Origin of the sequence: Ferruginibacter sp. SUN106 (assembly GCF_050611765.1) — a bacterium.
Taxonomy (GTDB): Bacteria; Bacteroidota; Bacteroidia; order Chitinophagales; family Chitinophagaceae; genus Ferruginibacter.
In genome coordinates this window covers 1,095,756-1,211,098 of the sequence record NZ_JBODJC010000002.1, presented here as the reverse complement: position 1 = coordinate 1,211,098, position 115,343 = coordinate 1,095,756, and the positions used below count along the sequence as shown (strand labels likewise).

General features: G+C 38.0%; 95 protein-coding genes and 1 pseudogene (2 of these 96 cut by a window edge). 50 read left to right on the top strand and 46 right to left on the bottom strand.

Translation table 11 applies throughout. The annotated features are described in order from the left end of the window. The 3 genes from ACQ334_RS11035 to ACQ334_RS11025 form a co-directional block, all read right to left on the bottom strand. Positions 1 to 581, bottom strand: partial view of a TMEM175 family protein gene (locus ACQ334_RS11035; protein WP_430988265.1) — the 5' portion only. The gene continues 109 nt to the left of window position 1, outside the view; only the first 581 of its 690 coding nucleotides appear in the window; the start codon lies at positions 579 to 581; its stop codon lies beyond the left edge, outside the window. A gap of 104 nt (positions 582 to 685) precedes the next feature. Continuing rightward, complete coding sequence (locus tag ACQ334_RS11030) at positions 686 to 1,450, bottom strand: hypothetical protein (protein WP_430988264.1); 765 nt, start codon at positions 1,448 to 1,450, stop codon at positions 686 to 688. Between the two features lie 76 nt (positions 1,451 to 1,526). Continuing rightward, on the bottom strand, positions 1,527 to 2,435 hold the full coding sequence (locus ACQ334_RS11025; protein WP_430988263.1) for a phosphoribosylglycinamide formyltransferase: 909 nt from the start codon (positions 2,433 to 2,435) through the stop codon (positions 1,527 to 1,529). A 234-nt stretch (positions 2,436 to 2,669) separates the two neighbouring features. On the opposite strand from ACQ334_RS11025, the gene ACQ334_RS11020 reads away from it, so the two are divergent. The 15 genes from ACQ334_RS11020 to ACQ334_RS10950 all read left to right on the top strand — a co-directional run bounded on the left by ACQ334_RS11020 (position 2,670) and on the right by ACQ334_RS10950 (position 19,367). Beyond that, positions 2,670 to 3,983: a c-type cytochrome gene (locus ACQ334_RS11020; protein ID WP_430988262.1), complete on the top strand. Its 1,314-nt coding sequence runs from the start codon at positions 2,670 to 2,672 to the stop codon at positions 3,981 to 3,983. A gap of 69 nt (positions 3,984 to 4,052) precedes the next feature. Further along, entirely contained in the window at positions 4,053 to 7,232 is a 3,180-nt protein-coding gene (locus tag ACQ334_RS11015) for a TAT-variant-translocated molybdopterin oxidoreductase (protein WP_430988261.1), read from the top strand. A gap of 149 nt (positions 7,233 to 7,381) precedes the next feature. Then, positions 7,382 to 8,833: an NrfD/PsrC family molybdoenzyme membrane anchor subunit gene (gene nrfD, locus ACQ334_RS11010; RefSeq protein WP_430988260.1), complete on the top strand. Its 1,452-nt coding sequence runs from the start codon at positions 7,382 to 7,384 to the stop codon at positions 8,831 to 8,833. A 35-nt stretch (positions 8,834 to 8,868) separates the two neighbouring features. Further along, a complete protein-coding gene (locus ACQ334_RS11005) occupies positions 8,869 to 9,459 on the top strand; it encodes a DUF3341 domain-containing protein (RefSeq protein WP_430988259.1) in 591 nt (196 codons plus the stop codon). A 44-nt stretch (positions 9,460 to 9,503) separates the two neighbouring features. Beyond that, on the top strand, positions 9,504 to 10,169 hold the full coding sequence (locus ACQ334_RS11000) for a c-type cytochrome (RefSeq protein WP_430988258.1): 666 nt from the start codon (positions 9,504 to 9,506) through the stop codon (positions 10,167 to 10,169). 26 nt (positions 10,170 to 10,195) lie between these two features. Next, the gene (locus tag ACQ334_RS10995) at positions 10,196 to 11,476 is read left to right on the top strand and encodes a quinol:cytochrome C oxidoreductase (protein WP_430988257.1); all 1,281 of its coding nucleotides are present in this window, start codon (positions 10,196 to 10,198) and stop codon (positions 11,474 to 11,476) included. An 86-nt stretch (positions 11,477 to 11,562) separates the two neighbouring features. Then, positions 11,563 to 12,606 carry a cytochrome c oxidase subunit II gene (locus ACQ334_RS10990; RefSeq protein ID WP_430988256.1) on the top strand — a complete coding sequence of 348 codons (1,044 nt, stop codon included), beginning with the start codon at positions 11,563 to 11,565 and terminating at the stop codon, positions 12,604 to 12,606. Between the two features lie 31 nt (positions 12,607 to 12,637). Further along, positions 12,638 to 14,440: a cytochrome c oxidase subunit I gene (locus tag ACQ334_RS10985; protein WP_430988255.1), complete on the top strand. Its 1,803-nt coding sequence runs from the start codon at positions 12,638 to 12,640 to the stop codon at positions 14,438 to 14,440. 66 nt (positions 14,441 to 14,506) lie between these two features. Continuing rightward, a complete protein-coding gene (gene cyoE / locus ACQ334_RS10980) occupies positions 14,507 to 15,430 on the top strand; it encodes a heme o synthase (RefSeq protein WP_430988254.1) in 924 nt (307 codons plus the stop codon). A 39-nt stretch (positions 15,431 to 15,469) separates the two neighbouring features. Next, entirely contained in the window at positions 15,470 to 16,036 is a 567-nt protein-coding gene (locus ACQ334_RS10975) for a cytochrome c oxidase subunit 3 (RefSeq protein ID WP_430988253.1), read from the top strand. Positions 16,037 to 16,098: 62 nt separating this feature from the next. Continuing rightward, positions 16,099 to 16,857, top strand: a complete 759-nt coding sequence (locus ACQ334_RS10970; RefSeq protein WP_430988252.1) for a cytochrome c oxidase subunit 3 — start codon at positions 16,099 to 16,101, stop codon at positions 16,855 to 16,857. A 103-nt stretch (positions 16,858 to 16,960) separates the two neighbouring features. Next, entirely contained in the window at positions 16,961 to 17,398 is a 438-nt protein-coding gene (locus ACQ334_RS10965; RefSeq protein ID WP_430988251.1) for a cytochrome C oxidase subunit IV family protein, read from the top strand. 131 nt (positions 17,399 to 17,529) lie between these two features. Continuing rightward, the gene (locus ACQ334_RS10960; protein WP_430988250.1) at positions 17,530 to 18,315 is read left to right on the top strand and encodes an SCO family protein; all 786 of its coding nucleotides are present in this window, start codon (positions 17,530 to 17,532) and stop codon (positions 18,313 to 18,315) included. A 1-nt stretch (position 18,316) separates the two neighbouring features. After that, entirely contained in the window at positions 18,317 to 18,901 is a 585-nt protein-coding gene (locus tag ACQ334_RS10955; protein ID WP_430988249.1) for a DUF420 domain-containing protein, read from the top strand. A 4-nt stretch (positions 18,902 to 18,905) separates the two neighbouring features. Beyond that, positions 18,906 to 19,367 carry a hypothetical protein gene (locus ACQ334_RS10950; protein WP_430988248.1) on the top strand — a complete coding sequence of 154 codons (462 nt, stop codon included), beginning with the start codon at positions 18,906 to 18,908 and terminating at the stop codon, positions 19,365 to 19,367. Here ACQ334_RS10950 and ACQ334_RS10945 read toward each other — a convergent pair. The 5 genes from ACQ334_RS10945 to ACQ334_RS10925 are packed head-to-tail and all read right to left on the bottom strand — an operon-like array spanning position 19,362 to position 22,353. Further along, positions 19,362 to 20,096: a hypothetical protein gene (locus tag ACQ334_RS10945; RefSeq protein ID WP_430988247.1), complete on the bottom strand. Its 735-nt coding sequence runs from the start codon at positions 20,094 to 20,096 to the stop codon at positions 19,362 to 19,364. The genes ACQ334_RS10950 and ACQ334_RS10945 overlap by 6 nt on opposite strands. Before the next feature lie 2 nt (positions 20,097 to 20,098). Further along, positions 20,099 to 20,509, bottom strand: a complete 411-nt coding sequence (locus ACQ334_RS10940) for an MGMT family protein (RefSeq protein ID WP_430988246.1) — start codon at positions 20,507 to 20,509, stop codon at positions 20,099 to 20,101. Further along, on the bottom strand, positions 20,490 to 20,687 hold the full coding sequence (locus ACQ334_RS10935) for a DUF5522 domain-containing protein (protein WP_430988245.1): 198 nt from the start codon (positions 20,685 to 20,687) through the stop codon (positions 20,490 to 20,492). Before ACQ334_RS10935 ends, ACQ334_RS10940 begins: the two co-directional genes overlap by 20 nt. After that, the gene (gene trmB, locus ACQ334_RS10930) at positions 20,671 to 21,372 is read right to left on the bottom strand and encodes a tRNA (guanosine(46)-N7)-methyltransferase TrmB (RefSeq protein WP_430988244.1); all 702 of its coding nucleotides are present in this window, start codon (positions 21,370 to 21,372) and stop codon (positions 20,671 to 20,673) included. The genes ACQ334_RS10935 and trmB overlap by 17 nt, the downstream gene beginning before the upstream one ends. Before the next feature lie 51 nt (positions 21,373 to 21,423). Beyond that, entirely contained in the window at positions 21,424 to 22,353 is a 930-nt protein-coding gene (locus ACQ334_RS10925; protein WP_430988243.1) for a DUF3078 domain-containing protein, read from the bottom strand. Positions 22,354 to 22,559: 206 nt separating this feature from the next. Between ACQ334_RS10925 and ACQ334_RS10920 the strand changes: the two are divergent. From ACQ334_RS10920 to ACQ334_RS10890, 7 genes and pseudogenes are all read left to right on the top strand, one after another. Then, positions 22,560 to 23,237, top strand: a pseudogene (locus tag ACQ334_RS10920) (ORF6N domain-containing protein). A 955-nt stretch (positions 23,238 to 24,192) separates the two neighbouring features. Next, a complete protein-coding gene (locus ACQ334_RS10915) occupies positions 24,193 to 25,638 on the top strand; it encodes a hypothetical protein (RefSeq protein WP_430988242.1) in 1,446 nt (481 codons plus the stop codon). Positions 25,639 to 25,662: 24 nt separating this feature from the next. After that, positions 25,663 to 29,847, top strand: a complete 4,185-nt coding sequence (locus tag ACQ334_RS10910) for a hypothetical protein (protein WP_430988241.1) — start codon at positions 25,663 to 25,665, stop codon at positions 29,845 to 29,847. 16 nt (positions 29,848 to 29,863) lie between these two features. Then, positions 29,864 to 30,394, top strand: a complete 531-nt coding sequence (locus ACQ334_RS10905; protein WP_430988240.1) for a redoxin domain-containing protein — start codon at positions 29,864 to 29,866, stop codon at positions 30,392 to 30,394. A gap of 28 nt (positions 30,395 to 30,422) precedes the next feature. Continuing rightward, a complete protein-coding gene (locus ACQ334_RS10900) occupies positions 30,423 to 35,066 on the top strand; it encodes a DUF6443 domain-containing protein (RefSeq protein WP_430988239.1) in 4,644 nt (1,547 codons plus the stop codon). Between the two features lie 21 nt (positions 35,067 to 35,087). Next, positions 35,088 to 35,411, top strand: coding sequence for a hypothetical protein (locus tag ACQ334_RS10895; protein WP_430988238.1), 324 nt, complete (start codon positions 35,088 to 35,090; stop codon positions 35,409 to 35,411). A 1,041-nt stretch (positions 35,412 to 36,452) separates the two neighbouring features. Continuing rightward, positions 36,453 to 36,926 (top strand): Lrp/AsnC ligand binding domain-containing protein, encoded by a 474-nt coding sequence (locus ACQ334_RS10890; protein WP_430988237.1) that lies wholly within the window; start codon positions 36,453 to 36,455, stop codon positions 36,924 to 36,926. Between the two features lie 9 nt (positions 36,927 to 36,935). Here the strand turns inward: ACQ334_RS10890 and ACQ334_RS10885 are convergent, their stop codons facing one another. From ACQ334_RS10885 to ACQ334_RS10870, 4 genes are all read right to left on the bottom strand, one after another. After that, positions 36,936 to 38,048, bottom strand: coding sequence for an ABC transporter permease (locus ACQ334_RS10885; protein ID WP_430988236.1), 1,113 nt, complete (start codon positions 38,046 to 38,048; stop codon positions 36,936 to 36,938). Between the two features lie 83 nt (positions 38,049 to 38,131). After that, entirely contained in the window at positions 38,132 to 39,625 is a 1,494-nt protein-coding gene (locus ACQ334_RS10880; RefSeq protein WP_430988235.1) for a malate:quinone oxidoreductase, read from the bottom strand. A gap of 6 nt (positions 39,626 to 39,631) precedes the next feature. After that, positions 39,632 to 40,837, bottom strand: coding sequence for a glycosyltransferase (locus ACQ334_RS10875; protein ID WP_430988234.1), 1,206 nt, complete (start codon positions 40,835 to 40,837; stop codon positions 39,632 to 39,634). A 9-nt stretch (positions 40,838 to 40,846) separates the two neighbouring features. Beyond that, positions 40,847 to 42,499: a MutS-related protein gene (locus ACQ334_RS10870; RefSeq protein ID WP_430988233.1), complete on the bottom strand. Its 1,653-nt coding sequence runs from the start codon at positions 42,497 to 42,499 to the stop codon at positions 40,847 to 40,849. Between the two features lie 129 nt (positions 42,500 to 42,628). Here ACQ334_RS10870 and ACQ334_RS10865 point away from each other — a divergent pair, with 129 nt between their 5' ends. Both ACQ334_RS10865 and ACQ334_RS10860 read left to right on the top strand, forming a co-directional pair. Next, entirely contained in the window at positions 42,629 to 43,069 is a 441-nt protein-coding gene (locus tag ACQ334_RS10865) for a MarR family winged helix-turn-helix transcriptional regulator (protein WP_430988232.1), read from the top strand. Positions 43,070 to 43,228: 159 nt separating this feature from the next. After that, a complete protein-coding gene (locus ACQ334_RS10860) occupies positions 43,229 to 45,022 on the top strand; it encodes an acyl-CoA dehydrogenase family protein (RefSeq protein WP_430988231.1) in 1,794 nt (597 codons plus the stop codon). A gap of 59 nt (positions 45,023 to 45,081) precedes the next feature. Here ACQ334_RS10860 and ACQ334_RS10855 read toward each other — a convergent pair whose 3' ends face one another. Then, a complete protein-coding gene (locus ACQ334_RS10855) occupies positions 45,082 to 45,729 on the bottom strand; it encodes a hypothetical protein (RefSeq protein WP_430988230.1) in 648 nt (215 codons plus the stop codon). Positions 45,730 to 45,881: 152 nt separating this feature from the next. Here ACQ334_RS10855 and ACQ334_RS10850 point away from each other — a divergent pair, with 152 nt between their 5' ends. Both ACQ334_RS10850 and ACQ334_RS10845 read left to right on the top strand, forming a co-directional pair. Further along, positions 45,882 to 47,615 (top strand): N-acetylmuramoyl-L-alanine amidase, encoded by a 1,734-nt coding sequence (locus ACQ334_RS10850; RefSeq protein ID WP_430988229.1) that lies wholly within the window; start codon positions 45,882 to 45,884, stop codon positions 47,613 to 47,615. Positions 47,616 to 47,690: 75 nt separating this feature from the next. After that, positions 47,691 to 48,833 carry an AAA family ATPase gene (locus ACQ334_RS10845; protein WP_430988228.1) on the top strand — a complete coding sequence of 381 codons (1,143 nt, stop codon included), beginning with the start codon at positions 47,691 to 47,693 and terminating at the stop codon, positions 48,831 to 48,833. A gap of 6 nt (positions 48,834 to 48,839) precedes the next feature. On the opposite strand, the gene ACQ334_RS10840 is transcribed toward ACQ334_RS10845, so the two are convergent. Next, positions 48,840 to 51,803, bottom strand: a complete 2,964-nt coding sequence (locus tag ACQ334_RS10840) for a hypothetical protein (RefSeq protein ID WP_430988227.1) — start codon at positions 51,801 to 51,803, stop codon at positions 48,840 to 48,842. A 111-nt stretch (positions 51,804 to 51,914) separates the two neighbouring features. On the opposite strand from ACQ334_RS10840, the gene ACQ334_RS10835 reads away from it, so the two are divergent. The 4 genes from ACQ334_RS10835 to ACQ334_RS10820 all read left to right on the top strand — a co-directional run bounded on the left by ACQ334_RS10835 (position 51,915) and on the right by ACQ334_RS10820 (position 53,942). Continuing rightward, positions 51,915 to 52,076 carry a hypothetical protein gene (locus ACQ334_RS10835; protein ID WP_430988226.1) on the top strand — a complete coding sequence of 54 codons (162 nt, stop codon included), beginning with the start codon at positions 51,915 to 51,917 and terminating at the stop codon, positions 52,074 to 52,076. After that, positions 52,064 to 52,381: a type II toxin-antitoxin system RelE/ParE family toxin gene (locus ACQ334_RS10830; protein WP_430988225.1), complete on the top strand. Its 318-nt coding sequence runs from the start codon at positions 52,064 to 52,066 to the stop codon at positions 52,379 to 52,381. The genes ACQ334_RS10835 and ACQ334_RS10830 overlap by 13 nt, the downstream gene beginning before the upstream one ends. Further along, on the top strand, positions 52,378 to 52,725 hold the full coding sequence (locus ACQ334_RS10825; RefSeq protein WP_430988224.1) for a carboxymuconolactone decarboxylase family protein: 348 nt from the start codon (positions 52,378 to 52,380) through the stop codon (positions 52,723 to 52,725). The genes ACQ334_RS10830 and ACQ334_RS10825 overlap by 4 nt, the downstream gene beginning before the upstream one ends. A 176-nt stretch (positions 52,726 to 52,901) precedes the next feature. Further along, on the top strand, positions 52,902 to 53,942 hold the full coding sequence (locus tag ACQ334_RS10820) for a 2-oxoacid:ferredoxin oxidoreductase subunit beta (RefSeq protein WP_430988223.1): 1,041 nt from the start codon (positions 52,902 to 52,904) through the stop codon (positions 53,940 to 53,942). A 298-nt stretch (positions 53,943 to 54,240) separates the two neighbouring features. On the opposite strand, the gene ACQ334_RS10815 is transcribed toward ACQ334_RS10820, so the two are convergent. Next, entirely contained in the window at positions 54,241 to 55,233 is a 993-nt protein-coding gene (locus tag ACQ334_RS10815) for an aspartate-semialdehyde dehydrogenase (protein ID WP_430988222.1), read from the bottom strand. A 321-nt stretch (positions 55,234 to 55,554) separates the two neighbouring features. Here ACQ334_RS10815 and ACQ334_RS10810 point away from each other — a divergent pair, with 321 nt between their 5' ends. Then, positions 55,555 to 57,273 (top strand): lamin tail domain-containing protein, encoded by a 1,719-nt coding sequence (locus tag ACQ334_RS10810; protein WP_430988221.1) that lies wholly within the window; start codon positions 55,555 to 55,557, stop codon positions 57,271 to 57,273. Positions 57,274 to 57,326: 53 nt separating this feature from the next. Then, positions 57,327 to 59,489: a S9 family peptidase gene (locus ACQ334_RS10805; protein WP_430988220.1), complete on the top strand. Its 2,163-nt coding sequence runs from the start codon at positions 57,327 to 57,329 to the stop codon at positions 59,487 to 59,489. A gap of 90 nt (positions 59,490 to 59,579) precedes the next feature. Here ACQ334_RS10805 and ACQ334_RS10800 read toward each other — a convergent pair whose 3' ends face one another. From ACQ334_RS10800 to ACQ334_RS10790, 3 genes are all read right to left on the bottom strand, one after another. Beyond that, positions 59,580 to 61,985, bottom strand: coding sequence for a hypothetical protein (locus ACQ334_RS10800; protein WP_430988219.1), 2,406 nt, complete (start codon positions 61,983 to 61,985; stop codon positions 59,580 to 59,582). Between the two features lie 112 nt (positions 61,986 to 62,097). Further along, complete coding sequence (locus tag ACQ334_RS10795; RefSeq protein ID WP_430988218.1) at positions 62,098 to 62,415, bottom strand: hypothetical protein; 318 nt, start codon at positions 62,413 to 62,415, stop codon at positions 62,098 to 62,100. 51 nt (positions 62,416 to 62,466) lie between these two features. Continuing rightward, positions 62,467 to 63,390: a PfkB family carbohydrate kinase gene (locus ACQ334_RS10790; RefSeq protein WP_430988217.1), complete on the bottom strand. Its 924-nt coding sequence runs from the start codon at positions 63,388 to 63,390 to the stop codon at positions 62,467 to 62,469. A gap of 280 nt (positions 63,391 to 63,670) precedes the next feature. Between ACQ334_RS10790 and ACQ334_RS10785 the strand changes: the two genes are divergently transcribed. After that, positions 63,671 to 64,276, top strand: coding sequence for an L-threonylcarbamoyladenylate synthase (locus ACQ334_RS10785; RefSeq protein ID WP_430988216.1), 606 nt, complete (start codon positions 63,671 to 63,673; stop codon positions 64,274 to 64,276). A gap of 65 nt (positions 64,277 to 64,341) precedes the next feature. Here ACQ334_RS10785 and ACQ334_RS10780 read toward each other — a convergent pair whose 3' ends face one another. The 3 genes from ACQ334_RS10780 to ACQ334_RS10770 all read right to left on the bottom strand — a co-directional run bounded on the left by ACQ334_RS10780 (position 64,342) and on the right by ACQ334_RS10770 (position 66,264). Beyond that, positions 64,342 to 64,650: a hypothetical protein gene (locus ACQ334_RS10780; protein WP_430988215.1), complete on the bottom strand. Its 309-nt coding sequence runs from the start codon at positions 64,648 to 64,650 to the stop codon at positions 64,342 to 64,344. 163 nt (positions 64,651 to 64,813) lie between these two features. After that, complete coding sequence (locus tag ACQ334_RS10775) at positions 64,814 to 65,410, bottom strand: ribonuclease HII (RefSeq protein WP_430988214.1); 597 nt, start codon at positions 65,408 to 65,410, stop codon at positions 64,814 to 64,816. Positions 65,411 to 65,424: 14 nt separating this feature from the next. Further along, positions 65,425 to 66,264: a hypothetical protein gene (locus tag ACQ334_RS10770; protein WP_430988213.1), complete on the bottom strand. Its 840-nt coding sequence runs from the start codon at positions 66,262 to 66,264 to the stop codon at positions 65,425 to 65,427. A 90-nt stretch (positions 66,265 to 66,354) separates the two neighbouring features. Between ACQ334_RS10770 and ACQ334_RS10765 the strand changes: the two genes are divergently transcribed. Both ACQ334_RS10765 and ACQ334_RS10760 read left to right on the top strand, forming a co-directional pair. Beyond that, positions 66,355 to 67,404, top strand: a complete 1,050-nt coding sequence (locus ACQ334_RS10765; RefSeq protein ID WP_430988212.1) for a COX15/CtaA family protein — start codon at positions 66,355 to 66,357, stop codon at positions 67,402 to 67,404. A gap of 102 nt (positions 67,405 to 67,506) precedes the next feature. Further along, entirely contained in the window at positions 67,507 to 69,729 is a 2,223-nt protein-coding gene (locus ACQ334_RS10760; protein ID WP_430988211.1) for a hypothetical protein, read from the top strand. A 5-nt stretch (positions 69,730 to 69,734) separates the two neighbouring features. On the opposite strand, the gene ACQ334_RS10755 is transcribed toward ACQ334_RS10760, so the two are convergent. Next, positions 69,735 to 70,637 (bottom strand): diacylglycerol/lipid kinase family protein, encoded by a 903-nt coding sequence (locus tag ACQ334_RS10755; protein ID WP_430988210.1) that lies wholly within the window; start codon positions 70,635 to 70,637, stop codon positions 69,735 to 69,737. 51 nt (positions 70,638 to 70,688) lie between these two features. On the opposite strand from ACQ334_RS10755, the gene ACQ334_RS10750 reads away from it, so the two are divergent. Further along, positions 70,689 to 71,975, top strand: a complete 1,287-nt coding sequence (locus ACQ334_RS10750) for a hypothetical protein (RefSeq protein WP_430988209.1) — start codon at positions 70,689 to 70,691, stop codon at positions 71,973 to 71,975. A 21-nt stretch (positions 71,976 to 71,996) separates the two neighbouring features. On the opposite strand, the gene ACQ334_RS10745 is transcribed toward ACQ334_RS10750, so the two are convergent. Both ACQ334_RS10745 and ACQ334_RS10740 read right to left on the bottom strand, forming a co-directional pair. Next, the gene (locus ACQ334_RS10745) at positions 71,997 to 73,046 is read right to left on the bottom strand and encodes a 3-oxoacyl-ACP synthase III family protein (protein ID WP_430988208.1); all 1,050 of its coding nucleotides are present in this window, start codon (positions 73,044 to 73,046) and stop codon (positions 71,997 to 71,999) included. Positions 73,047 to 73,293: 247 nt separating this feature from the next. Then, positions 73,294 to 73,827 (bottom strand): hypothetical protein, encoded by a 534-nt coding sequence (locus ACQ334_RS10740; RefSeq protein ID WP_430988207.1) that lies wholly within the window; start codon positions 73,825 to 73,827, stop codon positions 73,294 to 73,296. A gap of 314 nt (positions 73,828 to 74,141) precedes the next feature. Here ACQ334_RS10740 and ACQ334_RS10735 point away from each other — a divergent pair, with 314 nt between their 5' ends. The 5 genes from ACQ334_RS10735 to ACQ334_RS10715 are packed head-to-tail and all read left to right on the top strand — an operon-like array spanning position 74,142 to position 82,661. Next, on the top strand, positions 74,142 to 77,114 hold the full coding sequence (locus ACQ334_RS10735) for a SusC/RagA family TonB-linked outer membrane protein (RefSeq protein ID WP_430988206.1): 2,973 nt from the start codon (positions 74,142 to 74,144) through the stop codon (positions 77,112 to 77,114). Positions 77,115 to 77,132: 18 nt separating this feature from the next. Beyond that, positions 77,133 to 78,767 (top strand): RagB/SusD family nutrient uptake outer membrane protein, encoded by a 1,635-nt coding sequence (locus ACQ334_RS10730; RefSeq protein WP_430988205.1) that lies wholly within the window; start codon positions 77,133 to 77,135, stop codon positions 78,765 to 78,767. A gap of 16 nt (positions 78,768 to 78,783) precedes the next feature. Continuing rightward, positions 78,784 to 79,845 carry a phosphatidylinositol-specific phospholipase C1-like protein gene (locus ACQ334_RS10725; protein WP_430988204.1) on the top strand — a complete coding sequence of 354 codons (1,062 nt, stop codon included), beginning with the start codon at positions 78,784 to 78,786 and terminating at the stop codon, positions 79,843 to 79,845. A gap of 1 nt (position 79,846) precedes the next feature. Continuing rightward, positions 79,847 to 80,845 (top strand): purple acid phosphatase family protein, encoded by a 999-nt coding sequence (locus ACQ334_RS10720; RefSeq protein WP_430988203.1) that lies wholly within the window; start codon positions 79,847 to 79,849, stop codon positions 80,843 to 80,845. Then, on the top strand, positions 80,811 to 82,661 hold the full coding sequence (locus ACQ334_RS10715) for an alkaline phosphatase (protein WP_430988202.1): 1,851 nt from the start codon (positions 80,811 to 80,813) through the stop codon (positions 82,659 to 82,661). Before ACQ334_RS10720 ends, ACQ334_RS10715 begins: the two co-directional genes overlap by 35 nt. Before the next feature lie 69 nt (positions 82,662 to 82,730). Here ACQ334_RS10715 and ACQ334_RS10710 read toward each other — a convergent pair whose 3' ends face one another. Together ACQ334_RS10710 and obgE are read right to left on the bottom strand one after the other, a co-directional pair. Further along, the gene (locus ACQ334_RS10710) at positions 82,731 to 83,660 is read right to left on the bottom strand and encodes a CPBP family intramembrane glutamic endopeptidase (RefSeq protein ID WP_430988201.1); all 930 of its coding nucleotides are present in this window, start codon (positions 83,658 to 83,660) and stop codon (positions 82,731 to 82,733) included. A gap of 114 nt (positions 83,661 to 83,774) precedes the next feature. Next, the gene (gene obgE, locus ACQ334_RS10705; protein ID WP_430988200.1) at positions 83,775 to 84,773 is read right to left on the bottom strand and encodes a GTPase ObgE; all 999 of its coding nucleotides are present in this window, start codon (positions 84,771 to 84,773) and stop codon (positions 83,775 to 83,777) included. Between the two features lie 104 nt (positions 84,774 to 84,877). On the opposite strand from obgE, the gene ACQ334_RS10700 reads away from it, so the two are divergent. Continuing rightward, positions 84,878 to 85,222 (top strand): DUF6970 domain-containing protein, encoded by a 345-nt coding sequence (locus ACQ334_RS10700; RefSeq protein WP_430988199.1) that lies wholly within the window; start codon positions 84,878 to 84,880, stop codon positions 85,220 to 85,222. 40 nt (positions 85,223 to 85,262) lie between these two features. On the opposite strand, the gene ACQ334_RS10695 is transcribed toward ACQ334_RS10700, so the two are convergent. From ACQ334_RS10695 to ACQ334_RS10640, 12 genes are all read right to left on the bottom strand, one after another. Continuing rightward, a complete protein-coding gene (locus ACQ334_RS10695) occupies positions 85,263 to 85,853 on the bottom strand; it encodes a transferase hexapeptide repeat family protein (protein ID WP_430988198.1) in 591 nt (196 codons plus the stop codon). Beyond that, on the bottom strand, positions 85,850 to 86,260 hold the full coding sequence (gene paaI / locus ACQ334_RS10690) for a hydroxyphenylacetyl-CoA thioesterase PaaI (RefSeq protein ID WP_430988197.1): 411 nt from the start codon (positions 86,258 to 86,260) through the stop codon (positions 85,850 to 85,852). The genes ACQ334_RS10695 and paaI overlap by 4 nt, the downstream gene beginning before the upstream one ends. 28 nt (positions 86,261 to 86,288) lie before the next feature. Beyond that, positions 86,289 to 87,065, bottom strand: a complete 777-nt coding sequence (locus ACQ334_RS10685; RefSeq protein WP_430988196.1) for an enoyl-CoA hydratase-related protein — start codon at positions 87,063 to 87,065, stop codon at positions 86,289 to 86,291. Between the two features lie 27 nt (positions 87,066 to 87,092). Then, a complete protein-coding gene (locus ACQ334_RS10680; RefSeq protein WP_430988195.1) occupies positions 87,093 to 87,728 on the bottom strand; it encodes an MgtC/SapB family protein in 636 nt (211 codons plus the stop codon). A gap of 134 nt (positions 87,729 to 87,862) precedes the next feature. Then, a complete protein-coding gene (gene paaD, locus ACQ334_RS10675; protein ID WP_430988194.1) occupies positions 87,863 to 88,357 on the bottom strand; it encodes a 1,2-phenylacetyl-CoA epoxidase subunit PaaD in 495 nt (164 codons plus the stop codon). Further along, positions 88,357 to 89,703 (bottom strand): SUMF1/EgtB/PvdO family nonheme iron enzyme, encoded by a 1,347-nt coding sequence (locus ACQ334_RS10670; RefSeq protein ID WP_430988193.1) that lies wholly within the window; start codon positions 89,701 to 89,703, stop codon positions 88,357 to 88,359. Before ACQ334_RS10670 ends, paaD begins: the two co-directional genes overlap by 1 nt. After that, positions 89,703 to 90,455 (bottom strand): 1,2-phenylacetyl-CoA epoxidase subunit PaaC, encoded by a 753-nt coding sequence (gene paaC / locus ACQ334_RS10665; RefSeq protein ID WP_430988192.1) that lies wholly within the window; start codon positions 90,453 to 90,455, stop codon positions 89,703 to 89,705. The genes ACQ334_RS10670 and paaC overlap by 1 nt, the downstream gene beginning before the upstream one ends. A 27-nt stretch (positions 90,456 to 90,482) precedes the next feature. Further along, positions 90,483 to 90,848 (bottom strand): 1,2-phenylacetyl-CoA epoxidase subunit PaaB, encoded by a 366-nt coding sequence (paaB, locus tag ACQ334_RS10660; protein WP_430988191.1) that lies wholly within the window; start codon positions 90,846 to 90,848, stop codon positions 90,483 to 90,485. Positions 90,849 to 90,870: 22 nt separating this feature from the next. Continuing rightward, on the bottom strand, positions 90,871 to 91,254 hold the full coding sequence (locus ACQ334_RS10655) for a four helix bundle protein (RefSeq protein WP_430988190.1): 384 nt from the start codon (positions 91,252 to 91,254) through the stop codon (positions 90,871 to 90,873). A gap of 31 nt (positions 91,255 to 91,285) precedes the next feature. Next, complete coding sequence (gene paaA, locus ACQ334_RS10650; protein WP_430988189.1) at positions 91,286 to 92,233, bottom strand: 1,2-phenylacetyl-CoA epoxidase subunit PaaA; 948 nt, start codon at positions 92,231 to 92,233, stop codon at positions 91,286 to 91,288. Positions 92,234 to 92,305: 72 nt separating this feature from the next. Further along, on the bottom strand, positions 92,306 to 93,013 hold the full coding sequence (locus ACQ334_RS10645) for a LytR/AlgR family response regulator transcription factor (protein WP_430988188.1): 708 nt from the start codon (positions 93,011 to 93,013) through the stop codon (positions 92,306 to 92,308). Beyond that, entirely contained in the window at positions 93,010 to 94,059 is a 1,050-nt protein-coding gene (locus ACQ334_RS10640; protein WP_430988187.1) for a sensor histidine kinase, read from the bottom strand. Before ACQ334_RS10640 ends, ACQ334_RS10645 begins: the two co-directional genes overlap by 4 nt. 208 nt (positions 94,060 to 94,267) lie before the next feature. On the opposite strand from ACQ334_RS10640, the gene ACQ334_RS10635 reads away from it, so the two are divergent. Together ACQ334_RS10635 and ACQ334_RS10630 are read left to right on the top strand one after the other, a co-directional pair. Then, positions 94,268 to 94,726 carry a hypothetical protein gene (locus tag ACQ334_RS10635; protein WP_430988186.1) on the top strand — a complete coding sequence of 153 codons (459 nt, stop codon included), beginning with the start codon at positions 94,268 to 94,270 and terminating at the stop codon, positions 94,724 to 94,726. Positions 94,727 to 94,730: 4 nt separating this feature from the next. Next, positions 94,731 to 94,964, top strand: a complete 234-nt coding sequence (locus ACQ334_RS10630) for a hypothetical protein (protein WP_430988185.1) — start codon at positions 94,731 to 94,733, stop codon at positions 94,962 to 94,964. Positions 94,965 to 95,035: 71 nt separating this feature from the next. Here the strand turns inward: ACQ334_RS10630 and ACQ334_RS10625 are convergent, their stop codons facing one another. Genes ACQ334_RS10625 through ACQ334_RS10615 form a run of 3 tightly spaced genes read right to left on the bottom strand, consistent with a single transcriptional unit; the run spans position 95,036 to position 99,633 of the window. Continuing rightward, entirely contained in the window at positions 95,036 to 95,716 is a 681-nt protein-coding gene (locus tag ACQ334_RS10625; protein WP_430988184.1) for a response regulator, read from the bottom strand. A 54-nt stretch (positions 95,717 to 95,770) separates the two neighbouring features. Beyond that, the gene (locus ACQ334_RS10620) at positions 95,771 to 97,696 is read right to left on the bottom strand and encodes an ATP-binding protein (protein ID WP_430988183.1); all 1,926 of its coding nucleotides are present in this window, start codon (positions 97,694 to 97,696) and stop codon (positions 95,771 to 95,773) included. Next, entirely contained in the window at positions 97,693 to 99,633 is a 1,941-nt protein-coding gene (locus ACQ334_RS10615; RefSeq protein WP_430988182.1) for a tetratricopeptide repeat-containing sensor histidine kinase, read from the bottom strand. Before ACQ334_RS10615 ends, ACQ334_RS10620 begins: the two co-directional genes overlap by 4 nt. A gap of 190 nt (positions 99,634 to 99,823) precedes the next feature. Between ACQ334_RS10615 and ACQ334_RS10610 the strand changes: the two genes are divergently transcribed. Next, positions 99,824 to 103,105 (top strand): choice-of-anchor tandem repeat GloVer-containing protein, encoded by a 3,282-nt coding sequence (locus tag ACQ334_RS10610; RefSeq protein ID WP_430988181.1) that lies wholly within the window; start codon positions 99,824 to 99,826, stop codon positions 103,103 to 103,105. Positions 103,106 to 103,398: 293 nt separating this feature from the next. After that, positions 103,399 to 104,031, top strand: coding sequence for a hypothetical protein (locus ACQ334_RS10605; RefSeq protein WP_430988180.1), 633 nt, complete (start codon positions 103,399 to 103,401; stop codon positions 104,029 to 104,031). Positions 104,032 to 104,045: 14 nt separating this feature from the next. Here ACQ334_RS10605 and paaE read toward each other — a convergent pair whose 3' ends face one another. Next, positions 104,046 to 105,125, bottom strand: a complete 1,080-nt coding sequence (gene paaE / locus ACQ334_RS10600; protein WP_430988179.1) for a 1,2-phenylacetyl-CoA epoxidase subunit PaaE — start codon at positions 105,123 to 105,125, stop codon at positions 104,046 to 104,048. Between the two features lie 4 nt (positions 105,126 to 105,129). Beyond that, positions 105,130 to 105,720: a TetR/AcrR family transcriptional regulator gene (locus ACQ334_RS10595; protein WP_430988178.1), complete on the bottom strand. Its 591-nt coding sequence runs from the start codon at positions 105,718 to 105,720 to the stop codon at positions 105,130 to 105,132. A gap of 104 nt (positions 105,721 to 105,824) precedes the next feature. Between ACQ334_RS10595 and ACQ334_RS10590 the strand changes: the two genes are divergently transcribed. Then, positions 105,825 to 106,706: a cupin-like domain-containing protein gene (locus ACQ334_RS10590; RefSeq protein WP_430988177.1), complete on the top strand. Its 882-nt coding sequence runs from the start codon at positions 105,825 to 105,827 to the stop codon at positions 106,704 to 106,706. A 364-nt stretch (positions 106,707 to 107,070) separates the two neighbouring features. On the opposite strand, the gene ACQ334_RS10585 is transcribed toward ACQ334_RS10590, so the two are convergent. From ACQ334_RS10585 to ligA, 3 genes are all read right to left on the bottom strand, one after another. Continuing rightward, entirely contained in the window at positions 107,071 to 107,730 is a 660-nt protein-coding gene (locus ACQ334_RS10585) for a DUF2461 domain-containing protein (protein ID WP_430988176.1), read from the bottom strand. 93 nt (positions 107,731 to 107,823) lie between these two features. Continuing rightward, complete coding sequence (locus ACQ334_RS10580; RefSeq protein ID WP_430988175.1) at positions 107,824 to 108,387, bottom strand: NUMOD4 domain-containing protein; 564 nt, start codon at positions 108,385 to 108,387, stop codon at positions 107,824 to 107,826. An 85-nt stretch (positions 108,388 to 108,472) separates the two neighbouring features. Then, positions 108,473 to 110,485 carry an NAD-dependent DNA ligase LigA gene (ligA, locus tag ACQ334_RS10575; protein WP_430988174.1) on the bottom strand — a complete coding sequence of 671 codons (2,013 nt, stop codon included), beginning with the start codon at positions 110,483 to 110,485 and terminating at the stop codon, positions 108,473 to 108,475. A gap of 153 nt (positions 110,486 to 110,638) precedes the next feature. Here ligA and ACQ334_RS10570 point away from each other — a divergent pair, with 153 nt between their 5' ends. The 3 genes from ACQ334_RS10570 to ACQ334_RS10560 form a co-directional block, all read left to right on the top strand. Beyond that, positions 110,639 to 112,300, top strand: a complete 1,662-nt coding sequence (locus tag ACQ334_RS10570) for an amidohydrolase (protein WP_430988173.1) — start codon at positions 110,639 to 110,641, stop codon at positions 112,298 to 112,300. A 12-nt stretch (positions 112,301 to 112,312) separates the two neighbouring features. Next, entirely contained in the window at positions 112,313 to 113,440 is a 1,128-nt protein-coding gene (locus ACQ334_RS10565; protein WP_430988172.1) for a hypothetical protein, read from the top strand. Between the two features lie 120 nt (positions 113,441 to 113,560). Then, positions 113,561 to 115,343: the 5' end (the start) of an alpha-amylase family glycosyl hydrolase gene (locus tag ACQ334_RS10560; RefSeq protein ID WP_430988171.1), read on the top strand. The gene runs 1,841 nt beyond the window's last position; 1,783 of the gene's 3,624 nt are visible here — the first part of the coding sequence; its start codon is at positions 113,561 to 113,563; its stop codon lies off the right edge, out of view.

The following is a 115,343-nucleotide window of genomic DNA, read 5'->3' as shown; positions in this document are numbered from 1 at the left end:
CATAAACTAACAGACACAAAATAGGTAGCCACCAGCGATAATAAAAAAATTGCCGGCGTAACCAGCGAACGTTTAATTGAAATAGAAACCATATCCCTGGTAAGCGTATGGCTGGCAATATTGTTTTTGGGGTTGCCAATATATTTCCAGAGCCTGTAATTTAAATAACCCGTAAGGCAGATGTTAAAAACATATACCGTGTAAGGCACCACTACATCTATTTTGTTAGAGTACTCTCCGTATAAGCCTGAACTAAAGGGCATTAAAACAATAGACAATAAAAAAATAAGATTGAGCCACAGTAGTTTGTTGTTATAATTTTCAACAAAGCTAAACATGCGGTGGTGTACAGTCCAGTATAAACCAATAATAAAAAAGCTGATAATAAAACCAATGAATTTAAAAACAAGATGGCCCAGTGCTTTCAGTAATTCATGATCAGTAACACCATGTTCTTCAATAACCGGTACTTTTATTTCGATGGCCATTAAAGTAATGGCAATAGCAAATACAGCATCACTGAAAAGGATCATTCTCTCAATCTGAAATTCTTTTTTCAGTTCGTTATGTAATTCATTCATAAAAAGAAGCATTAGTGGTGGCTTTATAATTAAAAGCAATAAAAAGAGTAAAAAAATAACCCTTTGTATCAGTGCTTTTGAAATTGAAAAGTACTGCTCTTTTTTTACATTTTTTCTTTTGGGGCGCTTTGCTGCAGTAACTCAATCTTATATTGATAACCGCAGTTTAAAATATACTGGTTCATGGTAAGTTCATCTGCGGCACTGGCAAATTCGTAAGTAGGCCTGTATTTTGCCATAAAGTTGTCTAACTGCTGGCCTTCTTCCAGGTGAGTGAGTTTTTTTACCAGGGTTTTATTAAAGCGGAAGTTGATGTATTTTTCCTGCTCGTCTTTTTCTAATCTTAACTGAAAAGATTTCAGGCGTTTGTTTCTTTTAAACCGGAAGATGTTGATGATCTCATCCACATCGGCACCGGGTACACCTGATGGTGAAATAGAAGTTCTTAAAGTGGGCTTTTGAAAATCAAAAACCTTGGCATAAGTTTCCCTGTTTTCAATAGAATCCTGTTTAAATGTTTTTCCAAAAACCACTACTTCTTTTAAAGTGCTGTACTTACCTTTATAATTTACCCGTAATGAAATATCAAAATGAGAAGGGTCGGGTATGGTATGTACTGCAAAACTTTGTGTGGCTTTATTGCGAAAGATAAAGGACACCGAATCTTTTTCTGTTACTGCAAGGCTATACCTGCCCAAAGAATCGGTTAAAGTAAACCTGCCTTCTTTATTAATAACGGTAACTCCGGGCACATAATTTATTTTGGAAGAATCAAAAACAGTACCACTGAGTGTAAACTGAGCATATATCGATTGGCCCGCCACCTGGCAAAACAATAGCAGTATGATTATTTTTAAAGATATACGCAACAACAAATTTTTAAAGGCATAATATTACGCCAACAAATTTATACAAAAGCCATAACGGTTTGTTTTAACTGCAATTTTACTTTTCTACAATTTCAGCAATTACTTTTGGATAATGTGTATGCTCCAGTACATGTATCTTTTGCGCTAAAGTATCAGCCGTATCACTGTCATTAATAGCACAGGTTGCCTGGAAGATAACCGCACCATGATCGTACAATTCGTCGACATAATGAATAGTAATGCCGCTTTCGGTTTCTTTATTATTAATGACGGCTTCATGTACATGACGGCCAAACATACCCTTGCCACCGTATTTAGGTAACAATGCCGGATGAATATTAACGATCTTTTTTGGATAGGCTTTAATCAAAGCTTCAGGGATCTTCCATAAAAAACCTGCCAGCACAATAAAATTAATACGATGGTCCTGCAGCTCCGGTAAATAATTATCGCCAGTAAAAAACCTTTCTTTTTCAATTAATAAGGATGGAATACCGGCATTGGCGGCAATATCTAATATACCTGCACCGGGTTTATTACAAACAATCAATGCAATTGTAATATCAGCAGACGATGAAAAGTGATTGATGATCTGTTGTGCATTACTTCCGGCACCGCTTGCAAAAATCGCAATACGGGTCCGGGTCAGACGGTTGGAACCGTCATGACCCGTATTATTGAGGGTTGCAACCGTCTGACCCCTATCATGGGATGAACCAAATCTCTTAAAAACCCTGCCTAAATATTTTTTAAAAAAACCAAACTGGCCAAAAGGAAAGCTTACCAGTAAAACACATAACGGCCATAATAGGGTGATCAATAGTATATATAGTATAACCCACAATGCCCCCTTTTCTAAATTGGTAAGCGCTAAAATTTTTCTTCCTGCATAGCCGCATAAGCTGCCACCTATGGCAAAAGTGGTAATTATGAGTACAAGATTAAGCCCGTTTACCTTCCAGCGTTGTTTAAGTTTTTCAAACATTTGGCAAATGTGGAGTAAAAATTTGTGAAATGATAGCCCGAAACAAAAAATATTAAGGGATAAATATTGTTTACAAATATGTGACAATAACACTATGAAATGCTTTACAATAGGCTGAAACCCACGCTGGATAAGCGAAAAAAAATTTTAACAATGTTGATATTATGTCAGCATCCTGACTTAAATTTGCAGCCGAAACCGGATATTTTTCCACATTAGCCCCGTTATAACTGTATGAGTCGGTATAGAAAAATCTTTAACAGAGTATTTGCATTTCTTGTACTCTTTGCATTAGCCTCATCAACCAATAATATTTTTGCTCAGAACGGCGAAGCGCTTTTTAAAGCCAATTGCTCAAGTTGCCATAAGGTAGATAAGGATTTTACAGGACCAATGTTAAAAGGGGCAAGGGACAGGGAGCCGGATAAAGAATGGGCCTACAAATGGGTGAATAATGTAAATACCATGGTTGAAACCGACCCTTATGCAAAGGCATTAAAGGCAAAGTGGGTTTCACAAATGCAGCAGTTTAACCTTAAGAAAGATGAGATCAAAGCAATATTAGACTATGCTGATGCCCCACCGGTTACACCTCCACCTCCACCGGGCGGAGCTACTCAAACAGAAGATAACTCACTCCTTTTCGGCATTCTTACTTTAGTATTAGCCCTTATAGCCTTTATATTATTACAGGTAAACAGTAACCTGCGTAAATTAACTGATGATAAAGAAGGTGTGCTGCGTGGCGAACCGGTTCCTGTGTATAAAAACAAAACCTACTTAATGGTAGCCATTTTAGTACTGTTTTGTGTTGCCGGTTACTTCTTTACCAATGCCGCTATTGGCCTGGGCCGCATGAAGAATTACCAACCAAAACAACCTATATTTTATTCTCACCAGGTGCATGCCGGTACTAACCAGATCAGCTGCTTATACTGCCATGGTGGTGCACAGGATAGCAAACATGCTAATATTCCTTCGGTAAATGTTTGTATGAACTGTCATAAAGGAATTAATAAATACGAAGGTCCTGATGCATTGGTAAGAGAAGATGGTACTGCAGTTAACGGAACTGAGGAGATACAGAAATTATACGAATACGCAGGTTTTAATGCTGCTACCAAAACGTACAATCCCGATAAAAATAATGATGGCGTACCAGATGGTGCATATCCTATTCAATGGACTAAAATTCATAATCTTCCCGATCACGTATACTTCAACCACAGCCAGCACGTAAAAGTGGGTAAACAACAATGCCAGACCTGCCACGGTAACATACAGGAAATGCCGGAAGTTTACCAGTTTGCTGATCTTAGCATGGGCTGGTGTATCAATTGCCACAGAGAATCTAAAGTTGATTTTTACAACAAAGATGATAGCACCGGCAATAAATTCTACAGCATTTACGAAAAATTCCATAACGACTTAAAGCCTGATACCATCAGGGACAAATACAATAACATCAAGGAAATTAAGAAACCTAAGATGGATAGTGTAACCGTAGAAAAAATTGGTGGAACGGAGTGTCAGAAATGTCACTATTAATTGCTGCGCCTGGAAAAAGACAACAGAGCAGAGGTTTAGAATTATTTATCATTAGCACATTAGCATATTATGAGTAATAAAAAGTACTGGCAAAGTTTTGGAGAACTCAATCAGACTGAAAATTTTCAGCAATCCACTGAAAAGGAATTCAAAGAAGAGTTGCTGCCATTGGCCGATTTAGATGATAAAGGCATTTTGGATGCTAAAACCCCCCGCAGGGATTTCTTGAAATACTTAGGTTTTAGCACTGCTGCTGCTACTCTTGCTGCCAGTTGCGAAATGCCTGTACGTAAATCGGTTCCTTATTTACAAAGGCAGGATGATATCATTCCTGGTATAGCCAACTATTATGCTTCTACTTATGTAAATGGCGGAGATGCCATTTCTGTAGTGGTAAAACAAAGAGACGGACGACCTATCAAAATAGAAGGTAACGAATTATCCAGCATTACCAAAGGAGCTACCAACGCACAATCGCAGGCTTCTGTACTGGACCTGTACGATACTACCCGTCTTCGCTACCCGATGCAAAAAGATGGCAAGGATTTTAAAGAAGTAACCACTTTTGATGCTTTTGATAAAATGGTGGGAACTGCCATTACCGGTAAAACAGTAGTATTGTTAACCGCTACTGTAAACTCACCCTCTACTCAACAAATTATAACTGAATTTTTAGCAAAATATCCCGGCAGCCGCCACGTACAATACGATGCAGTAAGCTATGCCGGTATGATTTTGGCCAACGAAGCTACTTACGGCAAAAGGGAAATTCCTTCTTATCATTTTGAAAATGCTAAAGTAATTGTAAGCCTTGGCGCCGACTTTTTAGGCACCTGGTTAAGCCCAACAGAATTCAGCAAACAATACTCAACCAACAGAAAAATAACCGGCGAAAAGCCCGATATCAGCCGTCATATTCATTTTGAAAGTATGATGAGCTTAACAGGCAGTAATGCAGATGACCGCATTATGCATAAGCCTTCTGAAACCGGTGCAGTAGCTGTTGCTATTTTAAATGCACTGAATGGTACTGCAGCATCTTTTAAAGATGACAAATTAAATAAAGGTGTAAAATTAGCAGCCGATCAATTAAAAGCTGCCGCCGGTAACGCTTTAGTAGTTAGCGGAAGCAATGATGTGAATGTACAGATTGTTGTAAATGCCATTAACGAAGCTATTGGCGCCAACGGAAAAACTATTAACTGGGCCATCACTTCTAACTACCGTAAAGGTATAGATGCTGATATGGATACGCTGGTAAAGGATATGAACAGCGGAGCAGTTGGAGCAGTATTGATCCAGGGTGTAAATCCGGCTTATTCTTACACCGACAGCAAAAAATTTATTGACGGGCTTAATAAAGTAGTGGGTGTTTCTTTCAATGCAACAATGGATGAAACTACTGAGAACTGTAAGTTTGTACTTCCATCTCACCACTGGTTAGAAAGCTGGGGCGATGCTGAACCTAAAACAGGTTATATCAGCGTTATTCAGCCAACTATCAATCCTCTGTTTAAAACAAGAGCTTTCCAGACTTCTTTATTAAAATGGAGCGGAAGTACTGTAGCCGATTACGAAACATATTTTAAAGCTTACTGGTTAGCTAAATGGGCTACACCGGATAACTACGATAAAGCTTTGCAGGATGGTGTTGTAGAACCCGCTGTAGCAGTTGCTGCTGCAGGTGCAACTTTCTCAGCTGCAAAGGTAGAAGAAGCAAAAAGCAAAATTGCTGCAATAAAAGGTGACGAAACTGAAGTTGTTTTATACCAGAAAATATCAATAGGTAATGGTAGCCAGGCTAATAACCCATGGTTGCAGGAATTACCTGACCCAATTACTAAAGTAACCTGGGATAACTATGTGATGATGGGCACTGAAATGTACAAAGCTTTGTACAAAAAAGATGTGCTGGCAGATAAAGGTGCTTCTGATGCGTATGAAGTGCATCCTGAAAAACCAGTAGTAAAAGTTACTGTTAACGGAAAATCATTGGAACTACCTGTATTATTAATTCCGGGTGTTCAAAAAAATACTATTGCTATTGCGGTGGGATATGGCAGACAAAGTGCTGACGCTACCAAAACAATGGATAATATCGGCAGATCTGCCGCAGGCGCAGGCCAGAACGCTTACACCTTAGTAGGTTTTGATGGCAGCACCAATCAATACAGCGCTGTTGCAAAACTTGAACTGACAGATAAAACTTATCCGCTGGCACAAACACAGGTGCATGGTTCTAACGAAAACCGTCCGGTTATTTACGAAACCAGCCTTGCCAGTTTTGTTGCTAACCCCGAAGCTGTTTTAGAAGAAATTACTAAAGAGCGTTTAACCATTACAGCTAACGACAGCAAAGATTTTGTAAGAGATGCCACCATGTACCCGGACTTTGTAAAGCCAGGTATTAAATGGGGTATGAGTATTGATTTGAGTACCTGTACAGGATGTAGTGCTTGTGTAGTAGCATGTACTGCTGAAAACAATGTAAGCGTAGTAGGTAAGATACAGGTACAAAGAGCACACGAAATGCACTGGTTACGTATCGATCGTTATTTTACCGGTGAGGATATGGAAAATCCGGATGTGGTATTCCAGCCAATGCTTTGTCAGCATTGCGATAACGCACCTTGCGAAAACGTTTGCCCGGTTGCCGCTACTAACCATAGCAGCGAAGGCTTAAACCAGATGACCTATAACCGTTGTATCGGTACAAGATATTGCGCTAACAACTGTCCTTATAAAGTACGTCGCTTTAACTGGCTGGATTATACCGGTGCAGATAGCTTCCCGGATAACCAGAATCCGTTGATTGGTGTGGATATGAATGAGTCTGTTATGCAGATGAATGATGATCTTACAAGAATGGTATTGAATCCGGATGTAACGGTTCGTTCAAGAGGTGTGATCGAAAAATGTTCTTTCTGTGTACAACGTTTACAGGAAAATAAACTGAACGCTAAAAAAGCAGGCGACCCAACATTGGTTCGTAATGTAAAAGTAGCTTGTATGCAGGCTTGTCCTACAAACGCTATCAGTTTTGGTAATGTTAACGATAAAGAAAGTGATGTATATAAGATCAGGCACGTAGAGCAAACACACCGTAATTTTTATGTGATGGAGCAATTGCACGTATTGCCTAACGTAAGTTACCTTGCTAAGATCAGGAATACAGACAGAGAGGTTAGTGCGGTGAAAGAAGAAGGTCACAAAGAAGAAGCGAAGAAAGAAGAAAAAGCACATGCTTAAGTAAACATACAATGGCGGATAGCGAATATTGAATCTGTTCTGAATAAAACCACATTCAAAAATTCGATATTCATCAGTTCGACATAAAATCAAAATTAAAACTGTTACTTACCAAAACAGGTTACAGTTAAAAGCTTAGAAAAAAGGATATGTCATTATTAAAGTACGAATCGCAACTAAGGGAACCGCTGGTAGATGGTGATAAAGATTACCACCAGATAACGGAAGATATAGTACGCCCCATTGAGATGAAACCAAGCCGTCTTTGGTACATTGGTTTTTATATCAGCGTGGCTTTACTTTTATTTGGTGTGTACAGTATTTATCGTGAGGTTACTTACGGTATTGGTCAGTGGAACCTGAACAAAACCATTGGATGGGGTTGGGATATTACCAACTTTGTATGGTGGGTAGGTATCGGTCACGCCGGAACTCTGATCTCTGCGATCTTATTATTATTCCGCCAGGGATGGAGAACGGGTGTAAACCGTGCAGCAGAAGCGATGACGATTTTTGCGGTAATGTGCGCAGGCCAGTTCCCGATATGGCATATGGGTCGTGTGTGGATGGCGTTCTTTGTAATGCCTTACCCTAACTCAAGAGGTCCGTTATGGGTTAACTTTAACTCACCACTGTTGTGGGACGTATTTGCGATATCAACTTATTTTACTGTATCATTATTATTCTGGTATTCGGGTTTACTGCCCGATCTGGCTACTGTACGTGACAGGGCTAAAACCAAATTCCGCAAAATGTTTTATGGTGTGGCATCATTTGGCTGGAGCGGTAGTACCAAACACTGGCAACGTCATGAATCTTTATCATTGGTGCTGGCAGGTTTAAGTACACCTCTGGTACTTTCTGTACACACTATTGTATCTTTTGACTTTGCTACTTCAATCGTTCCGGGATGGCATACCACCATCTTCCCTCCTTACTTTGTGGCGGGTGCGGTATTCAGTGGATTTGCCATGGTGCAAACACTGATGATCGTTGTACGTAAAGTTTTGAATCTCCAGGATTATATCACATTGGGCCATATAGAAGCAATGAATAAAGTAATTGTGCTTACAGGTAGTATTGTAGGTTGCGCTTACTTAACGGAGTTGTTTATTGCATGGTACGGACAAAATCCATACGAATGGTATGCCTTCAGCCAGAACAGGGCCAACCTGTTCAGCCCTTATGGATGGAGCTACTGGTTAATGATGTTTTGTAACGTGGTATCACCACAGTTATTTTGGAGCCGTAAATTAAGAAGGAACATTACTGTTACTTTCTTTATGAGTGTAATCGTAAACATTGGTATGTGGTTCGAGCGTTTTGTAATCATTGTTACTTCTGTATACAGGGATTATTTACCATCAAGCTGGAGTACATACTATAGCCCGAGTATTTATGAAATCGGGTTTTACCTGGGTACATTCGGTTTGTTCTTTACCTGCTTCTTCCTGTTTGCAAAATACTTCCCGGTTATTGCTATTGCAGAGATCAAGTCGGTATTAAAAACCAGTGGTGAAAATTATAAAGTGAAGATGACGGATATTGAAAAAGAAGATGCAGAGAAATTTTATATTGAAGAAGTGGCACACGCACACTAGAATTAATAATTGATAATTAATAATTAATAATTAACATGGCTGGAGGAATTAAAAAATTTGTTGTGGGTTGTTTTGATGACGAGGCGGTATTATTCCCTGCGGTGAAAAATGTTCGCAAGGCAGGATATAAAATACACGACGTATTCACACCTTACCCCGTGCATGGTTTGGATCATGCAATGGGATTAAGGGAAACAAGCCTTCATACTGCAGGGTTTATTTATGCAATAACAGGAACCACTACAGCATTAAGCGGTATCAGTTATATCCTGGTACACGACTGGCCGTTGAACATTGGTGGTAAACCACACTTTGCATTACCAGCCTGGATACCTATTACTTTTGAGTTAACGGTTTTATTTGCGGCTGTGGGTATGGTGCTTACATTTTGTTATTTGTGCAACCTTGCACCTTTTGTAAAAAAACACCATTTTCATCCAAGAGCTACTGACGATCTTTTTGTAATGGCTATTGAATGTACTGATAAAACCAACGACGCAGAAGTGCAGGATTTCTTAAAAAACGCCGGAGCAAAAGAAGTGAATGTGCAGGTAGCCGAAACCGGTTGGTGGATAGGAAGGTATCACAAAGAACAAAAATTGTATAAAGACGAAAGGGGCTACTAAGCAATACAGCATCTAACAGCATTCAAAGATATTATAAGAACGAAATGAAAAAAATTGCAATTATATCAACACTTATTTTAACAACAGCGGTTGTTTTTATAAGCTGCGACAGTAAGCGTGAACCAGGTAAAGTGTATATGCCCGATATGGCTTACAGCAGGGCATACGAAACCTATGCAATGCGTGACTCTGCCAAATTTTCGATGGAAAAGGCAGATGCTGGCCATAAAATATATTATACCGGCCAGCCGGTAATGGGTACTGTAAAAAGGGGCGAACTTTTTCCTTTTCCGGTAACACCCAACAATACAAATGGTGTAATTGATAGCAATGCCTTAGTTAATTTAAGCCAAACGGTTAAGAATCCGTTGCCACCTTTAACTAAACCAGATAGTTTAGAAGCAGCAAGATTATTTAATATTAACTGTGCTGTTTGCCATGGTGCAAAAGCAGAAGCAAATGGACCGGTAGCAGCTAAAATTGGCGGTGTTAAAAGTATTGTTGCAGCTTCGCCAGGTTATAGCGATGGCAGAATATTTTATGTGATGACTTACGGACAAAACAACATGGGAAGCTATGCATCTCAGTTAGACAGGAAACAACGCTGGATGATTGTGCAATATATCAGAACATTAGAACCTAAAGCTGCTGCAGCAACGCCGGCAACTGAAGCACCTAAAGCTGATACCACTGCAGCAAAGAAAAAATAAAAGTATTAACACAAAATAAAGTTTAGATGAACCATCAATTTGAATTACCGGGAAGTTATAAAAAGTGGACGTATGGTCTGATTGCAGCCGGTATCATAGCATTAGTGTATGGCTTAATAGCATTTCACCCTTTTGCACCTGTAACACATGGCGAAGGCCATGGAGCTGCTGTAGACGGCACACGTTTTTGGGCTGTATTACTGCAAAACAGTGTATTCTTTTTATTGGTGGTAAATGCGGCCATGTTCTTTATTTGTGTTACTACCATGGCAATGGCGGGCTGGGTAATTGCTTTCCGCAGGGTTTCTGAAGCGGTTTCAAGTGTAGTTCCTATTTTAGGTATTATTACCTTCTGCATTTTGTTAGCAATTGTAATGGGTGGAAGAACAGATATCTATCATTGGTTAGATCCAAAATTATACGTTAAAGGCACTCCTGAATACGATGCTATCCTAGATGGCAAGAGTGGTTTCTTAAACCCTAAGTTCTTTTTAATATGGTCGGCTATTACCATTTTACTATGGTGGCTTTTAGGAAAGAAAATGCGTAGTATGACCCTTAAAAGTGATAAAGAAGGTGCAATGGATCATGAAACTGGAAAGAAATTTATTTGGGATAGTACAGTGTATGCTTCTCTTTTCTGTGTGGTGTTTGCGTTAACAGTGGCATCAACTATTCCATGGATATGGTTAATGAGTATCGACTCTCACTGGTATAGTACCATGTACAGCTGGTACACATTTGCAAGCACATTTGTATCGGGTATTTCATTGATCGCATTGTTCGTTATCTATTTAAAAAACCGTGGGCAATTAACTTATGTAACAGAAGAGCATTTGCATGACCTGGGTAAATTTATGTTTGCCTTCTCTATCTTCTGGACGTATCTGTGGTTCTCTCAGTATATGCTTATCTGGTACAGTAACCAGCCGGAAGAAACTAAATACTTTGTACAAAGAATAGGAACGGCTGAAAAATCAGGTCCGTATCACGTAATGTTCTTTTTCAACCTGATACTGAATTTCCTTTGTCCTTTATTGATATTGATGAGAAAAGGAACCAAGAGAAACTGGACCATGATCACATTTATGGCAGTATTGATCATTTTTGGCCACTGGGTAGATTTCTTTCAAATGGTAATGCCAGGTACAGTGCACGAAAACTGGCACCTGATGCCTTTTGAATTTGGTATCGCCTGCTTATTTATTGGTTTGATTATGTGGGGTGTGGGAAGGTATATCAGCAGCCATTCATTATTAATAAAAAATCATCCTTTCTTAAAAGAGAGTATGATACACCATACATAATCGGGTTTGTTACGGCTAACTGTAATAAAAACGAAATGTTTTAAACAAGAAACAAGAATAATATTTACTGAAAATAACTTTGAATCATGAAGGAGTTTTTACTGGTTGCATTAGGTGCTTTGGTTTTCGTTGTCGTATTTCAGATTGCGAAGGCAAGTGAATATGTAAGCGTTTTAAAAGGCGAAGAAAAAACCCGGAGGCAGAACAACAGGATCAATGCGTTTTTGCTTTTAGGGATGCTGATATTTGGACTGATCGGTGCATGGTATTGTAATGATTTATATTATGGCAAAACCCTGTTTCCTCAAGGTTCATCTTCAGTAGAAGGAGAAGGTTGGGACTGGATGTTTATGCTTACAACAATTGTAACAGGTATTGTATTCGTAATTACTCAGGTATTATTGTTCTGGTTTTCATTTAAATACCAGGAAAAAGATAATACCAAGGCTTATTACTTTGCACACAGTACTAAACTGGAATTAATATGGACTACCATTCCTGCAATTGTACTTTGTGTACTGGTTGCTTTTGGTTTAAAATACTGGTTTAAATTAACAGGTGATGCTCCAAAAGATGCTATTGTAGTAGAAGTTACGGGCCACCAGTTTGCATGGGAATTCAGGTACCCGGGTAAGGATAAGGTTTTAGGAAAAAAGAATTTCAAATTATCGTCACGTACTAATAGCCTGGGTGTTGATTTTGAAGACCAGGCAAGCCTTGATGACATTCATGTTGCAGGAACAATGCATATCCCTGTTGGTGTGCCGGTGAAAATGGTAATCAATTCACAGGATGTAATACATGATGTTGGGTTACCGCATTTCAGGTTAAAAATGGATGCTGTTCCGGGTATTCCAACTACACAATGGTTTACACCAAAGTACACCACAGAGCAAATGAAGGAACGTACACACAACCCTAATTTTACATATGAAATCAGTTGCGACCAGATGTGCGGAAGAGGCCATTTCTCTATGAGGGGTATAATAATTGTAGAAACAATGTCCGAATACCTGCTTTGGCTGGCACAGCAAAAGCCGGAATATTATACAGTACATCCTGAAAAAGCGCCTGTAGCAGATACTGCTGCTAAAGCGCCGGCTGTAACAGCTGTAATTGAAAAAAAATAATTTAAAAAGACTCTAGAAAAAATACAAGAATATGAGTAGCGTAGCCACATTACACGGAGCAGATGTTCATGCGGGGCATGATGCACACCACGAACATCATCATCACGAAACGTTTATAAGCAAATACGTTTTTAGCCAGGATCATAAAATGATTGCCAAACAATTTTTGGTAACAGGTATTATCTGGGCTATTATCGGCGGCTTGTTTTCTGTAATATTCCGTTTACAATTGGGCTATCCTGAAAGTACTTTCCCCATTCTGGAAGATTTTTTAGGCCATTGGGCTAAAGGAGGAAAATTACAACCGGAGTTTTATTATGCCCTGGTTACAATGCACGGTACCATTCTGGTATTCTTTGTATTAACAGCAGGCCTTAGCGGAACTTTTGCCAATTTCTTAATTCCATTACAAATTGGTGCAAGGGATATGGCTTCTCCAATGTTGAATATGCTGAGCTACTGGTTCTTCTTTACAGCGTCTATCATCATGTTCTCTTCTCTGTTTGTACAAACAGGGCCTGCAAGTGGCGGCTGGACGATCTATCCTCCATTAAGTGCTTTAGGCGAAGCGTCTGAAGGTAGCAAGATAGGTATGGATCTTTGGTTAGTGAGTATGGCCATGTTTATTGTAAGTTCTTTATTAGGTGGCCTTAACTATATCAGCACAATTCTGAATCTTCGTACAAAAGGTATGAGCATGACCAGGTTGCCATTAACTATCTGGGCTTTATTCTTTACCGCAGTACTAGGTGTATTGAGTTTCCCTGTTTTATTATCAGGTGCTATCCTGTTGTTATTCGATAGAAACTTAGGTACCAGCTTCTTCCTGAGCGATATTTACATCAATGGTAAAATATTGCCTAACGAAGGTGGTAGTGCCATCCTGTTCCAGCATCTGTTCTGGTTCCTTGGTCACCCTGAAGTATATATCATCTTATTACCTGCCATGGGTATGAGTTCGGAAATTATAAGTGTGAACAGCCGTAAACCGATCTTTGGTTATATGGCCATGGTGGGATCATTATTTGCTATCGCAATCCTGGCCTTCCTGGTTTGGGCGCATCATATGTTTGTAACAGGGCTCAATCCATTCCTGGGTTCGGTGTTTGTATTACTAACATTATTAATTGCGGTACCATCAGCTATTAAAGTATTTAACTGGCTAACTACTTTATGGAGGGGAAGCATCCGCTTTACTCCGGGTATGTTATTTGCCATTGGTTTTGTAAGTTTATTTATCAGTGGTGGTTTAACAGGTATCTTCTTAGGTAACTCTGCTTTAGATCTTCACTTGCATGATACTTATTTTGTAATTGCTCACTTCCATATTGTAATGGGTGTGGCTTCTTTCTTTGGAATGTTTGCCGGTATCTATCACTGGTTCCCTAAAATGTTTGGCCGCTACCTGAATAATACTATGGCTTACATCCATTTCTGGGTAACTATCGTAGGCGCTTACCTGATCTTCTGGCCAATGCACTACGAAGGTTTAGCCGGTATGCCACGTCGCTACTACGATTACTCAAGCTGGGAATCTTTTAAGCAATTTGGTGGCCTGAACGAATTCATCAGCTTTGTGGCAATGATCGTATTTGCTGTACAATTGTTATTTGTTTTCAATTTCTTCTACAGTATGTACAAAGGAAGAAAAGTTACCACAGCAAATCCATGGGGTTCAAATACATTGGAGTGGACAACACCAATTAATCCTGGCCACGGAAACTGGCCTGGTGAAATACCTGAAGTGTACCGTGGTGCTTATGACTATGCAAAAGACGGTCATGAATTTATTCCACAAAATGTACCGGTTGGTGATGATGAAACGCACCACTAGGAAATGGATAATTGAATAATGAATAATAGATAATGAGGGGTAAGCGAATTTGAAGCGTTAAATATAATGGAGGAAAATACAAACATCAACAAATCAGCATCGCCTGGTTTGGCCGGTAAAGTGAAAGATTACTTTCAGTTGATCAAGTTCACTTTAAGTTTTATGGTGGTGTTTAGTACAGTAGTAAGTTTTTTAATCGCTCCGAATGAAGAGTTTTATGTTCGGAATAAAATAATATCAGTTCTTTTACTTTTTGTTGCAGGAATGCTGATCACAGGTTCGGCCAACGCTATCAACCAGGTATTGGAAAAAAATTCTGATGCCCTGATGAAGCGAACAGCCAAAAGGCCTGTTGCCAGCGGAAGAATGAGTGAAAATGAAGCAACTGCATTTGCCGTAATTGCCGGTTTATCGGGTGTTGCGATGATGTGGTATTTCTTTAATTTTCAAAGTGCCATGGTAAGTTTATTCAGCCTGTTTTTATATGGCTTTATTTACACACCGTTAAAGAAGGTAAATTCCATTTCAGTTTTAGTAGGTGCCATACCGGGTGCTTTACCTTGCCTGATTGGATGGGTTGCTGCAACAGATAGTTTTAGTGTGGGAGGATGGATCTTATTTGGCATACAGTTTTTATGGCAGTTTCCGCATTTTTGGGCAATTGCCTGGCTGGCACACAAAGATTACGCCACAGCAGGGTTTAAATTATTACCAGCTGATAAAGGGCCTACCAGGTTTACCGCAGTGCAAAGTATTATTTACAGCACATTGATGGTACCGGTTGGTTTTCTGCCTTATTATACCGGAATGACCGGCGTGGTAAGTATGTGGATACTGCTGGCTTGTAACCTTTGTATGGTGTATGTAAGTGTACTGTTGCTGATAAGGATGGATGCAAAAAGTGCAAGAAGAGTAATGTTCAGTTCTTATTTTTATTTAATGATTGTTTTACTGGCAATGTTTGCCAACAGGGCACATCATTTAAATTGATAGTAACTGGCCAGGTATAATATTGGAAAAATATTTTGAATGAGTACAGTGGCAATGGAACAACGAAAAAAAATACATCCGCATAAATTTACTTTGTGGGTAGGTATTGGAAGTATTTTAATGATGTTTGCAGGTTTAACCAGTGCATACATTGTAAAACGCAACCAGGCAAATTGGGTAACATTCAATTTACCTTTAGCGTTTTGGTACAGTACAGCAGCTATAGTGTTAAGTAGTGTAACCATATTCCTGGCAGGGAGATCTTTTAAAGCAAGAGAAATGAAGCAGTATCGCAACCTGATGCTGACGACAATAATGCTGGGTGTGGTTTTTATTATACTACAGGTTGTTGGCTTTAACGAATTAATTATGCAGGGATTGGGATTGGGAAAGAAAGTGTCGGTTGATTTTTTATGGATTATTGTGTTGCTGCATGCGGCACATGTGATAGGAGGAATTATAGCGTTGATAGTGCGTTTTATAAAAGCTTCCAGCAGCACTACAAGAAACTATACATCGGTTCCGGTAGATGTTATCAGCACTTACTGGCATTTTGTAGATATACTCTGGTTGTATCTTTTGGTTTTTTTAATAATGATAAGATAAAAAGTACAAACATTAAAGTACACAGTTAAGAATAAAATTAGTAGAACATAAAAGTAATATAGATGTCAACAACAGCAATACCAACAAATACCAAATGGTGGAACGGGGGAAGAAGCCCGTTCAATGCAAGCTATGGTAAAGTAATGATGTGGTACTTTTTAATGAGTGATGCCTTTACATTTGGTGCATTTTTGATCAGTTATGCCACGCTGCGTTTCAGCTTAAACGATTGGGTTGACCCTAACCATGTTTTTAATTCTTTTCCTTTAATGGGCCATGCAAATCTGCCATTGGCGTTTGTAAGTTTAATGACCTTTATCCTCATCTTCAGTTCTGTAACGATGGTATTAGCGGTGCATGAAGGTCATCACATGAACAGAAAAGGAGTGGAAAAATATATGATCCTTACTATTATTGGTGGTCTTGCTTTCTTAAGCTGCCAGGCATGGGAATGGACGCATCTGTTAACCGGGGAACATGCTGTTTGGGTAAATAATCATGTAGAATACTGGAACACTACTGTATCTCATAACCCGTTTGGGAAAGAAATACTTTATCCTGGAAATGATCCGCTTTTTATAGGTAAAGAAATTGCAACACCAGGCCCTATATCATTTGGTAGTTATTTCTTTGAGATCACCGGCTTCCACGGTTTCCACGTATTTAGCGGGGTGATCATTAATATTGTAATGTACATCAAAACAAAAATGGGGCACTTTGATCAGCGTGGTCATTATGAAATGATTGAAAAAGCAGGTTTATACTGGCACTTTGTGGACCTGGTTTGGGTATTTGTATTCCTTTGCTTCTATCTCATTTAAGTTTAGAAGTGGAGAAGTTTAGTGTTTAGAAAAATATCAAACACTTCGCTAAACTTCTAAATCTCTAAACCCTAAACTTTTTATAAACGATTTAAAAATAATTATGTCAGCACATTCAGCATCACCGGAAATTACTTTTCATGCCGAGCATTCTGGTAGTACCAAAAAAATATGGAGAACCTTCTGGTTATTATCTATTATTACATTAATTGAACTGGGTATCGGTTTAGCTATTTATAACATCCATAAAGGCGAAAATCCTAATGCCACTTTAGTATTAATGTTTAAAGGCGTGGTTTGTATTTTAACTTTGGCCAAAGCGTATTATATCGTTTCTATTTTTATGCATTTGGGTGATGAAATAAGAAATATGATCATGACGATTGTGGTGCCTTTATGTTTATTCATCTGGTTCATTATTGCCTTTTTATGGGATGGTACCAGCTGGAAAAATTTAAAAAATACCGATGCAGGCACAAGAGAATATAAAGTGGAAAAAGTAGAAAAACACGCCGTGCCTGAAAAAGGAGCAAAAGATTAATACGATTATTTAAGATATTTAAAAGCCATTGTCAAAAGCGATGGCTTTTTTATTTGCAGACAATAGTATTACTTTTAAAATCCTTTTTTTGATTCTGCTTGATGTAAATTTGCACACTGATAAAGAAGATTATGAATAAAAAAGCGATCCTTTCTTTAATGCTCGCCATACTGATGCCATTAGCTGGTTATTTTATGGTAAAGTATTACAGTAAAGATGCGGTACACATGCCGGGAAAGTATTTTGAACCTGATAGCGTTGTTACAAGAGAAAGAAATGGAAAACTGGTTACCGATACCATTTGGCATAAAGTAAAAAATATCAGCTTTACAAATCAGCTGGGCAAAAAAGTAAGCCTGTATGACCTGCACGGAAAAATAATTGTACTGGATTTCTTTTTTACCCGTTGCCCTTCTATTTGCCCGGGCCTTGCTAAAAATATGAAACGGCTGCAGGATTCATTCAAACAAAATGATAGCATCGTACAATTCATTTCTATTAGTATTGATCCGGAACATGACTCTGTACCGCAGTTGAGAAAATTTGCAGACCGTTTTAATATCAATCATGATACCTGGTGGATGGTAACCGGCGATAAAAAAGAGATCTATGATTTTGCATTACACGAAGTAAAGGCAAGTATAGCGGATACCAATGTTGATACAGCATTCATTCATACAGAGAATTTCTTTTTATTAGATACCAACAAAATTGTTCGTGGCTATTATAACGGATTTGATTCGGTAAAGCTGGCAAAACTGGCAGGGGATATTCCGTTACTGATGCTGGAAAGAGACAAAACATCACCGTCTGTATTAAGAGATTTTATTCCCATATTGCCAATGATATTTGTTGCTATAGGCATTGTAATACTCATCACTATTTTATTAAACAGAAACAAGAACAAACAGGCATAATATGTTACAACCTTCCCTCCAGAAAAATGATAAAAAAGCAAAGCTGTTAATTTATACGGTTTCATTTGTGGTGTTTGCTGCAGTAGTATTGCTAAGCAAGTTTAAATTAAACGTTAACCTGGGTTTTAATGTTCATGTATTTGCAATGGCCAATGCCATTATTAATTCTGCGGTTGCGGTGTTACTGGTGGCAGGACTAATTTCTATCAAACAAAAAAAATATGTGCTGCATAAAAAGATAATGCTTTCGGCCATGGTGTTATCGGTATTATTTTTGGTTTCTTATATCTGCCATCATTTATTAGCCGGAGAAACAAAGTTTGGCGATATTAACCACGATGGCATTTTAAGTGATGAAGAAAAACTGGCTGCAGGAAGTTTGAGAACGGTGTATTATTTTATTTTAATTACACACATTCCGTTGGCCGCAATAATTTTGCCTTTTATTTTATTTACCGCTTACCGGGCATTAATTGGTGAATACGAACAACACAAAAAACTAACCAGGATCACATGGCCGGTTTGGTTTTATGTTGCCGTTACAGGTGTAATTGTTTACCTGATGATCAGCCCTTATTACAACTAATATAATGAACAAAGGAGGTGCTATAAAGGCTTTAACCATTATTCACAAAGCAATGCTTGTGGGGCAAATTTTGTTTGCCGCTGTTTGTGTGTATATAGTATATGCAAAAATAGAAGTATCTCCGTTGAAAGAGCTGGACAGAATTTTACAGGTGCTAGCAGTAGTATTAGCTGCCGGAGGTTTTTTTGCCGGCACTTCGTTATTTAAAAAGAAATTGCTGCAGGCAAGAGATTTGCCGACTGATACAAAAGAAAAATTTGCATTGTACCGTACAGCCTGTATTATACAATGGGCATTAATAGAATTTCCCTGCCTCTTCTGCATCATCTGTTTTTTTCTTACAGGAAATTATGCATTTATTGCACTGGCAGCAGTATTGATATTATTATTTGGAATGTTAGCGCCGGCAAAAGCTAAAATCATTTTCCAGTTAGGAATAAGTGAAGATGAACTGAATGAATTATAATACACTCTCTACAATTATTTTTGCAGGGCTTAAATAAGTGATCAGCACTTTAATGGTATCTCCCGCTTTTACATTGTCAGCAACTGCCGCATTTTTTGAAAGCGGAATTTTTGCCTGTACTTTATCTCCGATAATATTCAGGTAAATTCCATGCGGAGATATTTTATATACTTCTGCATCAACAGGGGTTTTAGTTTTGTGCAACTTTACTGCAGCATAAAATTCGGGGATATAATTATTGTTGAATAGTTTTGCTGTAACCTTCTCTTTGTTATCCATGCTCTCTAAAGAAAAAGTTACAGCCTCGTTTAATTCTTTTTCTGTTGGTATAATTTGCCATGGCGAAGATGCAACAGGAAAAAATAAGTAACTGTCAATTTCCTTTACATAAATTTTATCATCGGCCATTTTAAGGTAGCCGATAAAATTATTCTCCGTTTTTGCTTTATTGATCAAGACATCTAATGCAGGATTGTACAAATACTGAATATTACTGGCTACCATTTTATCTCCTCTTCCCGAAAGACCTGCATTAAAATTTATAATATCGCCAATATGAAAAAGATGTTTTTTCTTAATGACACCATCTTTAATCAGCTGCTCCTGTGTTTTATCATCCACAACACCGTTAATGGTTTTCTTTTTGCCATTTACCTCATACTCTATCATCACGTATTTTTTTTCGTGATTCACAAAAGAAACCTTGCCTTGTAAAATAGTATTGCTCATGATTATAAACTTAATTCAATTAACGGGTCCCAGAATATTTTTTTAAAATCCACCACGGTATCATTCTTTACAGCCACGCCATCTTTCTTTAATAGCTCTTCCATTAAAGTAGGTGTACCAAAATGGTGTTTGCCACTAAGTATACCATTTCTGTTAACCACACGCTGTGCAGGTACTTTAGGTTTTGCAGAACCTGCACCATTCATGGCCCAGCCCACCATACGTGCAGACAGCCTGGTGCCAAGGTATGCAGCAATGGCTCCGTAGGAAGTAACCCTTCCTTTTGGTATCTGCCTTACCACTTCATATACATCCTGGAAAAAACTATATTCTTTAACCGTACTGCGGGGTTGTTCTGCTGCAAGCTTTTTTGCTGTTTTTTTTACCGGAGGTTTAATTATTTTCTTTGCCATCAGGCATTAAAGATAACAATTCGCTGCGTTTTGGCTCACTTACATTTTCGTAACTATAAGGGCAGTGCCTGCAACCATTGCCGCAGCAAAACCCTTTTTGTAAATGGTATTTTTCGGTGAGAACAATATAACCTTGTTCATTGTAGTAGTAATCTTCTCCTTCAAGCAGGTTGTTCATTTCTTAATTGTTCCTGTAAATGGTCATCAATATTTTTTATAACTGCAGGCAAAGTAAATTTAAGGTAATGTATCTTATTGCTCCGGGCAATATCCAGGCTTTCGTAATGCGTTTTAATTTTCAACTCTTCTTTAACTTCCGGTTGTTTGTACACATCATTGCAATCTTCAACAATGGTAAGATCATAAAGTTCAATTACCTTCTTTGTAAAAAGATATAAGTCAGGCGAATCTGTTTTAAGATGAATAACACCGGAAGGTTTTAGTATTTGCTGATACAATCTTAAAAATCGTGGATGGGTTAATCTTTTTTTGGCTTTGGAAATACGCAATTGCGGATCTGGAAAAGTGATCCATATTTCATCCACTTCACCCGGCCCAAAAAATTCAGTGATCCTTTCTATTTGTGTTCTTAAAAAACCAGCATTGGTCCTGTTTTCTTCCAGGCATTTTTTAGCACCAATATACATCCGGTTGCCCTTTACATCAACTCCTATAAAATTTTGTAGCGGAAATAATTTTGCAAGGCCAATAGTATATTCTCCTCTGCCACAAGCCAGTTCTAATATCACGGGGTTCTCATTCTTAAAGAAATCATGCCATTTACCCGGCATATTTTCGGGGTATTCCAAAACATTCGCAAAGGTTTTTATATCCGCAAAGCGTTGTAATTTTTTTTGTGCCATTGGGCGCAAAGATAATTGTGGAAGCAGGAATTTGATAAATTATTTACTGCTTTATATCCTCAGTTGAAAACCGGCACCCACAATAGATTTTAGCTGTAAGGCTGGCGCATCTTTATTCTCCCCGAAAATACGGGTATCATCGTCGTAAATAACATCAAAACTCCAGTTGAAAGAAAGCAGTTTAAAGATCTTTACTGCTATAATATTGGTCATGTAAATATCAACATTCAAAGGGTTTTTCTTGTAATTGGAAAACATATCCAATCTTGATTTGTAGGTAAGGTTTTTTACCAGCTCTTTTTGGTAGTTAACCGTTGCAAAAGCACCTAACTGGTTAATAACATTCATGCCTGTATCCACACCATAAGAAGCTTTTGATGCAAGGCTATCATTTTTTACAAATACCCAACGGGAAGTAAGCGGTGATAAGAACAGGGACAATTCTTTTTTAGGTTTAAAATCTACCCCAAGGCTGGTAAGTACATAACCCGGCGACATAAAACCAGATGCATATTGCTTTCCTGTGGTGGAATAAGAGTAACCATTAAAAAATTGCGTTCTGAAATTAAAAAGCGAACCTATTGTTGTTTTTTTATTGATTGAGTAATTGTATTTGGAAACGAGGTCGATACGGTCATCATTTTTTCGTGTACCCAATGTAGTGGTTTTTAAAAAACCAAGAGCAAGGTCTAATGAGTTATCCCAGTTAAAATTTTTCTTGCGGTGTGTGGCATATAAGTTTAGCGTGGTATTGATATTGATTGAAAAATCATCACCACCTGCAGCCCAGTTGCTCAGGCTGCCCTGGCCAAGATTCATGCGGTACATGCCGCCTTTTTTCCATGCTTTCCTGGAAGTATCCGGCGCAGGAACTTTAGGAACCACGGTGCCCGATTCTAACTGAAGCGTTCGTATTGCTTTATCCTGTGCAATGCTGATAAAGGGTAAAAGGCATAACACCATCAAGGTTGCAAATCTCATGCTGAACAATAAGGTTTAAAGTTGATTTGCAAAGAAAGCAATGTATATGCAAATGTTATGCAAAAATGATGTTGAATGGCGTAATATTCCTGAAAATGGCGACCTGTCAATAAACGAAAGTTTTCGGATATGAATACCTGATGCAACCTTAACATGCTATTCATGCTTCTACTTAGAATGATCCTTTAAATAACAATGATTAATAAATGAGTTTACAGCTAATACATAACAAAATATTTGAGATAAAAGGACAAAGGGTAATGCTGGATTTTGATCTGGCAGAACTTTATGAGGTGGAAACACGGGTATAAAACCAATCCATTAAACGTAATACGGATAAATTTCCTGAGGATTTTATGTTTAGACTGACCACAAACGAGTGGGAATTCATTCAATCAAAAAGTGCCCAGGTTGCTGAAAATAGCAACTCGTCACAAATTGTGATGAGTTCTGAAAGTAATCCATCATCGCAAACTGCGATGATGGATTTACCACAAAACCAGACAGGTTCTGAAAATACCCCATCATCAAAAATTGTGATGATGGGGTTACCTAAAAATCGTACCGGGAAATATCTCCCCTATGCTTTTACAGAACATGGTGTTACGATGCTGGCAAGTGTTTTAAAAAGTAAGAAAGCGATTGACATGAACATTGTGATAGTCAGAACTTTTATTGCCATGCGACATTTTGCCAATAAGCATAAAGATTTATTTGATCAGGTAAATGACTTACGTAAAGAGATGCAAACCAGGTTAGGAGAACATGATACCCAATTGGCAGCCATTTATGATGCGTTGGAAAATCTACTGGATAAAAAAGAAGAAGAGCGGGAGGCTCGGGAAAATTGGAAAGAAAGAGAGCGGATTGGATTTAAAAAATAAAAAAGCCTTCGTTGAAAAACGAAGGCTTTTTTAATAAGCTGCTGTAGGGGGAGAATCAATCCGCCGCGGCGGACAGTTAGCTGTAGTACAAAGTTCGGTGGTCGACCCCGGTCGTCCCGCCCAAAGCGGGACTACAATCACGGCTCTATGCTGCGTTTATCCTGTTATCCTCACCCCCGAGAGGGGTCGACATCATTAACTTGCTTTACAGAGGGCAGTTTTGCAAGTTTTTAAAGAGAGCTAAAGTCGGCAAAAGGAAATTAGGTATTACATTATATAAAACAACTGATAACCCAAGGCTTGATATTTGAATGAACTATGCGTTTATTTAAATAAAACAAATTTTAAAACATGACTACAAAATCTGGATGTAAAATATTTTACACAGTAACGAATATACGTAATAAGAGCAATAATAAAGATACAGCAAGAAATAATTAGACCTGAAAGATTTTAAAAAAACTGTTCGAAATATTGTTTATTCAAAAACTTCTTATATTTTTATTTCACGATTGATAAGAAAGTATTTTAATAACGTTGTAGTCAACACTACATATTGAATAAGTACCCATAGGGGAAAACTAACGTTCGGTTCAAGCAAGAGAAATTTTCTGAAACAAACCTTAAAGTATATAAATGCATTGCAATACAGTACTCTTTTGAATATTGTAATGGCTAAAAATTAATGCAATAATGCAAAGGGTATTGTATTGCGTATAAGTTCTAAACTAATCTAACTGTTTTGACTTCTAGAGCTTAACAGTTATGTGGATTTTTGGCACATTTATCTTAAATAATTGCACAGTCGCTAAGTTGAGGTAGGAGAATTGATAACTGATAGATAATTTGTGGCAGAATAAAATTTCGAGAAAAACAACAGAAAATGCTGAGGTTTTCCGCAAGGTTAAATCAATCCTAATAAAAACCTTTATAAAACAATAAAACCAATTGCCTTATGAGTCGTACCCGGCTCTTTATATTAATATTACTTACTTGTGTTTCACGTAATAGTGAAGCGCAAACAGATTCTGCATTGCAATCCCTGCAACAGGTTCCTTTAAAATATATACACCAGGTAGATGACAAAATAGATAAATACACTACCCATATTACCAACAAAACAGAAAAGACCCTCATTAAACTTTCTAAGTGGGAGAATAAAATCAAAACACTTTTAGAAAAAGCCAGTCCTGAAATTGCTCAGCGTCTCTTTGCTAACAACCAAATTACTTTTGCCACAGCATTAGAAAAATATAAAAAAGGCGAAGCAGTAATAACAGAACAAAGAGTCAAATATGATGAATACAAAGATAAACTGACCAGTAGCTTAGGGTACTTAGATCAGCAAAAAGAGAAGATTGATAAAAAATTGATAGCTCCTATCATAAATGCAAAACAAAAAATTAATGAACTGGAAAAACAAGATGCGAACACGGAGGCCATGGAACAGTTTATTAAAGAAAGAAGAAAACAATTAATAAATGAAGCAGTAAAGTACATCGGCAACAGCAAGTACCTTGATAAAATATCTTCAGAAACCGGACTTTATATCGAGACATTAAAGAACTACAAAACACTATTTCACGACAAAAAGAAAGCAGAAGAAACAGCGCTTGCCATCCTAAATAAAATACCAGCTTTTACAAAATTTGTTCAAGAGAATGGAATGCTGGCAAAACTGTTTGGTTCACCATCAAGCGGCGGCGCACCAGCAAGCCTGACAGGACTACAGACAAGAGCCAGCGTAAATGCGTTGATACAAAATCAGATTGCAGCCGCTGGCCCCAATGCCCAACAGATGATACAACAGAATATGCAGGCGGCCCAGGCTGAGCTAAGTAAAATAAAAGATAAGATTTTAAAGGCTGGAGGTAATTCAGGGGATGGTAGCATGCCGTCTGATGAATATGGAAAATATAATCAACAAAAAACGAGAACTTTTTTTCAACGCATTCAGTTGGGGACAGACTTGAGTTTCGTAAAAGATAATTCACTAATGCCCACAGCTGCTAACATAGGACTATCAGTTGCTTATAAGTTATCAAATAGTAAACAATTTGGAATAGGCCTGGCTTATAAAGCAGGACTTGGTTCCATTAATCATATTCAGATCACTCACCAGGGTTTGGGCTTACGATCCTTTGCTTCATTTAAACTTAAGAATAGTTTATGGGCTACAGGAGGATGGGAAGCTAATCAGAATGCGGGGTTTAAAAATATTACGCAATTAAAAGATTACAGCCAATGGCAGCAATCAGCCCTTGCAGGGGTAGAAAAAAGGATAAATATTAAAACCAAATGGTTTAAAGGAAGTAAGCTCAGTTTATTGTACGATATGTTGGCCAGGCAGAGAACACCTGTTGGTCAACCTATAGTATTCCGGATGGGTTACAATTTTTAAAATAAAAATTTATAACAATTGTATATGCTAAAGTTTTTTAAAAGATCTTTTAGGTTTTTAACGGCAGCCTTAATGCTGATGCAGTTAGACTTAAATGCACAAGACAATAATCCTATCAGTAAGATTTCAATTGCTTCCCCAACTGCAGCATCCCTTGGGAAATATGGAGATATTCCAGTGAGCTATCATACAGGGATACCGCAAATTGGTATTCCTATTTATACAGTTTCAGCGGGACCGTTAGTTTTACCAATAAGTTTAAACTACCATGCAGCAGGTTTAAAAGTACAGGAGCCAGCGAGTTGGGTGGGGGCTGGATGGTCTTTAAATGCAGGAGGTGTAATTACAAGAAGTGTGATGGGGGCTCCCGACGAAAAAGGAATTAACAATGGTGGTATTGAAACTCATGGACATTTTAGTGACTTTGGTTATAACAGCTATCTTTGGAATACTGGTATTTCAGCTGGGTCCGGCTCTGGTATAAATTCAGGTGCAGAAGATTGGAAAGCAGTTGCTGATGGTTATAAAGATGGTGAACCGGATTTGTTCTTTTTCAACTTTGGTAGCTACAGCGGTAAGTTTTATTTCCGGGATGACAGAACACCAGTTATTATACCTGAAACAGACCTTAAAATTGAACCCGATTATAATCCCGGAAATACCAATATCAGTATTCAGAGCTTTATCATTACAACGCCAGATGGCGTAAAATACTACTTTGGTAACACACCTGGTTTAACAGGCACAGCTCCAGTAGAGATTACTAAACCTGTAACTGCACAAAATGGAGTATCCTCTGCTAATGTTATTTCCAGCTGGTACCTAAATAAAATTTCTTCAGCTGATGATGTGTTTTCAATTACCTTAAGCTATCAACCTGAAAATTATGGTTACCATACACTTTCAATGTTCCCAATTGACGGTGATCCGGGTGCAAATACACCAAATACTTTTGGTGCTTATCATGGGTATGACCTTGTAAAAAATATAGTACAGGGGGTAAGATTAAGTCAGATTAGTTTTCCTAACGGAGTCGTGAATTTTACTTCAGATGGGCTTGCTGCAAGAACTGATCTGAGCGATATAACCCCTACTTATTATTATGATGCTGTGAACCAAACAGCAAAGCCATTAGAATATATTCAGATAACGGATGGCTCAACTACACTGAAAAAATTTAAATTCTCGTACGGATATTTTACTGATAATACTACTCCAATAGCTCAGGATATTCAGAATTTTGCGCCTAATTTATTTACTGACAAACAACGATTAAGACTCGACCAGGTGCAAGAATTTTCAGGTGATGCTACGATTTCAAAGCCCCCTCATTATTTCACTTATTTTAATGAGCAGGTACCAAGACGTTTAAGCTTTGGAGTTGATCATTGGGGATTTAACAATGGTGTTACAGGAAATACAACATTGATACCCACCTATACAAAATTTCAAAGTAATCAAACCGTCAATTATCCGGGTGCCGACCGTGACTCACATTGGCCGGCAGTGAGGGCTGGTACATTGCAGCAGATTAATTACCCCACCGGGGGCTATTCATTATTTGACTTTGAGCCTAATACTGTTTATAATACTTCAACTTCTAATGTGAATGTAACACTAGCAAACCTTTTCGTTCATCTCTATAGTCAGGATACTTACAATGCGTCATGGACTTTTGTGAGTGATGGTACAGCAATGAACGCTGCATTTAATAACTCTTCTGATTACTCTGCGACGTTTACACTTAAGGATAATGCTAATACAGTTGTGTACAGCATTAATATCGGTAACAAGCAGATTTCTCCAACTAATCCGATTACCTTGGCACAAGGATCTTATACCGCTACTCTCTCTCTACCTCAAAACGTTGTCTTAAATGGCGGCTGCACTGCACTTGTCACCCAATGGCAGCCTGTTACAACCACAAATACTATAACTATCGGGGGTAACCGTATTAAGACAATAACCCATAATGATGGCGTAACATCTAACAACATTATAACCTCATATAATTATGAAGGAGATAATGGGCAAACAAGCGGTATTCTTTATAGCCGCCCTGCATATGTAGGTATTAAAAGAAATGATTTTGTCAGGGATATCGGCTTATATTCATCAACAAATGGGTTTACTCCTTATCCAAGTGTAAATGGTTGTCCTTGCATTATAAATGCCTGTTACTTTAAATCGCCTTGCAGCATCAGACCAATGGCGAACACCCAGGGTAATGCTATAGGGTATGCTAAAGTAAAAGTTTCTCAAACTGGTAATGGTTACAGCGTTTATAAATATTACGGTAGTACAGGCACACCACCGTGGCTGGCAAATACCGGGGATGTAGCGATACGTACGGTAAACGCCGCAGGTTGTGATGGCAATGCTCCCAGCTTTCCTTATCCCCCGGTTCCTTATGATTTTATGAGGGGCGAACTGAAGTACGAAGCTCAATACAACGAAGCAGGACAGATACTAAAAGAAAAAAATTATATTCCAGTATATGTAAATAACCCTATTACTACACCCGGCTTTATTGCCTCTTACGATGGCACATTTATTTTAAGTACGAAATATGAATTAACTACGGCTCGTAAAACCCAAACACAGGTAACCGAAACCAATTACGATGCTAATGGAGTTGTTTTAACTACAACCAGCACTTCTTATTACGAAAGTCCTTTCCATCATGAAGCAACAAGAGCAAATACTGTAAATTCAAAAGGAGAAGTATTGGAAACCAAAATGAAATACGCATTTGATTTCAGGATATCTACCTGCGATGCAATTAATGATGGCTATACGCAATACAATACGGATTGCGCTACTTGTTTAGCTACTAAAAATGCTGCAATTGCAGCATGTACCCCAAATGATGCTACATGCCTGACCAATGCTTATTTAGCCTATATGCACTGCCTTGATAACGCCAGGGCAAATTGGGTGACTTACCGGCGCACTAATTTTACAGATCCCACTAATAATTTTAAAACCTATCATGATAATGCAAAAGCAAATGCTGATGCCGAATTAAAACCAATTTTGCAATTGCAGGACAATTTTCAAAACGGTTCAATAGAAATTTCTAAATGGAAAAACAGTAACCTCTTAGGAGCTTCATTCAGCAGATATGATTATAGTAGTGTTCCAGTCGGTAAAGTTTATTTGAATAAAGCACAAGCTATAAGTCTTGCTGCTACATCCTCAACTTTTACAAACGCCGCAACAAATGCAACAAACAACTCTATAATTAAAGATAGTCGTTACTCGGGGCATGATGAGACTATCGCTAAATTCTATAATGGAAATCTTGCGGAGATAACTTCAAAAGATGGGGTAACTACATCCTATATATGGGGTTACAATAATACCCTTCCTATTGTAAAAGCAGTGGGGACAGATCAAGCCACTTTGTTAAATGCCTACAATGCAGTTAGTGGTAATCTATCACAAATACGTAGCCAATTCCCATCGAATACAGTGCAACTAAACACTTATGGATACACGCCATTGAAAGGTATGATCAGCGAAACAGATGTAAACGGCAAATCTATCATTTATGAATATGATGCTTTGCAACGGTTGTTACTTGTGAGGGATTTAAACTACAATATTTTAAAACAATACGATTACAAATACCAGGTAATACCCCCCACGGGTGTGCCACAATGGATAGCTACAGGGCAAACCCGATGCAAACCTTGTCCTCAAAATAATGCCTATATCAGCAATATTTTACAACAGGAAGAAAAAGATAACAATCCTGCAAGCGCAAGTTATAATACAGTTCGATGGAATGATGTAGGAATCAGTACCGCCTGCGTTTCCAATGCAGATTGGCAGAACACAGCTACTCCTGTACGCTGTAAGAAAAATGCTTTTAATCAATACACCGGAGAGCAGATACAGGAACAGATTGATATGAACCCCTGTAGCAGTACATACGGACAGATTCAATGGATAGTTGTAGGCGTTAATTATACCATTTGCCCGCCACCTGCCACCTGTAATAGTGGTAATTGTACCGGGGTAGATAAGAAGTGCATAAATAACACTTGTGAAACGGGGGTAAAAGTATATACCAGTTCGGTATTTAGCAAAGTTACTGGAGTGTGGACATGTACATTTTATTACAGATGGAGTGATAGCAGTACAAGTTTACCCAACACTTATACGGAAACATCCCCAACCACCTGCATGTTTGATCATGATTAAAATTAAAAAATAACAAATGAAAATATTAACAGCTATAGCAATATTAATCAGTAGTAGCTTATTTACTACAAGTATTTACATTAAACAGTTTACCACATTAAATGGTACACAGGTAAGTATGGCTCAGTACCAAGGCAAAAAAATACTATTGGTAAATATTGCGTCCAATAGTGAGTATGCAGCTACACAAATACCGCAGCTGGAACAACTGTATCAGCAATATAAGGATAGCGTAGTGGTAGTAGCATTTCCATCAAATGATTTTGGTAATGAATCAAGAAATGATGCGGACTTGAAATTATTACTTCAGGATACTTATCATACTAACTTCCCAGTATCAATACGTACAGGCGTAAAAGATAGTACAGGTAATACACATGCTATATATCATTGGCTTCAAAACCAAAGTGAAAATGGCAACATGAATGTAAAAGTAAAAAAAGACTTCCAGAAATATTTAATAGACAAAGACGGAACTATTATTGGTGTTTTTAGCGCCAAAACTAACCCGCTGGATAACACTATTATAAACGCAATAACACAATAAAACTTTTGCACTACTAATTGATATAAATATGTCAGTAAAAAAATTATCTCTTTCAGTTATACTTTGTTGTATTTGGTTTGTAACCACGCAGGCACAAACGCCTGTAACACCACCACCAGCATACCAGCCCGGTGTATACATAAACTATGTGCGTGAGTGGACTCCCACTGCACCCATTAGTGACGCTAATATAGTACCTACACGTATAGTAGAAGAAGTGAAGACTGCTACATCTTATGTGGATGGATTAGGGAGGCCATTGCAATCAGTAAGTAAACAAGCATCGCCAAATAAAAAGGATTTAGTTAGTGCAACGGTATATGATGTATTGGGAAGAGAAACCTTTAAATATTTACCCTTTACATCGACGACCACAAATGGCGGTAATGAAATTACTGACAATGGATCTTTCAAAATGAATCCTTTTCAGCAACAGCAAACATTTATGAATGCACAGTATGGGACACAAGGCGAAACTTTTTATTATGGACAAACAGATTATGAAGCATCACCCTTAAACCGCCCGGTAAAGTCATTTGCGGCAGGTAATAGCTGGGTAGGTAGCAGGGGAACGGCAAATGAAAAAAGTATACAGCAACAATATCTTTTTAATAATGCCAATGATGCAGTAAAAATATTTACCATTGCTGCTGCACAAGGCAGCTTACCCATCACCTCTGCAAATTACAATGCAGGCGAATTATTAAAAAATGTATCTATTGATGAGAGAGGTAAAAAAGTAGTTGAGTTTAAAGATAAAGAAGGCAACGTTCTATTAAAAAAGGTACAGGTAGCCAATACAGTAACAGATGGATATACCGGCTGGCTTTGCACCTATTATGTGTATGACGATTTTAAGCAACTACGTTTTGTATTGCCACCTAAAGCAACTGAGGCTTACTTAGGAGGAACAGCTATCAGCAGTTTTGCGGATGAACTATGTTTTAGGTATGAGTATGATTACCGTCACCGCATGATTATAAAAAAAGTGCCAGGGGCGGCAGAAGTTTATATGGTGTATGATGCAAGGGACAGAATGGTGATGATGCAGGATGGTAACCTTCGCTCACAAAGCAAATGGCTGACTACTGTTTATGATGTTTTAAAAAGGCCTGTGCAAACAGGATTGTTAACTGACGCAACCTCGTTTGCCACATTACTTTCCAATGCCGATGTATCATCTAATTATCCTTCTGTTGCCACTAATTTTGAATTACTCAGCCAAAATTATTACGATGATTATAATTGGGTAGCATCTGCAGGTACAACATTAAGTGCTACAATTGATGCCACTAATCTTACTAATAGCAGTTATTTTCTTTCCAGCTATAATGCAGCTCCGTATTATGCTTTACCCATTACAGCTAACTATGCCATAAAAGGAATGCCGACGGGGAGCAAAGTAAAAATATTAAATAGTAATCCTGTACAATACCTGTACAGTGTAGTATTTTACGATGAAAAAGGCAGACCCATACAAACGCAAAGTATTAATGCTAGCACCGGTAAAGATATAACCACTACTCAATATGATTTTAGCGGAAAACCTTTAAGAAGCTTATTGCAGCACACTAAAGCAGGCATTGCCACCCAAACACATACCATTCTTACTAAAATGGAGTATGATCACTTAGGCAGGATGTTGTATACACGTAAACAAATAACCAGTAATGTAGGCGGGCAAACTATCAGCAGCCCCGAAAAAACAATTGTACGAAACAGCTATGATGAACTTGGGCAGTTAAAAACAAAAAAAATTGGTAATAAACCCAGTAGTGTAACCGAACTGGAATCACTTAGTTACGATTATAATATACGTGGCTGGTTGTTAGGTGTAAACAGGAATTTTGTAAGTAGCACAACGCCACCTCAAGGTACAGGAGGGCCATATTTTGGTTTTGAATTAGCCTACGATAAAACTACGGCATCTGCAAGCGGAAGCTCTTATGCAACAGCACAATATAATGGCAATATTGCCGGTACAGAATGGAAGAGTAAGGGTGATTTTGTAAACCGCCAATACGATTATACTTATGATAATGTAAACCGTTTATTAAAGGCCGATTTTAAACAGGATAATCCTGATGGTACAGGATGGAACAAAAATATTGTAGACTACAGTATGAAAATGGGGAATGGTATCGATTATTCTACAGCTTACGATGCCAACGGTAATATTAAACAAATGCAGCAGTGGGGGCTAAAAATAAATGCCAGCAGCCAGATAGATAACCTTACTTACAACTACGGTTTTAATGGTAGTATGTTAACTAACAAATTACTGAATGTAATAGATGGCAATAACGATAACACCACCATACTAGGCGATTTTAGAGCATCTGCCTTGTATCAGCAAACTATGCCAACAAAAACTACTGGAACAATTGATTACACTTATGATGTAAATGGTAACTTAACCAAAGACAGGAATAAGGATATCGAGGATATCAGCGGCGCCAATGGCATACAATATAACATTCTGAATTTACCATCTGTAATAACGGTAAAAAAAGATGCCACACATAACAAAGGTACTATTAGTTACACCTACGATGGCACAGGTAATAAACTGCAAAAAATCACTATCGAGCCCATGGCTACCGTTACTTACAATGGCAATCCGGTTACTAGCAGTATCACCACGACAACAGATTATATAGCCGGATTTATTTATGAATCTAAAGTCTACTCCGATGCAACATTAAACACTGCCTTCGGATATAACGGTAAGCTGCAATTTGTAGGGCATGAAGAAGGCCGGATAAGACCAGTCTTTAATGGCCAGCTACTAACAGCATTTGCTTTTGACTATATGATTAAAGATCATTTAGGCAATGTGCGTATGGTACTGACAGATGAACAGGAACAGGATAAATACCCTATTGCCAGTTTAGAAGCTGCCAAAGTAGCAACAGAGCAGGGTTTTTATGATATTAACACCAGTTATATAATTAATACAGATGTAAACCCTGTACCGGGCCTGCCTGTTTATACTAATAACGATAATGGCATAGGCAACAATCCTGCAGATGCAACATTTGAAGCAGCTAACAGTAAAAAACTTTATCGCATTAATGGTAGCGAAAATAAAACTGGCCTTGGCATTACATTACGTGTAATGGCTGGCGATAAACTGGATATATTTGGCCGAAGCTATTATAACCAGGCGGTAACTAATAATGGCACCTGCGTCAATTGTTTATTAACAGCCCAAAACCTAGCTGCGGCATTTTTGGGAGCACCTAATGCAACGACAACATCAGGCATCCATGGTGCTGTATCGCCAGCAGTAGTTAATAGCCAGGCGGGTAATGGAATTACCAATATTTTTCAAAACAGTCAAAACTCGCAGGCACTAAGCAATCCGAATAAACCCAAAGCGTTTATTAATTATATCTTGTTTGATGAGCAGTTTAAATATGCAGGTGGTGGCTCAAGTATAGTGGGTGCACAAGGAGAATTTAAACAGCATTATAGTGAGTTGCAGAATATTGTAGTTCCTAAAAATGGGTATGTTTACATCTACTGTAGTAATGAAAGTGTGATAGATGTGTTTTTTGATAATCTTCAGGTGGTGCATACCAGAGGTGCAGTTTTAGAAGAATCTCATTTTTACCCTTTTGGAATGCGGATGGAAGGTATTTGCAGCAAAGCAGCTTCGAAACAGGAAAATAAATACCAGTATAATGGTAAAGAATTACAGAGTAATGAGTTTAGTGATGGCAGTGGATTGGAAGAGTATGATTATGGAGCAAGGCTTTTAGATGTCCAGTTGGGTATGTGGCACAATATTGATCCTTTGACTGAGAAATCAAGAAGATGGACTCCCTATGCTTATGCATTCAATAATCCTTTACGTTTTATTGATCCAGATGGAATGGCAGGAGAAGATGCAAATAATCCACAAACTTTATCAGGAATAACCGTTAGGTCTTCATCAGAGCCCGATAATGGAGTATTTTATATCTCAGATGGCAATGGAGGTTATGTTGATGTGATTGGTGGGGGAGGAAGTAACTCAAAAGGGCTTATAGTTAATGGGGCCTCTTCAGCAAAAACAAAATTTCAAAATTTAATATTAAATGGAACCGGTGGTCATTATAAAGCCAACCTTAGCAAAAAAGGTCAAGTAAGCCTAAATTCAACTGGAGCAAAAGGTGAAATGAATGATAAGCAAACAAATTTTTATAATTTAATGAAAAATGCAACTGATATGACAAAATCAGGCATCACAATTTCACTATTTGAAAGTTCTGAAGATGTTTTTATTGGTTCTTATTACGGGCAGGCTATAGATGTGGATGATATAGATGCTTTTGGCACTGCGAATAATTATGTAAATAAATATGGAGTACTTGGTCATGAAATATATGAACAATCGTTATATCAAAGAGGTTCAGTGGGGATAATGTATTTAGATCATGCCTTGGCAATAAAAAATGCGGAAAATTTGATTAATGGCTCTGAAAGATATGAAGCACAAAAGACCACTAATCTTAAAATTACCGAAACAACCAATGTGACTTTCCCTAACGGAATAATAGGAACTTCAGACAGACAAACAGGAAATTATGATGTTCCGTTTCTTAAGGGAACAACAATAGGTACAGTTCGAATTAATGTTATCTGCAATAATGTTACAGGAATTTGTCTTTTAAAGGAAGAAAAATAATTTTGTGTAAAAAAAACATTTATGAAATTTAAATTTTTATTTCTATTATCTATTTTGACAATAGTTTTTAATAGAACGATCGCTCAGAAAATAGATTCGGTTACGTGCTTAAAAATGGAAGAATCGTTAGGTATTATAAAGCAATTCCTAAAAAATAAGAATTCTGATACTTCTTTAAGACGTGTTTCAGCTATTCATTTCTTAACTGTTACAACAAGAATTCCTTCTGAATCTGATGGAAATTATATTGGACAATTAAATCCAACAGAAAAAGATTATAAAAAATGGCAAAAATGGTATTTTGAGAAATGTTGTAGTATACCTCCAGCTAAAGCTAAAAATTAAATCTATAAGATTAGGAATTAAAAGGAAAGGATCAACTAATAGCGTTGTTAGTTTTCTTCTTTCGGTAATTATCGTCGTTATAGGTATTTGTTTTAACATCCACAAGACATCAACATCATCGACGATGGCCCCTCTGGTATTCGACTAAGGTTCATGCATGGAAAAGAAGCAGTAACATTACTGTAGCCCAGCCAAATCAAACAACTTAACTTACTTACGCTAAATATTGCCTGCAGTTTTTCGCTATAACAATTAATGAATGGAAATATTTGTTTTCAAAAGGTGAAAATGAGAGTATTATAATCAAATGTCTCCGGATCTCAGTTGCTGAAAAAACAGATTACACTTTTCACTCAAGTATTTATGTCAAGAAAGCTAAATATAAAGAGGGAAAGGAATCATTTTATATTTGCAAATAATCTGGTAATTAGGATTATAGCCAAAACACATTTCGAGCAAATCAAAAGCACTATTGCAAAATTCTCTTAAAATACTTTAATGGCCGTAATAACTTCTTTAACTTTTCAGGTTATTAGCAAAAGTGGGTTTTTCTATGAAACAGTAGAAAGGGAAAAATATATCAGTAGCCAAAAAGTAATAATGATTAAGAAATAAACCATTATTTTAAAAAATAGTGAAACTAGTAACAAAACTTTTCTAAACAAAAAATAATCTAAGCAATTAATTTTTAATCGCTTAGATTATTTTTTGTGCTGTAGGGGGAGGGATCGAACCTCCACGAGGCAGTTAGCTGCAGTACAAAGTTCGGTGGTCGACCCCGGTCGCAACAGTATTGCTACTGTCACGGCTCTATGCTGCGTTTATCCTGTTATCCTCACCCCCGAGACAAGGGGGCATGTCTGCCAAAAATTTCATCACCCCACAATTTCAATAGAACTTACCTGCCCGAAAGCAAGTTTGATAACACAAAAGTAAAAAATAAAAACTAATTTAAAAATAATTCAATAAAAATTTTGAAAATATAGAAATTATTCAAATATTTGCAATATTGATTGAATTAATACTAATAAAATATCTATAATGGCAGCAAAATTAAATCTGGATAAACTCGATTTGCAGATCATTCACGAGATGATGGAGACCGCTGAAATCTCTTATGCCGACTTGGGTAAAAAGCTTTTTGTGAGCGGCGGTACCATTCATGTGCGTATTAAGAAGTTACAGGAGTTTGGTATCGTCAAAGGTACAAGGTTGAATGTAGATTTAAAACAATTGGGCTATGATATTACCGCATTCGTAGGTATTTACTTGGAGAAAAGTTCTTTGTACGATAGTGTTGCCAAGGACCTGATGAAGATACCGGAGATTGTAAGATTGAATTATATTACCGGTAACTACAGCATGTTTATAGAAATTGTAACCAAGGATATTAACCAGCTTCGTTTTGTGTTGCATGATGAACTGCAGAAAATAAAAGGCATAGAAAGAACGGAAACTTTTATTTCTTTAGAAGAAGGCTTTAACAGAAATGTGCAGGTGGCACCGGCGGAATAAAAATCTTCTTTAAGTGACGGAAGGTGTTTTTACATCCACTGCATCTCTTAAACCATTGCCCAATAAATTAAATGCCAATACCAACAGCATGATGGCAAAACCAGGGATCAATGCCAGCATTGGATTGTGGGTGATGATAAAATTGTAATTCTCTTTTATCATTAGTCCCCAGCTGGGTTGTGGGGGCTGTACACCAATACCTAAAAAACTCAATCCGGCTTCTACAATAATTGCCGTTGCAAAATTACTGGCAGCAATAACTAATATAGGGCCGAGTATGTTTGGTAAAATATGTTTTACAATAATTCTGAAATTGGTAAAACCCAATGCTTTTGCTGCCTGTACAAATTCCAGTTCTTTAACCGCCATTACCTGCCCACGTACCAAACGTGCCACACTAACCCACATGGTTAGCCCAACAGCAATAAAGATCTGCCAAAAACCTTTGCCCATTGCCAATGTAATGGCAAATACCAAAAGTAAAGTAGGAATGCTCCAGGTAACATTTACCAGCCACATCACCATTTCATCTACCCAGCCTTTAAAATAACCGGCCAGCGCACCAAGGATAATACCGAGTGTTAATGAAATAAGTACTGCAATTAAACCCACCGCTAAACTTACCCTTGTACCAATAATCAAACGGCTTAAAATATCCCTGCCGAATTTATCGGTACCCAGCCAGTATTTTTTGGTGATGATATTTTGTGCAACCAGGTTTTCCGGATGATCTACTGTAAGTTGATTGATAGAATAATATTGAATTACTGAAGTGTCTTCATCAATAAATTTATTAATGAGCAGGCTATCGTTTTTTATTTTATATCCGCTGATGGGGATTAACTTATAGTGATTTTTTTCTCCATTGAAAAGACGGTCTATCCAGTTGCCACCGAAATATTTTCTTTCCGGGATTTTTAAAAATTGCTGAGTGTACCCGGTTTTTTTCGCTTGTATCTCCACTGTTTGTAAATCGGCATTAGGAGAATTATCAGGTGCAATTAAATAGCCAAATATTGCCAGCAGCACCGCAATGGTAATAATGAACAATCCGAATACAGCGCCTTTGTTTTTTTTCAGCCGCTTCCAGGTTTGTTGTTTAAAAGAAAATGATTGCTGCATATTGTAAAAATAAGCTACAAGTGGCAAGCTGCAAGGGGTAACTCAAAACTATAACCAGCTTGCTCATACTCACGACTCACCACTCACGCATTCAGCTCTAACACATCACTCGTCCATTCCCTTATCTCCTGGCAAAGCAATTCATATTCTGCCCAGGGTTTTTCTAAAGTAGGAACGATCTCTTTTAATTTAGCCTGCCAGTCATCGGCATTAAAATTAGCGGGAAAACATTTTTTTAAAACATTGATCATCACCGGCACTGCAGTTGATGCGCCAGGCGATGCACCGAGTAAAGCGGCAATGGTACCATCAGCAGCACAAACCAACTCTGTTCCAAACTCCAGTACGCCACCGTCTTTCTCATCTTTTTTTATTACCTGCACCCTTTGCCCGGCAATTACCAATTCCCAGTCTTCCATTTTTGCTTCGGGGTAATATTCTTTCAAGGCATTCAAGCGGTCTTCTTGTGATTGTGTTACCTGGTGAATTAAATATTTGGTAAGCGGCAGATTATGCCAGCCGGCAGCCAGCATGGGAAACATATTATGCCACTCAATACTTTTAGGCAGATCAAAATAAGAACCGTTCTTTAAAAACTTTGTACTAAAACCTGCAAAGGGTCCAAAGAGTAATTCTTTTTTACCATTGATGATCCTCGTATCCAGGTGTGGCACACTCATGGGCGGAGAACCAACACTTGCCTTACCATATACTTTTACTGCATGCTGCTGAATTATATTTTCATTAGTACATCTAAGCCATTGACCACTAATAGGAAAACCACCATAACCTTCTGCTTCATCAATATCTGATTTTTGTAAAAGCGGTAAAGACCCACCACCTGCACCAATAAAAACAAAATCGCCTTTTGTTACTATTGAATCAGATGTAACTAAATTTTTTACAGTTATCTCCCATGAACCGTCATCTTGTTTTTCCAGGTTTCTTACTTCGTGATTACAATAAATTTTCACGCCATCTAAGTTTTCTACATGTGCCATCATTGCATCAGTAAGTGCACCAAAATTTACATCGGTACCAATATCCATTTTTGTTGCCGCACATTTTTCTGTTGCACTTCTTCCCTGCATAACCAGTGGCATCCAGCTTTTTAATTGTTCTTTGTCTTCAGAAAATTGCATGCTCTTAAAAAGCTCGTTTGCAGACATCGTTTCAAAACGTTTTTTTAAATACGCTACATTTTTATCGCCCCAAACAAAACTTAAGTGCGGTACATGAGTAATAAAATCTTTTGGAGAATTTATGTATTGCTGCTGTACTAAGTAAGCCCAAAACTGTTTTGATATTTCAAACTGTGCCGCTACTTTTATGGCTTTGGAAATATCGATACTGCCGTCTTCTTTTTCAGGACTGTAATTTAATTCGCAAAATGCTGAGTGGCCGGTGCCTGCGTTGTTCCATGCATCAGAACTTTCTTCTGCAGGCTTACTCAACCTTTCAAAAATGGTGATTGAAATATCCGGCACCAGCTCTTTTAAAAATACAGCCAGTGTAGCGCTCATTATACCAGCACCTATTAAAACAATTTTCGGATTAGTGTTACCAGTTAAAATCATTTTTTATTATTTTACGTTTCTGCCTTTCCAGTTATAATTTCCAAATTTACCCAACCATCCGGCAATAACAGTGTATACAATATGAAAGGGCTCCATTAAAGGAAAAAGCCAGAGCAGTTTTCTGTTATTAAAAAATTTTGCAACAGGGGATAGAAAAAATAATTCCACCGCCGTTTTTGTTACCAGTAAAAACAACCAAATTTCAAAAGTGGAAGATGTAAATGTAACAGGATAAATGCGAATGGAGAAAACTGCATTGTTGAATAATGCTATCACCAGCAATACAATAAGCAGCAGGTTAAATAAATACACTATGAGTAGCACTGCAAATATTCTTTTGTCATCGTACTTATCTGCTTTACTTGCCCAGCGGATGCGTTGGTTAAAAAATTCTTTAATTGTTAACACCGGTAGTGTTTGCACAATCGCCGCTTTCGATTTTAAAAATAAAACAGCAGCCGGATCTTGTTTATATATCTTATGCATCAACAACATATCATCGCCGCTGGCAATGGTATCAATACCTGCAAAACCATTAACATCGGAAAATGCTTTTTTGGTATAGGCAAGGTTGGCACCATTACACATGCTGTGCATTTTTTTGTGTACCGATGCTCCTGTAATCCCCTGTAATGTCATAAAATCTAAAGACTGAAAGATTTGTAAGAACATACCTTGTGGCTTGTTCCGATTCGCCGCAAGGCGAATTGCTACCGGCATTACAATAAATGCAGGCTTTTTCTCCTGGTAAAATGCAGCAATGGTTTGTAACCAGTTTTCCGGCGCAACACAATCTGCATCTGTGGTAACAATCAAATCGCCGGTTGATTGCAGAATAGCCATTTCAATAGCCTTCTTTTTGTAAGAATTAATTGCACCCGCAGCAACAAAATCTTTTAGTGCAATCAGTTTGATATTGGGCAGGTTAAAAGCATTTACAATTGTTACAGTGTTATCAGTAGAATGATCGTCAACAACTATTACTTCAAATAATGCTGCCGGGTAAGATTGGTTAATAATGGATTGCAGGCAAACACCAATATTTCCCTCTTCGTTACGTGCCGGAATAATTACCGATATTTTAGTAGCAGGCCTAAAATCCGAAATCACAAATCTAAAATCAAAAATCGATACCCAGCTTTGCCGGTAATAAATAATGAGCACAGTATATACCAGCAGAAAAAAAAATGCTATAAAAAAAACTACCTGCATAGGCGCAAATTAATTCTTATTTGCAATAGTATTGGCTTCTTCAATTATTTGGGAAGGATAATTTGATAAGGCCAGTAATTTAATAGCATTTCTTGTTTTTAAAACACCCGCTTTTAACTCGTGGTCGAATACCAGCTTTTCATTGGCAATATCTTCGGTGAAGTGATAAAGGTCGAATTCGGTTTTTAAAAGGTCTGCCAGTTCAATATCGTGAGTGCTTACAAAAACGATGTTGTTATTTTTATTGAGGTAAGATAAAATGGCTTTTGCTGCTGCTACTCTTTCAATAGTATTGGTACCTTTAAATACTTCATCCAGGATAAAAAGATTTTGAAAAGGCCTGTCAGCCGCTTTTATCAAACTGCCAATGGTATTCACTTCTTCAAAATAATAACTTTTACCTTCCTGTAAACTATCAGTAATTCTTACAGAAGAAAATACTTTTACAAAGGGTGTTGTAAAGGCATCAGCAAAGCAGGTGTAAATGGTTTGTGCTAAAATGGAGTTGATGGCAATGGTTCTTATAAAAGTAGATTTACCAGACATATTGGAACCGGTTATTAAAATACTTTTGTCTGTAACAGTAATAGAATTGGCTATACAATCTTTTATTAATGGATGATACAGGTTTACAGCACTGAATTCTTTTTTATGATTTGTAAATTGTGGTGTGGTGAATTTAACAGTACCCGAACGTAATGCTGCGGTGGAAATGGCAGCATCAATACTACCGATATAATTGATCAGTGTATTGATATCCTCTTTTTTGTTTTTTACTGTTGCAAGGCAGCTAAAAAAACTATGTGTCTCTATTAAAAAGAAAGCTTTAAGCAGTTCCAGCAAAAATAAAAAGGTCTGTGTGATCTCATCATTTGATGGCTGAGAAAAATTTAATAACCTGAATTTTCTTTGAAAGCCTTTGAGGTTATCAATGCTTTTTTGTGTACTTACTTTTTCAAAAGGAATATCTTTTTTTATAAATAGCCTGGCAATATTAATCAGGTTGTTAAGCTGTGGAAATGATTTATTGAAATTGGCCGTGGTATTTTTATTCCTGAAATACAGGAAAATATTTACCGCTAGCGGAAACATTAACCAAAGCAGCAAAACGGGGAATTTTATAGAAAGTAACAATAACAGTATCACCACAATAGTATCTGCAACAAATAACACCGACCATTTTGGTTTCTCCAGAAGTTCATTATCTAACAAATTGGTTATATAGTAAGCATCATGATGACCGAGGGAAGAAAGTAACAATTGTGCTTCTGCCCGGCTTTTTTCATTGGCAGAAAAAAAATCTACCTGTTCATTATAGTATTTTAGATCAGCAGGCTTATCCGTAGGCCTTATCAGTTTATTAAATAAATATTGTTGCCCCGGCTTGCTGGTTGTTCTGTCGATAAAAGCAAACAGGTCGTGCAAATCAATATCTGTAATGGTTTGTGCTGTTAACTGGTGGAAATAGGCTGTAGTGGTAAGTAAGGAAAAGTTTTCTATCAATTCGTAATTTCTGCCCAACGTGTTTGGTTTACCCCATTCTTGCTGTAGCGCCTGTAAGCGTTTTTTCTGCCTTTTTTTAGCTAAAAAGTAGGCAAAAAATGAAAAACCCCAGATGATAAAAAAGCCGGCAAGCAGGTAAATGACTATAGCGCTATGCATAATTTGCTTTAAATAGTATTGGTACAATTGGTTGTAAGGCTAAAATGCGATCCGCACACATATGTAACAAAAATAAATTTTAAATTTTCAAATGAATCATTATCTTTGTTTAGTTGCATAAACAACTATATGCCAAACAACCAATTTAAAAAAGGAGAACTTTACAGCTTTATAACCGGCAAGGCCAGCACGGCAATAGGCAGGCGCCTGCAAAAGAATTTTAAGCAGGCCAACATCGAGATCACCATTGAACAATGGAGTGTATTGTATCATTTATGGAAAGAAGATGGCCTTAGTCAGCAACAGTTGTGCGATGCTACGTTCAGGGATAAGCCGAGTATTACAAGATTGGTAGATAACCTGGAAAAAATAAAACTGGTAAAGCGTAATGCTTCTAAAGAAGACAGGCGTATAAACATGATTGTTTTAACAGATGAAGGCAGAGAACTGGAAGAAAAATGCATGGCGATTGCTAATACCACATTAAACGAAGCGCTTGAAGGCGTAACAAACGGGCAGGTTGAAATTGCAAAGGAAGTGTTGCAGATGGTGTATGATAATCTTAAGTAAGCGTTACGGGTTAAAAAAAGTTACGGGTTAAAAGGTTACGTGTTATTTGATTGTTGGTTTGTTCATTAGGATTCAATTTTTCGCAAACAATCAAATAACCCGTCACTCACCCAGCTCGTAACTTTTCAATACTGATTCTAAAATAAAAAAATCTCAATTATGAATACAACAACATCAACCCAAACATTATTTAAAGGCGGCGAATGGCTGATTAAAGAAAGCAATGCTTTTGATACATTCACTCCCGAAGATTTTAATGAAGAGCAAGTGATGGTGAAAGATATGTGCCTTCAGTTTTTAGCTACAGAGGTAATACCCATTATTGACAGGATTGATAAAATGGAAGCCGGCTTAATGCCATCACTGATGGTAAAAGCAGGCGAACAGGGGTTGTTGGGTGCCAGCGTACCTGAAGCATTAGGAGGATTAGGAAAAGATTTTATCACTTCTACCTTGGTAAATGAAGGCTTAGGTGGCGGCTATTCTTTTAGTGTGGCTATTGCTGCACACACAGGTATTGGTACATTACCTATTTTGTATTTTGGTACCGAAGCACAAAAAGCAAAGTACATTCCTAAATTGGCCAGCGGCGAATGGAAAGGCGCTTACGGACTAACGGAACCCAATAGTGGCAGTGATGCACTTGGAGCAAAAACAACAGCGGTACTATCTGCCGATGGTAAAAATTATATTTTAAACGGGCAAAAATGCTGGATCACCAACGGCGGTTTTGCTGATGTATATACCGTATTTGCAAAAATTGACGGCGATAAATTTTCTACATTTATTGTAGAAAAAGGAATGGAAGGATTTACACAAGGCCCCGAAGAACATAAGATGGGTATTAAGGGTTCATCAACGGTACAATTGTATTTCCAGGATTGTAAAGTGCCGGTAGAAAATTTACTGGGCGAAGTGGGTAAAGGTCACATCATAGCTTTTAATATTTTAAATATCGGACGCTTAAAATTATGTGCCGCAGCTGTAGGTGCTGCTAAAATGTCGGCAGGTAATTCAATTGAATACGCCAAAACAAGAGAGCAGTTTAAAACACCGATCGCCAACTTCGGCGCCATAAAATATAAGTTGGCAGAAATGGCAATACGCATTTTTGCAAGTGAAAGTGCTTTGTACCGCACCAGTAAATGGGTGGATGATAAAGAATTGGAATTAGCTGCGGCTGGAAAGCCATTTAATGAAGCGTTGTTAGGTGCTGCTGAAGAATATGCAGTAGAATGTGCCATCTTAAAAGTACACGGTAGTGAGGTGTTGGATTATGTAGTGGATGAAGGGGTGCAGATACATGGCGGTAATGGTTTTAGCGATGAATATGCTGCCAGTCGTGGTTACAGGGATAGTCGTATCAACCGCATTTACGAAGGTACCAACGAAATTAACCGTTTGCTTACTGTAGATATGATCCTGAAGAGAGCGATGAAAGGTAAGTTAGACCTGATGGGGCCTGCAATGGCAGTGAGTAAAGAATTAATGAGTATTCCTGAATTTGGCAATGATGATGACAGTGCTTTTGCAAAAGAACGCAAAGCCATTGTAAATATGAAGAAAGCTATTTTAATGGTGGCAGGTGCGGCAGTACAAAAACTGATGATGAAAATAAGTGATGAACAGGAAATATTGATGAATATTGCAGATATGGCCATTGAAACTTTTGAGGCAGAAAGCACTTTATTGCGTGTAATGAAACTGCAGGACAAACAAGGCGAAGCTGCAGTGCAGTTACAAACTGACCTGATGCGCTGTTATTTGAACGATGCAGTAGACAAAGTAAACAAAGCTGGTAAAGAGGCCATTAATGCTTTTGCTACCGGTGATGAACAACGCATGATGTTGTTAGGGTTAAAACGTTTTACTAAAACCGAACCATTTAATAGTAAAGATGCCAGGAGAAGAATTGCAGATAAGATGATCGCAGAAAATAAATATCCCTGGTAATTAATTTTTGAATTTATACAACAAGAGGCCTGTTAACAGGCCTCTTGTTGTATAAATAATTACTTAGACTTGGCGTTATAAGGAAATTTTCTTGATGCATTTCTCATTAAAGCATTCACCAATCTATCGGTACTGCTGCCCACGGAGCCCGTGGCATAATAATCGTATTTCCAGATTAACTCTCCCTTTTTTCCTTCATGTATATTAATAGAAGTCTGAACATCGTTGGTGCTGCCCCAGGAGCCGATCAATAAACCAACTGCAAGTGCTGCACCCTCGCTCATGGGTTTTTTCATAGCAGCACGGGAAGAGATTACTGCATCTACACCTAATAACTGGCAAAGCTCCTCTTTGGTTTTTGTTGATAGTGAATTGTAAGATATACTTGCCTGGCTTAGCAACGCATTGGTTTTACTGATATCCTGGAATGTAACCGTATACTTAAACTTATCACTTCTTTTTAAAAACCAGGAATACATTTTATCCTGTATATCTCTGCCTGTACTTTCTTCTGATTGGCTGATTTGTTCCGGCGTGGTTTTCTTCATTTCATTTGGCCTTAGTTGAATATTAACGTCTGTGGGTAATATAGCAACAATTTTGTGTGAACTGGTTTTGTCACTAAAATCTGCAGTTTTGTAAATAGTGGGACCACAACCGGTAATAAAAATAATAAGGGCAGTCAGTACGATAAATGTTTTTTTCATAAAAGGTATTTTAATAAAGATAACAGGCAGTATTTATCAAAAAAAATAATTTTGGTTACAACACACTAATTTTAGCATAGCAGTAACTTTTAAATTAAATACTGCTACTTTAAATTGTAATACTTTTAGCTTTGGATTTAATAATAAAAAATATGCAAAAATTATTTCTTCTGGTTTCCATCTTTTTAGTAACCAAGGTAGCAGCGCAGGATAAACCATTTATTAAACTGGTAGAGCCGCTGAAGGAGAATAACAACGTAAAAGTATCCCGTAATTTTTTAATTGGCAGTACTTGTAAAACCTGCAATCTTACAGTAAATGGAACAGCTGTAAAAGTATATCCCACCGGTGCATTTGCTTACGAACTAAATTTAAAAACAGGCGATACCGCTTTTAACATGATTGCATTTGCAACACCCGGTCAATCGGTTAATAAAAAAATATTGTATAACTATTCTTTGCCTGCACCACCCGATACGGTTAAAACATTAAATATTGCAAGTATCGAAACTTTTCCCGAAGGCAACTTAATGCTGCAACCAGGCGATAAAATAAAATTTAAAGTAAAAGCATTAACAGGTTGTACGGTTGTTGCAGGAAAAAATATTCCCTTGTACGAAGTACCGAATGCAATGCCGGGAATTTACCAGGGTGAATATGTGGTAAAGGCAGGCGATAGTTTTTTAGTGAGTAAACTTCCTGTTACCATTACAGATAAAACGGGCAACACAATTACTAAAGAAACCAGCAATACTGTATCTATGTTTTCTCCCTATAACCCGATGATTGCTGTAACAAAAGGAAGGCTGGCACATTTGCTGTTTGGTTTGGGAGAAGATAGATTGGGTGGTGCCAAAATTGGTTATGTAGATTCGCTTGTACTATTGAATGTAGTGGGAAAAGTGGGCACTAAATACAAAGTACAATTATCAAAATACCGTACCGCATTTATTGATGATGATGCCGTACAATTTTTGCCCAAAGGAAATTTTACGCCGGAATCCCTTACCGGAAATTTAAGAACCTACGGCGATTCATTATTTGATTATGTAACTGTAGGATTGTTTGCAAGATTACCTTATCAGTCTTTTCAATTAGTTGATCCATCAAAAATTGTGGTGGATGTTTTTGGTGCCACCAATAATACCAACTGGATAACACAACTGGAAAATGTAAAAGAAATAAAAAATGTTTATTATGAACAAACAGAAGATGAAATTTTCAGGATCACTATTGAGCTGAAACATCCGCAGCATTGGGGCCACCAGGTGTATTACAAAGGCAATATGCTGGTGGTAAAAATAAAACGCCAGCCCGAAAACCTATCATTGGATCATTTAACCATTGCCGTTGATGCCGGCCACGGTGGCAGCAATACCGGCGCAGGCGGGCCAACAGGCTCATCAGAAAAAGCATTGGCTTTAGCGGTATCATTAAAACTGCAGAAAAGTTTAGAGCAACAAGGCGCTAAAGTTATTATGACAAGAACCAAAGAAAAGTTTGTTGATAATAAAGACCGCATTTTATTTTACCGGGATAGTACTCCCGATCTTTTAATCAGTATTCATTTAAATTCTTCTGCAGACCCGATAAGAATAAGTGGCACCAGCACTTACTATCGCTATATTGGTTTCAGAGACTTAAGTCATGATATTTACAAACGCATGCTGGAATTAGGATTGAAAGAATATGGTAATACCGGTAGTTTTAATTTTATGCTCAACAGCCCCATTGAATATCCAAATGCTTTGGTAGAAACATTATTCATCAGTAACCCCGAAGATGAAATGAAAATTTTAGATGACAATTTTCAACAACAGATTGCTGATAAAATAATTTCAGGGATAAAAGATTTTTTAGAGAGCTGTAAAAAAGAGAGGCAGTAATATTTGTAACAGTTTTGTTTGTAACAACTTTGTTTGTAACAACTTTGTTTGGTATATTTACTCAAACATTACTATATGAGCAGGCCTTTTAATTATGGTAAATTAGCCGAAAACGACTACTTTACTAATAGAACTAAAGAAATGAAGTGGTTGGAAATGCAGATAAGTACCGGCATTAACTGCATTCTAGTATCTCCCCGCCGTTGGGGAAAATCTTCTTTATTACTGCATACCGCCAACGAAATGAAAAGAAAAAACAAAAAGATAATCTTTTGTTTTTTAGATCTTTATAATATCCGTACCGAAAAGGAATTTTTAGAACTATTCTCTTCTGTTGTAATAAAAGCGGCTTCTAATTCTTTTGAAGATGCTGTACGCAATGTAAAAGGCATTTTTAAACAACTTATTCCATCGGTATCAATATCCCCCGACCCCAATGCTGAAATAGAATTATCTTTTAACTGGAAAGATTTGAAAAAAAATATTTCCGAAATATTAGACTTGCCTGAAAAAATTGCTGCACAAAAAAATGTGCAGGTAGTGGTATGTGTAGATGAGTTTCAGAATATTAGTTTTATGGAAGATGGTATTGCCTTTCAAAAAAAATTAAGGGCACACTGGCAAAAACACCAAAAAGCTAATTATGTATTGTATGGCAGCCGCAGGCATTTAATGATGGATTTTTTTACTAAAAACACGATGCCATTTTACAGGTTTGGAGAAATTCTTTTTTTAGAGAAAATAGAAGAAACTCATTGGATACCTTATATTATCGGAAGGTTTGAAGCCACCAATAAAAAAATTTCGGCTTCGCTGGCTTCAAAAATTGCCAGACAGATGAATAATCATCCTTATTATGTGCAGCAACTATCACAAGTGGTATGGCAACAAACAACTAAAACAGCAACCGAGTTTAATTTTTTAGAAGCAATAGAAGAGCTGCTTGACCAATACACCATCTTATATCAAAAAGAAGTGGATATACTTACCAACTATCAACTAAATTTTTTAAAAGCATTGTGTAATAAAGAAACTTCGTTTGGCAGTACTGCCGTTTTGCAAGGGTATAATTTAGGAACATCTGCAAATATTACCCGGATAAAAGCAGCATTACAAAATCATGAAATAATTGATGTGCTGGGTAAACAAATCACATTTAATGATCCGCTGTTTGAAATATGGTTAATGAAAAGATTTTTTAAAATAAGCCTTCAATAATTTTTATTAAAGGCTTGTGTAAAATTTATTAAAAGCAATTTCTGTTTCTTTAGCAGCATTTATCATTTGTGTTGTAGGCGGCCAATCACTATCCTGCAATACATTTTGAATACCTGTAAAGCTGCCGATATATTTTGTCAATGCTTTTGCTTTTTCGCTGTTAGCATCTAACCTTTTCAATTCGTTTGTACATTTTTTTATGTTGGTATAGCACATCACACTAAGATCGTGTTGCAGTTGCAGATCTTTAGCACTGGTCTTTACTCTTGGATCCATTTTTATCCTGAATGCCTGGTAAAATTCTTTGCCATCTACAGTAAGTTTAGCAATATACACACCCGGCATTACCCATGGCGATGTAGCATCTGGCGCAGTATTCATATATGTTGCAGCAATGGGGAAAGCCGGCGGCACATTCAACGGCTGATAATGCATATCCCACATAAAACGATGACTACCTTCAGTGGCAGATAGTATTTGCTGCGGCCTTAACCAATAAGGCGGCACATTGTTGGCAGGAATTTTATACAGCGTGTCTTTGTTGCTGTAAGTCCTTATTAGTTTATTAGTTTGAGAACGGATGGTACTCAAATCTTTTTCAGCTATCGGTTCTTTAAACTTTGTATCAAAAATTTCCAGTTTAATATCTTTCGCCTCTTCATTTAAAAAATAATTAATGATGGCACCATCCGGAGGATTTTGCCCTGCAGGTTCTTCCTGCGGCAACGGCGTATCGGTATTCATATTCCATCTTACACGATACGTATTTTGTGGCTGGTATAAGATAACCGGCGAAGCACTCAACCTTTCATCTAAATGCCGCAACGGAGTAATATCATCCAGTATCCAGAAACTCCTGCCATGCGTACCCACCACAATATCATCATCTTTAATTACTAAATCCCTGATTGATGTTGCAGGCATATTCAATCGCAGCGATTGCCAGTTGGCGCCATCATCAAAAGAAACATATACCGCTCTTTCACTTCCGGCAAATAATAAACCTTTTCTTTTCGGATCTTCTTTTACCACATTAATAGGATCGTTAGGCAAACCTTTTACAATTTCTGTCCATGTTTTGCCTCCATCAGTAGTTTTATAAATATGCGGTTGCATATCATCCAAACGAATTTTATTTACTGCCGCATACGCAGCGTTTTTATCAGTATGGCTGGCGTCAATCAATGAAACTTTACTCCAGCTGGTGATTTGTGGTGGTGTAACATTGCTCCACGTTTTGCCACCATCATGCGTTACATGAATCAATCCATCATCAGTACCACACCAGATGGTATTGATATCAACATAAGAAGGTGCTACAGTATAGATCACACCACGGCGTGGCATTTTCTTCATGTCTTCTTTTGTATAAATACCAACATTGGAAGGGATGTCCCAACTTTCTCTTGATAAATCAGGACTAATGATATCCCATTTGCTGCCACCAGTTGTTGTTTTAAACAAAACATTACCGGCGTAGTACAATGTTTTTTTATCAATAGGATTAAACAATACCGGTGCTGTTCTTAAAAAACGATACTTACCGCTGCGTACAGCTTCGGGTGCAATATTTTGTGCCTGACCGGTTCTTTTATCATAACGGGAGATTTTACCACCGTAAACAATATTATTGTCTAATGGATCTGCAACAACATAACCATACTCTTCTGCACCAACCGGATGCCAGTCACGAAATGTAATGCTGCCGTCATTGCCTCTTGATGTAATGCCCACGCTACCACTTTCCTGTTGGCCGCTGTAAACGTTGTAAGGAAAAGAATTATCTGTACTTACATGATAAAACTGTGCCGTAGGTTGATTATACCACGATGAAAAAGTTTCTCCACCATTAACAGTAATAATAGCACCCTGGTCATTAGCAATTAAAATAATTTTATTGTTGTTAGGGTTGATCCATATCCTGTGGTAATCATCGCCACCCGGCGCACCACGAAAAGCATTCCATGTTTTGCCGCCATCCAGACTTTTCCAAACCACCACATCGGCGGTATAAACAATATCAGCATTAATGGGATCAACTTTTACTTCTGCAAAATCACTACCCCTTCCCCAAAGCCTTTCATCAGCATTAATGTTGATCCAGCTTTCACCGGCATCATCGCTGCGGTAAATGCCGCCGTATTTGCCTGCATCAACGGTAGCGTATAAACGATTACTGTTTGAAGGCGCAATGCAAAAACCAATTCTTCCCAAACCTTGTTCGGTGGTAGGTAAACCAGTAGTTAATTTTTTCCAGGTAGTGCCGCCATCGGTTGATTTAAAAATGCCGCTTTCCTTGCCGTTCCAGGCGCCGTTTTCCCAGGGGCCTTGCCTGCCTGCCCACATATCAGCATATACAATGTTAGAATTATTGGGGTCTATTGTAACCTGTATTGCCCCGGTATTTTCATCTTTGTATAACACTCTTTCCCATGTTTTACCTCCATTGGTTGTTCTGTATACACCTCGTTCTTCATTAGCGCCATAAGGATGGCCGAGTGCAGCCACAAACAAACGGTTTTCATTTTTTGGGTCGATAGCCAGGCCGCCAATCTGCTGCGCATTTTTTAAACCGATATTGGCCCATGTTTTTCCACCATCAACAGATTTATAAATACCATCGCCAACAGAAAGATCAGGCCTTTGCAAACCTTCGCCGCTACCAACATATAATACATTTGGGTTTGATGGCGATACCACCACATCTCCCACACTGCCCGTAGGCTGATCATCAAAGATGGGATTCCATGTTCTGCCAAAATCTGTTGTTTTCCATACACCACCATTGTTTACGCCAATATAAAATACATTGGGTTGAGAAGGCACGCCAACTGCACCAACAGTTCTGCCGCCCCGGTGTGGGCCAATACAACGCCATTGCATAGCGTTGAAATAAGTGCTGTCGAAGGGTTGAGCGATGGCAGTTGCAGTTAAACAAATAAATACTGATATAAAGAATAATGGCTTCATACAAATTGATTATAGGCTGAAATTACAAATAAAATAGTCACTACCTGGTTCAAATTTTTCTGTGTAACTTTAGAACAGAAATTAAAAATTATGCTGGTAAAAAAACAAGTGATGAAAACTATTAAGGAAATGCCTGAAGAGTTTTCTGTTGACGATGCTATTGAGCAATTAATAGTGCTTAATAAAATTGAAAAGGCCCGTAAGGAAATCAGAGAGGGTAAAGGCTTAACTACAACCCAGGCCAAAAAGAAATTGCAAAAATGGCTGAAATAATCTGGGCACCTTCTTCTTTAAAAGACATAAAATCGATTGCTGAATATATTGCTAACGATTCAGTTCAGGCTGCATCAAGTATGGCAGCATTATTTTTTGAAAAAGCAAAGGTTTTGGAACGCTACCCGCTAATCGGTAAACAAGTACCCGAAATTAAAGTAAAATATTTAAGAGAAATATTAGTTAGCCGATACAGGATTATTTATGAAATTATTTCTCAGGATGAAGTACATATTCTTTCAGTACATCACCAGTCACGCTTATTAAAAAACAATCCAACATTAAAAAAAAGATTAAGAAAATGAGTTTAGTAACAGAATTCAACGACTACCGTACCAAAATGAACGAGGTTATTTTAAGCAAGGATAATCTTGTAATAAAACGCTTGTGGAATTTAGACACTAACACTTACGCAGAAGGCGCACTGGATGTAAAAACCAAAGAGCTTTTAGGCCTTGTGGCCAGTATGGTATTGCGCTGCGATGATTGTATCAAATATCACCTGGGCAAATCACATGAGCTGGGCATTACCACTGAGCAGATGTACGAGGTATTTGCAGTGGCTAACATTGTAGGCGGTACCATTGTAATACCCCATACCCGGCGGGCAGCTGAATACTGGGAAGAATTAAATGCAAATGGTCAATAATCAATGTTCAACATTCAAGGCTTAATTGAAGCCAGCTGTATACTAAGCCAGGTTGGTTTAATAAAGAATAGGCCTTGTAAAAATTGTATTTAATTTGAATATTGTCCCGATTTATCGGGAGAACATTAAATATTGAACATTTTTTTAAGTAACTTTATGCTCCAATAAATTGATCTATGTCTGATACAACAACGATAGCTCCAGCTACCCCTTTAACCTCGAAAGACTTTGTAACCGACCAGGAAGTGCGCTGGTGTCCCGGTTGTGGCGATTATTCCATTTTAGCACAAGTGCAGAAGGTGATGCCAACACTGGGCATCCCTAAAGAAAACATTGTAATTGTAAGTGGTATCGGCTGCAGCAGCCGTTTCCCATATTACATGAACACTTATGGTATGCATAGTATTCACGGCCGTGCAACAGCAGTGGCCAGCGGTTTAAAAGCAGCCCGGCCCGAACTGAGTGTGTGGGTGGTAACGGGTGATGGTGATAGCTTAAGCATCGGGGGTAATCACACCATTCATTTATTAAGAAGGAATTTTGATATCAATATTTTATTGTTCAACAACCAGATCTATGGTTTAACCAAAGGACAGTATTCTCCAACATCAGAAGAAAATAAGATCACCAAATCAACACCTTTCGGAAGTATTGATCATCCATTTAATCCATTGGCGTTGGCCATGGGTGCTGATGCAAGTTTTATTGCACGTACTATGGATAGGGATCCAAAACATCTGCAGGCGATGTTATTGCGTTCGCAGGCACATAAAGGCGCTTCGTTTTTAGAGATCTATCAAAACTGTAACATCTTTAATGATGGTGCTTTTGAAGTATTTACAGAGAAGAGCAGTAAAGCTGATGAGGTATTATTTTTAGAGCAAGGCAAACCATTGGTGTTTGGTGCCACACAAAATAAAGGTATTAAGTTAGATGGCTTTAAGCCGGTGATTGTTGATATAGCACCCGGCGCAAGCATTGATGACCTGTGGATACATGATGAAAAAGATTTTTACAAGGCACAGATATTGATCCGTATGTTTGATGACCCTAAATTACAAGGGCATTTACCAAGGCCATTCGGTGTATTTTATGAAACTGAAAGAGCTTGTTATGAAGATAGCCTGCAATTACAATTAGATGATGTGATTGCTAAAAAAGGCAAAGGCGATCTGGATAAATTACTGAGAGGTAGTGAGACCTGGGTGATAAGTTAAGAGCGCCATGCCCCTGTCCCCTAAAGGGGAACTTAAATTGTTACATCATTTGAAAATTGGGGCAGAAATATAATTAAAGCGGTATGTTTTTTTGAACCCGGCTTTAATACTATGTTCAACCTCATTGGCGTCGCACTCTTGTACTGCATATCTTTATTGAACTTTTATATAAACGAATAAAATAGGGGTTACAAATTTGTAACCCCTATTTATTTATAAAATAATAATTGCTTCAATCTATCCCATAATCCTCTCCGTAATTAGTTCCCCTTTAGGGGCGGAGGGGCGAACTGGATTTTTACAACAAACCATTTGCCATCAAATACTCCGCAATCTGCACCGCATTGGTAGCAGCACCTTTACGTAAATTATCACTTACTATCCAGCAGTTTAAAGTATTGGCTTGTGTTTCATCCCTTCTTATCCTGCCTACAAAAGTGCCATCTTTTTCATGAGCTGTTAAAGGCATCGGGTACACATTATTAGCAATATCATCCTGCACAATTACACCCGGCGCTTTGCTCAGCAAATCTTTTACTTCCTGCAGATCAAAATCATTTTCAAATTCAATATTTACGCTTTCGCTATGGCCACCCATTACAGGTATACGAACTGTAGTTGCAGTTACTTTAATATTGGCGTCGCCAATAATTTTAATGGTTTCGTTGGTCATCTTCATTTCTTCCTTGGTGTAACCATTATCTAAAAACACATCAATCTGTGGAATCGCATTCAGGTCGATAGGATATTTGTAAGCCATTGGCCCATCGGTGATGCCTTGTCTTTCGTTCATCAATTGTTCTACCGCTTTTACACCGGTACCGGTAACACTTTGGTAAGTGCTTACCACCACTCTTTTAATTTTATATTTATCATGCAATGGTTTTAAAACCACCACCATTTGTATAGTTGAACAGTTAGGGTTAGCAATGATCTTATCTTCCTTAGTTAATACATTAGCATTTACTTCAGGCACTACTAATTTTTTAGTAGGGTCCATACGCCATGCACTGGAGTTGTCAATTACAGTAATACCGGCTGCTGCAAATTGCGGTGCCAGTTCTAAAGAAGTACCACCACCAGCAGAAAAAATAGCTACATCAGGTTTGGCAGCAATAGCATCGGCAAAGCCCACTACCTTGTATTTTTTTCCTTTAAAATCAACTTCTTTACCAATTGACTTTTCAGATGCCACTGGTAAAAGTTCATCTACCGGAAAATTTCTTTCCGCTAAAACCTGTAACATTTTGGTGCCTACTAATCCTGTAGCGCCCACTACTGCAACTTTCATATTTTGTTCCCCCCGGTTCTCTTTTTAAAGAGATTTTTTTGGTTAAAAAAAAGCCTTCCCGTTTTAGGAAGGCCTGTACTTATTTTAAACATAAAACAATCACACCTTCTCTGTTGAAAAAGATTTCTTAGAATGTTTTATGTGTTTTATTGTTATCATTTGTGGCACAAAGTAAATACAAACTGCAATTCTATCCAAATTATTTATATTTATGTTGTGCAAACGTTGCCGGGCCATAATCCGCTGTCCGCCTGCCATTGCAGCATATACCTTACTTCCTTTTGATAAACAATGTTTTTTATCATTATTAAAAAGGAATGTATGTGTAAGAAATTCAGCCTGGTTAGTATTTTTATTTTTGCCTGCTTTTACATCAAAGCTCAAACAGCCAACCGTTTTGATATAGTAATCGACGAGATCATGGCAGACCCCACACCCCAAATTAATTTGCCCAATAACGAGTGGATCGAATTAAGAAATACTTCAGGCACCACATTTAATTTACTGGGCTGGAGAGTCGGCGATGCCACCGGGCAAAGTGGCGCCATGCCTGCCTACAATTTAAAACCCGATAGTACTGTTATCATCTGCACATCTGGTGCTGTTGCTGCCATGAGTATTTACGGGCCAACCATTGTAGTGACCGGTTTTCCTTCTTTAGATAATACCGGCGACCTTATTTATTTACGCAGCCCTCAAAACAAAATTATACATGCCGTGAATTACACCGATGCCTGGTACCAGAATGAATTAAAAAAGGATGGCGGCTGGTCGTTAGAAATGATAGATACTAAAAACCCCTGTAACGGATTTACCAATTGGAAAGCAAGTACTGATATTAACGGGGGCACACCAGGTAAAAAAAATGCAGCTGATGGTATTAATGCAGATGTAGCAGCACCGCAATTATTAAGAGCTTATGCAACAGACAGTGTAAATATTGTTCTGATTTTTGATGAACCATTAGATAGTGCAAAAGCCGCTACTGCAATTAATTATACTATCAGTGATGGCATTGGTGCACCGCAATCGGCTATAACTGTTGCTCCTGTTTTTGATAAAGTGAATCTGAAATTGAGCACTGCATTACTTCGCAAAAAAGTATATACCATTACAGCAACGGCTGTTAGTGATTGCGCCGGCAATGTTGTTGCTGCAAAAAATGCAGCAAGGGTGGGGTTAAGTGAAGTGGCAGATAGTCTTGATATTGTTATCAACGAAATTTTATTCAATCCAAAAAGTAATGGAACTGATTATATTGAAATTTATAACCGTAGCAAAAAAATTACCGACCTGAAACAAATATACATTGCCAACCGGAATAGCACCGGAATTGTAAGCAGCATTAAACAACTGAGTGCTGAAAATTATCTTTTGTTTCCGGAAGATTTTATGGTAATCACCGAAGATCCTGCTATTATAAAAAGAGATTTCATTACTAAAAATATGGATGCTTTTGTAACGGTTGCTCCTATGCCTTCTTACAACGATGATAAAGGTGATGTGGTTATTTTAAATGCACAAGGGAATATTACAGATGAGTTGAAGTATGATGAAAAGTGGCATTTTAAATTGATTGATAATAACGAAGGTGTAGCATTGGAAAGAATTGATTACAACGCACCCACCCAACAACAGGATAACTGGCACAGTGCTGCTACATCTGTTGGATACGGAACGCCTACTTATAAAAACTCTCAGTATAAAATTAACGATGCTGTACAGGGAGCCATAACTGTAACTCCGGAAATCGTTTCTCCTGATAATGACGGCATGGATGATTTTGCTACCATCAGTTATTCATTTCCTGCGCCGGGTTATGTGGCTAACATCATCGTTTTTGATGCTGCCGGAAGAGCGGTACGTTACCTGCAGCGTAATGCATTGTGTGGTACTGGTGGTAATTACCGCTGGGATGGATTAGGAGAAAAGAATCAACAACTACCTGTTGGTATTTATATTATTTTTACTGAAGTGTTTAACCTGGAAGGGAAGCGGAAGCAGTTTAAGAATACAATAGTGCTGGCAAGGCGGCATTAACTCATTCTTGTTTTTAAGAAAAGTAATATTTCACTCACCATAAACCTTATCTGATGCAACCCAAATACCTGCTTATTACAGCAATTGCCGCTGTAATGATCTCTTCCTGCAATAACCAAACTAATATGAAAAGAATAACCTACCAATGGCCAGACAGTATTGCTGCACCAGTGTGTGAAAAAAAGCCCAAAGAACTAATAGCACTTGGCGATACCCGGATAGATAATTATTACTGGCTGAATGATTATTTTAAAAAAGGTCCCGACAGTACTAAAGTGGTGGATTACCTGTTGGCTGAAAATAAATATTACGATACGATGATGTCGGGCTCTAAAGCATTGCAGGAAAAATTGTATACAGAAATGAAAGCAAGGGTGAAAGAAAAAGATGAAAGCGTACCGGTATTTAAAAATGGCTACTATTATTATAGCAGGGTAGAAGAAGGCAAAGATTATTTTGTGTATTGCAGAAAAAAAGGCACAATGGATGCAAAGGAAGAAGTATTACTGGATGTGAATGCAATGGCAGAAGGGCATAATTATTTTAGCGCCACAGGTTTTAGTATCAGTATGGATAACAAAATGATGGCTTATGGTATAGATATGTTATCGAGAAGGCAGTATAATATTTACATTAAAAACCTGGAAACCGGTGAAGTGTTTAAAGATGTTATCCCTAATACAGAAGGCAACCCGGTTTGGGCCAATGATAACCAGACTATTTTTTATACTTCTAAAAACCTGGTAACACTATTATCTGAAAAAATAAAAAAACATAAACTGGGTACAGATGTGGCTGCAGATAAAACAGTGTACGAAGAAAAAGATCCCAGCAATTATATCGGCGTGGATAAAACCAAGTCAGATCAATATATTTTAATTGGTTCCAGCGCCACACTATCTTCCGAATACAGGTATATAAATGCCGATAAACCAGATGATGCCTTTAAAGTTTTTCAACCGAGGATTAAAGAAGTATTGTATAGTGTAGATCATGCCAATGGTAAATTCTATATCCGTACGAATATGAATGCTACAAACTTTAAAGTAGTAACCTGTACCGAAGAAAAAACTGACACCAGTAACTGGAAGGAAATGATTGCACACAACGATAGTATTTTAATACAAGGTATTGATGTGTTCAAAAATTTTGTAGCCGTATCAGAAAGAAAAAATGGACTGACACAGGTACATATTATCAATACACAAAACAATGCCAGCCATTACCTGGCCTTTGATGAACCGGCTTATGCTGCTGGACTTGCTTATACTCCCGATTATAATTCCGATGTAGTTAGATTTACTTACACATCGTTAACCACACCGGCATCAGTATATGATTACAATATGAGCACTAAAGAAAAAAAACTGATGAAGCAACAGGAAGTGGTAGGTGGTTATACAGCAAGCGACTATGTTACAGAAAGATTATTTGCTACTGCAAAAGATGGTATAAAAATTCCTATCTCTATTGTATATAAAAAAGGGTTTAAAAAAGATGGTACGGCACCTTTGCATTTATATGGCTATGGCAGTTATGGTGCCAGTATGGATGCCAGCTTTAACAGCGCAAGACTGAGCTTACTTAACCGTGGTTTTGCCTTTGCCATTGCACACATACGTGGGGGACAGGAAATGGGCAGGTATTGGTATGAAGATGGTAAGATGATGAAGAAGAAAAACACGTTTACCGATTTTATTGATTGTGCTGAATTTTTGTTGGCAAATAAGTATACAACTAAAGAACATTTATACATCAGCGGCGGTAGCGCCGGAGGTTTGTTAATGGGCGCTGTGGTAAACATGCGGCCCGATCTCTGGCATGGTGTAATAGCGGGTGTACCTTTTGTTGATGTGCTGACTACAATGAGCGACCCAACCATACCATTAACCACAAATGAATACGATGAGTGGGGTAATCCTGCAAACAAAGAGAATTACTTTTATATAAAATCATATTCGCCATATGATAATGTAGAAAAGAAAGCCTATCCCAACATGCTGGTAACAACCGGCCTGCACGATAGCCAGGTACAATATTTTGAACCTGCAAAATGGGTGGCAAAATTGAGGGAATTAAAAACTGATAACAATAAACTTTTATTGTACACCAATATGGATGCAGGCCATGGCGGTGCCAGCGGCAGGTTTAAAGCTTTAAAAGACAGAGCCAGGGAGTTTGCATTTTTTCTAACATTAGAAGGAATAACAGAATAAAATAAATGAACAATAAAAAAAACCGAAGTTCATTACTTCGGTTTTTTTATTGCATCAATTTAAATGCGTTGCCGATCTGGCAGGCAATAGTTATTCAAATATTTTTTCTTCCCTTGTCAATTGCCCCAACTTGTTAATACCTTCAATAATTACACGTATTTTTTTGCAATTATCCGTATTATAAAAAGGAATTTTTATGCGCCTTGTTTTTCTGTCCATTATTAAAAATGGATTCCAGTAAATAGTGCTGCGGTAATCGGGTACATCAGGAGTGTTTGGTTTTTCATAGTCGGGCATATAAAATTCTTTAATGGCCGAGTAACCATAAATATTGGTAAAGTCCAAACCTTTTACAGCCGAGTTATCACCACCACCTTTTTTAGTATAGATGGCAATAGCCCCACCGGCTCCACCGCCCGACGCACCAAAAAATGGCGGACGAAAAACTTTTATCAGCGCCACATCCGTCATATTGATCGTTTGCAATTGGCTGATATCGGAGTTGGTTTCATTTAAAAAAATGCTGGTAGCACTACCACGCCAGCTTACACTTTGTCCATCAGCCGAAACCTGCATGCCGGCCACTTTACCTCTTAAATATTCTAACACGCTGGTGGCAGATTGTGCAAACGGATCGTCCTGGGTGGTAAATGTATAGCCATCACCGCCACTGAAAAATCCGGAAGTATATTGCTCTTCTAATTTTTCTTTTAAGCTTTTTACTTTACCAACAACTTTTACCACCTCCAGTGTTTTGGCCTTGCTTTCAAATAATGAACGTTGTAAGGCTGCCTGTTTGATATTTTTTAAAAACGACGAACTATCTGGTTTTATATTTAAAAACAGTGTGGAAAGTAAACCGGCAGCGGGAGCAGGTGCATTAGCTATTTCATTTTTAAAATTAAAACTGGCGATTGCGGTAAGGCGTTTATCCTTATCATTATTGATCTGGTAGTATAATTTTGCGGTATCAAAAAAGTACATGCCCGTAAGCCTGAACTGTCCATCGGTACTGAGTGGTATGGTTATAAAATTACTGGTGTTGCTTTTGGTTTTGATATAACCAATAAGTTCTTTATTGGTTAATTGTGTTTTAGATAAACCGTAAATACTACCTTTTACTGAAAGATAATTATCAATAGGAAAAACTAACCTGGGCCATTGCTTAGCCAGCAAATTATCCCACTTAAACCTTCTCCATCCATTGGTCATCATCACCAGGTCCAGGTGTTGTTTTACAGAATCTTCATCACTTGAAAAATAATAAGCCGGGTTGTATACATAGCCTTTCAAATCGCTGGTAAGCAGCAGGTTTGAAAAAATACTTTCTTCATTATTGCCAACAGGATTGATGCTGGCATCGGTAACAGCAATAGAAAGATTGCTTAGTATAGTATCCCCAACGTCTACCTGCAAAGTATTATGCCCATGCCTGGTAAGATTTGATTCTACAGCATGGAGGTCGGTGGCAAAATAATAATTATTGTGATTGATAAATGCCAGCCTTTCTGCAACAGGCACCTGGTCGGCATTAAAAATTGTTAACTGTAAAACGCCATCAGGAAAATTGGCAGTTATTATAGGGGCACTGACTTCTTTTTTTACAGCCATGTTTATTTTGGCCGAATATACCATCTGGTGTTGCATTTGTGCCACTACGGTAAACGCAGTAAATTCTCCATCAGCACTATCGGGCCTTTTTAAAGTGTACCTTAATGTGTCGTTGGTGTTTTTGATGCTTAGTACAACACTTTGGTCTTTTGCAACTGGTAATGGCGTTTCATGTGTTACTCCTTTCTTGTCTTTCCATACGGCTTTATATTTTTCGCCTGGTATTGGAGTAATTGTAAAAAAGCCCATACCATCATGTATAGCGGTAAAAGAAATTATTTTTTTGCCGGTCTCATTTACAATATTACCACTCACATAAACCGGGGTACCATCCTGGTCATTAGCTTTAAATGCCACACGGCTGCTGATGGTTTCCACCATATCTCCACCCTCGGGAAAAAACGTTATGCTATAAGCCGCAACTGCAGGGTTTGTTTTTTTTGCAACCGTGGCAGGAATTATCTGCAGGGGTTTCAGATATATCAGTGAAGAATCAAAATTCAGCATCCAGGAAGTATAAGCCCTTACAAACAAACGGGTGTTGGTTAGGGTATCGGGCAAATCGAAATTAGAAGCAGCTCCCGACTCATACACCGGCATTATCTTTTTTTGAAGTATGCTGCCTTTATCATCAATTAATTCGGCGTAAACGGTTTTGCTGAGCGTGGTAGCCAGGTTATCTGTTACCATGTAAGCTTTAAACCAGATGGTTTCGCCGGCATTATAATAGGGTTTATCAAAATGCAGGTAAATTTTTTCCTGCGGATATTTTTCTCCCAGTTGAGTTATTAAGGAATCGATACGGCCCTGTGCAAATAAGCCATTACAAGTAGATAAGAAAAGGATAAGAGATACAATTTTTTTACAAAAACTTTTTATGCTCATTATATAACGATTACTGATTCTTTAAAGTGCAATGAGTGTAATCCGGTGGCAGTATCAAAATTCGCCAATAATAAATGCCTTTTGCTTTTATATTGTTTCTTTAACAATTCCTTTAACTTTTGTTTTTGTGGGGATACAGATCATTAACGCCGATGCGGTTAATATCATCATCATCCTGGGCATCAGGTTTATCCTGTAAAATTTTAAGAATGAAAAAATAACCCAATACGGCACTTGCTATTGCTAACAAATAAACAGGCACTAAATTTTCAGGACCAAAAAGAAGAACCCCCATTATAGCTCCAGCCACTTCAAATCCTATCCAGCTTAATACAGTGTACAAAATCCATGTACCCGATTTTAAGCCTTTTGTTTCAGCAAGAGCACCGTTTTTCTTTGATAGTAATATAATCGCAATTATTTCCAGCATGCCCTTTTAGTTTATACGGATAAAAATATTTTCTTTTTTGCCCGGCAACTTTTATACCAGGTCAATATCAAAGTTCACCAGTTGTACAAATTCACTCAGCCTGGCATCAATATCTTCTTTGGTAATTTCTTTCAATCTTTCGGGGCCAAATTTTTCAACACAAAAACTTGCCATTGCACTACCAACGATGATAGCCGTTTTCATATTTTCAAAACTGATGTCTTTTGTTTTGGCAAGATGGCCGATAAAACCTCCTGCAAAAGTATCACCTGCACCGGTTGGGTCAAATACTTCTTCTAACGGTAAAGCAGGGGCGAAAAACACATGATTCTCATGAAACAGTAAAGCGCCGTGTTCGCCTTTCTTGATGATTAAAAATTCAGGGCCCATCTTCATAATTTCACGTGCCGCTTTTACCAATGATAATTCACCACTCAATTGCCTTGCTTCACCATCATTTACCAATAACACGTCAACTTTTTTCAGCACTTCTTTTAGGTCGTCCATAGCAATATCCATCCAGAAGTTCATAGTATCCATTACGATCAATTTAGGGCGCACCTTTAATTGATTAATAACACTCAATTGTAATTTAGGCATCAGGTTGCCCAGCATTAAAAACTCTGCACCCTGAAAAGCATCTGGAACAACAGGATTAAAGTCGGCCAGTACATTCAGATCAGTAACCAGGGTATCACGGGTGTTCATATCAATATGATATTTACCACTCCAGAAAAATGATTTTTTATCCGGTACAATTTCAACGCCATCCAGTTCAATGCCGCGGCTTTTCATTTCATCCATTTCTTCCTGCGGAAAATCGTACCCTACAATAGATATTTGTTGTACAGGAGTAATAAAATTGCTTGCAGCATATGCTACATAGGTTGCAGAGCCACCCACAATTTTATCGGTTTTTCCAAAAGGGGTTTCAATAGCATCAAAAGCCATAGTGCCAACTGTAATAAGTGCCATAATCGATTTTTAGACCTGTCTGCCGACAGGCAGGTTTATGATTTTAGATTGATGATTTTTTTATGCACAAAAAGCAAAAGTAATAGATTAAAGTAAGATGAATAGCGGTAATTTTATAAAATATCAGCATATTTTAAACTATGCTCAGATAAAAATTCAACATAAAGCTTAGATTGAACAATGTTTAAACAAGGTTGTCAGTAAATGCAATAGGGGTAAAAGTGCCGGGGCCTCTTTTATAAAAATTATCTTCGCTTAACCCCCTGTGGGTAACAATATTATGTTAATACAAATACATCCTCAGGATCCGCAGCCACGATTGGTAAAGCAGGTGGTGGAATGCCTGAAAGCCGGCGGGGTGATCATTTATCCTACTGATACCATTTACGGGTTGGGTTGCGATATTATGCAACACAAAGCAGTGGAACGTATTTGTAAAATAAAAAATATTGATCCGCAAAAAGCCCAATTAAGTTTTATCTGCAAAGACCTTAGTCATTTAAGCGACTACACCAAAAGCATTGATACACCACTGTACAGGATGCTGAAAAATTACTTGCCCGGTCCTTATACCTTTATTTTACCGGCCAGTAAACAGGTACCTAAAATATTGCAGAGCAAAAAGAGCACGGTTGGTTTAAGGGTGCCCGATAATAATATTTGCCGGTATATTTTGGATGCTTTAGGCAATCCTATTTTAAGTGCCTCATTACCCGGAGACATGGTGGAAGAATACACCGACCCCGAAGTGATCGAGGAAAAATTCGGGCACCTGGTTGATTTTGTAATTGATGGCGGTATTGGTGGCATGGTGCCTTCTACCATTGTGGACTGTACTACCGATAACTGGACTATAATACGACAAGGGCTTGGTGAATGGGAATAACAAAAGCCCCCGGAAATTATCCAGGGGCTTGTAAATCTCTTAATCTATTATCTGAGGAGTAAAAATTAATTTCTATCTCTGTTATTGTGTTTTTTACGATAAATTTTACGGCTTGCCTGTCTCTGATCCTGCTTAATTTCTTTTCTTTCATCTTTGGTTACCACGCCATCAGATTTGGCATCTTTTACTTCATTCCTTATCTCTTTCTGATCTTTAGCCAGGTTAACGGTTTCTTTTTTGGTAAGTTCTCCGCTTTTTACGCCTTGTTTAATGCGGTGGTGCTGGTTTTGGGCACGTTGTTTAACTACCTGGGCATCGGCATTGTTAAAAATAGCGCCTAATACAATTGCTGCGGTTAATACTGTTGCTTTCATAAATACTTGTTTTAAAATTAAATAAAGGTGAATAAATACGTTTAATGCATACATAGACCGGAGATGATAACCGGGGTTTAATTGACCGCTGAAATTTTTTCTGCCGGCGAAATAAACAACGTAATTCTGCCTGATTTAGTGTTTGAATAAAAAGAAAAAAAGATCAGAAAATTTTTATCTGCGCAGGCAGGATATTAAAGCTTTTGCGGTGGTATTGACATAAGCCATGTGTTTCGATAGCTTTGCGATGTTGCGCCGTGCCATATCCTTTATTTTTATCCCAGCCATAATAAGGAAAAGCAGTGTGCGCTGTTTGCATATATTCGTCCCTGTATGTTTTGGCTAAAATACTAGCCGCTGCAATGGAAGCATATTTTCCATCGCCTTTAATAATGCAATGATGGGCAATTTTTTTATAGGGTTTAAAACGATTGCCATCAATCAATAAAAGTTCGGGTGTTGTTGTTAACTGGTCTAAAGAAAGATGCATGGCTTTAAAACTTGCCTGCAGAATATTGATGCTGTCAATCTCATCATTATCAACAGACGCTACTGCAAAAGCAATACTTTCTTTTTCTATTATGGGTCGCAGCAGGTCTCTTTCTTTTTCTTTTACCTGCTTACTATCGTTTAATAAAGGATGAAAAAAATCTACCGGTAAAATAACCGCTGCTGCAAATACCGGCCCTGCATAGCAACCACGCCCGGCTTCATCAAGGCCTGCTTCAGTAACAATATTTTGATAGCGGGAGAGCAGCAATTTTTTGGGTAAAATTATTGATTTAGTGAATAACAAAAGGTAAGTCCCAGCCAATAGCCTTCAGTTTTTTTTGACAAAGCTGAATATTTAAAATGCGCAATAGAATAATAACCATCAGTAATAAGGCTAACATTTTTAGAGAGCTTGTATTCGGTACCTAAATAAAGAACGTAAGAAAGATAAAGATCTGCCTTTGCCTTATAACTATTGCTGGCAACAGGGCTTTGCTTTTCATCAAACCGGTGGGCCGTGGTATTCCATGTATAAGTGATATTGCTGTAACTATCATTAATGGTATTACTCACTGTAGTGCCGATGCCGATACCATTACCAATTATAAAACGCATTTTATCATTGAATAAATACCGGGTTTTAAAGTGAATGGAATTTTGCCAGTCGATGATTTTTTTTCTTTGTTCCAGGCGAACCTGATTTGAAGTAGTTACTTTTGTTGTATCGTATGGATAACGGGGATCACTGGTAAATCCATCCTGGTTAGGAGAAAAGTAAACGGTTTTAAAATGAATGCCTGTTTTCCATTCCAGTTCCCTTTTGTGTAAAAATCTTCCGGTACTATTTTTAAACAGGGATTTTCCTGCTGCAATAGCTGCAGTAGCATCAGGGCTTGCAAAAAAGAAACCATCTTTAGGTATAAAAGATAGTTGCATGGTATCTAACAGGTAAGGGATAGTTGGCCTGTCGGCATACATATTCTTCCATTCATTGCGGTCAACCTGGTATACTTCCGTTCCGGCCATGGCAGAAAAATAAACATGATCGAAGAAAAACTTTTTCTGCTGTGCTATTGCAGTATTAATTAAAGCCAGCAGCAGCAAAGTGTTTATTGTTTTCATATTAAGTAGTGTTTAAGATAAGACATTGCAATAAAATACTTTGCTGCCTGTAACTAAAACAAATATTGCTGTAGTAAATTTGCAGCTATTATGGATACAACAATAACACAGCGCAATAACAGGCAGGTAGCTATCTGGCTTTTAATTGGTGTGGGCATGATCATCATACAGGTTTTATTAGGTGGTATTACCCGGCTTACCGAATCGGGCTTATCCATTACAGAATGGAAACCCATAACCGGTGCATTGCCTCCGTTAAATGATGTGGCCTGGCAGGCAGAATTTGACCGCTATAAAGTAACCGACCAGTTTAAATATGTACACCAGAATTTTTCATTGAGCGATTTTAAGTTTATTTTTTTCTGGGAATGGTTTCACCGCTTATGGGCAAGATTGATGGGGATGGTTTTTTTAATTGGCTTTGTTTATTTTTTAGTGAGAAAAAAATTCAATACTAAAATGATATTACCTATGGTGATATTGTTCGTGTTAGGAGGTATTCAGGGTGCTATTGGATGGATAATGGTAGCAAGCGGCTTAGTGCCGGAAAAATATTTTGTAGGCCATGTGGAATTAGCCACACACTTTATTGCCGCATTAGGTTTGCTGAGTTATACCTTATGGTTTGCGTTAAGTCTTTTGATTAAGCCAGAACAACGAATTGTAAACCCGTCGTTGAAAAAACTAATGACTGTAATTGTAGTGGTATTGACATTGCAATTGATATATGGGGCATTTATGGCCGGATTAAAAGCAGCAGTATCAGCACCTACCTGGCCCGATATTAATGGCAGCATGATGCCGGAAGCCATGAATGAATTATCGCCATGGACAAAAAATTTAGTGAACAATAATATTATGGTTCATTTTATTCATCGTGGCCTGGCCTATTTACTTTTTGTATTGATTACTGCCTGGTGGTTTAAAGCAAAAGCAATTAACAATAACAAATTATTTGGCCGTTTACGAACCGGCATATTGTTGTTAGTGTTATTACAGGTTGTATTGGGTATTCTTACTGTATTAAATGCAACTTATACTAACCGGTTAGTAATTTTTGGTGTATTGCACCAGGCAACTGCAATGCTCTTGCTGATGTGTGTGGTTACCTTACTATATATATTGAGAAAAAGGCAATAGCTAATAAATCATTGCAACACCATTTATTACTATGCTTGCTGATAGTGTTTTGTGCCATGTTGTTTTTTGTAGTACATTTAGGCAACAACAGCATATGGTTATATGAAACGTTTGTTGAACGACATTTTCTATTCTTTTCCTATTCAACTTTTTATCCTTCACTTTAGAAAGTACCAGGTATTGCTGGTGTTTTGGTTGGTATTGGTAAGCACCATCAACAGCGGCTTTATGAAAAACTTTGGTGCTGATGCATTGTTTTTTGCACCGGAATACCTGGGTAATGTAAATGCATTGGGCGCTGCAATAGTGGGTGTTGCCATGGGTGTTTTTATGATGAGCTGGAATGTGACCACTTTTATCTTGCACAGCAAACGCAGTAAATTTTTAGCTACTACTTCCAAACCGTTTTTAAAATACTGTATTAATAATGCAGTGATGCCTATTCTGTTTATCATTTTCTATTTTATAAAGCTGATTATTTTTGACGACTATAAAGAACTGATGACTACAGGAGAAATTATGGTGGTACTGGGTGGAATACTAGGTGGCTTTATTTTTTTACTGGCTATTTCCTTTGCTTATTTTTTTGGAGCAGAAAAAACGATCACCCGTAGTGTGGCACCGGTAGTGGGCAATCCCCAACAGTTTAAACAAACCTACGATCCCGCTATAAAAGCACAACAGGAAGGTTTTGGAATGAAGGTGGGCTATTATTTCAGCACCCGTTTTCGTTTGGTAAAAGCAAGAAACGTATCGCATTACAGCCAGGAGTTTTTAGATATGATTTTTAAGCGGCATCATATCTCTGCTATCATAAGTATTGCACTGGCCTTTATTTTTTTAGCAGGAGTTGGTTTTTTTATGGATGATAAAGCCTTCCAGGTACCTGCAGCTGCAAGTATTTTTATTTTTTTTGCAGTGATGACTTCTGTTATTGGCGCACTCACTTATTTTTTACAAAGCTGGAGCCTGCCATTTATCATCGTGTTAATTTTTATCCTCAATATCTTATATACCCATGATATTATTGATCCACGTAACAAAGCTTATGGTTTAAATTATACTAATAAAGATGAACGTCCGGGATATAACAAGCAATCTTTATTGCAATTATGTACACCAGCTAAAATTGCTGCGGATAAAGCCAATATGCTGGCTATTTTAGAAAACTGGAAAAAGAAACAAAGCGCTGCAAAACCGGTGATGGTATTTATTAATGTAAGCGGCGGCGGTTTACGCAGCGGTACTTTTGTTATGAATACTTTGCAGCAACTGGATAGTATTACAAATGGGCAATTGATGCAGCATACTATGATGATAAGCGGAGCAAGTGGCGGCATGTTGGCGGCTACTTATTACCGTGAGTTATACAGAGCCAACTTAACTAACGACCCCGAAATAAATCTGCATCACCCCAATTTAACAGATAATATTGCCGGAGATCTGTTGAACCCCGTCTTCTCTTCCATGATTGCCAGGGATATTTTTTCACCGGCACAAAAATTTACCGTTGGCAATAATAAATATGTAAAAGACAGAGGCTATGCTTTTGAACAAAAGCTAAACGATAATAGTCATGGCTTGTTCAATACGCAGATAAAGGATTTTGCGGCTGATGAAAAGGCCGCCAAAGTACCACTGATGATCTTCAATAATACTATTTCACGAGATGGCAGAAAAATGATGATCACATCGCAACCGGTAAGCTTTATGATGAAGCCTTTGCTGTATGCCAACGAAACTACAGCAAGCCCTGATGCTGTTGATTTTAATGCCTTATTTGCAAAGCAGAATCCACAGGATATACGCCTGCTTACGGTGCTGCGTATGAATGCTACATTCCCATACGTATTACCTAATGTGTGGCTGCCCAGCGATCCTGTTATTGATGTAATGGATGCCGGACTAAGAGATAATTTTGGCCTGGAAACCACCCTGCGTTTTATAGAAAATTTTAAAGACTGGATTAAGGAAAATACCGGTGGTGTAATTATACTGCAACTGCGTGACCGTATGAAGGACAACTGGCAACAACCTTTTGAAAGCGGCGATATAACCGATGTATTAATTAAGCCTGGCACTATGTTGCAACACAACTGGTATAAATTGCAGGATTATGCAGAAACAGACCAATACAGTTATATGCACGACGGATTAGATTCGGTATTGCACCGCATTACTTTTATGTATGTGCCCGAAAAAGAAGAACAAGGAGCAGCACTTAATTTTCATTTAACGGCAAGGGAAAAAAGAGATGTGATCGCTTCGTTTAATAATAGTTATAACCAGGGTGAAGTGAAAAAAATACTGAACCTGTTGAAATAAATTATTTATTCCGGCATAAGTAATCTGAATGCTTTTTCAATGATTTCAATTTCAAATACAGTAGCAGTTGTTGCAGGATCACCATCAATATGCAGTGGTGCCTGCTGCGGATTTTGTAGGTTTAATTTTTTGGTTTGAAAATAACCAATATCAGTACGATGGTATTTTTTATCTTCGTAGGGCCTCACTTCGCCTTTGCGTATTTGCTTAAGTACATTCCATAACATACGCAGCTTACTCATTTTATTTACTATTACAATATCCAGCAAGCCATCATGCAAACTGGCTTGTGGCGCAATAGTAAAATTGTTGCCAAACTGGTTGCTGTTGGCAATGCTGATAAAAAAAGCTTCTGTTGTAAAAGCATCGCCATTTACGGATAAACCAAATGGATATGCTTTTGCAGAAACAAAATTTTTGGTTGATTGCTTTACATAGGTAGCCAGCCCACGCTTTTTTTGTTTTGCAAAATCATGTGCCACCTGCGCATCAAAACCTACGCCACACAACATGCAACTGAATTTTTTATTAATGTAAAAACTATCAATGTAAACTGCATTGCCTTTAAAGATAATATCCAAAGCTTTATTGATCTGCTTAGGGATCTTTGCGGCAAAAGCCAGTCCGTTTCCGCTGCCCATAGGAATGATACCAATATTTACATCAACACCCAGTAATGCATACGCCACCTGGTTTACAGTACCATCGCCACCACAGATAATGATATCGGTAATTTTTTCTGTTGCAATTTTCTGGTGCAGGTAACTGTAATTGCCTTCGGCATTGGTATGTTCAATCTGGAAGGGGATGTTTTTTTCTGCAGTAATTTTTTTAATAGTCTCTAATAATAAAATTTTTCCTTTGGTGCCCGAAATAGGGTTGATGAAGTAGATAAAGCGACGTTGCATGATTGCAAAGTTCAGGGAAAGCATTTATATTTAGCTCACTAAAATTAACTTATGCAAATAGCAACAGTACCGGCAATAGAATGGACCGGCTTTAAAAGAATAATTTTTCGTTTTTGCTTTCTCTATTTTGCCATTTATATTTTTTTTACACCCAATAATGAATTCCCTGTAATTAATGATCTGTACGAATGGTTAAATAACCAGTTACACCGGTTTATTCCCTGGTTTGCCAAAACATTTTTTGGTTATAAAAATGAGATCACCATTTTTACTAATGGCAGCGGCGATACTACCTACGATTATATGTTGTGGTTTTTTGGTATTGTACTTACTGTTACAGGTACTATCATATGGACATTGCTGGACAGAAAACGTATCAGCTACAATACACTCTACTACTGGATAAGAGTGTTGATAAGGTATTACCTGTTTTGTACAATGATCAGTTACGGATTGTTTAAAGTGATCAAATTACAATTCCCGTTCCCCTATTTAGGCCGCCTGGTACAGCCTTACGGCGATTCGTCGCCCATGGGCCTTGCATGGACTTATATGGGCTACTCTAACAGCTATAATTATTTTACGGGTTATGCAGAGTTGCTGGCAGGGGTGTTGTTATTGTTCAGAAGAACATCTACCATTGGCGCACTGGTTGCCCTTGGCGTAATGACCAATGTATTTATGATCAATATTGGTTATGATGTGCCGGTGAAATTACTTTCCTTCAATACTATTTTAATGAGTTTATTTTTATTATGGAAAGATTTAAAAAGACTGGTAAATTTTTTTATTTTAAACAGGGTAACCTTAGCAGCGGATATTGCATTGCCTTATAGTAACAAAAAACTCCGTTATAGTTTGCTTGCATTAAAATGGATAATGGTAGTGCTTTTTATTTGGATCAATTTTACCGGAGCCTTGGATGCACAAAAGTTATATGGAGAGAAAGCGCCTAAACCACCATTGTATGGTATTTATTATACAGAAACTTTTACAAGAAATAATGATACACTTCCCCCCTTGGATACAGATACCAGCCGATGGGAAAGAATAATTATACAAAGAGAAAATTATGCTGCCATCCGTTTAAATAATGATACTACCAGGAATTATAATTTTAAAATTGATACAGTAACCAAAACAGCAACAGTATTTCCTGCATGGGATACGATTAATAAGATACACTTTAATTATTTGAAAGATTCTGTCTACTTAACATTGAGTGGTGCAATAAAAAATGATTCGGTGTATATTAAACTGAAACGTTTTGATGAAAATAAATTCAGGCTGGTAAACAGGGGATTTCATTGGGTAAATGAATTTCCGTTTAACAGGTAATTGATCTTCGTTAGAAAGGAGTTACCAACGCAACAAGGCACTTGCCCAGGTAAAGCCGCTACCAAATGCTGCCAGGCAAACCAGGTCACCTTCTTTTACTTTACCCAGTTCCCATGCTTCGCACAAGGCAATGGGTACAGAAGCAGCGGTAGTGTTGCCATATTTTTGAATATTGTTGTACACCTGGTTGTCGGATAATTTTAATTTTTGCTGTACAAATTGTGCAATGCGCAAATTAGCCTGGTGCGGTATCAATAAGTTAATATCGCTTGTTTGCAAACCATTTGCTGCCAACGCTTCCATAATTACTTCCGGAAATTTTACAATGGCTTTTTTAAAAACAGCCGGGCCATCCATATTGGGAAAATTCTGTGCATGATCGATCATATTGTGGCTCATAAACATTTTGCCCATTTCCGCAGTATCAAAATCAGCCACTTTATCAGCTGTCCAGTGGTTAGCATGCGTACCGGGATTATACATGGCTAATATCTCTGCGCTATCACCATCGCTATGCAAATGTGTACTTAAAATGCCCTGCCCATCTTTTGTGGTGGGTTGCAAAACTACTGCGCCTGCACCGTCACCAAAAATTACTGAAATGTTTCTGCCCCGGGTACTAAAGTCTAAACCAAAAGAATGTTTTTCACTGCCTACCACTAAAATGTTTTTGTACATACCCGTTTTGATGAACTGATCGGCAACAGAAAGTGCATATACAAAACCACTGCATTGATTGCGCACATCCAATGCACCAATTTCTTTCATCTTCATGGCACGTTGCAGTAATACACCGCAGCCAGGAAAATAATAATCCGGGCTTAATGTTGCAAAAACAATAAAGTCGATATCCTGTGGAGTGATGCCTGCTCTTTCAATAGCAATAGTAGCGGCGGCCACACCCATAGTGGTAGTGGTTTCTTCGGTGCGGTGTGCATAGCGACGCTCTTGTATACCGGTCCGTTCCTGTATCCATTCGTCGCTGGTGTCCATAAATTTAGTGAGGTCATTATTGGTAAAAACGTTTTTGGGAACGTAATAACCAATACCGGCAATCTTACTTAGTGGCATACAATCGTTGGTTTAGTGGAGCAATTTACAAAATCGGGGAGATTTGCAACTATTTCAATTGCAACTAAAATATAGCTGCTACATGGTCTGACGTCCTCGTCTGACCATGTGGCGCTGAGTTTAAAAAACAATTAAAGATGAATAAAGAAATACTGTTGATCCGCCACGGTAGATGCCAATGAAGATCAATAGTAGTAAAAGTGTTCGTAACCAGGTTAACATGGTCAGGCGGGGACGTCAGACCATGTTAATTCACCTTCACCATATCCCTCAAACAAAACTCATCATCATACATGGCATGTACACGGGTTCTGTAATGAAACTCCACACAGTTTCGCAGGTCCGTATTATTCTGAATCATTTTACCCGTGAAATGTTCTACTAATGGTAATAGGGAGAGAGCGCCATCTTTTAATTTTAGTTCGGCAATATAATTAGTGCCTTTAATAGTGATGTTTAAAAACTGCCTGCCTGCAGCAGTACTCATAAAAGCAGTGCCACTGATAGAATCTTTAGCTACTAATTTAAATGGCCGTAGCTCATCTATTTTTCCGGTGAAAGCAATATTATATTCCGTTTCATTTTTTTTGCTCAGAATAAGTTTTACCGGTTCTTCCTTACCACTCACCGGTTTTTTTACAAAAGTGGCCCAGCTGCCCAGTAAATCGTCCTCTACATAAATGTTGGGGTTTTCGTCTAACTTATATTGAGAGCTGTAGGGACAGGAGCAGAGCAGGGTTGTTAAAAGAAATAGTAGCGATATGGTGACTATCGTTCTCATTTATATTGTAAAGTTAGCTATAAAATACTGCTCCTGCAAGAGTAAAACTCCCTGAAGCTACGTTAGTTCCCTAAGTAAAAGGTACAGCATATTTTTCTCTTCGTATAAAAGTTCTTGTTTTTACTTAATGTTAATGTAATAAATACTTAACGCTAAGTTTCCCTTTTACCAATTTCAGACAGATACTTTTGTGGCCTCATAAAATAATAATAATTATTTCGCTTGCCTGCTGTTTGATTAGGATTGCTATTGCTGAAAAAGTAATAGCGTGCCATTTTTTAACTGAAAATATAATATTAAATCAACCAAAACTTATGCAAAAGTCATTATGGTGGCTGCTGGTATTTTTATCCGGCTCATTTTATGCCAACGCACAAAACCTTACCGGGCAGGTAACCGGCACAGTGAAAACTGAATCCGGCGAAATGGTAGAACAAGCCAATATACAAGCTGTTAACAGTACTGCAAATTCAGGTAGCCGTGCTGTTACCAATGGCAAAGGTATTTTCACTTTTAGTAAACTTGCAGCCGGCGGGCCTTACAGCTTTATTGTTACAGCTGTAGGATTTGAAACCGAAACTTTAACTGGCTATACCATTGAAGCAGGTAAAACAATAAATATAACAGTAACCCTAAAAATACAAACCAAAAAACTGGATGATGTAGTGGTAACAGGCTATGGAAAATCCAGTAAACGTAATGTTACCGGTGCTATTACCAGTATCAGCAGCGAAAATTTTAACCAGGCTGTAACGGGATCTCCTGCACAACTGCTGCAAGGTAAAGTAGCTGGATTAAATATTGCCAATAGTGGTGATCCCAATGCTAAACCTGTCACTATTCTCCGTGGCCCATCAACATTGCGGGAAGGTGCAAACGAACCTTTTTATGTAATTGATGGCGTACCCGGAGCGTCAATAGATCTGGTTGCACCGGCAGATATTGCCACTATTGATGTTTTAAAAGATGCTTCTTCAACAGCTATATATGGTAGCCGTGCTGCTAACGGCGTAATAATGATCACTACTAAAAGAGCAAAACAGGGGCAAACACGTTTATCATACAGTCCTTATATAGGTATAGAAACAGTAGCTAAAAATATTGATATGCTAACTGGTGATGAATTGAGGGGCTACCTTACCAAAAACGGGCAGGTATTATTATCTCAGTATGATAACCCGGGAGCAAATACCAACTGGCAAAAAGAAGTACAGCGTACCGGTATATCTCATAATCATAATCTTTCTTTATCGGGTAGTAATGCACAAACATTGTATAGCGCAAGCGTAAACTATTTCGAAAACCAGGGTATCATTAAAACCACTTCTTTAAAAAGAGTTATTGAAAAAGCAAATATTGAACAGAAGCTTTTTGCAGAACATTTAAAACTTGGCTTTGCATTAATTAAAAGTACCACCAATCATACAGACGTTCCTCAAAGTTCTTTGTTTGGTAATATGCTGGTGTATATGCCCACCGTAAATGTTAAGCAACCTGATGGGTCGTATACAGAAGATTTTAGCAGGGGCGGTTATTTAAATCCTGTTGGCATTATTGATAATAATAAACTGAGCGGGAAAGAAGAAGGCACTTTACTAAATACAAATGCTGAAGTGAAAATTATGAAAGGACTGACTTATACTTTAAGTTATGCTGACCAAAAACAACAGTCTACCATTAGTATTTATAACAATAAGAATTCAGGGCTTGCTGTGGGCGCTAACGGTAAAGCTTACCGTGCCGAATATGAAAATCATAAGCAGGTAGTAGAATCTTATTTTAATTATGATAAAACTTTAGGTAAACATAACGTGCGTTTACTGGCAGGTTATTCCTGGCAGGAAGACAGGATCAACGATGGTTTTGGTGTTTCTACACAAGGTTATACCAATGACTTACTTACTTATTATAACCTGTATGTAAGTAATCCTAATACGGTGGGTAATATCACTTTTGATAATGCAGCTATCTCAACATTGCGTTTGATATCCTATTATGGAAGGGTAAACTACCAGTATGGTGATCGTTATTTATTCCAGGCTTCTGTAAGAAAAGATGGATCTTCTGCTTTTGGTGCTAATAATCAATGGGGTTATTTTCCTTCGGTATCAGCAGGCTGGAGGATCAACAAAGAATCATTCATGCAAAACCAGCATTTGTTTGATGATTTAAAATTAAGAGCTGGTTATGGTGTGTCGGGTAATTCATTAGGCTTTGATGCATTTACTTCTATACTAAGATATGGATCTGCAGGAAGGTATTATTCCAACGGGCAATTGTTAACTGCATTGGGTGTGGTACAAAATGAAAATCCTGATTTGAAATGGGAAAGCACTTCAATGATGAACCTGGGCCTGGACTTCTCCATATTAAAAAACAGGATCAGCGGTTCAATAGATTACTACACTAAAAACACATCCGATTTAATCTGGGATTATCCCGTATCTACCACACAGTATTTTGTAAATGTATTAACGGCTAATGTTGGAAAAGTAAAGAATTCAGGTATTGAATTAACCTTAAATGCTACTCCTGTAAAAACTAAAAATTTCTCGTGGAATACTTCTTTCAATATTGCACATAATAAAAATGAAGTGGTATCCTTATCAAGCGATAAATTTTCTTTGTCTTCTATACCTACAGCCTATTTAGGCGGACAAGGACAAACCGGTAACTGGAGCCAGGTTGTAAAAGAAGGACAACCGCTTGGTACTTTTAGTTTGTGGCATTACATGGGCAAAAACACTGCCGGCGTAAGTACATTTCAAAAAGCAGATGGCACCATCATAGCATCGCAACCACTTACATCCGACTATCAATTGCCAGGCAATGCACAACCTAAATTTACTTTCGGCTGGAATAATACGCTGAACTATAAAAACTTTGATTTTAATTTCTTTATAAGAGGTGTATATGGCAACAAAATATTGAACAATACATTGGCATCACTAAACAATCCTGCTAATGCTAAAAATTTAAATATCCCACGCTTTACATTGGATGAAGCTTATACGGATAATGTAGCTTACCTCACCAGCGACCGTTATTTAGAAAATGGTTCTTACTTACGTTTAGATAATGCTACACTGGGGTACAATGCAAAATTGAAAACTGCGGCAATAAGCAAACTGCGTTTTTATGTAGCTGCTACTAACCTGTTTACCATTACTAATTATACCGGTATTGATCCTGAAATAAATATCGGCGGATTAACACCCGGTATTGATAACAGGAATTTTTATCCTAAAACAAGATCAGTAATAATTGGCGCCAACATTATTTTTTAAACCATCATACTAACAACAATGAAAAAAATATTTTTATTCATCATTCCGGCATTGCTGCTATTAAACAGTTGCGGCAAACTGGATGTGAAAGTGGAATCACAATACGTAAGTTCCAACTTTCCTACAACTGCAGCCGATTATGCAGCAGTTATCGGGCCTATCTACAGCCAGTTGTCTTCAAAATATGCTATTGAATATTTCAGAATGCAGGAGTTAACAACTGATGAGCTTATCATACCTGCAAGAGATGGCAACTACGATGATGGCGGGCAATACCGTCAGCATCATCATCACACTTATACAAAAGATCATACCAATGTAAAAGATGTATGGGAATGGGGCTTTGGCGGTATCAATACCTGCAACAGGGTAATCAATATCGTTAATCAATCGCCAACGCCTGTTAACGACCCGGTTAAATTAGCTGCATTGGCAGAATTAAAAACCATGCGTTCCTTATTTAATTTTTACATGATGGACCTGTATGGTAACGTTCCCATAATTGATTCATTTCCTGTAAACGGATCGCCTGCTACTAAAACAAGAGCGCAGGTGTTTGCATCAATAGAAACCACTTTAAAAAGTGTGATCAATAACCTGCCGGTAAAAACTGCTGCCAATGCAACGTCTACTTACGGGCATCCTACCAGGGGTATGGCTTTTGCACTATTGGCAAAAATGTATATCAATGCCGAAGTGTATACGGGCACACCAAGATATAATGATGCAGTAGCCATGTGCGATAGTGTTATTGCAAGTAAGGCCTACGACCTGGATGCCAGCCAGGCTACCGTTTTTGCACCGGATAATGGCCCTGCAGTTAAAGAAACCATTTTTGCTGTTCCTTATGATGCGTTGTTAATACCGGGTCAGCAATTTACCCGTCATGGTATAATGGCGTATTTATATCCAAAGTATGGGGTGCCTTCAAACCTTAGTATCTCTATGAGCACAACACCCAACTTTTTTGATAAATTTAATTTAGCCGGAGATGAAAGAACAGCTACATGGTTGGTTGGCAAGCAATATAATAATGATGGTTCGCCTTTTACGCTAACTTTAAAAACAAAAACTTTAGATGCGTCTTACCCGGGTGTAGATAAAGATACAGTGTGGCATTTAACCATAACAAAAGACCTGATCATGACAGGTAAAAAACCATTTGATGTGGGCAATGATTATTTAGCAAGATGTATGGGTGTAAGATCGATAAAAATTTACCCTGACAAAAATACCACTGCCGCAACTAGAAACAGCAGTAATGATATGCCGGTATTTAGATTATCGGATATTTACCTGATGAAGGCAGAAGCAATTTTAAGAGGTGCAACTGCTACAACAGTTAATGGTGAATTACAAACGCCATTATTACTGGTGAATAAAATAAGAGCAAGAGTGAAAGCGCAATTGGCAGTAAGTATCGATCTGCCGGCTTTACTGGATGAAAGAGGAAGAGAATTTTATTGGGAAACCTGGAGAAGAAATGACCTGATCCGTTTTGGCCAGTATGAAACAGAATACCCGATACCGGGAGACATTGCAATGGCGGGCTATACACCCGGCATGGATAAAAGTCCGAACAAAAGAATTTTTCCAATACCGGCAAGTGAATTACAATTGAATCCTAAATTGGTACAAAACCCCGGATACTAAAAAATAAATGCTGTTGATGAAATATGTAATAACAGGTATTGTATGTTTATTCAGCTTACAATATGTTTGCTCTCAAACCGATAACCTGCACCTTAACCAGTTACAGGTTATCGGTTCTCATAACAGTTATAAAAAAGCCATTGACCCGGCTTTATTTACAATGCTGAGCAAAATGGATTCTGTATCAATGAGTAAAATTGATTACAGCCATGTACCGCTTACCGAACAATTGAATCTTGGTTTATGTAATCTTGAAATTGATGTGTATGCAGATACTGCCGGCGGAAAATATGCACATCCAAAAGGACTGGATTGGGTAACAGGACAACCGGCCTATGATACAGCAGGTGTAATGAAGCAACCTGGCTTTAAAGTTTTTCATATTCCTGAAATTGATTTCCGCAGTAATTGTTTAACATTCAGGCTATGCCTGGAAGAATTACAACGATGGTCTGCTGCACATAAAAATCATAACCCGGTTTTTATTACCATGAATGCAAAAGATGATGAGATGAAAAGGCCCGGCTTTACTGCGCCGGAAAAATTTACGCCTGAAATTTATGATGCACTGGATAAAGAAATCACAACTTATCTTGGTAAAGAAAAATTAATTACACCGGATGAGGTAAGAGGAAAATACAACACATTATCCGAAGCAGTTATTGCAGGCAACTGGCCTGCATTAAAAAATGCAAGAGGGAAATTTATTTTTATCCTGGATGAAACAGGCGATAAAATAAAAATGTATGTGCAAAATCATCCTTCATTAAAAGGGAGGATATTTTTTGCCAATGCCGCACCCGGCACACCCGAAGCAGCAATACTGATTCGCAATAATCCAAAAGATACCACCATTACCAGTTTGGTACAACAAGGGTATATTGTAAGAACCCGTGCAGATGCGGATACAAAAATGGCCCGTGAAAATGACCGGTCAGATTTTGAAGCTGCCTGTAAATCAGGAGCACAAATTATTACCACAGATTATTATTACAAAAGCACTCATTTTAAATCTGATTACAGCATCAGCTTTGATAACAATACTTATTTTAGAATTAATCCATTTGTAAAAAAGTAAAATGAACTTCTTTCTTTCCCGGTTAAAAAAAATTATTATTGTTTTTCAACTGCTATTGCTTTTGTCTTTTACACAGGTACATGCACAAGCTCCGTTAGTAGACGACCTGGGTTATAAAGGTGGTTCTATTGCAGGTATAAAAAAATTACCCAATGCACTGCATTTTATTGTGATGGGAGATTGGGGAAGAAATGGAGAGAATTACCAGAAAGAAGTTGCAGCAGGAATGGGCAAGGCCGCACATGACCTGGATGCTTCTTTTGTAGTTGCCACAGGAGATAATTTTTATCCTTATGGTGTGCAAAGTACACAGGATTATCATTGGATAAGTTCATTTGAAACCATTTATACAGCGCAATCGTTGCATGTAAAATGGTACCCTGTTTTGGGTAATCATGATTATGGCAGTAACCCCGATGCAGAAGTAGCCTATTCAAAGATCAGCAGCCGGTGGAGTATGCCATCAAGATATTATTCCAATACGTTTACTATTGGAAGCGATTCTGTGTTAATGATTTTTTTAGATACTGACCCTATAGAAAAAGAATTGCGTGGTACTCCATACGACAGTGTGAAGTACAAACCTGGTTATGTAAAAGCACAACAACAATGGATGGAAGATTTACTGGCAAACAGTGAAGCCAGGTGGAAAATAGTTGTGGGCCATCACCCGGTATACACAGGTGGCTGGAGAAAAAATTCGGATGATACAAAGCGGATGAAAGATTTCCTGGAGCCCATTTTTAAAAAATATAAAGTAGATGTTTACATTGCCGGGCACGAGCATCACCTGGAATATATTAAGCCGGAAGGAACAACACACTATATCATCTCCGGTGCCGCATCAGAAGCAAGGCCTGTTACAGTTTACCCGGTCATCGGTAAATTTGCTGCGGCTACACAAGGCTTTGTAACATTTTCTATTACCGGAAATCAACTGCTGCTGCAGTTTATAAATTATAAAGATGAAGTCATTAATACTACGCTTATCAATAAATAAAAGCATTTCATTTAGTGTAATTGTTTTATTTTTTTTTGTAAAAGTTATTGCACAACCCGCTGTATACACAACAGCCAATACGCATGCACATAACGATTATGAAAAACCTTTTCCTTTTTATGAAGCTTACAACCAGCAATTCGGTTCTATAGAAGCGGATATTTTTTTACAAAATGGAATGTTACTGGTAGCTCATGAAGCTAACCAATTGACCACGGCAAAAACGCTGGAAACTTTATACCTGCAACCTTTACAACTTGCAATACAAAAAAATAAAGGATTTGCTTATGCAGATACCAGCCGTGTACTGCAATTGATGATTGATATAAAAACTGAAGCCATAGCAACACTTGATCAACTGGTTAAAACGCTGGATTTGTATCCTGAGATTACTAAATCTGCTTCAGTCATCATCGCCATATCCGGTAACCGGCCCGATCCTTCTCTTTTTAAAAATTATTCTGCCTGCATACATTTTGATGGAGAATTAAATAAGAATTATACAACCGATGCACTACACAAAATTGTAATGCTGAGTGATAATTTTAAAAATTACAGTCAGTGGAATGGTAAAGGCCGCATACCGGAAAATGAAATGACAGGTATTAAAAAAGCTATCGATAAAGCACATGCGTTGGGTAAAAAAGTGCGCTTTTGGAATGCACCTGATATCATTAACAGCTGGTATGCCTTTATGCGTTTGGGTGTAGATTATATTAACACCGATCATGTTGTGGCGATAGCAGATTTTTTAAAACAATTGCCGGATAGAACATACACTTCACCGGTCGTGTATCCAATTTACACTCCTGCCTATCGCAATGACGGCACCAATAAACCCGTTAAAAATATTATTTTATTAATTGGTGATGGAACGGGCCTTGCACAATTGTATGCCGGCTATACAGCTAACAAAGGTGCACTGAATGTTTTTAATATGCATTTTACCGGCTTGAGTAAAACAAGTTCCTACGATAATTATATTACCGATTCTGCACCGGGATCAACCGCTTTTTCTTCGGGAGAAAAAACCAATAACAGGGCTGTAGGTGTCGATCATACCGGCCGGGCTTTAACTTTATTACCTGTTATTTTTCGCAAACGCAATATGAAGACCGGTATCATTACCAGCGGTGATATTACTGATGCCACACCTGCAGATTTTTATGCTCATCAACCAGAACGCAGCAGCAGCGATGCCATTTTAAATGATCTGCTGAAAGAACCTATTGATCTGATCATGGGCCAGGGAAGTGACAAAGTACAGAGCGTTACTTTGCAAAAACTACAACAATATTTTAATATTGTTACTTCCATTGATAGTGTACAAAACAATTATACTAAACCCTGGATGGTAACAGAAAATAAAGCGGGCCTTCCTTTTTTAAAAGGCCGTGGCGATTGGTCGCAACAAGCTTTTACAAAAGCCATTCAATTTCTTTCTCCCAACAAAGCCGGATTTTTTATGATGCTGGAAGGCGCACAGATAGATCATGGCGGACATGCTAATCAGCTGCCATGGCTTGTTAGCGAAGTATTAGACTTTGACCAGGTGATTGCAAAGGCGATGCAATTTGCAGATAGTAATGGCGAAACATTAGTGATTGTAACTGCAGACCACGAAACCGGTGGTTTAAGTTTAACCGGCGGAGATTATACAACAGGATACACAAGTGGCCAGTTTTCAACAGAGGATCATACTGCCATACCCGTGCCTGTATTTGCTTACGGCCCCGGTGCACAATTGTTTACCGGCGTATATGAAAATACTGCGATCTTTTATAAAATATTAGAGGCGATGAAGATTAAAAATTGATTAGAGTTTCAGTTTTGCGAAAAGGTTGCCAACCTTACAAACTAAATCCTGGGAAATAAAATTGCTATTTTATTTTCTAAACAAAGCACCCAGCCAACCACCGATTTCCATAAACCAGGCAATACCTAAGTGTACTATCAGGCCACCCCAAACGCTGCCGGTATTATAACTTACAACGCCTAAAAGCAAGCCACCCCAAAAACTACTGATGGCTTCACCCATGGGTTTGCCCAGGTGAATAGTGCAATAAAAACAAGCTACAGGAATTATAGAATGGGTGCCACAAATTTTCAAGAGTGATAAAATTAAAAACCCACGAAAGAAAAATTCGATACTTACAAAATCAAAACCATAACACAACTCGTACACTACATAGCGCCATTTTTGATGACCCGTTTCTAACCAGGTTAAAAATTTAGCTTTGGGATACATGCTTAAAAAATCTTTTTGTGTACTGGCCAATGCTAATAACGGGATCATGATGAGCAGCATGATGAGATAAGGCTTAATATCATCCAAAGCTTTGGTCCCGTAAAAGGGTTGGGTATTTTTATCTTTTATAAACCAGATAATAAAAACAGGTACCAGTAATACCAATACACGAACCACCCAGTTGATACAACGCAACCAGAATTGCAATTCGTCACCCGTCCATATTTTGTTGATGATGGCTTCGTGAAAATCGAAATTTACACGAAAGGAAAAAAATGCCGGCGCCAGTATCAAAATAACCCAGAACCAGGGATGGTTGTAATACGTACAATCTTTAAAAAATAATAATTGTAAAAAAAAGGCTGTTGCAAAAGGAATAAAATATAACAGGTAATAACCTGCAAAGCCAGCCCATTTGGTTTTTGCATTGGCAGCATAACGTCGTTCTAAAAAATGCCAGTAGTTTACATAGATGAGGGTACCTACTAATAAAAGGATCAATAAAAAATACCAGAGGTTAAATTCTTTCTGATAAAATTCCCTGATGTATTTAAAAACCTGGTTCAAGATGCAATAGTATTTATAAAAATCCTCTGCCGATAATTTCAACAGAGGATATAGTATAATGAAGTTAGACTTTATTTATAAGCGTACCAAGTGTGCCTGTTGCATGCTGCGGCTTTACTTTGCGGTGTTTAATGTTTTCCAAAGTAAGTCTTTCAATTCCTGTAAACCCGATCTTGTTACCGATGAAATAAAAACATGTGGAATTTTTTTAGGTAGTTCTTTTGCAATAGCTGTTTTTAGTTCATCATCCAGCATATCGCTTTTGCTTATCGCAATTACAAAATCTTTCTGCAGCATTTCCGGATTGTATTCCTCCAGTTCATTATGCAGAATTTCAAATTCTTTTTTATGATCTGCACTATCAGCAGGAATTAAGAATAATAAAATAGAATTGCGTTCGATATGGCGCAGGAAACGATGGCCTAAGCCTTTTCCTTCGGCGGCACCTTCAATAATTCCCGGCAGATCGGCAATGCAAAAACTTTTGCCATCACGATATTCCACCATGCCTAATTGTGGCACTAAGGTGGTAAAAGCATAATCAGCAATTTTTGGTTTAGCAGCAGTAATACTGCTTAACAAAGTTGATTTACCGGCATTAGGAAAACCTACCAGACCAACATCGGCCAATACTTTTAGTTCTAAAACTTTCCAGCCTTCTTCTCCTGTTTCTCCTGGTTGTGCATATTCCGGTGACTGGTTGGTAGCAGTTTTAAAATTACTGTTGCCTAATCCGCCACGGCCGCCTTTGGCCAAAATAATTTCCTGGCCGTCTTCTAAAATTTCTGCCACCACAGCGTTGGTTTCTTCATCCCTGGCCACCGTGCCTAATGGCACTTCTATAATGATATCTTTACCAAAAGCACCGGTGCTGTTGTTTTTGCTGCCATTCTCCCCATCTTCTGCCAACACATTTTTAAAATAACGTAAGTGCAATAAGGTCCATAACTGGCTGTTGCCTTTTAAAATTACATGAGCGCCACGGCCGCCATCGCCACCATCGGGGCCACCCATTGCGGTAAGTTTATTACGCATAAAATGCTTACTGCCAGCGCCGCCATGCCCACTGCGGCAAAATATCCTTATCTGGTCTACAAAATTTGATTTTTCCATTCTGCCGCAAAGGTCTGTAAAATTTAAAGATTTAAGCAATTAAAGGCAGATATTATAAAACAGCAGTTTGGTATTACATTTGCAAATACACCATAAACACCACCATGAAAAAGATATTTGCCCTACTGATCGTTATTGTTATCTGTTCTTCTTTTCAAAAAAAGAAAGCCAAGGATACACTACCATCCTGCATAAAGAAAAAGATAGAAGCCTATGCAAAAATGGCGAAGCATGAACAGCCACAAAATGTGATTGAGTACGAATACAAAGGTAAAAAAGTGTATTATGTAACAATGCCTTGCTGCGATTTTTTTAACGAAGTATACGACAGCAGCTGTAATTTATTAGGCCATCCGGATGGCGGTTTTACCGGTAAAGGTGATGGTAAACTACCTGATTTTACTGCAGAAAAAAAGAAAGAAAAAATGGTGTGGCAGGCGCCGAAATAATTTTTTACATGGTCTGACGCCCTCGTCTGACCATGTAAAACTACTTACTTTGGTTCCAGGTTTTATAATCAGCAGCTTGTTGTGTATGCCCTTCCGGAATTTCTCTTAAAGGTTCGCAGGCTTTACAATTGTCGAACATATCTTTTGGTAATTGCTGGTACAATTTAGTGCCTTCAGTTTTCCAGTTGATCATTTCATCACTTACTGCTTTTATCTTTTTTGCCGGATTACCAACGATTACACTCCTGGCTTCAAACTGTTCGTCAGCTTTAATAAAACTTAAAGCACCCACAATGCATTCATCTCCTAAAACAACATTGTCCATTATTACAGCATTCATACCTACTAAACAATTCTTGCCGATAGTGGCACCATGTATTACTGCGCCATGGCCAATATGAGCGCCGGCTTTTAAAAGTACCGTTACACCAGGAAACATATGCACCGTACAATTCTCCTGCACGTTACAGCCATCTTCAATAATGATCTGTCCCCAATCGCCACGTAATGCTGCACCGGGGCCTATGTAACAATCTTTGCCAATGATCACATTGCCTGTAACAGCAGCCTGAGGATGAATGAAAGATGATTCATGAATCACCGGGATGAAATTTTTGAATTGATAGATCATAGCATTGGTTTTCCGGTTCTGTAACAGGTTCCTTTAAACATTGCCACCACATGCTCTTTCTGATTAGTGATAGTGATGTGGTAAAGTCCGGTTGATTTTCCATTGTGTAATTCTTTTGCTTCGGCAGTTAATACATCGCCAACATGAACTGGTTTTAAAAAATTGATAGCCGTATCTAATGCAACTGATAATACATTACGGTTGTTGCATGCAAACGCAAAAGCACTATCTCCTAAAGAAAATGCAACACCACCATGCACAATGCCAAAGCCATTGATCATTTCTTTTCTAACCGTCATTTGTATTTTACTGTAGCCTTCTTTTATGTCGATAACAGTAATACCTAGCCATTGCGAAAACAGATCGTTTTCCATCATGTGTGTAACAACTTGTTGCGGTGTATGCATAGTAATCAATAATTAATTAATCAATAATTTATTCGCCTTTAAATTCCGGCATCCTTTTTTCCAAAAAAGCATTAATGCCTTCTGTATAATCTGTTGTTAACGCAGCCTTTTGCTGGTATTCATCTTCCAGTAATAATTGTTCTTCCCATGAATTAGTAAAGGCATTATTTAAAGCATGTTTGGTATAGGCTAAACCTTTGGTAGGCATTTGTGAAAGTGTAACAGCAATTTTTTTACTTTCTGCTTCAAAAATATCATTGGCAAAAACTTTATAGATCATGCCCATTTTTTCTGCATCAGCGGCACTTAGTTTATCTCCGGTCATCATTAATGCGCTTGCTTTTTGCCAGCCAATTAAACGGGGCAAAGTAAAAGTGCCGCCGCTATCCGGTATCAGTCCTATTTTACTGAAAGCCTGTATAAAAGCTGCTGCTTCTGTAGCAACAACAACATCGCAACACAATGCAATGTTGGCACCTGCACCTGCGGCAACGCCATTTATTGCGCACACTACAGGTTTAGGCAAATTCCTGATGCGTTTTACAATGGGATTATAGTGCTCCGATAAAATTTGTTTTAATGCTATTTTATTTTCTCCCACCAGTTCGCTGATATCCTGGCCGGCGCAAAATGCTTTGCCTGCGCCGGTGATGTACACACAACGTATATCAGGTACGCTGGCACATTCATCTAAGTGCGCTTGTAGCAGCAATGCCATTTCCTGGTTAAAAGAATTAAATTTTTCGGGGCGGTTTAAAGTGATGTAAGCAATGTTATTTTTTATTTCAAACAGAACGGTATTCATATCAGGCAAATTTTTGTAATTAATAATTTACACTTCAAAACTTTTTACTTCGGTATGGTTCAGTAAAAAATTATTTACTGCATCATAATTTCTATCAGGTGAACTGATGCGGTATAAATAAACGGCATCGTTATCTTCCTTAACTGTTTTCATGCATCTGAATGTCATATCGTTGGAAGAAAAGAATAACTCAAATTCCTGTTTAAAATTTTTGCCCACCGCCACTGTTTTAATTCTGTAATCTTTTACCCGGTGCAACCTGTTGATGAATCTTTGCACCGGCTCTAAAACAAACAATGTGATCACTACTATTATTGATACCACAATTGCTAAGGGATAATTATGATACCCGATTGCCATGCCTAATGCAGCCGTAACCCAAATTAAGGCTGCGGTGGTTAATCCGTTTACAGAAATGCCTTCTTTAAAAATTACGCCGGCACCTATAAAACCAATACCGGTTACAATATTACTGGCAATCCTGTCTGAAGCATTACTTTCTTTAGAGATAATAGTGTACAGGCAGGAGCCAACACAAATAAGTATCATTGTTCTAAAGCCTGCAGGCTTGCTGCGGAATTCTCTTTCTAAACCAATGATGGCACCAATGATAAATGCTGCAGATACCTGTGCGGCTTCTTCAAAATAAATAGAGAGATCCATAATTATTGATTTAAGCTGTTACAAGGTCTGATGTCCCGTCTGACCTTGTAACAGGTGCTGTAAAAATAAGCGAACTCTTTTAATTCATTTCTGCGTTTTACGTCACACATGGTCAGACGGGACGTCAGACCATGTTAATGACACTTAAAATAATCAAACGGTTCTTTACAATCCTGGCATTGGTATAATGCTTTACAGGCGGTGCTGCCAAATTCGCTTAATAATTTTGTGTTGCTGCTATTGCATTGCGGACATTCAATAGTATCAGTGCCTTCAATAAAGGGTTCAGACTGCTTGAAGCGCCCCGACCCTTTTGGCGGCGCAATGCCATAAGCCTTTAATTTTTCTTTTCCTGCTTCACTCATCCAATCTGTTGTCCAGGCAGGTGAAAGTATTGAAGTGATTTTTATTGTACTGTAACCATTTTCAAGTAATGCCAGACGAATATTCATTGCAATCATATCCATGGCCGGGCAGCCGGTATATGTTGGTGTAATTATCACTTCAATTTCTTCTCCATTTATTTTTACATCTCTTACAATACCCAGATCCATTATGGTAAGCACAGGCACTTCAGGATCGCAAACGGTTTGCAGTACCTGCCATATCTTTTCCATTTCGCTGATCATTATTTTATTTTTTGTTGAAACAATACCACATACCTGAATCCGATACCACCATCTTGCGTGGCTGCTGTATAAAACTGGTGAACGCCGGGTTGTATATAAAACGCAGCGCTTTTCCAGCTGCCGCCCTGTACAATTTTTGTCCCTTTCATTTTCTTGAGAAAACTATCCGGTTGTACAGTTGAAATTATTGAAGCAGGGTTGGTATTTTTTATACTGTCTGTAAAGTGCTTCCATTTATCCGTTCCAGCTGCAAACATTTTTTTTAATTCATTATAACATTCATCACCATCAGTAGCGGTCCATTCAGCCACATTGCCTTTCATATTGTACAAGCCGTTGAAACCAGGTTGGTAGGCGTTTACCGGCATAGTATACACTTCGCCATCATCTCCCGGATTTTTGATGATATATCCATTGGAATCCATGATAGTAAAAAAATTACAATCGATACCATTTTTTCTATTAGCCTTGATAGGTTTGTTTAAATACCTGCGGTACTCATTTATTCCTATAACATCTCTGCTATGTAATGTTGTATCATTATCCGGTATACGGCCGGAAGTAGCTGCGGCTTCCCACTGGTATAAAGTTGGTAAAGAAACCACTACCTCAATATCTGCAACATGAGCAATGGCTTTTTGTATTTGCCGGGTTTTCCAATTGCAATAAGCCTGCGCCTGGTAAAAACTTACTCCGGTTACAGGGTAATTACTAAAAGCAGGATGGAAGTAACGATCGACAAACATGGGTTCATTATAAGAATAAGGGTAATCATTCTTCCATGCATCAATATCAGGCATTACCGGAATTTTAATCCACTTTTGGCCATCCTGGTAAGCATACACAAGATACTTTGGTAATAAGTGAATGATGCCATAGGTTTTTGTAAACATTGACTTAGTGCCTGGATAATCTGAATTAGCTATCTCAAGGCTTGCTTTTCCGATATCTATTTTTCTTGACCAGTCGATGCATAAAGTGCCTGGATTAATTTGTTTTTCATAACCAAGCAAATGCCTCAAAATTGAATCCTGAACATAATCCACAAACTGCCGGTATTGCCTATTGGTAACCTCGTAGGGAGAAATATAAAAACTATCAGTGGTGGCCTTTTCCGCAACATAAAAACTTATAGAATCACGGCCTTCGTATTCCTGTACAAAAAATGTTTTAGCCGGAATCAGTTTGATGGCTGCAAATTCTTCAGCCAGTAACTTATCAGTTTTGTGTATTGTTTTTTTTAGCGATTTTAAATTAGCATCAACCTGGGCTGATGACTGCAGGGATACAACAAGAAAGAGAAAGATAAAATAGTAAACGATATTTTTTTGTTTATGGCTTTTCATTACCATGTTGAATTTGGATATGCTCTTTGTACATATTGCAATTCTGCTAAGATATAACCTAAGTGTTCGGTATGTGTACCTTCTTTGCCGCCACTTTGCATAAATACTTTTTCAGGCAAAGGCAATGCAGCTTCGTCAAAAATGGCTTTTACCTTTTGCAACCAGTCTTCTTTTAATAAACCACAATCAAAACCTGTGTCTTCAGCTGCACATTGTAATTCATAGTTTGCGCTTACAAACATCTCACCTGTATACCGCCACAACTCATCAATGGCTGTAAGCATTCTTGTGCTGCTTTCTTCTGTACCATCACCCAGGCGTATTACCCATTCGCTGCTCCAGCGCAAATGATATTTTATTTCTTTCAGTGCTTTGGTGGTAATGGCAGCTAATTGTTCGTCTTTACTGTGCTGTAATTTTTCAAACAATAAATATTGATATTGGCTGAAGAGATATTGCCGTAAAATAGTTTGTCCCCAGTCGCCATTGGGTTGCTCTGCTAATAATAAATTTTTGAATGCTCTTTCTTTTCTCAGGTACGCCAATTTATCTTCATCAGTATCACCACCAATTAATGTAGCAGCATATTGGTAAAAATTTCTGGATTGCCCAATAAGATCCAATGAAATATTGGTGATAGCAATATCCTGTTCCAGTATTGGCCCATGTCCGCACCATTCCGCATTTCGTTGTGCAAGAATTAGTGTGGTATCTGCCAGATGAAGTATATAGTCAGCTAAGAAATTATTCATTATTTAATTATTCATTATTAAGTAATCCTACATGTGTCCTACTTCATCCGGTAAATCATAAAATGTAGGATGGCGGTAAATTTTATCGGCTGCAGGTTCATACAATTCACCAGCTTCCTCAGGGTTTGATGCAGTGACGTATTTGCTTTCCACCACCCAGATGCTTACACCTTCCTGCCTGCGTGTGTAAACATCCCTTGCATTTTCTATTGCCATGGCAGCATCTGCTGCATGAAGGCTGCCCACATGTTTATGATCTAAACCTTGTTTACTACGAATAAAAATTTCCCAAAGAGGCCAAGCCGTGTTATCATGCTCTGTTTTATAAAAATTGCCTGCTGCTTTTTCTTCAGGAATATCACCGTAATAGTATTTTGTTATTTTAATAGTCATCAGAATTATTGATTAATAATTATTAATTATTTCCGGATTTAGTGTCTTTTAAATATTTTATGTATCCATTAATTTGTTTTAAACATTCTTTATAATCCTTATTCACCTCAGTTAGAATTTCTTTTTCAATGAATTTTTCATCATAAGCAGTAATCATGTGTTCCATCGTTTCTGTCAGAGATCCTCTTGCTTGTCTGCAAAATTGAATATTTTCCTGGTAGTGAAATCTTCCAAAGCCTTCAGCGATGTTTGCCGTAACAGACCTGCTGGAATCTAATATTTGTGCTGTTAGATGAAAATTTTCATGTTTTGGAAAATGCTTTTTTGCTAATGCTGATACCTTTTTTCTAAAAGCCCTGCAAATTTTATACGCAGGTAAGTCATAAAAGTGATTGTAAGTAGCCATGAAATAATTAATAATTATTAATCAATAATTTTCATGCTGCTTTTTCTTTAAGGTTGTGAGCTTTTTTCTCCGCATACGCCATAGCAGCTTCTCTTACCCATTTACCCTCTTCATGTGCTTTACGTCTTGCTTCTAATCTTTGTTTATTACAAGGGCCGTTTCCTTTTACTACCGCCCAGAATTCATCCCAGTTGATCTCTCCAAAATCATAATGCTTTCTTTGTTCATTCCATTTTAATTTGTCGTCGGGTAATGTCATGCCCAGTACTTTTATTTGTTCGGCAATCATATCTACAAACTGCTGGCGCAATTCATCATTGGTCTTTCTTTTGATCTTCCATTTCATGCTTTGATCGCTATTGGTAGATTCTGCATCCTTTGGGCCAAACATCATTAACGAAGGCCACCACCACCTGTTGATCGCATCCTGGCACATGGCTTTTTGTTCATCCGTTCCCTGAGACAATACCAATAAAGATTCAAAACCCTGTCGCTGGTGAAAACTTTCTTCTTTACAAATACGTACCATCGCCCTTGCATAAGGGCCATAACTGGTGCGGCATAACATTACCTGGTTAAGTATTGCAGCGCCATCTACCAACCAGCCAACAGCGCCCATATCTGCCCAGGTTAAGGTGGGGTAATTAAAAATAGAAGAATATTTTGCTTTGCCACTGTTAAGGTCATTCACCATTTCATCACGGCTTATGCCAAGGGTTTCTGCGGCGCTGTATAAATACAAACCATGCCCGGCCTCGTCCTGCACTTTTGCAATTAAAATGGCCTTGCGTTTTAATGATGGCGCCCGGCTGATCCAGTTGCCTTCGGGCAGCATACCCACAATTTCGCTATGTGCATGCTGACTTATCTGGCGGATGTTGGTTTTACGATACGCCTCCGGCATCCAATCCTTGGGCTCAATCTTTATTTCCTGGTCAATTTTATCCTGGAATATTTTTTCGAAATCCTGTACTGCCATAATGAGGAATTTATGGCGTAAAAATAATACAAAAAACTAACGGTTGTTAGTTTGCAGGGTTGTTTTATATAACTATCTCTTAAACAAGCGCTTTTCCACCAGTTCCATCACATGGTCTTTATAATTTTTGCTTACGGGCAAAACAATACCAGGTAAAACCACTTCTTCGGGGGTAACAGATTTTATAGCATTTACGGCAACTAAATACGATCGGTGAATGCGGATGAAAAGATGAGCAGGCAATTGTTCTTCAATACCTTTAAAAGTTAAGTAAGCGATATATTTTTGCTGGGTTGTATGAATGATGATATAGTTAGCCATTCCTTCTACATAAATAATATCATTGATAAATATTTTTTCAATTTGCTGATTGCATTTAATAAAAAAATAATCTTCTTCCACGTTGTATCTGCTGCTTGCTTTTAAATCTATAAATTCTTTTGCCTTTAACGCTGATTTATAAAACCGGTTGAAGCTGATCGGTTTTAAAAGATAATCCAGTATATCCAGTTCATATCCTTCGATGGCATATTCGGAATAAGCCGTAGTAAAAATTACAGGGGGCAGTTGCGGATTGTTTTTTAAAAAATCGATGCCTGTCATTTTTGGCATCTGGATATCTAAGTATAAAAGATCTACCTTGTTTTGCATCAGGAATGTAGTAGCCTCAATGGGGCTTTTACACTCACCGGCAGCAACTAAAAAATCAATTTGTTTAATATGCTCCAGTAAACCTGTACGGGCAATAGGTTCATCATCTATTACGAGGCAGTTGATCATGATAATTGCAGGTTTAATATGGATTCAAAAATGATGTTTGTATTATGAACCGATAGATCTGCTTTGTTGGGATAAAGCAACTCCAGCCTGCGCTTTAAATTTTGTATACCCAATCCGCCGGATTGCAGCAGGTGTTCTACTTTTTCACTTTTATCATAGGTGTTGGTTGCCTTTACAATCAGCAGCTGTTCTTTTTTCTGGATATCAATATGTATTTTATTTTCTGCTGCATTTTTAAAATGTGAAATATGTTTAAAAGCATTCTCAACTAAAGTTAAAATCATAAAAGGAGCAATAGCAAAGCCTTCTAAACCATCTGTGGTATGCAATTGTATGTCGGTACCGGTTTCCAGCCGCTGGCTTTGCATGGCTACATAGCTTTCAATATAATCAATTTCTTTTTTTATTTCAATTTTATCGGTATTACAATCGTATAATTGGTAACGCAGCATTTCCGAAAATTTTTCTACTGAACTTCTTGCCTGTAAATTAGATTTATCAATCTGGAAATAAATAGTATTAAGAATATTAAAAAGAAAGTGAGGGTTAATCTGCGACCGTAAAAAATTCAACTCTGTTGTTATTTTTTCTTTTTCACTTTCATGCAAACGTTCCTCCAGCCCATACCTGTCGGCAATTATTTTTACACCACAACTGATGGAAATAAATATCAGGTTTACAAAAAGCTGTAAAAAAATAATCATCAGCATTACAAAAAGCGGCCTTATTACAGGTTTTCCGGTAAGGCTGTAATAAACAGTGGCGCTGATGAGATAAACCAACAATACATTAATAATGGTGAGATAAGATAGCCGCCAGATAAAACGACGTATTTTTTTCTGATACAAATACCGTGGTACCATTTTGGTAGCAGCATACCAGCTTAGCGGCAAAGAAAGCGTGGTACCTAAAAAAGTGCCCACCAGTTGAGGACCCACACTTACACTAACATCAAAATAGATGAGTAACATCACCATTGATACAAACAACCACAGCAATACAAAAGGCAGGTAATTGACAAATTTATTTTTATAAGAAACAGGCATAGTACTACAGGTTTTTATCAAAGCAAAGAAACGGCAAATACCAAAGCAAAGCATTTTCATTGGTGAAGAAAGGACTTCATTTCGTCAAGTAAAACAGTCAACTCATGTAAAGAGGTTCATAGCACGGGTCTTTGCTTTTATTTTTGACCTGGAACTTGTAATTGTATTCAGATTGGTTTAAGCCTTATTAACAATAAAAATAAATGACATGAAACTAAAAAACACCCTTAACCACTTACTTATTATTATAGTAACGGGTTTATCAATTGTAAGCTGCAAAAAAAGTAGTCACACAGATACACCTGCTAACGCCGGCAATTTCTGGCATGGCTATATCGGTGCCAGCAGCTCACAAGGACCGGGTAATGCCATTTTATTAAGGAATGATGGCACGATGAGGCAGTATGCTAATAATTATTATTCTGCCGGAACAACTATGGCAGCAAGTGATACAACAAGTGCTTTGATAAAACTTGACGGCACTTATGTAACCACTACAGGAAGTAGTACAATAGTTACTGCTACATGGTACCAGCCCAATAGTAGCCCTGCATTAACCTATACGCTTACTGGTACTGTTGCCGGTAATGCAATGACCGGCACTATTAAAAGTGCAGGCACGGGAATCAGTACAGTTGCAAATTTTACTTTTACTAATACACCCTGAAAATTTGAAAACACAATTTGAAATAAGGGCAAAAAAAGATATACCATTAAAAATTCTCTGCTGTTATGCGCTCTTTGTAATTGTAACAGGGGCATTGGATAGTGGTAATCAAAAAAGCAGTTTATTACCATCGTCAGCCAGTATGTTTATCAAACCAACCAATACAGCTGATTCAGTAACGGGTGCTGGTGTTAACACTGTGCCTGCTCATTCTTTTGGTGGCAATGCCGGTAATTGATCTTATTAGTAAATAACAGTGTTGCATAAGTTACAAGGAGCAGAATTTTAATTTATTAATTGGATAATATTTTATACCCAGTTATTCTTATGTGCCAGGCTGATGATTTGCGCTTTACTGTTTACATGTAGTTTTTGATACACATTGGCAATGTGCTTGCGTATTGTAAGTACGCTGATGTCCAGTATTGCGGCAATTCGTTTTGCATCAAGCCCGTTAATAGTATGGAGTAATATTTCTTTTTCCCTTTCGGTAACTAAAGCATCCAGCAGGTTGGGTTCGGCAGCTCTTGTTTCTGTTTGCAGTTGTGCCTTGCTCAGCATTTCAAGCGCTTTACGTGCAATAGCAGCACTCATAGGGGCGCCCCCGTTCTCCCTTACATTGGTGATGGCATTATGCAATGCAATAGCACTTTCATCTTTTAACAGGTAGCCATGTGCACCCGCCTTTATTGCTTCAAATATTTTATCATCATCATCAAATACGGTAAGTACAATAAAATAAATTTCGGGATATAATGCCCTTGCAATATTGATCGTTTGAACACCATCCATCTCCGGCATTTCCATGTCCATAAAAATAACCTGTGGCATTTTTTCCAGCGGCAGGCCTTTTAACTGTTCCAGGCAATCATTGCCATTGACTGCGGCAAAGCAAAAATCCAGGTCTTCAAATTGCTTTATCTTATCAGCTATACTGCTGCGGTTAACAGCTTTATCATCTACCAGTCCTATCCTTACAGGTTTATTCATTTCATGCTTCTTTTCAAAGTGTAAAGTCTTTTTTTTTAAAACAAATGGCAATACCTAATTTGTAGTATTACCATGCAATTCCAATACTGTACCCTGGTTTTTTGCAGAGCTTATCAGTAGCTCCATTCCTGTTTGTTTTGCTCTCGCTTTCATATTGCTCATGCCATTTCCTCCTGCAGCTATATCAGTGGCTATTCCTTTTCCGTTATCAGTGATGCTTATTAGTATACTTTCTTTGCTGTTAATGGTTACCGCTATCTGGGTGGCACCACTATGCTTTAATGCATTGTGTATGGCTTCCTGTATTATCCTGAAAATATTCAACGCATGCTGCGAACTCAGCCTTACATCGTTGCAAATTTCTTCTTTGATCTCTAATTGTATAGTATCATAAGTAGGCTGCAGTTTGTTGATATAATTTTTTATTCTGTCGCTTATGCCGGTGATAGTAATATTTTCTTTATTTAATACCCAGATGGTATCACGGAGCGAATTGATGATTTCCTGAGAATGTTGCTGCAGGTTGTTCAGGGCGTGGTTATTTTTTTCAAAACCGTTATTACTTATCTTTTCCACATCTGCCCTTATTGCCGATGCATAAGCACCAATATTATCATGCAGGTCGGTAGCTATCCGTTTACGTTCTTGTTCTTCTGCATCAATAATAGATTGTGCCGAGATACGTTTTTCCTCTGCCAATGCCAGTTCCATTTTAATATTTTGTTTACGATTGTAATTTTTAAAGCCAAGCCATACAATTACTATAGCCATAACAGCAAACAAGGCAGAGCCAAAAAGCCAGTAATTTTTTATAGTGAGGTTCAGTTTTTGTTCTACAATTGTTTTTTCTTTTTTCTGTGCCTCACTGCTAAACTGCATATCTGCCAGAAGCTTTGATGAGTTGATATTATTGAAGGAATCTTTCAGGGCAATGATCAATTCCAGGGTGGTACTGTATTCATTGATTTTTCCTGCGGCCTTATAATTTTCTGCCAGCGACCGGTAGATCATTAACAACTGCGATGATAAACCGCTTTGTTTGGCAAGCATTATTCCTTCCTTACATAATTCAATTCCTTTGGCGGCCTGGTTATTGGTGGCATAGTAACTGGCCAGGCTACTCATGTCGTATACGGTATAAAAAGGGTCGTTTAATTTTTTTCTTATTTCCACAGCTTCATGTAATGGCGCTTCGGCAAGATGAGTCTGTTTATTATCAATGAATATTTTAGCCTCCATATTTAAAGCTGTGGCTAAAAAGAGCAGGTTATTGTTCTCTCTTGCATCATTGATAGCAGTAGTAATGTACAGCGTGGCAGAATCTGCTTTACCCAATGCATTATAGGTAGAAGCGATATTGCTGTATAAAGCGCCATAGTTTTTGTAAAATTTTTTATCAGGAGAAGTGTATAGCGCTTTATATAACCATTGTAATGCTTCGTGGTATTGTTCCATTTCCATTTGTACCCAACCGATACCGGTTTTGGCCTGTATCAAAGTAAGTGTATCTTTCAACGATTCGGCAGTTTCCACTACTTCGTATAATTGTGTTAGTGCCTGTGTATAACGGTTACCCCTGTCCAGTATTTTTGATTTTAAGAAAAGTACATTGAGGTAAAAATCCTGGTGTTTTTTATTGTTTTGATAAAAAGGAATAATGCGGTCAACAATCGTCAAAGCACTGTCGATATAATTCTTACGAACATAATAGTTGGCCCTTACAACAGCAATCCTGTCCATATCAAATTTATTTTTTGATCTCGCCGTGAGCATTTCTCCAACTATTACATAAGGCAAAAGTGTATCCGGGTTAATGGTTTGCCCTGAAAGGGTTAGTATATGGTCCAGTTTTTCCTGGTCGCTTGCACTTTTACTAATGATCTGCCTTACGCTGTCAATAAATTTTGTTTGTGCAGGGGCATATGCGGCAAAGCACATCAAAAAAGCGGAAAGTAAAATACATGCAATTTCTTTTTTCATACTCCTGGCAGCTTTGTAGTATTACTTTGCAACAGCAATACAGTACCTTGATTTTTTGCTGATTCAATAGTTAATTCCATGTCTATTTCCTTTGCCCTTGTTTTCATATTGATCAGGCCATTGCCAACCGATCCGTTTGCCTGTTCCATTCCTTTTCCGTCATCGGTAACAGCTATCATAATATTGCTGTTGCTGCTGATGCTTACATCAATATTTCCTGCCCCGCTGTGTTTTAGTGCATTGTGTACCGCTTCCTGTATGATCCTGAAAATGTTTAATGCAATTTTAGAACTAAGCCTGGCATCCTTTTCTATTTTTTCGTGAAGTGAAATATGTGTTTGATTGTAAGTAGACTGCAGTTTACTGATATAGTTTTTTATCCTGTCGCTTAAACCGGTTACAGTAATATTATCTTTATTCAATACCCAGATGGTGTCCCGCAATGAGTTAATGATCTCCTGCGAATGTTGTTGCAGATTTTGCAATGAAATGGTATTATTGCTGAGGACGTTACCTGCAATTTTTTCTACATCGGCACATATGGCTGATGCATAAGCGCCTATATTATCATGCAGATCGGTAGCGATCCTTTTGCGTTCGTTCTCTTCTGCTGCGGCAACAGCCAGTGTTGAATGGTATTTTTCTTCCTTCATCAGCATTTCATTTTTTAATATTTGCTTTTTACGGTAAACAGTAAATAATGCATAAAATACAATGATGCTCAGCACTGCTATGGCCAACAATCCATATAACCAGTAATTTTTTTCTATTAATGCCAGCTTTTGGCCGGCGATAATATTATTATTCTTTTCGGTTTCGTATTTCGTCTGCATCTCGGCTAATGATAGTGCCGAGTTTTTTTGGTACACCGAATCTTTCAGGCTGATGATAGTTTGTAATACTTCTGCATACTTGTTCATGTTGCCCATAGCTTTGTAGTTATCGGCCAGGCTGCCATACAAGAAAAAAAGTTTGGTATCCAGTTTGTATTTTTTTGCAATAGCAATACCTTCTTCGCAAATGGCAATTCCTTTTTCGGGTTGGCCATAATGAGCATAATAAAAGCCCAGTTGCGACATATCAGAAGCGATATAAAAAGGATCTCCGATAGTTTTTCTTATTTCAACTACTTCTTTCAAAATGGGTTCTGATAACTTAGCTTGTCCAGATTTTACATACAACTCCGATTGTATAGCTAATGAATTGGATAAGGCAAATAAATTTTCATGCCTGCGAGAGTAGGTGATGCCTTTATCAATATAATAAAATGCGGAATCTGTTTTGCCTAATCCATTATAGTTTGTGGCAAGATTAGCAAAAAGAATAGCATATTTTTCTAACAGCAGTGTATCCGTTGTAGTGTGTAATGCTTTTAAATGCCAGGACAAAGCATCTTTTAATTGACCCATTTCAAGGTAAGCCCAGCCAATTAGTGTTTTACCCTTTACCTGTAACAGCACATCATTATTTTTTTCTGCAAGAGAAAAAGTCTGGTAGCCCATATCAATGGCTTCTTTATATTGATTCTTTCTTACATAGCACCGCCCTTTTTGATTATAGCAATTAGCTTCCAGTATGGCGTCGTTTACTTTTGTTGTAAGTGTAGCCAGGCATTTATTTAAAAGGCTTAGAGAAGAATCAATATAGCCTTTAGTTGTAAGCGCCCCACATTCATAATAGGTAGCCTGTAACTCATCATGTAAATTTTTTTCCTCTATAGTAATGGCTTTTGCTTTTTCTGCATACAGCATTAAAGTATCAGGGTGTAATGTATAACCTAGCTCACAAAAAGTAAAAATGGCTTTCACTTTTTCTGCATTGCTCTGCGCTGCCCGGATATTTTGTTTCAGGCCATCAATAATTTTTGTTTGTGCAGCAGCATACACTGCTGTAATAGTAAAAAACACAAAAAGAAATATCGTTCGGGTTTGTTTCATCAATGGCGGTTTAATAGTAGTACCAATTCTTTTTAAAAATAATCATTTAATTGTTGTGGTACAATCATTGTTTTACATGCCTACTACAAATTTGGTATTTGAGTTGTTTTATAAATAATGAAATTTTACATCAACTTCTAATATCCGCATTTACAATTACAGACAAATTTTACTTTATAAATTTTCAGGTATGAAAAGAACTTTATCAATCATGCTTATGGCATTGCTATTTGTTACAGCATCCAGGGCACAGGGCGTTTCAAAAATGTTTGGCTTGGTGGGTGGTTATCCGCAAAGTGATAACTCCTCCAATGGTTTTCTTTTTAGCACAGACAGCAGCGGGCAAAACTTCCAGTTGCAATATGCTTTTCCTGTAGCGGTTAATGGCGGCAATCCTGCCAACCTGGAGATGGTTCCTTACAATGGAAAATTATATGGCACCACCCGTATAGGCGGCACAGGCAACAATGGCACTTTGTTTGAGTATGATCCTGCCACAAATATTTACACTAAAAAATTTGATTTTGGTACCAATTTTAACTTATATGGTTACAACCCATTTGGCAGCCTTTTATTGTACAATAATAAATTCTATGGGCTTACTTATTTCGGTGGAGCAAGCGGTTACGGTACCATATTTGAGTGGGATCCTGCCACCAATGTGGTTACAAAAAAGTACGATTTTAATGGCACCACCGGCGGATATCCTCAAAACTCACTCAGGCTTATGAATGGTAAAATGTATGGAGGTACAACCGGTGGCGGCTCGGCAGGCTTAGGTGTTGTATTTGAGTGGGACCCTGCCACCAATGCCTATACCGACCTGCTGGACATGACAGGGCCAGGTGCAGGCAATGGCTGGGCATTTTACACCAACATAACTCCTTATAATAATAAACTTTACTGTGGAAGCTGGCGGGGTGCTGCCAACGATGCAGGAGCTTTATATGTAATAGATCCTGCTTTGCCCAATGGCTCAAATACCACTGTTATTAAAGTTTTTGGCGGTGCCAGCAGTGCTGATGGTACCAGTGTTAATAATAATGAAATGATTGTTTACAATAACAAATTATACGGAACACTTTATTACAATGGCGCTTTTGCGGGCGGCACATTATTTGAACTGAACCCCGTGGGTAACGTATTTACCAAACTGGTTGATTTTAATTATACATCCACTGGCGATAGCCCATTGGGAAAATTGGTTGCCAACGGATCTAAATTTTTGGGCATGTGCAGCCGTGGCGGCGCTGATGGCAAAGGCACCATTTATGAATGGGATCCGGCCAGTCCAAACACTGTTGTAAAAAAATATGATTTTGGTATCAGTAATTATGATAACCCCATAAACCCCGGAAGCACATTTACATTTTTTAATTCAAAATTTTATGCCACTACATATAGTGGTGGCTTTAACGATCAGGGTTGCCTGTTTGAGTATGACTATGCTGCCGGCACTGTAACAAAAAAACTGAATTTTAATACTGCCGAAAATGGCCGCATACCTTATGGCAGACCTACATTGCTTAACGGAAAAATTTATGGCACCTGTGCCACCGGCCCTCAACCAGATGCAGGTTGTATATGGGAGTACGATCCATCTACAACAGTATATTCCCGGAAACACAATTTTGATCTGCCCGGCTACGGCCCCAGCTATGGTCCTACATCCTCACCTGTTGCATACAATGGAAAACTATATGGAACCACAGGTGGCAGCTATGGTGTTTTTTATGAGTTTGATCCCGCCACGAATATTTATACAAAAAAAGATTTTCAACCTACCGGCAGCCTTTACCCTATTGGTGAACCTACGCTTTACAACAATAAGTTTTATGGTATGACGAGTGCAGGAGGAACAGGAAATTGGGGTACGGTTTACAGTTACGATCCTGCTACCGGCATATTAACCAACCTGTATTCTGTACAGAACTCAGGTAGCAACCAACCAACTGGCGGCTTTACTGTGTATAATAATAAACTGTATGGCGCAACTAATAGCGGCGGTGCCAATAATGTTGGTGGAATTATTATGTACGATCCTGCCACCAACACAGCCAGTACCCTGTTTAGCCTGAACGGAGCCGCAACAGGCACCACTATACAAAACACAATGACAGTTTACAACAATAAACTGTACGGAAATACTTTAGGTGGTGGAACATTGGGGGCAGGTATACTATTTCAGTTTGACCCTGCTACAAATGCCTATACAGCACTTTATAGCTATGATCCTTATGGCGATGGCGGTTATCCAACTGGTATATTAACTATAAATGGCAATAAACTTTATACTATTACAAGAGACGGTAACAATATTGTACGGGTGGTACAATTTGATCCCGCCACTAATACTGCAACTACCCGGTCTAGTTATACACCCGCCAGCTCTTATAATTTGCCTTTATACCATAATGCGCTTACAGTAGTGCCTGCGTTTATTGCTAATGGTATACCCGGCAGTTGCGAAACTTATCCAACAGTGGTAATTAACGGTTCTAATAATAATCAATGGGTGCCAATACTAAATACTGCAGGAGATGTGGTGGCAGAAATAAAAGCCAATGGTAATAACCTGGGTAATGTAAATGCATCTTCCTATATTAATAATACTGCTGTAAGAGAAGACCCTATTAAAAGATTATACATGGACAGGAACCTTACCATCACTGTTCAAAATCAACCTGCATCAAATGTTGATATCAGGCTTTATGTAAAGACATCAGAATTCCTGGCTTTAAAAAATGCTACAAATTCAATCGGCCAGCCATCAGGTATCAATACTATCAGTGATGTTGCGATATTTAAAAATGAACAAACCTGCAGCGGTACACTTACACAAAATGCGGCAAAGCTAACTACAGTAACCGGTGCTTATGAATATGGTTATGTGCTATCTGCAAGTATCAGTTCTTTCTCTACCTTCTTTTTTGCAAAAAATACATTTACAGCATTACCGCTTACTATTATAAATTTTGATGCGGTTAAACAAGAACAAAGTGTTAAACTGAACTGGGTAACTGAAAATGAAATTAATGTTGCCAATTTTGAAGTAGAAAAAAGTAGTAACGCCAGCGATTTTACTGCAATAGGAACTGTTGCTGCAAAAGGTAATATTGCTACAAATAATTATAGCATCAATGATAACCATCCTTTTGCAGGTGTAAATTATTATCGCTTAAAAGCTATAGATAAAAACAGCCAGTTTAAATACAGCGGAATTGTAAAAGTTGATTTTAGTAAGAAGTATACCATCAACATTTTGCCTAACCCTGCAAAAGATTATATAACCATAAACGGAGCTGATGCATTTAAACAAATCCAGGTGATAGATGTAACAGGCAAGGTGGTAAAACAAATGAACAAAGAAGCAACTAACCGCTATAATATATCAGGGCTTAACAAAGGCGTGTATGTTATAAAATTAATTAACCAGCAGGAAATTGTAACTAGTAAAATTGTAATAGAGTAAAAAAGGTGCTTCAATGTTTAATGTGCTGCTGCAATTGCAGCAGCACATTAAAACCCTTACCTGAATTATTTTGTATGCTTAAGAAGGATATACTGATCATTCTGATTTTAATGGCAATAATTATTTTTAGCTAACCCGGTAAAGACTGTAGGTTTTTTTTAAAGTGTAAGTCCCTGTTGCATTCTTGCAGCAGGGCTTTTTTATTAAAAACAGCGTTGGTTGCATAACAAAATACCCATTGCAGGGTACTGAATAAATTGTACTACCGGCTTATGTTTACAAAAATTTAAAACATGAAAGCAACGCTGTTAGTGTTATGCTTATTTAGCTGCACTTTTATAACCGCACAAAAAAACAATCCTGTTTATATTAAGGGAGATTTTGGATTAAGTAATGTAAAAACCAGTTCGGGTAAAGGTAGTATGCAGTTTGCATTAGGTATTGGTGTAGAAACTTATGTTGCTATTAAAAAAAGTTCAGACTTTGATTTGTCGTTGAATCCTGTGCTGTCGTATTTAAAAACCGGCTACGAACAAACTGGTGGGGGAAAGGTAATTGTAAACTATATTAACCTGGCCATGCCATTGGAATTTGTGGTAGATCCGCCCCGCTCTGGCGAAAGCATCGGTATAGCCTTTGGCGCAGGGCCTTTTGTTGGTTACGCAGTATCAGGTAAGTTTAATGTGTTATCCGGCGAACCGTATAAAAAAATGAGTTTTGGTAATGGCATTGCAGATAACAGAAAATCTATTGATGGTGGAATTACCTTAAAGTCATCTATCAGGCTGAGCAAAATAAATATGGGTATGCAGTATAATTGGGGATTAACTAACCTGGTTCCGCAAGACAGGATCAGCAACGGTTCTTACATTAAAAGCAGGAATTTTTTATTTTACTTATCCTTTGCAGTAGGAGGTAAAAAATAATTATTTACAGGGTTTTATTTGATGTCAAAATCAACCACTACTTTTCCTGTTGTGGGGTGGCTCTGGCAGGTGAGAATAAAACCCTGTTCTATTTCTTCCTGCTCCAGTCCCCAGTTTACATCCATTGCTACCTGGCCTTCCAATAATTTTGCTTTGCAGGTGCAGCATACACCACCTTTGCAGGCAAAGGGCAGGTCAGCACCTTGTTTTAATGCAGCATCTAAAATATTCTCGCCATTGAAACCAAGATCAAAATCAAAACTTCTGCCATCCAGTTTTACCGTTATTTTACTGGAAGGGCCGCTGCTCTTCATTGATGATTCATTATTCACCACTGACGAATTCTTTTGTCCTGGCGTGGTAAACAATTCAAAATGTATCTTCTTTTTATCAATACCCTGTTGCGCTAAAAAATCTTTCACACAAAAGATCATTTCTTCAGGGCCGCAAATGAAATACTCATCAATACCTTTATAATTTACCAGCTTATTTAATTGAATTAATTTCTGATCATCAATTCTTCCTGAATTTATTGGTGCATCTGTTCTTTCCCGGCTTAATATATTGATGAAATTAAAGCGCTGCAAAAATTTATTTTTTAACCCTTCCAGTTCTTCAAAAAAAATAATAGAAGAACGGCTGCGGTTGCCGAATATTAAAGTAAAATGGCTTTGTGGTTCGGTTTGCAAAGTAGTTTTAATAATAGAGAGTACCGGGGTAATACCACTGCCTGCAGCAAAGGCAACATACTGTTTCTTGTTTGCGGCGTGTAGTTTGGTGTTAAACTTTCCTGTTGGAGGTAACACTTCTATTTCATCACCTGCTTTTAAAATATCATTGGCATAGCAGGAAAATTTTCCACCATCAACTTTTTTTACGGCTACTTTCAATTCATTTTCAAAAGGTGCAGCACATATAGAATAAGAGCGGCGTACTTCTTCACCATCTATTATTTTTTTAAGGGTGATATTTTGTCCCTGTTCAAAAGCAAATGTTGCCTGCAGATCTTCCGGAACAGTAAATGCAATGGAAACACAATCAGGAGTTTCTTTTTTTACAGCCTTAATTTTTAATGTATGAAAGTGAACAGCCATAGAATTATTTTATGATGCCTTTTAATAAATGAGTTACCATATCATCCTGCAATACTTTGGTGCTGATATTTTTTTTGTGCCTTTGCCAAAATTCCAGGCCCCTTACGGCAGATAATAAGGTAAGTACTGCCACATAAGGATTAATGTTTTTTAACTCTTTGTTGCGGATGCCTTCCTCTAAGAGGCCTACCAAACGTTTTTCATAATTGCGCCGCTGGTGTAAAAAATTACTGAGAAAAGGCTCCTGCAAATGCTTCCACTCATGGTTGGCTACAAACACTTCATCAAATTCATCCAGCATCATGGTAATATGAAAACGAATGATCAGCTCAATCTTACCAATACTGCTGCAGGTTTTATTTTCAGTCTCCATCAGCTGTGTGGTAAATTCATTAGCCACTTTAAAGCAAATGGTTTGCAACAGTTCGCTTTTACTTCCAATATGATTGTACAGGCTCGGTGCTTCCACACCTACGGCTTCGGCCAGCTCCCTCATTGATGCCGCATTAAAGCCTTTCGTTCTGAAAAGAACAGATGCTTTAGTTATAATAACATCCTTTTTGCTGGCGTTTTTACCCGGCTTTATTTTAGCCATATTCCATTTTTTACAAAACTAACGCTTATTAGTTTTTGGATTTTATTTTTTATATATTTTCTGCAAGCAGAAAATACTAATTTTGCCGTGTAAATAACTCCGCCATGCAATTAAAAGCTGTAGATACTGTAGATAGTATATCTCCTGAAGATTTTAAAAAGAACTACTACAATACCATGAAGCCATTGGTTATTAAAAATCTCTCTAAGGAATGGCCGGCGTATAAAAAATGGACCTGGGATTATTTTATTGATATTGTAGGAGACAAGGAAGTGGGCGTATACAATAATATTAAAAGCGATGCTTATACCCCCATTAATACAGCTGATGCTTACATGAAATTTGGCGATTACCTTAAAAAAGTAAAAGAAGGGCCATTGGATCTGCGTATTTTCTTATTCAACATTTTCCAGCATGCACCACAGGTAGTTAAGGATTTTACATGGCCTGAAAACCTGATGAAGGGCTTTGTAAAAAAATACCCCATGCTTTTTGTAGGCGGGCAAGGCTCTGTTACACATATTCACTTCGACATTGATATGAGCCATATACTGCACACGCAGTTTATCGGCCGCAAAAAGGTGTTATTATTCCCTTTTGAAGAACAATATAAACTATACCGTAAACCCTGGGAAGTACTCAGCCTGGCCAATTTTGCCAATTATAGCCAGGATTTTGACTATGAAAACTTTCCGGCCGTGAGGCTGGCAAAAGGATATGAAGTGATCCTGGAACATGGCGATACCTTATTTATGCCAGCCGGGTATTGGCACCATATGGAATATTTAGATGGCGGTTTTGCTATGAGCCTCAGGGCTTTACAAAATAGCGTAGGTGGCAAATTAACCGGCCTGTGGAAACTTTTTGGTATGAGAAATATTGATACCCTCATGAAAAAAACTGCCCCAAAATGGTGGTACAACCGTAAGCGCCGCAAACTGTATCAACTGGCTGAACAGGAATTAAAAGTTGCAGAAAAAATTTAATAAAATAAATTACTTTACTCCAAAAAAAACATTACTTTTACATCCTGCTGGTTATTTAATCCACTCCAATCTTATTTAAAGCTCTCAGGGAATTGGTATTTTACAAGACCCCGTTATTATCCAATTACATTTTCTATTATCCCCAATAAGCTAACTTTTTAACAGAGTTAATTTAATATATTATATATACCTTTTTTTCTTGTGGTTTCAGAGGTAAGCAAGGCCGGAGATTTTTATCTCTGGCCATTTTTTTACAACAGCGTGTAACCTGAAGAGAGGTAAGCTACAAGTTACAAGCCGCAAGGGCAAAGCAAAAGAGTTTGGGTAGCATGCTTATCTCCTGCAGCTATTCCCCTTGCAGCAACTATTCTGTGGCGTGATTTAAAAAGTCGATCAACGGCTTCATCGTTTTGAATGTATTGGCCACCTGCTTCACAAATGCTTTGTCCTGCACTTCGGCATCAGTAAAAGGTCTGCTTACAATAAAACTTTTAAGTTTTATAAATTCAATGGCCGGATTAGTATCTTCATAACCCTTGGGCGGCCTTACCAGTGCATCACCTTTTACACCCTCGGTAAATGTTTTTTTAAATGCGGCATTGCCGGTAAATTTTTTCCAGGTATCAAAGCTGTAATCAATCTCCTGCCTTATTTGTGCCAGTTCTTTTGGCTCGGGCATCCACATACCGCCGGCGGCAAAACTTTTACCGGGTTCAATATGCAGGTAATAACCTGCACCGGTACCTTTTTTTCCATTTCTGTTAAAATAACCGGCAATATTATTTTTATAGGGGCTTTTATCTTTACTGAACCGGACATCACGGTTAATACGAAAAGTGCAATCCTTTGCTTTTAATTGTGCAATCGGCGGATCAAATGTGGCAATGCCTGCAATTAATTTTTCCGTCATCAGCAAAAAATCTTCTTTGGCTTCCTCGTATTGTTTGCGGTGCCCTTCAAACCAGGGCCTGTTGTTATTTTTTTTAAGATCTTTTAAAAATTTCAAGGTAGATGATTGCAACATAAAATATTTTTTAGACAACGAATTTACAGAAAACAAAAAAGAATCAGCGACCGCTGATTCTTTACTTATAACTTAGTACTTATAACTTTATTTTTATTTCACCCTTCCCCAATTCTCTCCGCTTTTAATACGGTATAAAGTCATCTCACTTACTTTATATTTTGCAGCAATCTGTTTGTAGGTTAATTTTCTTTTAGGATTCTTTATCATATCCTTGATCACTTTTACCTGGGTGGCATTCAGTTTTAAACCTTCAGTTCTGTTAGCCTGCCTTTTTTTATAGGCAATTTTTTCGGGGCTGAATTGCTGGTGGCTGCTCACTTCATCCAATGTGGCCCATTTTAAATTTTTAAACTGGTTATCTTTTTTCTTATGATTAACGTGAATTACATATTTATGTTTAGGAGAAGCTTTTTTGCAAAACTGCCTTGCTACTTCCCTGTGAATATAGATAGTACCGTTACCGCCATTCACATGCAGGTTCAATGTTCTGTAACCCGAGGTAATGGAACCCGTTAGTAACTTCCCGTCTTCAGTAATGTTTTCACTAAAACTGGCTGCACGCCCCAATGACGATACTGCATATTTTTTGCGAAGTGTTTTTGAGCCGGTGAACTGAATGGGTTTCCAAACTTCCCCGGTAATTTTTTTAATCATTGCAATATGATTTTAATGGTGGTATCCGGGTTCATGCGTTTACCCGAACGAATAAGGTTCAAAGATAAATATAAAAAGAATTTTATCAAGAAGAAAGCATTTTTATGAAATCTTCTTCACTTATTATTTTAATGGTAGCTATTTTCCTGGCTTTTTCCAGTTTACTACCGGCATCTTCTCCTACCACAAGATAATCTAATTTACTGCTTACACCACTAACGATCTTGCCACCATTCTTTTCTGCCATAGCCTCTGCTTCACTGCGTTTAAGCCGGGCCAGGGTACCCGTAAATAAAAACGTTTTACCTGATAAGTTACCGTCCGTTACTAATTCCTTGTGTTCATTTTTAAGCTGAATACCCAATTCCTCCAATCTTTGCAGCAGCTTTATATTTTCCGGGTCGCTGAAGAATGCATGGATACTCTTAGCAACTTTTATGCCTACATCTTCCAGTTGCTGTAATTGCTCCTCTGTGTAATGGGCAAAATCATTCAGGTGTTGTACAGCGTTAGCCAGCGTTTTGGCAGTGGTTTCTCCAACATAACGGATACCCAACCCGTAAATAATACGGTGCAACGGCTGTGTTTTACTGGCTTCTATGGCAGCTTGCAAATTATTGATCGACTTTTCACCAAAGCCCTCAAGTTTTCTTATTGCATCAAACGGTAAGGTATAAACACCGGGAATATCTTTTAAAAGGCCCATGTCGTAAAATTTACGCACATTAGCATCGCCAAAACTGCGGATATCCATGGCATCCTTACTTACAAAATGAATGATCCTTTCCACCACCTGCGCCTCACAGTTAATATTAGTGCAACGCCAAACGGCCTCATCCTCAGTTTTAAATAACTGGTGCTGGCAAACCGGGCATTTGACGGGGAAGACGATCTCTTGTTCGTCACCCTTTCTTAATTCGGCAAATGATTTTACAATTTGTGGTATTACGTCACCGGCACGTTCAATTAAAATAGTATCACCCAGCATCAGGTCTTTCTCCTTAATATATTCCTCATTGTGAATAGAGATGCTACTAACGGTAACGCCCCCTACCTGTACCGGTTCCAGCTTGGCAACAGGTGTAACAGCGCCTGTTCTTCCCACCTGGTATTCTATACCAATTAATTTACTGGTGCCCTGCCTGGCTTTAAACTTAAAGGCAATAGCCCAGCGGGGATGGTGCGACGTCATGCCTAATCTTTCCTGTAATTGCAGGTCATTAACCTTAACTACCATGCCGTCAATTTCATAGGGGAGTGTATCTCTTTTGCCTTCAAATTCTTCCACATGTTTAATTACACCTTCAATGCCCTGCACCACTTTCATTTCTTTTTGCGGACTTCTGAAACCTAAGTTCCACAACATCTCCAGCATTCCGCTATGCGTTGTCGGTTCATTGTTGTTTGCAGTTTGAGTCTTGTTACTTAAAAGATAACTGACATGATATAAAAAAGCTTCCAGGTTCCTTTTCCCCACTTCTGCTGTATCCTTTATACGCAAACTTCCGGCAGCGGCATTGCGTGGATTGGCTAATGGCGGAATGCCTTCTTCAATCAGTTTATCGTTGTAAGCTTTAAAATTATTTTTATTCATCAGCACTTCGCCACGTATTTCTATTTGCTGAATGCCATAGTCGCTGAATTTTGCAGAAAGCGGTACCGATTTAATTTGTTTGGTATTGATCGTTATTTCATCACCTACCGATCCGTCTCCTCTTGTAGCACCTCTTGCAAAAAGATCATTATCATAAATGAGCGAAATACTGGCACCATCAAACTTAGGCTCTACACAATATTCTATACTATCCAGGCCACTCAGCTCCCTTGCCTTTCGGTCAAAATCTTTTAAGTCATCGGCATTATAACTGTTTTCCAGGCTCAGCATGGGTACCAGGTGCTGCACTTTGGGAAAATCTTTCACCAAACCTGCACCTACTCTTTGTGTGGGAGAATCGGAAGTTATCGCACCGGGATTTTCTTTTTCAAAATGCTCCAGTTTTTTATATAATGTATCATATTCAAAATCGCTTATCAACGGATCGTTTTGTACATAATACCGGTATTCATGAAAACGAAGGATATTTCTGAATGCATTCACATTTGATATTGTACAGTCGGTCTTTGATTGTAAGAAATCTGCCGTTTGCTGCTGTAGTGTTTTTGTTTGATTGGCGTTATACATAAATAATGATCTTCTGCACCAAAGATAAAAATTGTAAAGCCCGTTTCAGTACTTTTGAAAAAACTTTTTATGCCATTGAAAAAACTTACCATTTCCAACTTACTACTTATTACTTTTTATACTTTTTTACTCTACACCCTTTCCTCCTGCAAGTTCAGGCAAAAAGTACCTTTAATTGTACATCATGCAAAGATCTATACTGCAGATGAAGCCTTTTCAACAGCAGAAGCAATGGCGGTAAGAGATGGAAAAATAATTGCCATTGGTACCAACGATAAAATATTAAAAGAGTTTGAAGGAGAAGAAGAAATAAATGCCGAAGGAAAAACGATCTTCCCCGGATTTATTGATGCTCATTGTCATTTTACCGGCTATGCCACTGACTTGTGGAAATGTAATTTAACAGGTACCAACTCATTTGATGAGGTAATAAGTAAACTGGTAACCTACAGCAAAACCGCTCCTATGGAATGGTTGTATGGCAGAGGCTGGGACCAGAATGACTGGGATGTAAAAGAATTTCCTTCTAAAGAAAAACTGGATTCCTTATTTCCCGACCGGCCGGTTTTTTTAAAACGTGTTGACGGGCATGCGGCATTGGCCAATCAAAAAGCATTAAACTTAGCGAATGTAACCGCAGCATCAACTATTGAAGGCGGCAGCATAGAATTAAAAAATGGCAGGTTATCAGGTATACTGGTTGATAACGCTATGGGGCTGGTGGAAAGAGTTATCCCTGCGATCAGCGACAGTCTTGCAAAAAAATATTATAATGAGGCACAAAATACCTGTTTTGCTTTGGGGCTTACGGGTGTGCATGACTGTGGTATTAGTGAGCATACTGTTGAGTTGGTAGATGCTGAACAAAAAGCCGGGCATTTAAAAATGAAGATCTATGCTATGCTTAGCGATAATGCTGCGTACTATGATAAATGGATAGCCAAAGGCATTTATAAAACTGATTTATTAACAGTAGGCGGTTTTAAATTATACGGTGATGGTGCATTGGGTAGCCGTGGTGCTTGTTTGCTGCAGGATTATACCGACAAAGCAGGATGGAAAGGATTTTTACTAAGCGACCCCAAACACTTTAAAGAGATAGCCGCAAAATTAGCCAACACTAAATTTCAGATGTGTACGCACGCCATTGGCGATAGCGGCAACAGGCAGATATTGACTATTTATGCCGAAGTACTGAAAGGAAAAAATGATAAGCGCTGGCGTATTGAACATGCACAAGTAGTTAATGCCAATGATTTTGATTTGTTTGGCAAGTACAATATCATTCCATCGGTACAACCCACACACGCTACCAGCGATATGTATTGGGCCGATAAAAGATTAGGCCCCGAAAGGGTTAAAAATGCCTACGCTTATAAAAAATTACTGAACGAAAACGGGTGGATGCCTTTAGGAACAGATTTTCCGGTAGAAGATATTTCTCCGTTTAAAACATTTTTTGCTGCGGTGGCAAGGCAGGATAGTAAAGATTTTCCTGCTGGCGGTTTTCAAATGGAAAATGCTTTAACAAGAGAAGAAACATTGAGAGGGATGACGATCTGGGCGGCTAAAGCAGCTTTTGAGGAAAAGGAAAAAGGCAGCCTTGAAGAAGGTAAAGCCGCAGATTTTATAATATTGGATACTGATCTTATTTCATGCGATATAAAAAAAGTACTAAATGCAACTGTAACTAAAACCTACATTAATGGCAAGCTGGTGTATAAAAAATAAACCAACTTACTTATGAAAACACTGCAAGCCTTTTGCTTTTTAATTAATGGGTTATTTTTTTCGGCCTTTTGTAATGCACAAAATACCGACTCAGTAAATAAAGTGACAATGGTTGCAGATGCACAATATGCACACCATGGTTTTTTATACAAAATAATATGGGGCAAAAATTACAGAACTACCTGGAATACGCCTGTGGCTGTTGATAAATTTTATTTCAAAACAACTGCACATCAGTACACGCCTGTAAAAACCGGTGGGGGATTGCAAACAATATCGCTTTTAATTACTGACGAAAATAATGCCGAATGGTCGCTGCGGTCAGTTAAAAAAAATCCTGCCAGATGGATCAGCCCCTTCTGGCAAAAAACTTTTATAAGAAAAATTGTTCAGGACCAGGTATCAGCTTCTTTTCCTTACGGCGCATTGGTAGTTCCTGAGTTGGCGGCTGCATTACAAATAGATCATGCCACGCCAAAACTGGTAGTAATAAATGATGATACACTGCTGGGAAAATTCAGGGAACAGTTTGCCAACAGGCTTTGTTTTTTAGAAGAGCGGAATCCTAAAGGAAAATCAATCAGCACAGAAAAATTATTGAAATTAAAAGATTCTTTACCGGGAACATTGATTGATACGGTTACTTATTTAAAATGTCGTTTACTGGATATTGTAATTGGTGACTGGGACCGGCATGCCGATCAATACCGGTGGTATATCGACAATTCAAAAACAATAAAAATATACAAGCCTATTCCAAACGACAGGGACCAGGTATTTTTTAACAGCACGGGAGTACTGCCGGAAATTATTCTAAAACTGGGTTTTATGCGTTACCTGGAAGGGTTTAATTACGAGGTAAGAAACATTAAAAGGTTTACACAAAGAGGCGCTTCCCTTGATAAAAAGATACTAGGCAGGATGAGCAGCCGGCAATTTGAAACCATTACGAAAGAGGTGATCAATTATTTATCTGACGATGTTTTAAAACACTCACTCCTTAATCTGCCTGCAGAACTGCAAACCGGTGAATTTGATATTCCGGGTAAATTGATCAGCAGGCGCAATGCTTTGCCAACCCTGTCAAAAAAATATTTCAGAAAAGTGATCAGGAGGGCTAACCGTAAAAATATCAATTGATTAAGCCACCAAAGCTGTAGCAAAAAAAGCGGCTTCAATATCCTGTTTTAAAATTTATGCAGAAATCCTTTTTGCCGTTTCATACTAATGTGTTTATTTTACACATTAAATTGCTTGTTTATGAAGAGATGCCTGCTTTTGCTGGTGCTGTTTTGTATGGGAACAGTATCCTACTCACAACGTTTACTCAACTGGTCTCCGGAATTTCCGATAGATAATTCTAACCTCAGTTTTACTGTGGATTGTAATAAAGGCAACCAGGGCCTTTTAAATTTTGAAGGGGGTAATTCCAACAATGTATATGTACACGTGGGTGTTATCACCAACTTAAGTACGGGCCCATCCGACTGGAAATATGTAAAATTTACCTGGGGAACAGCAGATCCATTGGCCCATGCCACTCCGCTGGGAGCTAACAAATATCAATACACGATAAGTAATATCCGTAGTTTTTTTGGTGTACCGGCAGGAGAAACCATAAAAAAAGTAACCGTAATTTTCAGGAATGCTACGGGAACATTAAAACAGGTAAACTCCGATGTGAGTGATATGTATTTGCCCGTGTATGGTACTACCGAATATGCCGTGCGATTGAACCTGCCACCCTTTGAACCCCGTTATATTCCATGGCTGGAACCATTAACCGTAGCTGTTGGCGGTAATGTAAGCATCACCGGTGTTTCATCAGCAAATGCTGCCTTAACCTTAAAACTAAATGGTAATACAATCGGATCTGCCGCAAGTGCCAATACAATTTCTGCCAATCCAACTATTACCACCGCCTGTAGTCAAAAGGTAATGCTGGAAGGCAATGATGGCTCAGGTATTAAAAAAGATTCTTTCGAATTTTATATTCCACCAACAACTACGGTAGCAGCTTTACCTGCCGGTATGCAGGAAGGAATTAATTATGCTGCAAATAATACATCAGCTACATTAGTATTGTATGCACCAGGTAAAACAAGTGTGGTGGTATTGGGTGATTTTACCAACTGGGCTGTGAATTGCGCTTACCAGATGAACAAAACACCAGATGGCAATTATTTCTGGATAACTATCAACGGCCTTACGCCTGCTGTAGAATATGCCTACCAGTATTTTATAGATAATACTATCAAAATAGCTGATCCTTATACACAAAAGGTACTCGATCCTGATAATGATCCTTTTATTACCGCCGTTACTTATCCTAATCTTAAACCCTATCCAACAGGCTTAACAACAGGTATTGTAAGCATACTGCAAACAGCTGAACCGGTATATAACTGGCAGGTAACTAATTTCAGCAAGCCCGATAAAAAGAACCTGATGGTATATGAATTACTCATCAGAGATTTTACAGCACAACATAGCTATCAATCACTGATCGATTCATTTCAGTATTTTAAAAACCTGGGCATTAATGCCATTGAGTTAATGCCAATTAATGAATTTACAGGAAATGAAAGCTGGGGTTATAATCCCGATTTTTATTTTGCACCTGATAAATACTATGGCACTAAAAATAAATTAAAAGAGTTTATCGATAAATGTCACTTAAACGGCATTGCTGTAATATTAGATGTGGTGTACAATCAATGCGATAATAATGCACCGCAGGCAAAAATGTATTGGAATGCTGCCACCAATCAACCGGCAGCCAATAATCCCTGGTTAAATGTTACCGCACCACATCCTTATAGTGTATTCAACGATTTTAACCATACTTCAACAGCCACACAGTACCTGGTGCAACGGTCCCTCAATTATTGGCTGGATGAATATAAAGTAGATGGTTTTCGTATGGACCTGGCAAAAGGATTTACACAAACTGTAACTAATACTACCACAGTTGAAAACTATGACCCCACACGTGTAGCCAATTTAAACCGTTATTATGATGGTACTATTCTTAATCACCCTA

Coding starts and splice junctions, on each gene's coding strand:
- ACQ334_RS11025 (WP_430988263.1), bottom strand. CDS start 2,435: ATGTTTGAAAAACTTAAACAACGCTGGAAGGTAAACGGGCTTAATCTT.
- ACQ334_RS11020 (WP_430988262.1), top strand. CDS start 2,670: ATGAGTCGGTATAGAAAAATCTTTAACAGAGTATTTGCATTTCTTGTA.
- ACQ334_RS11015 (WP_430988261.1), top strand. CDS start 4,053: ATGAGTAATAAAAAGTACTGGCAAAGTTTTGGAGAACTCAATCAGACT.
- nrfD (WP_430988260.1), top strand. CDS start 7,382: ATGTCATTATTAAAGTACGAATCGCAACTAAGGGAACCGCTGGTAGAT.
- ACQ334_RS11005 (WP_430988259.1), top strand. CDS start 8,869: ATGGCTGGAGGAATTAAAAAATTTGTTGTGGGTTGTTTTGATGACGAG.
- ACQ334_RS11000 (WP_430988258.1), top strand. CDS start 9,504: ATGAAAAAAATTGCAATTATATCAACACTTATTTTAACAACAGCGGTT.
- ACQ334_RS10995 (WP_430988257.1), top strand. CDS start 10,196: ATGAACCATCAATTTGAATTACCGGGAAGTTATAAAAAGTGGACGTAT.
- ACQ334_RS10990 (WP_430988256.1), top strand. CDS start 11,563: ATGAAGGAGTTTTTACTGGTTGCATTAGGTGCTTTGGTTTTCGTTGTC.
- ACQ334_RS10985 (WP_430988255.1), top strand. CDS start 12,638: ATGAGTAGCGTAGCCACATTACACGGAGCAGATGTTCATGCGGGGCAT.
- cyoE (WP_430988254.1), top strand. CDS start 14,507: ATGGAGGAAAATACAAACATCAACAAATCAGCATCGCCTGGTTTGGCC.
- ACQ334_RS10975 (WP_430988253.1), top strand. CDS start 15,470: ATGAGTACAGTGGCAATGGAACAACGAAAAAAAATACATCCGCATAAA.
- ACQ334_RS10970 (WP_430988252.1), top strand. CDS start 16,099: ATGTCAACAACAGCAATACCAACAAATACCAAATGGTGGAACGGGGGA.
- ACQ334_RS10965 (WP_430988251.1), top strand. CDS start 16,961: ATGTCAGCACATTCAGCATCACCGGAAATTACTTTTCATGCCGAGCAT.
- ACQ334_RS10960 (WP_430988250.1), top strand. CDS start 17,530: ATGAATAAAAAAGCGATCCTTTCTTTAATGCTCGCCATACTGATGCCA.
- ACQ334_RS10955 (WP_430988249.1), top strand. CDS start 18,317: ATGTTACAACCTTCCCTCCAGAAAAATGATAAAAAAGCAAAGCTGTTA.
- ACQ334_RS10950 (WP_430988248.1), top strand. CDS start 18,906: ATGAACAAAGGAGGTGCTATAAAGGCTTTAACCATTATTCACAAAGCA.
- ACQ334_RS10945 (WP_430988247.1), bottom strand. CDS start 20,096: ATGAGCAATACTATTTTACAAGGCAAGGTTTCTTTTGTGAATCACGAA.
- ACQ334_RS10940 (WP_430988246.1), bottom strand. CDS start 20,509: ATGGCAAAGAAAATAATTAAACCTCCGGTAAAAAAAACAGCAAAAAAG.
- ACQ334_RS10935 (WP_430988245.1), bottom strand. CDS start 20,687: ATGAACAACCTGCTTGAAGGAGAAGATTACTACTACAATGAACAAGGT.
- trmB (WP_430988244.1), bottom strand. CDS start 21,372: ATGGCACAAAAAAAATTACAACGCTTTGCGGATATAAAAACCTTTGCG.
- ACQ334_RS10925 (WP_430988243.1), bottom strand. CDS start 22,353: ATGAGATTTGCAACCTTGATGGTGTTATGCCTTTTACCCTTTATCAGC.
- ACQ334_RS10915 (WP_430988242.1), top strand. CDS start 24,193: ATGAGTCGTACCCGGCTCTTTATATTAATATTACTTACTTGTGTTTCA.
- ACQ334_RS10910 (WP_430988241.1), top strand. CDS start 25,663: ATGCTAAAGTTTTTTAAAAGATCTTTTAGGTTTTTAACGGCAGCCTTA.
- ACQ334_RS10905 (WP_430988240.1), top strand. CDS start 29,864: ATGAAAATATTAACAGCTATAGCAATATTAATCAGTAGTAGCTTATTT.
- ACQ334_RS10900 (WP_430988239.1), top strand. CDS start 30,423: ATGTCAGTAAAAAAATTATCTCTTTCAGTTATACTTTGTTGTATTTGG.
- ACQ334_RS10895 (WP_430988238.1), top strand. CDS start 35,088: ATGAAATTTAAATTTTTATTTCTATTATCTATTTTGACAATAGTTTTT.
- ACQ334_RS10890 (WP_430988237.1), top strand. CDS start 36,453: ATGGCAGCAAAATTAAATCTGGATAAACTCGATTTGCAGATCATTCAC.
- ACQ334_RS10885 (WP_430988236.1), bottom strand. CDS start 38,048: ATGCAGCAATCATTTTCTTTTAAACAACAAACCTGGAAGCGGCTGAAA.
- ACQ334_RS10880 (WP_430988235.1), bottom strand. CDS start 39,625: ATGATTTTAACTGGTAACACTAATCCGAAAATTGTTTTAATAGGTGCT.
- ACQ334_RS10875 (WP_430988234.1), bottom strand. CDS start 40,837: ATGCAGGTAGTTTTTTTTATAGCATTTTTTTTTCTGCTGGTATATACT.
- ACQ334_RS10870 (WP_430988233.1), bottom strand. CDS start 42,499: ATGCATAGCGCTATAGTCATTTACCTGCTTGCCGGCTTTTTTATCATC.
- ACQ334_RS10865 (WP_430988232.1), top strand. CDS start 42,629: ATGCCAAACAACCAATTTAAAAAAGGAGAACTTTACAGCTTTATAACC.
- ACQ334_RS10860 (WP_430988231.1), top strand. CDS start 43,229: ATGAATACAACAACATCAACCCAAACATTATTTAAAGGCGGCGAATGG.
- ACQ334_RS10855 (WP_430988230.1), bottom strand. CDS start 45,729: ATGAAAAAAACATTTATCGTACTGACTGCCCTTATTATTTTTATTACC.
- ACQ334_RS10850 (WP_430988229.1), top strand. CDS start 45,882: ATGCAAAAATTATTTCTTCTGGTTTCCATCTTTTTAGTAACCAAGGTA.
- ACQ334_RS10845 (WP_430988228.1), top strand. CDS start 47,691: ATGAGCAGGCCTTTTAATTATGGTAAATTAGCCGAAAACGACTACTTT.
- ACQ334_RS10840 (WP_430988227.1), bottom strand. CDS start 51,803: ATGAAGCCATTATTCTTTATATCAGTATTTATTTGTTTAACTGCAACT.
- ACQ334_RS10835 (WP_430988226.1), top strand. CDS start 51,915: ATGAAAACTATTAAGGAAATGCCTGAAGAGTTTTCTGTTGACGATGCT.
- ACQ334_RS10830 (WP_430988225.1), top strand. CDS start 52,064: ATGGCTGAAATAATCTGGGCACCTTCTTCTTTAAAAGACATAAAATCG.
- ACQ334_RS10825 (WP_430988224.1), top strand. CDS start 52,378: ATGAGTTTAGTAACAGAATTCAACGACTACCGTACCAAAATGAACGAG.
- ACQ334_RS10820 (WP_430988223.1), top strand. CDS start 52,902: ATGTCTGATACAACAACGATAGCTCCAGCTACCCCTTTAACCTCGAAA.
- ACQ334_RS10815 (WP_430988222.1), bottom strand. CDS start 55,233: ATGAAAGTTGCAGTAGTGGGCGCTACAGGATTAGTAGGCACCAAAATG.
- ACQ334_RS10810 (WP_430988221.1), top strand. CDS start 55,555: ATGTGTAAGAAATTCAGCCTGGTTAGTATTTTTATTTTTGCCTGCTTT.
- ACQ334_RS10805 (WP_430988220.1), top strand. CDS start 57,327: ATGCAACCCAAATACCTGCTTATTACAGCAATTGCCGCTGTAATGATC.
- ACQ334_RS10800 (WP_430988219.1), bottom strand. CDS start 61,985: ATGAGCATAAAAAGTTTTTGTAAAAAAATTGTATCTCTTATCCTTTTC.
- ACQ334_RS10795 (WP_430988218.1), bottom strand. CDS start 62,415: ATGCTGGAAATAATTGCGATTATATTACTATCAAAGAAAAACGGTGCT.
- ACQ334_RS10790 (WP_430988217.1), bottom strand. CDS start 63,390: ATGGCACTTATTACAGTTGGCACTATGGCTTTTGATGCTATTGAAACC.
- ACQ334_RS10785 (WP_430988216.1), top strand. CDS start 63,671: ATGTTAATACAAATACATCCTCAGGATCCGCAGCCACGATTGGTAAAG.
- ACQ334_RS10780 (WP_430988215.1), bottom strand. CDS start 64,650: ATGAAAGCAACAGTATTAACCGCAGCAATTGTATTAGGCGCTATTTTT.
- ACQ334_RS10770 (WP_430988213.1), bottom strand. CDS start 66,264: ATGAAAACAATAAACACTTTGCTGCTGCTGGCTTTAATTAATACTGCA.
- ACQ334_RS10765 (WP_430988212.1), top strand. CDS start 66,355: ATGGATACAACAATAACACAGCGCAATAACAGGCAGGTAGCTATCTGG.
- ACQ334_RS10760 (WP_430988211.1), top strand. CDS start 67,507: ATGAAACGTTTGTTGAACGACATTTTCTATTCTTTTCCTATTCAACTT.
- ACQ334_RS10755 (WP_430988210.1), bottom strand. CDS start 70,637: ATGCAACGTCGCTTTATCTACTTCATCAACCCTATTTCGGGCACCAAA.
- ACQ334_RS10750 (WP_430988209.1), top strand. CDS start 70,689: ATGCAAATAGCAACAGTACCGGCAATAGAATGGACCGGCTTTAAAAGA.
- ACQ334_RS10745 (WP_430988208.1), bottom strand. CDS start 73,046: ATGCCACTAAGTAAGATTGCCGGTATTGGTTATTACGTTCCCAAAAAC.
- ACQ334_RS10740 (WP_430988207.1), bottom strand. CDS start 73,827: ATGAGAACGATAGTCACCATATCGCTACTATTTCTTTTAACAACCCTG.
- ACQ334_RS10735 (WP_430988206.1), top strand. CDS start 74,142: ATGCAAAAGTCATTATGGTGGCTGCTGGTATTTTTATCCGGCTCATTT.
- ACQ334_RS10730 (WP_430988205.1), top strand. CDS start 77,133: ATGAAAAAAATATTTTTATTCATCATTCCGGCATTGCTGCTATTAAAC.
- ACQ334_RS10725 (WP_430988204.1), top strand. CDS start 78,784: ATGAAATATGTAATAACAGGTATTGTATGTTTATTCAGCTTACAATAT.
- ACQ334_RS10720 (WP_430988203.1), top strand. CDS start 79,847: ATGAACTTCTTTCTTTCCCGGTTAAAAAAAATTATTATTGTTTTTCAA.
- ACQ334_RS10715 (WP_430988202.1), top strand. CDS start 80,811: ATGAAGTCATTAATACTACGCTTATCAATAAATAAAAGCATTTCATTT.
- obgE (WP_430988200.1), bottom strand. CDS start 84,773: ATGGAAAAATCAAATTTTGTAGACCAGATAAGGATATTTTGCCGCAGT.
- ACQ334_RS10700 (WP_430988199.1), top strand. CDS start 84,878: ATGAAAAAGATATTTGCCCTACTGATCGTTATTGTTATCTGTTCTTCT.
- ACQ334_RS10695 (WP_430988198.1), bottom strand. CDS start 85,853: ATGATCTATCAATTCAAAAATTTCATCCCGGTGATTCATGAATCATCT.
- paaI (WP_430988197.1), bottom strand. CDS start 86,260: ATGCATACACCGCAACAAGTTGTTACACACATGATGGAAAACGATCTG.
- ACQ334_RS10685 (WP_430988196.1), bottom strand. CDS start 87,065: ATGAATACCGTTCTGTTTGAAATAAAAAATAACATTGCTTACATCACT.
- ACQ334_RS10680 (WP_430988195.1), bottom strand. CDS start 87,728: ATGGATCTCTCTATTTATTTTGAAGAAGCCGCACAGGTATCTGCAGCA.
- paaD (WP_430988194.1), bottom strand. CDS start 88,357: ATGATCAGCGAAATGGAAAAGATATGGCAGGTACTGCAAACCGTTTGC.
- ACQ334_RS10670 (WP_430988193.1), bottom strand. CDS start 89,703: ATGAAAAGCCATAAACAAAAAAATATCGTTTACTATTTTATCTTTCTC.
- paaC (WP_430988192.1), bottom strand. CDS start 90,455: ATGAATAATTTCTTAGCTGACTATATACTTCATCTGGCAGATACCACA.
- paaB (WP_430988191.1), bottom strand. CDS start 90,848: ATGACTATTAAAATAACAAAATACTATTACGGTGATATTCCTGAAGAA.
- ACQ334_RS10655 (WP_430988190.1), bottom strand. CDS start 91,254: ATGGCTACTTACAATCACTTTTATGACTTACCTGCGTATAAAATTTGC.
- paaA (WP_430988189.1), bottom strand. CDS start 92,233: ATGGCAGTACAGGATTTCGAAAAAATATTCCAGGATAAAATTGACCAG.
- ACQ334_RS10645 (WP_430988188.1), bottom strand. CDS start 93,013: ATGATCAACTGCCTCGTAATAGATGATGAACCTATTGCCCGTACAGGT.
- ACQ334_RS10640 (WP_430988187.1), bottom strand. CDS start 94,059: ATGCCTGTTTCTTATAAAAATAAATTTGTCAATTACCTGCCTTTTGTA.
- ACQ334_RS10635 (WP_430988186.1), top strand. CDS start 94,268: ATGAAACTAAAAAACACCCTTAACCACTTACTTATTATTATAGTAACG.
- ACQ334_RS10625 (WP_430988184.1), bottom strand. CDS start 95,716: ATGAATAAACCTGTAAGGATAGGACTGGTAGATGATAAAGCTGTTAAC.
- ACQ334_RS10620 (WP_430988183.1), bottom strand. CDS start 97,696: ATGAAAAAAGAAATTGCATGTATTTTACTTTCCGCTTTTTTGATGTGC.
- ACQ334_RS10615 (WP_430988182.1), bottom strand. CDS start 99,633: ATGAAACAAACCCGAACGATATTTCTTTTTGTGTTTTTTACTATTACA.
- ACQ334_RS10610 (WP_430988181.1), top strand. CDS start 99,824: ATGAAAAGAACTTTATCAATCATGCTTATGGCATTGCTATTTGTTACA.
- ACQ334_RS10605 (WP_430988180.1), top strand. CDS start 103,399: ATGAAAGCAACGCTGTTAGTGTTATGCTTATTTAGCTGCACTTTTATA.
- paaE (WP_430988179.1), bottom strand. CDS start 105,125: ATGGCTGTTCACTTTCATACATTAAAAATTAAGGCTGTAAAAAAAGAA.
- ACQ334_RS10595 (WP_430988178.1), bottom strand. CDS start 105,720: ATGGCTAAAATAAAGCCGGGTAAAAACGCCAGCAAAAAGGATGTTATT.
- ACQ334_RS10590 (WP_430988177.1), top strand. CDS start 105,825: ATGCAATTAAAAGCTGTAGATACTGTAGATAGTATATCTCCTGAAGAT.
- ACQ334_RS10585 (WP_430988176.1), bottom strand. CDS start 107,730: ATGTTGCAATCATCTACCTTGAAATTTTTAAAAGATCTTAAAAAAAAT.
- ACQ334_RS10580 (WP_430988175.1), bottom strand. CDS start 108,387: ATGATTAAAAAAATTACCGGGGAAGTTTGGAAACCCATTCAGTTCACC.
- ACQ334_RS10570 (WP_430988173.1), top strand. CDS start 110,639: ATGCCATTGAAAAAACTTACCATTTCCAACTTACTACTTATTACTTTT.
- ACQ334_RS10565 (WP_430988172.1), top strand. CDS start 112,313: ATGAAAACACTGCAAGCCTTTTGCTTTTTAATTAATGGGTTATTTTTT.